100 protein-coding genes, 2 tRNA genes and 1 riboswitch (1 of these 103 only partly in view) are annotated in these 113,956 nt (G+C 65.1%); of the genes, 34 read left to right on the top strand and 68 right to left on the bottom strand.

The window, feature by feature from the left end:
- On the top strand, positions 1-100 hold the 3' portion of the coding sequence (locus tag B6V72_RS00790) for an NAD(P)H-hydrate dehydratase (RefSeq protein ID WP_088734205.1). It extends 1,478 nt beyond the left edge of the window; only the last 100 of its 1,578 coding nucleotides appear in the window; its start codon lies beyond the left edge, outside the window; its stop codon occupies positions 98-100.
- Between the two features lie 76 nt (positions 101-176).
- Here B6V72_RS00790 and B6V72_RS00785 read toward each other — a convergent pair whose 3' ends face one another.
- Positions 177-380 carry a hypothetical protein gene (locus tag B6V72_RS00785; RefSeq protein WP_088718460.1) on the bottom strand — a complete coding sequence of 68 codons (204 nt, stop codon included), beginning with the start codon at positions 378-380 and terminating at the stop codon, positions 177-179.
- A gap of 215 nt (positions 381-595) precedes the next feature.
- Between B6V72_RS00785 and B6V72_RS00780 the strand changes: the two genes are divergently transcribed.
- Positions 596-1,351 (top strand): Crp/Fnr family transcriptional regulator, encoded by a 756-nt coding sequence (locus tag B6V72_RS00780; RefSeq protein ID WP_088734203.1) that lies wholly within the window; start codon positions 596-598, stop codon positions 1,349-1,351.
- Positions 1,352-1,357: 6 nt separating this feature from the next.
- Here B6V72_RS00780 and B6V72_RS00775 read toward each other — a convergent pair whose 3' ends face one another.
- Both B6V72_RS00775 and B6V72_RS00770 read right to left on the bottom strand, forming a co-directional pair.
- A complete protein-coding gene (locus B6V72_RS00775) occupies positions 1,358-2,089 on the bottom strand; it encodes a Crp/Fnr family transcriptional regulator (RefSeq protein ID WP_088734201.1) in 732 nt (243 codons plus the stop codon).
- 210 nt (positions 2,090-2,299) lie between these two features.
- Positions 2,300-2,839, bottom strand: a complete 540-nt coding sequence (locus B6V72_RS00770; protein ID WP_157771585.1) for a Hint domain-containing protein — start codon at positions 2,837-2,839, stop codon at positions 2,300-2,302.
- 173 nt (positions 2,840-3,012) lie between these two features.
- Here B6V72_RS00770 and B6V72_RS00765 point away from each other — a divergent pair.
- The 3 genes from B6V72_RS00765 to tig all read left to right on the top strand — a co-directional run bounded on the left by B6V72_RS00765 (position 3,013) and on the right by tig (position 5,994).
- Positions 3,013-3,096, top strand: a tRNA-Leu gene (locus B6V72_RS00765).
- Between the two features lie 118 nt (positions 3,097-3,214).
- Positions 3,215-4,150 (top strand): hypothetical protein, encoded by a 936-nt coding sequence (locus B6V72_RS00760; RefSeq protein WP_088734199.1) that lies wholly within the window; start codon positions 3,215-3,217, stop codon positions 4,148-4,150.
- Positions 4,151-4,665: 515 nt separating this feature from the next.
- The gene (gene tig, locus B6V72_RS00755; protein ID WP_088734197.1) at positions 4,666-5,994 is read left to right on the top strand and encodes a trigger factor; all 1,329 of its coding nucleotides are present in this window, start codon (positions 4,666-4,668) and stop codon (positions 5,992-5,994) included.
- A 97-nt stretch (positions 5,995-6,091) separates the two neighbouring features.
- Here tig and B6V72_RS00750 read toward each other — a convergent pair whose 3' ends face one another.
- The 6 genes from B6V72_RS00750 to B6V72_RS00725 all read right to left on the bottom strand — a co-directional run bounded on the left by B6V72_RS00750 (position 6,092) and on the right by B6V72_RS00725 (position 10,121).
- Positions 6,092-6,382, bottom strand: a complete 291-nt coding sequence (locus tag B6V72_RS00750) for a hypothetical protein (RefSeq protein ID WP_088718455.1) — start codon at positions 6,380-6,382, stop codon at positions 6,092-6,094.
- A gap of 83 nt (positions 6,383-6,465) precedes the next feature.
- Positions 6,466-7,629 carry a YihY/virulence factor BrkB family protein gene (locus B6V72_RS00745; RefSeq protein WP_077701246.1) on the bottom strand — a complete coding sequence of 388 codons (1,164 nt, stop codon included), beginning with the start codon at positions 7,627-7,629 and terminating at the stop codon, positions 6,466-6,468.
- Positions 7,630-7,836: 207 nt separating this feature from the next.
- Positions 7,837-8,460: a 50S ribosomal protein L9 gene (rplI, locus tag B6V72_RS00740; protein ID WP_088723326.1), complete on the bottom strand. Its 624-nt coding sequence runs from the start codon at positions 8,458-8,460 to the stop codon at positions 7,837-7,839.
- A 12-nt stretch (positions 8,461-8,472) separates the two neighbouring features.
- Positions 8,473-8,697 carry a 30S ribosomal protein S18 gene (gene rpsR / locus B6V72_RS00735; protein WP_038073027.1) on the bottom strand — a complete coding sequence of 75 codons (225 nt, stop codon included), beginning with the start codon at positions 8,695-8,697 and terminating at the stop codon, positions 8,473-8,475.
- A 22-nt stretch (positions 8,698-8,719) separates the two neighbouring features.
- Positions 8,720-9,073 (bottom strand): 30S ribosomal protein S6, encoded by a 354-nt coding sequence (gene rpsF / locus B6V72_RS00730; RefSeq protein WP_075775050.1) that lies wholly within the window; start codon positions 9,071-9,073, stop codon positions 8,720-8,722.
- Positions 9,074-9,254: 181 nt separating this feature from the next.
- Positions 9,255-10,121, bottom strand: a complete 867-nt coding sequence (locus B6V72_RS00725; RefSeq protein ID WP_240497664.1) for a DUF1223 domain-containing protein — start codon at positions 10,119-10,121, stop codon at positions 9,255-9,257.
- A gap of 282 nt (positions 10,122-10,403) precedes the next feature.
- Here B6V72_RS00725 and acnA point away from each other — a divergent pair, with 282 nt between their 5' ends.
- Together acnA and B6V72_RS00715 are read left to right on the top strand one after the other, a co-directional pair.
- Positions 10,404-13,154, top strand: coding sequence for an aconitate hydratase AcnA (gene acnA / locus B6V72_RS00720; protein WP_088734195.1), 2,751 nt, complete (start codon positions 10,404-10,406; stop codon positions 13,152-13,154).
- A gap of 295 nt (positions 13,155-13,449) precedes the next feature.
- Positions 13,450-14,061 (top strand): thioredoxin family protein, encoded by a 612-nt coding sequence (locus B6V72_RS00715; RefSeq protein ID WP_088734193.1) that lies wholly within the window; start codon positions 13,450-13,452, stop codon positions 14,059-14,061.
- A 63-nt stretch (positions 14,062-14,124) separates the two neighbouring features.
- Here B6V72_RS00715 and B6V72_RS00710 read toward each other — a convergent pair whose 3' ends face one another.
- The gene (locus tag B6V72_RS00710) at positions 14,125-14,331 is read right to left on the bottom strand and encodes a cold-shock protein (protein WP_075775053.1); all 207 of its coding nucleotides are present in this window, start codon (positions 14,329-14,331) and stop codon (positions 14,125-14,127) included.
- 327 nt (positions 14,332-14,658) lie between these two features.
- Between B6V72_RS00710 and B6V72_RS00705 the strand changes: the two genes are divergently transcribed.
- Positions 14,659-15,477 (top strand): alpha/beta hydrolase, encoded by an 819-nt coding sequence (locus B6V72_RS00705; protein WP_088718452.1) that lies wholly within the window; start codon positions 14,659-14,661, stop codon positions 15,475-15,477.
- A 117-nt stretch (positions 15,478-15,594) separates the two neighbouring features.
- Entirely contained in the window at positions 15,595-16,179 is a 585-nt protein-coding gene (locus B6V72_RS00700) for a hypothetical protein (RefSeq protein WP_088718451.1), read from the top strand.
- A 9-nt stretch (positions 16,180-16,188) separates the two neighbouring features.
- On the opposite strand, the gene B6V72_RS00695 is transcribed toward B6V72_RS00700, so the two are convergent.
- The 4 genes from B6V72_RS00695 to B6V72_RS00675 all read right to left on the bottom strand — a co-directional run bounded on the left by B6V72_RS00695 (position 16,189) and on the right by B6V72_RS00675 (position 19,000).
- Positions 16,189-16,980, bottom strand: coding sequence for a hypothetical protein (locus tag B6V72_RS00695; protein ID WP_141104860.1), 792 nt, complete (start codon positions 16,978-16,980; stop codon positions 16,189-16,191).
- A 69-nt stretch (positions 16,981-17,049) separates the two neighbouring features.
- Complete coding sequence (locus tag B6V72_RS18900) at positions 17,050-17,802, bottom strand: protein tyrosine phosphatase family protein (protein WP_077701248.1); 753 nt, start codon at positions 17,800-17,802, stop codon at positions 17,050-17,052.
- A 41-nt stretch (positions 17,803-17,843) separates the two neighbouring features.
- Positions 17,844-18,488 carry a DUF6691 family protein gene (locus B6V72_RS00680; protein WP_088718449.1) on the bottom strand — a complete coding sequence of 215 codons (645 nt, stop codon included), beginning with the start codon at positions 18,486-18,488 and terminating at the stop codon, positions 17,844-17,846.
- Positions 18,485-19,000 carry a YeeE/YedE thiosulfate transporter family protein gene (locus B6V72_RS00675; protein WP_088718448.1) on the bottom strand — a complete coding sequence of 172 codons (516 nt, stop codon included), beginning with the start codon at positions 18,998-19,000 and terminating at the stop codon, positions 18,485-18,487. Before B6V72_RS00675 ends, B6V72_RS00680 begins: the two co-directional genes overlap by 4 nt.
- 154 nt (positions 19,001-19,154) lie before the next feature.
- Here B6V72_RS00675 and B6V72_RS00670 point away from each other — a divergent pair, with 154 nt between their 5' ends.
- On the top strand, positions 19,155-20,033 hold the full coding sequence (locus B6V72_RS00670) for a serine hydrolase domain-containing protein (protein WP_240497663.1): 879 nt from the start codon (positions 19,155-19,157) through the stop codon (positions 20,031-20,033).
- Positions 20,034-20,281: 248 nt separating this feature from the next.
- Here the strand turns inward: B6V72_RS00670 and B6V72_RS00665 are convergent, their stop codons facing one another.
- The 9 genes from B6V72_RS00665 to speB all read right to left on the bottom strand — a co-directional run bounded on the left by B6V72_RS00665 (position 20,282) and on the right by speB (position 30,243).
- Positions 20,282-21,892 (bottom strand): FMN-binding glutamate synthase family protein, encoded by a 1,611-nt coding sequence (locus tag B6V72_RS00665; protein ID WP_088718446.1) that lies wholly within the window; start codon positions 21,890-21,892, stop codon positions 20,282-20,284.
- Positions 21,893-21,973: 81 nt separating this feature from the next.
- Positions 21,974-22,765: a cobalamin-binding protein gene (locus B6V72_RS00660; protein ID WP_206185762.1), complete on the bottom strand. Its 792-nt coding sequence runs from the start codon at positions 22,763-22,765 to the stop codon at positions 21,974-21,976.
- Positions 22,765-23,511: an ABC transporter ATP-binding protein gene (locus B6V72_RS00655; RefSeq protein WP_088734186.1), complete on the bottom strand. Its 747-nt coding sequence runs from the start codon at positions 23,509-23,511 to the stop codon at positions 22,765-22,767. Before B6V72_RS00655 ends, B6V72_RS00660 begins: the two co-directional genes overlap by 1 nt.
- Entirely contained in the window at positions 23,511-24,494 is a 984-nt protein-coding gene (locus B6V72_RS00650) for an iron ABC transporter permease (protein ID WP_088734184.1), read from the bottom strand. The genes B6V72_RS00655 and B6V72_RS00650 overlap by 1 nt, the downstream gene beginning before the upstream one ends.
- Positions 24,491-25,240 (bottom strand): ABC transporter substrate-binding protein, encoded by a 750-nt coding sequence (locus tag B6V72_RS00645; RefSeq protein ID WP_168172987.1) that lies wholly within the window; start codon positions 25,238-25,240, stop codon positions 24,491-24,493. The genes B6V72_RS00650 and B6V72_RS00645 overlap by 4 nt, the downstream gene beginning before the upstream one ends.
- A gap of 103 nt (positions 25,241-25,343) precedes the next feature.
- Positions 25,344-27,287 carry a TonB-dependent receptor gene (locus B6V72_RS00640; protein ID WP_088734180.1) on the bottom strand — a complete coding sequence of 648 codons (1,944 nt, stop codon included), beginning with the start codon at positions 27,285-27,287 and terminating at the stop codon, positions 25,344-25,346.
- A 137-nt stretch (positions 27,288-27,424) separates the two neighbouring features.
- Positions 27,425-27,619, bottom strand: a riboswitch (cobalamin riboswitch).
- Positions 27,620-27,648: 29 nt separating this feature from the next.
- On the bottom strand, positions 27,649-28,695 hold the full coding sequence (locus B6V72_RS00635; protein WP_075775064.1) for a DUF475 domain-containing protein: 1,047 nt from the start codon (positions 28,693-28,695) through the stop codon (positions 27,649-27,651).
- A gap of 154 nt (positions 28,696-28,849) precedes the next feature.
- On the bottom strand, positions 28,850-29,275 hold the full coding sequence (locus tag B6V72_RS00630) for a DUF1499 domain-containing protein (RefSeq protein WP_088718440.1): 426 nt from the start codon (positions 29,273-29,275) through the stop codon (positions 28,850-28,852).
- Complete coding sequence (gene speB, locus B6V72_RS00625; RefSeq protein WP_088734178.1) at positions 29,272-30,243, bottom strand: agmatinase; 972 nt, start codon at positions 30,241-30,243, stop codon at positions 29,272-29,274. The genes B6V72_RS00630 and speB overlap by 4 nt, the downstream gene beginning before the upstream one ends.
- Positions 30,244-30,635: 392 nt before the next feature.
- Between speB and B6V72_RS00620 the strand changes: the two genes are divergently transcribed.
- Positions 30,636-31,115, top strand: a complete 480-nt coding sequence (locus B6V72_RS00620) for an Rrf2 family transcriptional regulator (protein WP_075775067.1) — start codon at positions 30,636-30,638, stop codon at positions 31,113-31,115.
- Between the two features lie 574 nt (positions 31,116-31,689).
- Positions 31,690-32,049, top strand: coding sequence for a TfoX/Sxy family DNA transformation protein (locus B6V72_RS00615; protein ID WP_088718438.1), 360 nt, complete (start codon positions 31,690-31,692; stop codon positions 32,047-32,049).
- Position 32,050: 1 nt separating this feature from the next.
- Here B6V72_RS00615 and ndk read toward each other — a convergent pair whose 3' ends face one another.
- Positions 32,051-32,473, bottom strand: a complete 423-nt coding sequence (gene ndk / locus B6V72_RS00610) for a nucleoside-diphosphate kinase (RefSeq protein WP_075775069.1) — start codon at positions 32,471-32,473, stop codon at positions 32,051-32,053.
- 271 nt (positions 32,474-32,744) lie between these two features.
- On the opposite strand from ndk, the gene B6V72_RS00605 reads away from it, so the two are divergent.
- Entirely contained in the window at positions 32,745-34,598 is a 1,854-nt protein-coding gene (locus B6V72_RS00605; protein WP_088734176.1) for an ABC-F family ATP-binding cassette domain-containing protein, read from the top strand.
- An 84-nt stretch (positions 34,599-34,682) separates the two neighbouring features.
- Here the strand turns inward: B6V72_RS00605 and B6V72_RS00600 are convergent, their stop codons facing one another.
- The 4 genes from B6V72_RS00600 to B6V72_RS00585 form a co-directional block, all read right to left on the bottom strand.
- The gene (locus tag B6V72_RS00600; RefSeq protein ID WP_088734174.1) at positions 34,683-36,149 is read right to left on the bottom strand and encodes a carboxypeptidase M32; all 1,467 of its coding nucleotides are present in this window, start codon (positions 36,147-36,149) and stop codon (positions 34,683-34,685) included.
- Positions 36,146-37,300 carry a heme A synthase gene (gene ctaA, locus B6V72_RS00595; protein WP_088734172.1) on the bottom strand — a complete coding sequence of 385 codons (1,155 nt, stop codon included), beginning with the start codon at positions 37,298-37,300 and terminating at the stop codon, positions 36,146-36,148. Before ctaA ends, B6V72_RS00600 begins: the two co-directional genes overlap by 4 nt.
- A 144-nt stretch (positions 37,301-37,444) precedes the next feature.
- Complete coding sequence (locus tag B6V72_RS00590; protein ID WP_088734170.1) at positions 37,445-38,125, bottom strand: FAD-binding oxidoreductase; 681 nt, start codon at positions 38,123-38,125, stop codon at positions 37,445-37,447.
- Positions 38,126-38,262: 137 nt separating this feature from the next.
- Complete coding sequence (locus B6V72_RS00585) at positions 38,263-39,279, bottom strand: hypothetical protein (protein WP_088734168.1); 1,017 nt, start codon at positions 39,277-39,279, stop codon at positions 38,263-38,265.
- Between the two features lie 234 nt (positions 39,280-39,513).
- On the opposite strand from B6V72_RS00585, the gene infC reads away from it, so the two are divergent.
- The 5 genes from infC to B6V72_RS00560 all read left to right on the top strand — a co-directional run bounded on the left by infC (position 39,514) and on the right by B6V72_RS00560 (position 45,937).
- Entirely contained in the window at positions 39,514-40,056 is a 543-nt protein-coding gene (gene infC, locus B6V72_RS00580; protein ID WP_075775147.1) for a translation initiation factor IF-3, read from the top strand.
- A 633-nt stretch (positions 40,057-40,689) separates the two neighbouring features.
- Positions 40,690-43,005 (top strand): glycosyltransferase family 2 protein, encoded by a 2,316-nt coding sequence (locus B6V72_RS00575; RefSeq protein WP_088734166.1) that lies wholly within the window; start codon positions 40,690-40,692, stop codon positions 43,003-43,005.
- A gap of 64 nt (positions 43,006-43,069) precedes the next feature.
- The gene (locus tag B6V72_RS00570; protein ID WP_088734164.1) at positions 43,070-43,735 is read left to right on the top strand and encodes an SDR family oxidoreductase; all 666 of its coding nucleotides are present in this window, start codon (positions 43,070-43,072) and stop codon (positions 43,733-43,735) included.
- Between the two features lie 44 nt (positions 43,736-43,779).
- Positions 43,780-44,823 (top strand): glycosyltransferase family 2 protein, encoded by a 1,044-nt coding sequence (locus B6V72_RS00565; RefSeq protein ID WP_088734161.1) that lies wholly within the window; start codon positions 43,780-43,782, stop codon positions 44,821-44,823.
- A gap of 175 nt (positions 44,824-44,998) precedes the next feature.
- The gene (locus tag B6V72_RS00560) at positions 44,999-45,937 is read left to right on the top strand and encodes a phosphoadenosine phosphosulfate reductase (protein WP_240497662.1); all 939 of its coding nucleotides are present in this window, start codon (positions 44,999-45,001) and stop codon (positions 45,935-45,937) included.
- A gap of 96 nt (positions 45,938-46,033) precedes the next feature.
- On the opposite strand, the gene B6V72_RS00555 is transcribed toward B6V72_RS00560, so the two are convergent.
- Entirely contained in the window at positions 46,034-46,246 is a 213-nt protein-coding gene (locus B6V72_RS00555; protein ID WP_088734159.1) for a DUF1127 domain-containing protein, read from the bottom strand.
- Positions 46,247-46,420: 174 nt separating this feature from the next.
- Between B6V72_RS00555 and pyrC the strand changes: the two genes are divergently transcribed.
- The 3 genes from pyrC (at position 46,421) to B6V72_RS00540 (ending at position 49,983) form a co-directional block, all read left to right on the top strand.
- Positions 46,421-47,461, top strand: coding sequence for a dihydroorotase (pyrC, locus tag B6V72_RS00550; protein WP_088734157.1), 1,041 nt, complete (start codon positions 46,421-46,423; stop codon positions 47,459-47,461).
- Between the two features lie 109 nt (positions 47,462-47,570).
- Positions 47,571-48,248 carry an orotate phosphoribosyltransferase gene (locus B6V72_RS00545; protein ID WP_075775149.1) on the top strand — a complete coding sequence of 226 codons (678 nt, stop codon included), beginning with the start codon at positions 47,571-47,573 and terminating at the stop codon, positions 48,246-48,248.
- A gap of 235 nt (positions 48,249-48,483) precedes the next feature.
- Positions 48,484-49,983, top strand: a complete 1,500-nt coding sequence (locus B6V72_RS00540) for a replicative DNA helicase (RefSeq protein WP_075775079.1) — start codon at positions 48,484-48,486, stop codon at positions 49,981-49,983.
- 165 nt (positions 49,984-50,148) lie between these two features.
- On the opposite strand, the gene B6V72_RS00535 is transcribed toward B6V72_RS00540, so the two are convergent.
- The 3 genes from B6V72_RS00535 to B6V72_RS00525 form a co-directional block, all read right to left on the bottom strand.
- Complete coding sequence (locus tag B6V72_RS00535) at positions 50,149-52,716, bottom strand: PBP1A family penicillin-binding protein (RefSeq protein ID WP_075775080.1); 2,568 nt, start codon at positions 52,714-52,716, stop codon at positions 50,149-50,151.
- Between the two features lie 167 nt (positions 52,717-52,883).
- Complete coding sequence (locus tag B6V72_RS00530; protein WP_088734155.1) at positions 52,884-54,098, bottom strand: N-acetylmuramoyl-L-alanine amidase; 1,215 nt, start codon at positions 54,096-54,098, stop codon at positions 52,884-52,886.
- A gap of 251 nt (positions 54,099-54,349) precedes the next feature.
- Positions 54,350-55,489 carry an aminotransferase class I/II-fold pyridoxal phosphate-dependent enzyme gene (locus tag B6V72_RS00525; protein WP_088734153.1) on the bottom strand — a complete coding sequence of 380 codons (1,140 nt, stop codon included), beginning with the start codon at positions 55,487-55,489 and terminating at the stop codon, positions 54,350-54,352.
- Positions 55,490-55,657: 168 nt separating this feature from the next.
- On the opposite strand from B6V72_RS00525, the gene B6V72_RS00520 reads away from it, so the two are divergent.
- Positions 55,658-56,428, top strand: a complete 771-nt coding sequence (locus B6V72_RS00520) for a DsbA family protein (protein WP_088734151.1) — start codon at positions 55,658-55,660, stop codon at positions 56,426-56,428.
- A gap of 262 nt (positions 56,429-56,690) precedes the next feature.
- On the opposite strand, the gene B6V72_RS00515 is transcribed toward B6V72_RS00520, so the two are convergent.
- The 4 genes from B6V72_RS00515 to hemA form a co-directional block, all read right to left on the bottom strand.
- Positions 56,691-57,389, bottom strand: coding sequence for a DUF1236 domain-containing protein (locus B6V72_RS00515; protein ID WP_075775084.1), 699 nt, complete (start codon positions 57,387-57,389; stop codon positions 56,691-56,693).
- Positions 57,390-57,544: 155 nt separating this feature from the next.
- Complete coding sequence (gene ispG / locus B6V72_RS00510) at positions 57,545-58,666, bottom strand: flavodoxin-dependent (E)-4-hydroxy-3-methylbut-2-enyl-diphosphate synthase (RefSeq protein WP_075775085.1); 1,122 nt, start codon at positions 58,664-58,666, stop codon at positions 57,545-57,547.
- A gap of 84 nt (positions 58,667-58,750) precedes the next feature.
- Positions 58,751-60,013, bottom strand: coding sequence for a helix-turn-helix domain-containing protein (locus B6V72_RS00505; RefSeq protein ID WP_075775086.1), 1,263 nt, complete (start codon positions 60,011-60,013; stop codon positions 58,751-58,753).
- A 108-nt stretch (positions 60,014-60,121) separates the two neighbouring features.
- Positions 60,122-61,351: a 5-aminolevulinate synthase gene (gene hemA, locus B6V72_RS00500; RefSeq protein WP_075775087.1), complete on the bottom strand. Its 1,230-nt coding sequence runs from the start codon at positions 61,349-61,351 to the stop codon at positions 60,122-60,124.
- A 222-nt stretch (positions 61,352-61,573) separates the two neighbouring features.
- Between hemA and B6V72_RS00495 the strand changes: the two genes are divergently transcribed.
- Positions 61,574-62,950, top strand: coding sequence for a dipeptidase (locus tag B6V72_RS00495; protein ID WP_088724449.1), 1,377 nt, complete (start codon positions 61,574-61,576; stop codon positions 62,948-62,950).
- Positions 62,951-63,063: 113 nt separating this feature from the next.
- Here B6V72_RS00495 and B6V72_RS00490 read toward each other — a convergent pair whose 3' ends face one another.
- The 5 genes from B6V72_RS00490 to B6V72_RS00470 form a co-directional block, all read right to left on the bottom strand.
- Complete coding sequence (locus B6V72_RS00490) at positions 63,064-63,498, bottom strand: c-type cytochrome (protein WP_088734149.1); 435 nt, start codon at positions 63,496-63,498, stop codon at positions 63,064-63,066.
- Positions 63,498-64,868: a multicopper oxidase family protein gene (locus B6V72_RS00485; RefSeq protein WP_088734147.1), complete on the bottom strand. Its 1,371-nt coding sequence runs from the start codon at positions 64,866-64,868 to the stop codon at positions 63,498-63,500. The genes B6V72_RS00490 and B6V72_RS00485 overlap by 1 nt, the downstream gene beginning before the upstream one ends.
- A gap of 1 nt (position 64,869) precedes the next feature.
- The gene (locus tag B6V72_RS00480; RefSeq protein WP_088723389.1) at positions 64,870-65,301 is read right to left on the bottom strand and encodes a cytochrome c; all 432 of its coding nucleotides are present in this window, start codon (positions 65,299-65,301) and stop codon (positions 64,870-64,872) included.
- 81 nt (positions 65,302-65,382) lie between these two features.
- Positions 65,383-65,724 (bottom strand): hypothetical protein, encoded by a 342-nt coding sequence (locus B6V72_RS00475; RefSeq protein WP_088734145.1) that lies wholly within the window; start codon positions 65,722-65,724, stop codon positions 65,383-65,385.
- A gap of 51 nt (positions 65,725-65,775) precedes the next feature.
- Positions 65,776-66,171, bottom strand: a complete 396-nt coding sequence (locus B6V72_RS00470; RefSeq protein ID WP_075775092.1) for a MerR family transcriptional regulator — start codon at positions 66,169-66,171, stop codon at positions 65,776-65,778.
- Positions 66,172-66,357: 186 nt separating this feature from the next.
- On the opposite strand from B6V72_RS00470, the gene B6V72_RS00465 reads away from it, so the two are divergent.
- Both B6V72_RS00465 and B6V72_RS00460 read left to right on the top strand, forming a co-directional pair.
- Positions 66,358-68,811 (top strand): heavy metal translocating P-type ATPase, encoded by a 2,454-nt coding sequence (locus B6V72_RS00465; protein WP_088724452.1) that lies wholly within the window; start codon positions 66,358-66,360, stop codon positions 68,809-68,811.
- Positions 68,812-68,858: 47 nt separating this feature from the next.
- Positions 68,859-69,572 carry a hypothetical protein gene (locus B6V72_RS00460; RefSeq protein WP_088734143.1) on the top strand — a complete coding sequence of 238 codons (714 nt, stop codon included), beginning with the start codon at positions 68,859-68,861 and terminating at the stop codon, positions 69,570-69,572.
- A gap of 75 nt (positions 69,573-69,647) precedes the next feature.
- Here B6V72_RS00460 and B6V72_RS00455 read toward each other — a convergent pair whose 3' ends face one another.
- The 3 genes from B6V72_RS00455 to B6V72_RS00445 are packed head-to-tail and all read right to left on the bottom strand — an operon-like array spanning position 69,648 to position 72,847.
- The gene (locus B6V72_RS00455; RefSeq protein ID WP_088718418.1) at positions 69,648-71,039 is read right to left on the bottom strand and encodes a peptidoglycan -binding protein; all 1,392 of its coding nucleotides are present in this window, start codon (positions 71,037-71,039) and stop codon (positions 69,648-69,650) included.
- 3 nt (positions 71,040-71,042) lie between these two features.
- Positions 71,043-72,239, bottom strand: coding sequence for a biopolymer transporter ExbB (locus B6V72_RS00450; protein ID WP_088719347.1), 1,197 nt, complete (start codon positions 72,237-72,239; stop codon positions 71,043-71,045).
- A gap of 59 nt (positions 72,240-72,298) precedes the next feature.
- Positions 72,299-72,847: a gamma-glutamylcyclotransferase gene (locus B6V72_RS00445; RefSeq protein ID WP_240497661.1), complete on the bottom strand. Its 549-nt coding sequence runs from the start codon at positions 72,845-72,847 to the stop codon at positions 72,299-72,301.
- A 47-nt stretch (positions 72,848-72,894) separates the two neighbouring features.
- Here B6V72_RS00445 and B6V72_RS00440 point away from each other — a divergent pair, with 47 nt between their 5' ends.
- Entirely contained in the window at positions 72,895-73,950 is a 1,056-nt protein-coding gene (locus B6V72_RS00440) for a DUF2125 domain-containing protein (RefSeq protein ID WP_088734141.1), read from the top strand.
- Positions 73,951-73,996: 46 nt separating this feature from the next.
- On the opposite strand, the gene B6V72_RS00435 is transcribed toward B6V72_RS00440, so the two are convergent.
- The 3 genes from B6V72_RS00435 to rpsD all read right to left on the bottom strand — a co-directional run bounded on the left by B6V72_RS00435 (position 73,997) and on the right by rpsD (position 77,023).
- On the bottom strand, positions 73,997-74,923 hold the full coding sequence (locus B6V72_RS00435) for a prephenate/arogenate dehydrogenase family protein (protein WP_088724454.1): 927 nt from the start codon (positions 74,921-74,923) through the stop codon (positions 73,997-73,999).
- Positions 74,920-76,020, bottom strand: coding sequence for a histidinol-phosphate transaminase (gene hisC, locus B6V72_RS00430; RefSeq protein WP_075775098.1), 1,101 nt, complete (start codon positions 76,018-76,020; stop codon positions 74,920-74,922). The genes B6V72_RS00435 and hisC overlap by 4 nt, the downstream gene beginning before the upstream one ends.
- 382 nt (positions 76,021-76,402) lie before the next feature.
- On the bottom strand, positions 76,403-77,023 hold the full coding sequence (rpsD, locus tag B6V72_RS00425) for a 30S ribosomal protein S4 (RefSeq protein ID WP_075775099.1): 621 nt from the start codon (positions 77,021-77,023) through the stop codon (positions 76,403-76,405).
- 496 nt (positions 77,024-77,519) lie between these two features.
- Here rpsD and B6V72_RS00420 point away from each other — a divergent pair, with 496 nt between their 5' ends.
- The 3 genes from B6V72_RS00420 (at position 77,520) to B6V72_RS00410 (ending at position 81,103) form a co-directional block, all read left to right on the top strand.
- On the top strand, positions 77,520-78,701 hold the full coding sequence (locus B6V72_RS00420) for a substrate-binding domain-containing protein (RefSeq protein ID WP_075775100.1): 1,182 nt from the start codon (positions 77,520-77,522) through the stop codon (positions 78,699-78,701).
- A 6-nt stretch (positions 78,702-78,707) separates the two neighbouring features.
- Positions 78,708-80,813 carry an ATP-binding cassette domain-containing protein gene (locus B6V72_RS00415; protein WP_088718414.1) on the top strand — a complete coding sequence of 702 codons (2,106 nt, stop codon included), beginning with the start codon at positions 78,708-78,710 and terminating at the stop codon, positions 80,811-80,813.
- Between the two features lie 200 nt (positions 80,814-81,013).
- A tRNA-Ser gene (locus B6V72_RS00410) sits at positions 81,014-81,103 on the top strand.
- A 284-nt stretch (positions 81,104-81,387) separates the two neighbouring features.
- Here the strand turns inward: B6V72_RS00410 and B6V72_RS00405 are convergent.
- The 7 genes from B6V72_RS00405 to chvE form a co-directional block, all read right to left on the bottom strand.
- Positions 81,388-82,905, bottom strand: a complete 1,518-nt coding sequence (locus tag B6V72_RS00405; protein WP_088734139.1) for an aldehyde dehydrogenase (NADP(+)) — start codon at positions 82,903-82,905, stop codon at positions 81,388-81,390.
- An 11-nt stretch (positions 82,906-82,916) separates the two neighbouring features.
- On the bottom strand, positions 82,917-83,828 hold the full coding sequence (locus B6V72_RS00400) for a Gfo/Idh/MocA family oxidoreductase (RefSeq protein ID WP_088734137.1): 912 nt from the start codon (positions 83,826-83,828) through the stop codon (positions 82,917-82,919).
- A complete protein-coding gene (araD, locus tag B6V72_RS00395) occupies positions 83,828-85,570 on the bottom strand; it encodes an L-arabinonate dehydratase (protein WP_088734135.1) in 1,743 nt (580 codons plus the stop codon). Before araD ends, B6V72_RS00400 begins: the two co-directional genes overlap by 1 nt.
- A gap of 8 nt (positions 85,571-85,578) precedes the next feature.
- Positions 85,579-86,565 carry an AraD1 family protein gene (araD1, locus tag B6V72_RS00390; protein WP_088724458.1) on the bottom strand — a complete coding sequence of 329 codons (987 nt, stop codon included), beginning with the start codon at positions 86,563-86,565 and terminating at the stop codon, positions 85,579-85,581.
- Position 86,566: 1 nt separating this feature from the next.
- The gene (mmsB, locus tag B6V72_RS00385; RefSeq protein ID WP_075777069.1) at positions 86,567-87,769 is read right to left on the bottom strand and encodes a multiple monosaccharide ABC transporter permease; all 1,203 of its coding nucleotides are present in this window, start codon (positions 87,767-87,769) and stop codon (positions 86,567-86,569) included.
- Positions 87,770-87,777: 8 nt separating this feature from the next.
- Positions 87,778-89,298 carry a multiple monosaccharide ABC transporter ATP-binding protein gene (gene mmsA, locus B6V72_RS00380; protein ID WP_088734133.1) on the bottom strand — a complete coding sequence of 507 codons (1,521 nt, stop codon included), beginning with the start codon at positions 89,296-89,298 and terminating at the stop codon, positions 87,778-87,780.
- 79 nt (positions 89,299-89,377) lie between these two features.
- Positions 89,378-90,433: a multiple monosaccharide ABC transporter substrate-binding protein gene (gene chvE / locus B6V72_RS00375; protein ID WP_075777067.1), complete on the bottom strand. Its 1,056-nt coding sequence runs from the start codon at positions 90,431-90,433 to the stop codon at positions 89,378-89,380.
- A 134-nt stretch (positions 90,434-90,567) separates the two neighbouring features.
- Here chvE and B6V72_RS00370 point away from each other — a divergent pair, with 134 nt between their 5' ends.
- The 5 genes from B6V72_RS00370 to B6V72_RS00350 all read left to right on the top strand — a co-directional run bounded on the left by B6V72_RS00370 (position 90,568) and on the right by B6V72_RS00350 (position 96,698).
- Positions 90,568-91,494: a LysR family transcriptional regulator gene (locus B6V72_RS00370; protein WP_075777066.1), complete on the top strand. Its 927-nt coding sequence runs from the start codon at positions 90,568-90,570 to the stop codon at positions 91,492-91,494.
- Between the two features lie 115 nt (positions 91,495-91,609).
- Positions 91,610-92,590, top strand: a complete 981-nt coding sequence (locus B6V72_RS00365) for a tripartite tricarboxylate transporter substrate binding protein (RefSeq protein WP_168172986.1) — start codon at positions 91,610-91,612, stop codon at positions 92,588-92,590.
- A 3-nt stretch (positions 92,591-92,593) separates the two neighbouring features.
- The gene (locus B6V72_RS00360; protein WP_088734129.1) at positions 92,594-93,037 is read left to right on the top strand and encodes a tripartite tricarboxylate transporter TctB family protein; all 444 of its coding nucleotides are present in this window, start codon (positions 92,594-92,596) and stop codon (positions 93,035-93,037) included.
- Positions 93,038-93,050: 13 nt separating this feature from the next.
- On the top strand, positions 93,051-94,550 hold the full coding sequence (locus B6V72_RS00355; protein WP_088734127.1) for a tripartite tricarboxylate transporter permease: 1,500 nt from the start codon (positions 93,051-93,053) through the stop codon (positions 94,548-94,550).
- A gap of 102 nt (positions 94,551-94,652) precedes the next feature.
- Positions 94,653-96,698: an ATP-dependent helicase gene (locus tag B6V72_RS00350; protein WP_088734125.1), complete on the top strand. Its 2,046-nt coding sequence runs from the start codon at positions 94,653-94,655 to the stop codon at positions 96,696-96,698.
- Between the two features lie 67 nt (positions 96,699-96,765).
- Here B6V72_RS00350 and B6V72_RS00345 read toward each other — a convergent pair whose 3' ends face one another.
- The 14 genes from B6V72_RS00345 to B6V72_RS00280 all read right to left on the bottom strand — a co-directional run bounded on the left by B6V72_RS00345 (position 96,766) and on the right by B6V72_RS00280 (position 113,884).
- Positions 96,766-97,788 (bottom strand): alginate lyase family protein, encoded by a 1,023-nt coding sequence (locus B6V72_RS00345; RefSeq protein WP_168172985.1) that lies wholly within the window; start codon positions 97,786-97,788, stop codon positions 96,766-96,768.
- 22 nt (positions 97,789-97,810) lie between these two features.
- Positions 97,811-100,504: an SEL1-like repeat protein gene (locus tag B6V72_RS00340; RefSeq protein ID WP_088726366.1), complete on the bottom strand. Its 2,694-nt coding sequence runs from the start codon at positions 100,502-100,504 to the stop codon at positions 97,811-97,813.
- A 32-nt stretch (positions 100,505-100,536) separates the two neighbouring features.
- The gene (locus B6V72_RS00335; protein WP_075777059.1) at positions 100,537-101,154 is read right to left on the bottom strand and encodes an alginate O-acetyltransferase AlgF; all 618 of its coding nucleotides are present in this window, start codon (positions 101,152-101,154) and stop codon (positions 100,537-100,539) included.
- Complete coding sequence (locus B6V72_RS00330; protein WP_075777058.1) at positions 101,151-102,470, bottom strand: hypothetical protein; 1,320 nt, start codon at positions 102,468-102,470, stop codon at positions 101,151-101,153. Before B6V72_RS00330 ends, B6V72_RS00335 begins: the two co-directional genes overlap by 4 nt.
- A complete protein-coding gene (locus B6V72_RS00325) occupies positions 102,467-103,189 on the bottom strand; it encodes a hypothetical protein (RefSeq protein ID WP_075777057.1) in 723 nt (240 codons plus the stop codon). The genes B6V72_RS00330 and B6V72_RS00325 overlap by 4 nt, the downstream gene beginning before the upstream one ends.
- The gene (locus B6V72_RS00320) at positions 103,182-104,249 is read right to left on the bottom strand and encodes a hypothetical protein (RefSeq protein WP_088734121.1); all 1,068 of its coding nucleotides are present in this window, start codon (positions 104,247-104,249) and stop codon (positions 103,182-103,184) included. Before B6V72_RS00320 ends, B6V72_RS00325 begins: the two co-directional genes overlap by 8 nt.
- Positions 104,250-104,261: 12 nt before the next feature.
- Positions 104,262-105,683 (bottom strand): MBOAT family protein, encoded by a 1,422-nt coding sequence (locus B6V72_RS00315; RefSeq protein WP_088718388.1) that lies wholly within the window; start codon positions 105,681-105,683, stop codon positions 104,262-104,264.
- Complete coding sequence (locus B6V72_RS00310) at positions 105,683-107,065, bottom strand: right-handed parallel beta-helix repeat-containing protein (protein ID WP_088734119.1); 1,383 nt, start codon at positions 107,063-107,065, stop codon at positions 105,683-105,685. Before B6V72_RS00310 ends, B6V72_RS00315 begins: the two co-directional genes overlap by 1 nt.
- Entirely contained in the window at positions 107,052-108,455 is a 1,404-nt protein-coding gene (locus B6V72_RS00305) for a sugar phosphate nucleotidyltransferase (protein ID WP_077701257.1), read from the bottom strand. The genes B6V72_RS00310 and B6V72_RS00305 overlap by 14 nt, the downstream gene beginning before the upstream one ends.
- Complete coding sequence (locus B6V72_RS00300; protein ID WP_077701258.1) at positions 108,452-109,558, bottom strand: HlyD family efflux transporter periplasmic adaptor subunit; 1,107 nt, start codon at positions 109,556-109,558, stop codon at positions 108,452-108,454. The genes B6V72_RS00305 and B6V72_RS00300 overlap by 4 nt, the downstream gene beginning before the upstream one ends.
- 19 nt (positions 109,559-109,577) lie before the next feature.
- Positions 109,578-111,041 carry a glycosyltransferase gene (locus tag B6V72_RS00295; RefSeq protein WP_075777051.1) on the bottom strand — a complete coding sequence of 488 codons (1,464 nt, stop codon included), beginning with the start codon at positions 111,039-111,041 and terminating at the stop codon, positions 109,578-109,580.
- Between the two features lie 6 nt (positions 111,042-111,047).
- Positions 111,048-112,367 carry a nucleotide sugar dehydrogenase gene (locus B6V72_RS00290; RefSeq protein WP_075777050.1) on the bottom strand — a complete coding sequence of 440 codons (1,320 nt, stop codon included), beginning with the start codon at positions 112,365-112,367 and terminating at the stop codon, positions 111,048-111,050.
- Positions 112,368-112,572: 205 nt separating this feature from the next.
- On the bottom strand, positions 112,573-113,178 hold the full coding sequence (locus B6V72_RS00285) for a response regulator transcription factor (protein WP_168172984.1): 606 nt from the start codon (positions 113,176-113,178) through the stop codon (positions 112,573-112,575).
- Between the two features lie 46 nt (positions 113,179-113,224).
- Complete coding sequence (locus B6V72_RS00280; protein ID WP_088723276.1) at positions 113,225-113,884, bottom strand: response regulator transcription factor; 660 nt, start codon at positions 113,882-113,884, stop codon at positions 113,225-113,227.
- Between the last annotated feature and the right edge of the window lie 72 nt (positions 113,885-113,956).

Here is a 113,956-nt window from a genome sequence, read left to right as displayed (position 1 = left end):
GGCACGCAGCTTCGGTCCGGGTCTGATCGCCGAAGACCTGCCCGAAGAACTCCCGAAAGTGTTGCGCGACCTGATGGCACGGGACGCTGACCGCGACTGAGCCGCGCCGTCGGGGGCCACGCGGCGCGAAAGTTTCGGGCGGCGAAAGGCAGAGACCCCTCGCCGCCCGTTGCAGCTTATTGCGCCATCTGCTCGCGCGATTGGTTCTGGTTGCCGTTGCGCGCGCCCGGTGCCGTGTCCGTCGCATCCGCCGGAGCGGTGGCCGGGGCCGCCATGGCGGCTTCGGGAGTGTCGACTGCGTCGGTCCCAGCGGGCCCCGTCATCATATCGCACCCGGCCAGAGCGGCGGTCGCGCCCAGAATGATAAGCCAGTTCTTCATCCGTCTCTCCTTTTGTTGCAGTTCATCTAAGCTCCAATCCGCGGCGCGATTCCTTGATGTTGATCAACGTGCTAGGCGCATAGCGCGAATTTCCTGCAACTTCGTGTGGAAAGACGCTGAAAAGGCTGGCGCAACACGGTTTTTCGCCCCCGCGGCCCTCGCATCCGAACCTCACCCCGACTAAGCTCTCCCCTGCGACAGGGAGACGAGACGCGATGAACGAACACTCGAAGTCCGGAAAGCGGATCGAGATAGAGGGCGTAGTGGCGCAGGGCAAATTGCAGCGTCTGCTGGACGCGCTGCCGCCGGAGCTGCGCACCGAGATGATACCGCTCTGGCAGAGTATCCGTTTCGCGCCGGGCGACGTGCTGATCGAGGATGGCGAAGTCGCAGACCGGATCGGCTTCGTCGCGGACGGGTTTCTCGCGATGTCGAAAACGCTGCAGGATCGGCATCGCCACATCATCGGGCTGATCACGCCGTCCGACATGTTCGGACGCGCCTTCAACGGCCCGTCGGGCTACCGGATCGAGGCGCTCAGCGATGGCGCGGTCCTGACCTGCGACCGGCAGAAATTCGAAGCGATCCTCGCGCGTTCGCACGCGGCGGAGCGGCTGTTCCTGCTGAGCATCCTCGACGAGCTCGACGCGGCGCGCGAATGGGTGATGGTGCTCGGCAGTTCGAAAGTCGTCGAGCGGCTCGCCTCGCTCCTGATCATCCTGAGCCGCCACAAATACCGCACTCTCGAAAGCTGCGCGCGGGACAACATCCGGCTCGGTCTGCATATCCATATCAAGCGGGTCGATATCGCCCATTTGCTGGGCACCTCGCCTGAATCGCTGAGCCGGGCGTTTCATCAGCTCGAACGCGAGGGCGCGATCCGGATCGTTACACCCTACGATATAGAGATCTCGAATCTCGGAACGCTCGTCGATATTTCCGGCAATTCCCTGGAGATGCGCGAGGCCTGAGCGCACTCAGCTCGCCAGAAGCACCTCCAGCCCCGCGGCCAGCGCGTCGAGATCGTTGAGCCGGAACTGGCGGGTGTTCAGGATGTCGATCAGCCCGTCCTTCTGGAACTGGTGCAGAGACCGGCTGACGGTCTCCTGCGTCGTGGCGAGCAGATCGGCGATGTCCTGACGCGGCAGCAGCATGGTCAAGACGCCGCCGCCATCGGGCAAGGCCTGCCAAGGCATGATATGGCGCGACAGCAGAAGCAGCGCGCGCAGCCGCGCCGCCGGCGCGAAGGCGCCGAGAAGCCAGCTCAACCGCCGCGCCTTCTCGACCCAGCTTTCCGCCTGACGGCACAGCGCCCGGCGCAGTTCGGGCTCCTGATCGATGAGCTGCGCGAAAGTCGCGGCTTCGAAGAGACACAGATCCGTATCGATCACCGCTTCGATCGCTGTGTCCCGATGGCCGTTGAGAAGCTGGCCGATGCTATCGCCCGGGCTGACGAGACCGGTGATCTTGCGCCGCCCGGAGAGCGAATGACTCTGCATCCGCAGCATGCCGCGTTGCACCAGCGCGATGTGCTCGCAGCTGACGTCTTCTTCGCAGAGCCGCTCATTGGCCGCGCAGGAAATCTTGCGCGCCCGTTCGGCGACCCTCGCCAGAGCACGATCCGATAGGGATCCGCAGACGCCTTGGTTGCGAGCGGTGCAACCCGCGCAATGCAAGATCGCCTCTGCATTTCGCAAAGGTGCCGTCATCGCAATCTCCAAAAGGGTTTACCCACACTCTTCGCAGCCACGCTGCGCACTCGTCCTCTGGTGCAAGATCGAGCTAAGCAAATGACATACGCCCCTGTCAACACACGCGCTTGATCGTGAGCGGTAGCATCGAAATGCTACCACGAATGTGACGGCGAAGCGCATCACCCCCCTTGATACCGGCGGATATCGGTCGAAATCGCGTGCGGATCAGGCCTCGACGCCTGCGACCGCGGCGGCCATTTCCACGCCATCGACATAGATCACCTCGGGCGTCTCGAATTCCAGCACGAAGAGCCGCGCGCGACCTTGCCCTAGCGTGACATAATGCCCGTCGACGACCGATTGCGCAGGCAGAAGCGCCTCGCGCTTGCCGTAGATCACCTGCACCCGCCAGTCGCGCATCATCAACTGCGCGCCCTGCGCGATGATGAGCGGCGCGCCGGGGCGATCATGGCCAAGCGCGCCGGGCGAGATGCGGATCAGCGCGCCCACGTAATCGCCGGCCCGCAGCGCCTTGAGCCTGCAGGTCCCGCTACGGGTCACGATCCGGTCGCCGGGCTCGAGAAACTCCACGGGAATCGCTCCGTCCAGCGTGTAGACCCGTGCCCCGGCGGCGATCCCGGCGCTGAGATCCGGCTTCGGTTTGCGCATCTCCAAAGGCGAGGTGCGCGCTGCCACCTCCGGACCGGCCGGGCCCGGAAGAGCGTGACGTGGATTGGATTCGATGATCTGGCGGAGCATGGCCATGCCATTCCCCCGCCGTGGCGCCTGTCCCATGGCGATACCTGCTCTTGCCCACTCGTAACCTCGGCCTCTGGCGTGCCGTTGCGTAAAGGCTAACTCTCACCAACACGTTAAGACGAGCAAAATCGCATCTTCCTCTTTCCGTACCCGCAAGCTGTTGCTATTACGCCCCTGATGCGGGTGTGGCGGAACTGGTAGACGCACCAGATTTAGGTTCTGGCGCCTTTGGCGTGGGGGTTCGAGTCCCTTCACCCGCACCACTCCCAACCTCCGGAATTTCCTACCATACCCTCGCCTTCTCCCGCGTGCACGCTAGTTTAAGATGGCTACGCGGGCGGAATTGCCCCCGCTTGGATGACCGAATGCGTGGGAGAGGTGATGGTCGAAAGCCCGCAAACACCGCCTCGGCGGCCAGTCGAAGACACGTCGCCGGGCTTGGGTTCGCAGACATCCCTTCCCATCCGCGGGCTCACCCGCGACACGATCGCCACCGATCCGAATTTCTTCGGCGCGCAGCAGGCGGTGGCGGCAATGCTGCTCGACGTGCAGGCGCAGACACCGCGGATCGCGCGCCACATGGCTTCGCATCGGCGCTGGCTCGTGAGCCAGACCAGTTTCGCGCTGGCGATGAGGGCGAAGATGGAGCCCGGCGCGCCGGAACTGACGCCGGGACGGCTTCTCGCGGCGCTGACGCCTCATGTCGAGATCAACCGCAAGACGCTGAGCCAGTATCTGGGCGAGATGGAGGCGCATGGGCTGCTCGCCCCGCCGGACGAGTACAAAGGCGACGGGCGGCTGCGCCCCGTGACCACCACGCCCCTGGCAGAGCAAGGGATGCGGCGTTGGTGCGAGGGCCACCTGCACTGTCTCGATATCCTCGATGGCGGCGCGCGGCTGGACGCGGCCCGGCGCGACCCCGACCTCGCCTTCGCGATGCAGCGGCAGATGGTCGAGATCATCCGGGTCGATCCCGAATGGCACGCCCCGCCCGCGGCGATGGCGCATTTCCTCGGCTCCGACACGGGCGGGATGATGCTGCATGCGCTCACGCGGATGCTGCGAGATCTGCGCGAAACGGACGGGCGCATCTATCTCGAACGGGTCAGCATCGCCGATTTCGCCGCGCAGTTCCTGATCTCGGTCTCGAAGATCAAGCGCATGGTCCAGAAAGCCGAAGAGGCGGGCAACCTGGGATGGGAAGAGCCGCGCCGACGCGGCAGGCTCTGGCTCTCGCCCGATTTCATCCGCGCCCACTTCCGCCGGCAGGCGGTGAAGTTCGAAGCGGTCGAGCGCGCCTATCGCGCTGTCGCGTGAAAGTCACAGGCGGGTTGCGCGGGCGGGTGACGGGCGATCTGTCCGAAAATGACCGCTGAATTTCAAACACTTCTCGGTTAGGCTTACCTCTCGGGAAGATCGTGTCATTCTCGCTTCGGATCCGCGAACAAGGGGGCGGATCCTCCGAAGCGGCGGAAGATCACGACGGCGCGCCGGTTTGGCGCAATCCCGGTTTCGCGGCCGGAGCGACTTCGTGGGGTGGTGCGCCCCGGCCGCAGCTTTCCGAGCCCGCGCGCACCAGACGTTCATCGCATCGCCCGCCGCGCCAACCGCTGCACCTTCCTCCGTCGCGTCAGCGCCCCCCCTGCCCGCTCCCTATCCCGGGTTCCCGCCCTCGCCCACGCGTACACCCTGCCCGGGCGTCATTTCACCGCTCGCAGGCCGCTCTGCGGCCCCTTTTCGCCTTGCCACCATGGCTGAGGCTCAATAGAAGGACGCCTGAAATTCGAGAACCGGCCGCGATCCGCGCGGCGCCCAGAGACAAAGGACAAACCATGCAGGTCACCGAGACCCAGAACGACGGCCTCAAGCGCGGCTACGAGATCACCATCACCGCCAAGGAACTCGACGAGAAGGTCACCGCGAAGCTTTCCGAAGCGCAGCCCGAGATCGAGATGAAGGGCTTCCGCAAGGGTAAGGTGCCGATGGCGATGCTGCGCAAGCAATTCGGCCCGCGCATCCTCGGCGAAGCGATGCAGGAATCGGTCGACGGCGCGATGAGCGAGCATTTCGACAAGACCGGCGACCGCCCCGCGATGCAGCCGAAGATCGAGATGAAAGACGGCGAGAACTGGAAAGAGGGTGACGACGTGGTCGTGACTGTCGAGTACGAAGCGCTGCCCGACATCCCGGACGTCGATCTGTCGGGCGTCAAGCTCGAGCGTCTGGTCGTGAAGGCCAACGAAGGTGAAGTGAACGAAGCGCTGGAAAGCCTCGCGGCAACCGCGAAGAACTTCGAAGCCAAGGACGGCAAGGCCGAGAACGGCGATCAGGTCGTGATCGACTTCGAAGGCTTCGTCGACGGTGAAGCGTTCGAAGGCGGCAAGGGCGAAGGCTACCCGCTGGAACTCGGCTCGGGCTCGTTCATCCCCGGCTTCGAGGAGCAACTCGTTGGCACGAAAGCCGGTGACGACGTCGAAGTGACCGTGAAATTCCCCGAGGAATACGGTGCGGAGCATCTCGCGGGCAAGGAAGCGCTGTTCAAGTGCAAGGTCCACGAAGTGAAGGCGCCGAAGGCTGCCGAGATCGACGACGAGATGGCCAAGCAGTTCGGTGCCGAAGACCTCGCCGCGCTGAAAGCGCAAGTCGCCGAGCGTCTCGAAGCCGAGTACCAGGGCGCCGCACGTCAGGTGATGAAGCGCGGCCTGCTCGACCAGCTCGACGATCAGGTGAAGTTCGACCTGCCCCCGTCGCTCGTGGAAGCCGAGGCCAAGCAGATCGCGCACCAGCTCTATCACGAAGAGAATCCGGACGATCACGGCCATGACCACGGCGAGATCGAGACCACCGAGGAGCACACCACCCTCGCCGAGCGCCGCGTGCGTCTTGGCCTGCTGCTCGCCGAAATCGGCCGCAAGCAGGAGATCGAGGTCTCCGACGCCGAGATGACGCAGGCGATCATGAACCAGGCACGTCAGTACCCGGGTCAGGAGCGCGCCTTCTTCGAATTCGTGCAGCAGAACCCGCAGATGCAGCAGCAGCTGCGCGCGCCGATCTTCGAAGACAAGGTCGTCGATTACATTGCCGGTGAAGCCAAGGTGGACGACAAGGAAGTCACCAAGGAAGAGCTGCAGAAAGAGATCGAGAAGCTCGACGAGCTGTGATCTCCGGGCGCTCAGCCAAAAATTAGCGAAGGCCGCCTTTCGGGGCGGCCTTTTGCGTTTCCGGGCGTGGACCGGCGCGGAGCGCGGTCGCGCCGCATCACTCTGCGCCCGGCACCTTCAGGAATTTCGCGCTCGGAATCAGCGAGGGCAGCCCGGTCGCGGTCGCCACGTCGCGCAGGGTCTGCGCGGCCCGGTCGACCTGCAGCGACGCCGTGCGTTCCGCCGCCGGGTTGCCGGGTTCGATCCGGTCATGGATCGCGCTGCGCAGTACCTCGCCCACCGAGGCAAGCCGGTCGCGCGCGCCCTCGGGATCGTGCAGGTACAAAAGCCCGCCGGTCACGAGGATCGTGTGGGTCAGCGCGAAGTGCAGGATCGAAAACAGCCGCATCTCGGGGCCTCTTCAGGTTGCTTGCCCTCCGAGGTTCCCCTGCAAAAGCGGCGAATTTTGGGCCCGCTTCGGGCCAGCCGCGCTCAGCGTTTGCGCGAGGGCGCGGGCGCCACGGCATCGGCCACTGCCGCATTGCGCGCGCCCAAGGGAAGCGGCGCGCCAATGGTGCTGTCCTTCGCCGTCTGATGCTCTGCCTCGGAGTTGATCTCCGCGCCCACCAACACCGCCGTCGTCGAGAGCCAGATCCACATCATCAGCACCACCACCGCGCCGATCGAGCCATAGGTGCTCGAGTAATTCGCGAAGTTCGAAGTGTAGAAGGAGAACGCCGCCGAGACGATCAGCAGGAGCAGCGAGGCAACGATCGCCCCCGGGACGACCCAGATCCAGCGCGGCGCGTTGCGCGCGGGTGCGTAGCGATAGAGAAGCATCAGCATCCCCATCAGCACCAGTGCCATCACCGGCCAACGTCCCCAGCGCAGCACCGCGTCGAAGGCGCCGCCCAGCGGGATGAAATCCAGCGCGACCGGCAGCACCGCCGCCACGAGGATCAGCGCACAGACCATCACGACCCCGGTAATCGTCATGCCCAGCCCGAAGAGATTGAGCTGCACGAAGCTCCGCCGCTCCCTCTCGCCATAGGCCACGTTGAGCGCCCCGATGATCGCCTTCACACCGCCATTGGCCGACCAGAGTGCCAGCAGAATGCCGAAGATCGAAGCGAGACCGAGTGCGTTGGAACTCGACCCGATCAACTGCTCGAGTTGGGTGCGGATCAGGCTCAGCGCCTCGGGCGGGACGACGTTCTTCAGCGCGTCGAGATCCTGCAGCATGGTCTGGCGGTCCGCGAAAATGCCGTAGATCGAGACGGTTGCGGTCAAGGCCGGGAACAGCGCGAGCAGCGCGTAGAAGGTCACGCCCGCCGCCACGGCCAGCACGCGATCCTCGTCGATCTGGCCATAGGCGCGCGCGGCGATGGCCTTCCAGCCTGCGCGGGGGATTGCGAAGGGGCTTTCTGCCTGACGTCCTAGCGCGCGATCGGCGGGCCGGTCGTAGCGGTCGGTGCGGGTGGCGGGAATATGCCGCGCGCTGCGGCCTTCGGTCGGGCCGTGGATCGCGGCCTGCCGATCCTCCTGATAACGCCGCCACATGAGGTAGGCGCCGAAGCCCAGAAGCCCCGCCTGAACGAGCCTGTCGCGTGTGCTGGATGTCGCGTCGCGTGGGCTTCGCCCCGGTCGTTTCGTCATGCGCGTCCCCTGTTTTCAAAGCTCTGGAGGCTATTTAGGGGCCAACGCCGGATTGCGGTACGCGGTTCCGGGATCTGCGCCGCGCGTCTCGGCCCGAATATGTCTTTAGACATAATTCGCTGAACCATCTGCACAGGCAAGCATGAAAAAACCGCGCCCCGGAAGGCGCGGTTCTCTGTCTTTCGACTGAAGGGTCTGAGCGACCGATCAGGCGTTGTTGTCGTCTTCGGCCGACTCCGGGGTGGCAACGGGGCCGCCCTCGTCGTCGTCGGAGGTCGCGCCGCCGATATCGTCGAACAGTTCGGCGATCTCGAATTCGGCCGCAGCCTCTTCCTCGGCCGCCACGTCCTGGATCGACTTGCCCGACGCCTGCAGCTCGGCCTCTTCGGGCGAACGTGCGACGTTGAGCTGGATCTCGGCGACGACTTCGGGGTGCAGGTGCACTTCGACGTCATGCAGGCCGAGAACCTTGATCGGCTGGCGGATGATGACCTGCTTGCGGTCGACCGAGAAGCCCTGCTCGGAGGCGATGTTCGCCGCGTCACGGGTGGTGACCGAACCGTAGAGGTTGCCGCCGTCCGAGGCCGAACGGATCACGACGAAGGTCTCGCCGTCGAGCTTCGACGCCAGAGCTTCGGCTTCTTTCTTGGTTTCGAGGTTGCGTGCCTCGAGCTGGGCCTTGCGCTCTTCGAAAGCTTTGATGTTGCCTTCGTTGGCGCGCAGCGCCTTGCCCTGCGGCAGCAGGTAGTTGCGGCCGAAGCCGTCCTTGACGGTGACGACGTCACCCATCTGGCCGAGCTTGGCCACGCGTTCGAGAAGGATCACTTCCATCGGTCGGTCTCCTTATTTCACGGCGTAGGGGAGCAGGGCGAGGAAACGGGCGCGCTTGATTGCGCGGGCCAGTTCACGCTGCTTCTTCGCCGAGACGGCGGTGATGCGGGCGGGGACGATCTTGCCGCGCTCAGAGATGTAGCGCTGCAGAAGACGGGTGTCCTTGTAGTCGATCTTCGGCGCGTTCTCACCCGAGAACGGGCAGACCTTGCGACGGCGGAAAAACGGTTTTGCCATGGTGTCTACTCCTGTCTACCGATCAACGGCGCTCGCGACGGTTGTCGCGCTCGTCGCGTTTCTGCATCTGGACCGAGGGGCCCTCTTCGTGCTCGTCGACCTTGATGGTCATGACGCGCATCACGTCGTCGTGCAGACGGGCCAGACGCTCCATTTCCTGCACGGCGGCCGACGGGGCGTCGGTGCGCAGGTAGGCGTAGTGACCCTTGCGGTTCTTGTTGATCTTGTAGGCCATGGTCTTCACGCCCCAGTACTCGGAATCGACGACTTTGCCGCCGTTGTCCGACAGGACCGTGGAGAAATGTTCGACAAGGCCTTCGGCCTGCGCGTTGGACAGATCCTGACGCGCGATGAGGACATGCTCGTAAAGCGGCATGCGAACTCCTGTATTTCGAGGCGGCTTCAACGTTGGGCGATGATACTTCCGCATCCCAACACGAGAGGCTCCGCCGGTTCATAGCAAACGCGGAAGATGCGGCCTTATACGGGATGGGCGCAGGGATGCAAGGAAAAATCCGGGGGCCTGCGGGGCGCATTTCCGCCCTGCCCTGCCCGGCTCAGTCCAGCTCACCCGCGGCGAGGATGGGACCGGGCAGCGGGCCATGTTCGCTCGCCAGGGATTCCTGAACGATCACCACGGCGGGCGCGTCCCCGTCGACATCGACCGAGAGCGTAACCGGCTTGCGCCCGTCCCATTCGGCGATTCCGGTCAGGCTGGTGACGATGTTCTTGTAGGTCACCGTGCGCCCGGCATTCTCGCCGCGCAGGATGTCGACCGTGGCGGAAGGCTTGTAGCGCACGAGCTGCACCATCGCGGGCGTCTCCAGCGCGTCGACCGGGGTCAGCTCGATCTCGTAATGATCGCCCTCACCGGTGATCTTCAGATCGACCTCTGGATGGACATCGGTCTCGCGCAGGATCGCATTGTTGAGCGCCGCTTTCTGCGGTCCGACCAGCGTCTCGCGGCCGGCGATGATCATCTGCGGCGTGTAGACCGTGCGCTCACCGGCGGCGATCGCATAGGACTTCTGGCGCGCGGAGAATTCCGGCTTTCCGAAGGGATCCTTCCAGCCGAGGTAGTCCCAGTAGTCGACATGCAACGCCAGCGCGATCACGTCGTCGCGGTCGGCAAGCTCCTTGAGAAGCGCGTCCGCCGGCGGGCAGGACGAACAACCCTGCGAGGTATAAAGCTCGACCACGACGGGGTTTTTCTCCTCGTCGTCATTCGGGTCGGGATTCGCGGGCGCAGCCTTGGCGGAGGGCTCGGATTTGCCAGGCGCCATCTGATCGAGCAGCGCCCCGGACGCATCGAGACGCATCCCAGGCGGCGCATCTGCCGCCCCTTGCGCACAAGCGATTACCGCGGAGCTGACCAGCCCCACGGCACATGCAGCTCCGATCGCGGTCAAACGTCCTGCGCGCACTCGAAAAATTCTCCTCAATTCGCCGTCTTTATACTTAGCGTTTCTGCTCTGGCCATGCCTAATCAATGTTTTGAGAGTTTTCTTTCTGTCCGAACGCGCAAAACGATATAAATCAAACGTATCCGGCTCGGGATTGGATCAAAGTGACGCGAGGTCGCCTGAGAGGCCGCTTTTGTGTGCAACGGTATACAAAAAATGGCCCGACCCTCTTGAACGGATCGCGCGCTTGGGGCAAACACACGCCAGCGACACCCTTAGGACCCTTGAAGGGAGGCCATTCTCATGCCCATCGTTACCGGTAAGGATACCGCGAAGACCCGCCGCGAACTCAGCGTCGGCTCGAAGACCTATGCTTATTACTCGATCCCCGCCGCCACCGAGGCTGGCCTGGGTGATTTCTCGAAGCTGCCCGCCTCGCTGAAGGTGGTTCTGGAGAACCTTCTGCGGTTCGAAGATAACGGCTTCACGATCTCGACCGACGACATCAAGGCCTTCGGCGAATGGGCCGAGAAGGGCGGCAAAAACCCGCGCGAGATCGCCTACCGCCCCGCCCGCGTGCTGATGCAGGACTTCACCGGCGTTCCCGCCGTGGTCGACCTCGCCGCGATGCGTGATGGCATCAAGGGTCTGGGTGGCGACGCGCAGAAGATCAACCCGCTCGTGCCCGTCGACCTCGTGATCGACCACTCTGTCATGATCGACGAGTTCGGCAACCCGCGCGCGTTCCAGATGAACGTTGACCGCGAATACGAGCGCAACATCGAGCGCTACAAGTTCCTCAAGTGGGGCCAGACCGCGTTCGAGAACTTCCGCGTGGTTCCGCCGGGCACCGGCATCTGCCACCAGGTGAACCTCGAATACCTCGCCCAGACCGTCTGGACCGACAAGGATCAGGACGGCACCGAAGTCGCCTATCCCGACACGCTCGTGGGCACCGACAGCCACACCACCATGGTCAACGGCGCGGCCGTTCTCGGCTGGGGCGTGGGCGGTATCGAAGCTGAAGCCGGCATGCTCGGCCAGCCGATCTCGATGCTGATCCCGGAAGTCGTGGGCTTCAAGCTGACCGGCGCGATGGTCGAAGGCACCACCGGCACCGACCTCGTGCTGAAAGTCGTCGAGATGCTTCGCGCCCATGGCGTGGTCGGCAAGTTCGTCGAATTCTACGGCGACGGCCTCGACCACCTGCCGCTGGCGCAGCGTGCGACCATCGCCAACATGGCCCCCGAATACGGCGCGACCTGCGGCTTCTTCCCGGTCGATGACGAAACCCTGCGCTATCTCGAGCAGACGGGCCGCGACAAGGACCGCATCGCGCTGGTCGAAGCCTATGCCAAGGAAAACGGCATGTGGCGCGACGCGGATTACGCGCCGATCTACTCCTCGACGCTCGAGCTGGACATGAACACCATCGTTCCGGCGATCTCGGGCCCGAAGCGTCCGCAGGACTATGTCGCGCTGACCAAGGCGGCCGACGCCTTCGAGAACGTCGTGGCCGACTATCGCGGCATCGACATCTCGGAAGACGCCAAGGACATGGCCGACGAAGGCCCGGCCGCGACCAAGTCGGTCTCGATCGGCAAGACCGCCAAGGTCGAAGGCGAGGATTACGAGCTGCGCGACGGCTCGGTGGTGATCGCCTCGATCACGTCCTGCACCAACACCTCGAACCCCTACGTGCTGATCGGCGCGGGCCTCGTGGCGCGGAAAGCGCGTGAACTGGGCCTCAACCGCAAGCCCTGGGTGAAGACCTCGCTGGCACCTGGCTCGCAGGTCGTGTCGGAATACCTCGAAGCCGCTGGCCTTCAGGAAGACCTCGACGCGGTTGGCTTCAACCTCGTGGGTTACGGCTGCACCACCTGTATCGGTAACTCGGGTCCGCTCCAGCCGGAAATCTCGAAGGCGATCAACGACAACGACCTGATCGCGACTTCGGTGCTCTCGGGCAACCGGAACTTCGAAGGCCGGATTTCGCCCGACGTGCGCGCCAACTACCTCGCCTCCCCGCCCCTCGTGGTGGCCTACGCGCTGGCTGGCGACATGAACATCGACCTGTCGAGCGAGCCGATCGCCCAGACGCCGGATGGCAAGGACGTCTACCTGAAAGACATCTGGCCGACCGACAAGGAGATCGCCGATCTCGTCGAGAAGGTCGTCACCCGCGAGAAGTTCCAGTCGAAATACGCCGACGTCTTCAAGGGCGACGAGAAGTGGCAGGCTGTGGCAGTCGAAGGCGGCGAAACCTATGACTGGCCCGCCAGCTCGACCTACATCCAGAACCCGCCCTACTTCAAAGGCATGTCGCCGGAAGCAGGCACGATCTCGAACATCAAGGGCGCGGGCATCCTCGCCGTGCTGGGCGATTTCGTGACCACCGACCACATCTCGCCGGCGGGTTCGTTCAAGCCCGACACCCCGGCCGGGAAATACCTGGTCGAGCGTCAGGTCGCGCCGAAGGACTTCAACAGCTACGGTTCGCGCCGTGGTAACCACGAAGTCATGATGCGCGGCACCTTCGCCAACATCCGCATCAAGAACGAGATGCTGGACGGCGTCGAGGGCGGCTTCACCAAGGGCCCCGACGGCGAGCAGACCACGATCTTCGACGCGGCGATGGCCTATGAGAAAGCCGGCAAGCCGCTGGTGATCTTCGGTGGCGAGCAATATGGCGCAGGCTCCTCGCGCGACTGGGCGGCGAAGGGCACCAACCTGCTCGGCGTCAAGGCCGTGATCGCGGAGAGCTTCGAGCGTATCCACCGCTCGAACCTCGTCGGCTTCGGCGTGATCCCCTTCGAGTTCACCGAAGGCCAGACCCGCAAGGATCTGAACCTGACCGGCGAGGAAGAGGTCTCGATCGAAGGCCTGGAAGGCGAAATCAAGCCGCAGTCGATCGTGCCTTGCACCATCACCTACAAGGACGGCACCACCAAGGAGATCAAGCTCAAGAGCCGGATCGATACCGCGGTGGAGATCGAATACCTCAAGAACGGCGGCGTGCTGCACTACGTGCTGCGCAACCTCGCCAAAGCCTGAGGCTGACGGTCACGAGATTGGAGAAGGCCCCGCGAGCGCGGGGCCTTTTTCGTTTGGGAGGAGCGATGCGACTTTCGCCCGGGCGGCCAGTCCGGGCCGCGCCCGACCTCCCCCCGGGAGGGCGCGACTGCACTGCACCACTGAGACTAGGCCGTCGGGGCGATGGAGAAGTAAAGTGCCCTCGCCCACATCTCACGAGCGCCCACCCGAGGTCGGGCGCGGCCCTAAGCGCGCGATTCCCGCCATTCGCCCGGTCTGTGCTATACTCGGCCTCTCACGAAGGGAGGACGACGCGATGAACAGACGCGAGATGTTGGCCCTGACGGTCGGAGCGATGACGGCGGGAGGCGCGTTGGGAGGCGTGCGGCCCGCGAGGGCGGAGGCGGTGATGGGCGATGGCGGGCTCTACCGGCAGCCCTTCTTCCACGAAGGGTTCCTCGATCTGGGAGAGGATCTTCAGGAGGCTGCGGATCAGGGCAAGGGGCTGATGGTGCTCTTCGAGCAGCGCGGCTGCCCCTATTGCCGCGAGATGCATCTGGTGAATTTCGCCAAGCCAGAGATTACCGGGCTGATCGAGAAGAGCTATCTCGTGGTGCAGCTCGATCTCTGGGGCGCGCGCGAGGTCACCGATTTCGACGGCGAGGCCTTGGAGGAGCGCGCGCTGGCGCAGAAATGGGCGGTGAACTTCACGCCGACGCAGGTGCTGATCCCCGCCGCGAATGCGGGCGCGCAGAGCCTGCGCGAGGCCGAGGCATTCAGAATGCCGGGCTATTTCAAGCCCTTCCATCATCTGGCGGGACTCGAATACGTGGCCAGCGGCGCCTATGCCGATCAGCCGTTCCAGCGCTTCCTGCAGGACAAGTTCTCTGAACTCAGCGCTAAGGGCATCGACCCGGACGTCTGGTAAGGCCCAAATGAAAACGGCCCGCGCGATTGCACGGGCCGTCTCAAACCGTCACACGGGCTCAGCTTACGCGAGCGCGAGGTTACCTGCCGACTGGCGGCCGTCACGGCCGGTTTCCAGATCGTAGGTCACTTTCTGACCGTCATCGAGACGCTGGATGCCAGCGCGCTCAACGGCGGAGATGTGAAGGAAGATGTCCTTGCCGCCATCGTTCGGTGCGATGAAGCCATAACCCTTGGTGCTATTGAACCATTTCACGGTGCCTTCGGCCATCGTGAGTCTCCTATTAAATTATGCTGCCTGCGAAATGCGTCAGCTCGGCGTAGTCAGTTCTTGAAAGCAAACTGAAGCCGTAAGGAGACAGTGCATCTGGGAATCAAACGTAGCGAGAGAAGACATAAGGCGAACGGGCGAAAATTGCAATCGTCAAAGCGGGCGCGCCTCCTTGCGCACCCAATATCTTCGACGGCGACGCGCGGCTTCCCGCCGACGCCGGTCCGGGCGAGAAATCGAAGAGATTTTGGACCTTTGCCAAGGCGCCCGCGTTACTCCCTAGCGAACACAGAGATCTTCAGCCGATGAAGACCCAGGAGGACCCCCATGACAGCAGCTCCGCTTGGCCCCGGCCAACTCAACGCAATCGACCATGGCGGCTCGGGTCGGCCCGTGGTCCTGATCCACGGCTGGCCGCTCTCGGGCAAGGCGTGGGAGCGGCAGGTCCCGGCCCTGCTCGACGCCGGCCACCGCGTCATCACCTATGACCGCCGAGGCTTCGGTCTGGCGGAAAAACCCACTGAGGGCTTCGATTACGACACGCTCGCCGCAGATCTCGATGCCCTCATCACGGCGATGGATCTGCATGACGTGACACTGGTGGGCTTCTCGATGGGCGGCGGCGAAGTCGCGCGCTACATCCGCAATCACGGCGAAGGCAGGCTGCGCGCCGCTGTGTTCGCCTCCGCCGTGACCCCCTATCTGATGCAGAGTGACGACAACCCCGACGGCCCGCTGACCAAGGAGGCCGCCGAGGAGATGGAGCAGGGCCTGCGTGATGGGCGCGAGAGCTTCTTCCCGCAATTCGTCGAGACTTTCTACAGCGCCGGCGGAGAGCTCAAGGCCTCGGACGAGGATTGCGAAAAGGCGGTAACGCTGTGCAACCAGTCCGACCAGAGCGCGGCGCTCGGCTGCATGGAAGCGTTCGGCACGACCGATTTCCGCGCCGACCTGGAGGCCGTGCGGGTGCCGGTTCTGGTGATTCACGGCGACAGCGACGAAATCGTTCCGCTCGAAGGCTCGGCCGCGCGGACCTACAAGGCGATCCCCGACAGCCAGTTCTTCACGATCAAGGGCGCGCCGCATGGCTGCAACGTCACCCATTCGGAAGAGTTCAACATCGCGCTGATGGAGTTCCTGAAGTAACGCCCCCCGGGCTTCGGCCTTCTATCAGTCCGGCCCGCGATCCCTTGCGGGCCGGGTTTCTATTGTCTAAAATGTTCATGTTTTGTTTTCACCACCCCTCTCTGTCGCTGCGACCCGATGACCACGCCCCACCCTTTCCCCCTGCGCGAAGGCCGCACCCATGAGGTCTGCGGCATGGGCACCACGAGCTTCGCCTGCGCGGTCTGCGCCAGCACCACGGGGCCGATCCTCTGGGTGAACGAACGCCATCGCCGCGAAGGGCTCAATCCGCGCGGTCTGGTGAGCTTCTTCGACCCGGCGCGGCTTCTGCTGGCGCGCGGCAAGGACCAGACCGACACGCTCGCGGTGATGGAAGAGGCGCTGCGCGACGGCTCGGTGCCGCTTGTGATCGGGGAATTGCCGCGCGAGATCGGGCTGACGGCGGGGCGGCGGCTGCAACTGGCCGCCAAGGAGGGCCGCGCGACGGGGCTGTGCCTGATCCTGCCCGATGGCGGCTCGAACGCGGCGGAGACGCGCTGGCACGCGATGCCGATTTACGACAAGCTGCTGCGCGAGGGCGTGGACTCGCCCCGGCTACGCTGGCGGCAGCTGAAGAACAAATCCGGCCCCTGCCGCGCCTGGGAGGTGGAGTGGAACGCGAAGACCCGCACGCCCGAGATCCTGTCGGTCAATGACTGCGCACCGTCGAGCGTACCGGTGTAGCGCTGCGCTTCAGAGGTCGAGCTTGTCCTCGATCGCGCCGATCTGGGCGACCGGATCGACGGGCCATTGGCTGATATTCTGCAAGCCGCGATCTTCCAGCACCGCGCTTCCCGGATGATCTGCCAGCCACGCCTCGATCTGTGCATCGCGGGCGCGCAGAAGAGCTGCGAATTGCGGACGATAGAGCGTGACCATCGCGCTCAGCCAAAGGTTCACCGCCCAGTTCGGATGCGCCAGTTCGATCGCGAAATGATCGAGCAGCCGGATCATGTCCTCGGCGCGGTAGAGGCATTCATCCGTGACCCAGCGATTGGTGGTGAAAATGCGGATCGCCCGGCCCTTCGCATCCACGCTGATCGCGCCGATATGGACGAAGCGCGCGGACCTGTCCTCGGGGATTTTCGCACCGGGCAGATCCCACGGCTCCAACCCCGGAATGATCCCTTCGGGGCGCATGAACAGGTGGAAATGCCCGTTCTCTCCCTCGGCCATCTCGCGCGCGTCATGGGCATGGTAGAAATAGTGGCAATGCGTCTCGGTATCGAAGACATCGCCCTGCGGGTAGCGCGACCAGACAAGGAAATCCCCCTGCCCGCGCAGCACTTCCGAGACGACGCTCATTCCCGATTTCGCCAGAACCGTCTCGCATTCGAGCACGGTCTCGGCCGCGTCATGCATCTCTTCCAGTCGGGCACGAGGCAGCCCCTCGATCCCCGGATCGGCGATGCGCAGCGTGGGCGCTGGCGTCGCCGGGTTGGCACTGTCGGGTGACATCTCGGAGGATGTTTCGGGTCGAGTCATCGGTCTCTCCTCATGCGAACGGGGCCAGCCTAGGCGCTGACCCCGTCCTTGTCATCGCGGCATCTGCGCTCAGAGCGGCTCCATGCCGAGCATCTCACGCACAGCCGGTTCACGCGAGGTCTTGAGACCAATCTGGCGGCCTTCCTGCACGGCGATCTCGTTCGGAACGCCTTTCGAGGCACGGTAGAGCGCCCACATCGCGCCCACGCGGTTCGCGCTCTCGCAATGCAGCAGGATCGGGTAGTTCGCCGGGTCTTCGACGATCTTCGCGAATTCGGCGACCTGTTCCTCGGTCGGCGCTTTGGTCGGCACGGAGATCTGGATATAGTTCATCCCGGCCTTCTGCACGAGATCGCCCTCGTTCGGCGCGCCCTCGTCAGGCTTGAGCAGACTCACGACGGTCTTGAAGCCGAGCATCTTAAGCATCGGGATGCCCGTCGGGTCGATGAAGCCACCGGTGCCGACATAGGGCGTCGCGCGCAGGTAGTTGTCGACGATCGGGGGCATCTTGTCGCCATAGGGCGCCTGCGTGGCCTTGACGGTAGTGTCATAGGGCCCGCTGGCCATCGGTGCCGCGTCGTTGCCCGCATCCGCAGCCTTTGCCGCCGAGGGGGCGCAGGGGTTCGCCGCGGCGGGCGCGCAGGGGTTGGCCGCCGCCGGAGCGCAAGGGTTGGCCGGAGCGCAGGGGTTCGCGACCGCCGGCGCACAGGGGTTGGTCGCCTGCGCGCTGGAGGTGGCGGGAACCGCGGCGCTCATCGCGACCGCCGTCACCGGCACCATCGCGGCGCGCAACAGGCTCTTGCGTTTCTTGTGCAGTTTCATGGACTTTGTCCTCCCTAGGCTATCGTCCGTGTTAATACTGGTTACCCACGCGCGTTTGCTGATGTCAGGGCGAACTCGTCGGCCTCGTCATCCGGGGCGCAGACCTCTTCGGCGGTGAACGGACCGCCACGCGACCGCTCGAGGATCGTGCCGAGGCGGAAGCCCACAGCGGCGATGATGATCAGCGCCAGCAGGATCACCCATTCCGGCAGCCCGAAGAGCTGCGGCAGGGTCTGCGCCGTCGGCCCCTGACCTGCGAGATAGAAATCCTTGATCGGGTCGAACACCCAGGCGAAGACCGAGGTGCCGAGCACCATGCCGATCGCGAAGACCACCGCATCGATCCGGCCCGAGGCCACACCGACCACGGAGGTGCCCGGGCAGTAGCCGCCCACAGCAAATCCCGCGCCGATGAAGACACCGCCCAGCAGGATCGCCCAGAAGAAGAGCGTCGGGATGAAGACCGCGGCCGGGCCCATCCAGCCCATCGTCCGCAGCACGTAGAGCCCCACGGCGCAGACGATCACCGCGGTGAACATCACCTTGAAGACCGAGAAGTCGCGCAGCGTGAACTGCCCCGTCAGCTTGCGCGGAGAGCCGAAGCCCGCCGCTTCCAGCGCATAGCCGAACAGGATGCCCGACAGGAGCCCCGAGGCTATGCCGCTATCGTAAAGAGGGATACTCATTGCCAGATCCTCCGCATCATCATCGAGACGGCGAAGCCCGCCGCGAAGAAGCCGATCAGGAAGACGAAGCCCGCCACGGCGAGCGTCGCGCTGCCCGACAGACCCAGACCCGAGGTGCAGCCGCGCGCCAGACGCGCGCCGAAGCCCACCAGCGCGCCGCCCAGCAGCGCATAGACGAGGCGATTGCCGGAACTGGTGCGCGGCCCGCGCTCGACCTTGACCGAGATCCGGCCCGCGCCTTTCGCGCCGAGCCACGCCCCGATCAGGACGCCCACCACTTCCCAGGTGATCCAGCTCAGAAGCGGGCTGCCTGCCGCCATGAAAGGACCGAAATAGGAATTGCTGGCGGTCGCCTGCGGGGCGATCCAGTCATTGGCCTGCGCCGCGAAGCGGGTCACGAAGCCGGATGCGCCGAGCCCGTGCCCGGTCACGATGAAGGTCAACAGCAACGCGAGGCCGAGCGCAGTGCCGGCGGCGAGCGGTGACCAGAATGGTTTTGGAGCGTCTCTCATGAAAACCTCCGATCCTCCCATAATCATATTCAAAGATGATGATACAACACACCCGAACCGTTTCAACATTTTTAACCGCTGCAATGCGGCAAATGACATATTGTCGGAAGGCACCCTACCCGCCCGCCAGAGAAAACCACCGAAAGCGAAAGCCTTGCCCCAATCCCCCGCCTCCTTCACCGCGACGATTGATCGCGACGGTCGCTGCGAATTGGCGCGGTCGGGGGGGCGGCTTTTTCCCTATTGGAGCTTCACCAAACCGGTGATTGCGGCTCTGGCGCTGACGCTCGAGGCCGAGGGGTGGCTCGACCTGCGCGCGCCGCTCGACCTGCCGGAGCTGCCCGGTCGCATCACCCTCGCCCGTCTGCTCGACCACAGCGCGGGCCTGCCCGATTACGGCACCCTGCCCGACTATCACGCCGATGTCGCCGCCGGACGCGCACCGTGGCCGCGCGATCTGCTGGTGGCACGGGTTTTGGCGCAGCACTCGCGCGACGAGTGGCGCTATTCCAACCTCGGTTACATGCTCGCCCGCGAGGCGATCGAACGGGCAGCGTGCCGGGGCCTCGCGGAGCTGGTACGAGACCGGATCGCTGGACCGTTGGGGCTTGAAAGCGTGCGGCTCGCGGAGGCGCCTGCCGATTTCGCAGAACTTCACTGGCCCGAGGCGCGCGACTACCATCCCGGCTGGGTCTATCACCGCACGCTGATCGGCACGGCGGGCGATGCGGCGCGGCTGTTGCGCGGGCTGAGCGATCTGCTCTCGCAAGACGCATTCGCCCGCATGACCGCCTGTCGCGAGCTGGGCGGCGCGCTGCCGGAGCGACCTTGGACGCGGCATGGCTACGGGCTGGGGCTGATGTGCGGCGACTGGGGCGAGACGCGCGTTTTCGGCCATTCCGGCGCGGGGCCGTTCAGCGCCAACGCCGTCTATCACTGCCCCGAGACAGGCCGCACCGTCGCCGCCTTCACGCATGGCCCCTTCGAAGGGCCGGCGGAACAAGCCGTGGCCAAACTCGTGGCTGGGCGGTGAGGGCTGCGCCCGACGCTGGGGGGGCGCATGCGCTCCCTAGCTGGATTTCCGTTTATCGCTCCACCTCTCCCAACCTGCGTTCGCGCGGCTCCGGTGCAGATGCGCCCTCCCGGAGGGAGGGTTGGGCGTGGCCCGGGCGAAGGCACGGTTTCAGACGCGTTCCGAAGCCTCCGGCGCATACCTCGTCGCCAAAAAGAAAGGCGGCAACCTCCGTCGCCGCCTCTCCCAAGATACCGGGAAATCCGATCTCACACGCCGCTGTCGAAGGGCTCGAACGCCTCGGCGCGGGCGCGTTTCCAGCGCTTGAGATAGCCGAAGCGGTCGTCATCCTCGCGCAGAAGGAACCCTTCGGGCATGTAGTGATAGATCTCGTCGCCCACTTTGAAATCCCGCTCGCGGTCGCGCACCAGCAGGTGATGCGGCAGGAACTGGCCCGGATGGGTGAGGCCGGCAGCCCCCGTCATTTCGGCCAGCGCCTTCATCGTGTTGCGGTGGAAATTGGCCACGCGGGTCGCCTTGTCCGGCACCACCAGCGCGCGCTGACGGATCGGATCCTGCGTGGTGACGCCGGTCGGGCAGCGGTTGGTGTGGCACGACTGCGCCTGAATGCAGCCGATCGAGAACATGAAACCGCGCGCCGAATTCGCCCAATCCGCGCCAATCGCGAGAACCTTGGCGATGTGGAACGCGGTGACGACCTTGCCCGAGGCGCCGATCTTCACCTGATCGCGCAGCCCCGCACCGCGCAGCGTGTTGTGCACGAAGCTGAGCCCTTCCACGAGCGGGAAGCCCATGTGGTTCGCGAATTCCAGGGGCGCGGCACCGGTGCCGCCTTCCTTGCCGTCGACGACGATGAAATCGGGCGTGATACCGGTCTCGAGCATCGCCTTGACGATGCACATGAACTCGCGGCGATGCCCGACGCAGAGCTTGAAACCCACTGGCTTGCCGCCCGACAGTTCGCGCAGTTCGCCAATGAATTCCATCATCTCGATCGGCGTCGAGAAGGCCGAATGCGAGGCGGGCGAGATGCAGTCGCGATCCATCGGGATGTCGCGTGCCTCGGCGATCTCGGGGGTGATCTTTGCGGCCGGGAGCATGCCGCCGTGGCCCGGCTTCGCACCCTGGCTCAGCTTCAGCTCGATCATCTTGACCTGCGGGTCCTGCGCGCGCTTGGCGAATTTCTCGGGGTTGAAGCTGCCATCGTGATTGCGGCAGCCGAAATAGCCCGAGCCCACCTCGAAGATCAGATCGCCGCCCTCGCGGTGATAGCGCGAGATACCGCCCTCACCGGTGTCATGCGCGAAGCCGCCCATCTTCGCGCCTCTGTTGAGCGCCATGATCGCGTTCGCCGAGAGCGCTCCGAAGGACATCGCCGAAATATTGTAGATCGACGCCTTGTAGGGCTGCTTGCAGGTCTCGCCGCCGATCTCGACGCGGAAATCGCTATCCTCGATGTGGCGCGGCTTCACCGAATGGGTGATCCACTGATAGCCCGATTCCGAGACACGCATCCGCGTACCGAAGGGCTTGGCGTCCTCGATATCCTTGGCCCGCTGGTAGACGATCGTGCGGGTGGCACGCGAGAACGGCACCTCCTCGTCGTCGCCTTCGATCAGGTATTGCCGGATCTCGGGGCGGATCTCCTCGAAGAAGAAGCGCAGATGGCCGAGGATCGGATAGTTCCGGGTGATGGCGTGGCGGCCCTGGATCAGGTCGTAGATGCCGACCAGCGTCAGGAAACCGAAAAGGATCGCGGCGACCAGGAACCAATCTGTCAGGATCAAGCCGGAAAGCGCGAAGAGCGTCAGCAGGGCTGACAGGACGAGCGGAGAAAACCGTATGAAACGCGTGAACATGCCCCCTCCCGCGGGGTTTTTTGTCTTGTGTTCGCTTTGCCCGCCCACTCTAGCGTGCGCGGGTTCTATGTCGAAGAACAATTACGCCCGCAACCCCGGATCGGACCAGATAGCCGCCTCGAGCGCATCGAGCCCGTCGGTCAGCGCGGCGGGGCCCGGTTGCAGAATGAGGGTCGATTTGACCTCGTGCAGCCGGTTTCGCGCAACAGCCGGAACGTCCTGCCAGCCTGGCCTTGCGGAAACTTTCTCGGGGCGGAATTTCTTGCCGCACCAGGAGCCCACGATGACCTCGGGCGCGGCTGCGATCACTTGTTCGGGAGCGACGATGCGATCCTTGGCTTTGCCCTCTTTCGCCAGCTCGGCGAAGACATCGCGCCCACCCGCGATCTCGATCAGCTCCGACACCCAGCCGACGGCGGAGATCAGCGGCTCGTTCCATTCCTCGAACCAGACGCGCGGACGGCTCGGGCGCGGCTTCGCGGCGATCTCCGCCAGACGCGTCTCGTAGCCTGCGGCCAACAGTTCCGCCCGCTCGGTGCAGCCCACCAGCGCGCCCAACGTGCAGATCATGTCGAGGATGCCGGCGACCGAGCGCTGGTTGAACGCGTGCACGGCGACGCCCTCGCGCACCAGCCCCGCGACGATGTCGGCCTGAAGGTCCGAGAACGTCAGGACGAGGTCCGGCTCCAGCGCAAGGATCTTCGGTAAATCGGCGGAGATGAAAGCGGAGACGCGCGGTTTTTCCTGCCGTACCCGTTTGGGCCGCACCGCGTAGCCCGAGACGCCGACGATGCGCGCGTCCTCGCCCAGAAGGTAGAGCGTCTCGACCGTTTCCTCGGTCAGACAGACGATGCGTTCAGGAGGAAATGCCATCAGATCCCCAATGTGGAAAGTGGTTGAAAAACAGGGCCTTCCGACGTGATTTTAAAGTGCGCGCGGATGTGGAAGACCTGCGCCAGAAGCGTCTCGGTGAGGACCTCGCCGGGCGGTCCATCCGCCACAAGCCGCCCGCGATCCATCACCCAAAGCCGGGTGCAATGGCGCGCGGCCAACCCCAGATCATGCAGTGAGGTGACGACCGCGCCGCCCGCCTGCGCGTGGGCGGTGAAGACCTGCATCGTCGCGATCTGCGCCGCCGGATCGAGCCCGGCGATGGGTTCGTCTGCGAGGATCAGCGGGCTTTCCTGCGCGAGCGCCCGGGCGATCAGCACCCGCGCCTGCTCGCCGCCCGAGAGCTGCGTGGCGGCGCGGTCTCGGTAAGTGTCGAGCCCCATCCGGCGCAGCGCTTCTTCCACCGCCGCCGCCCCGCGCGTCGCGTGATCGCGGCCATGCGGCAACCGCCCCAGCGCGACCAGATCGGCGACCGACAGCCCCCAGGCGATTTCGCGCGCCTGCGGAAGCCACGCCGCCGCCCGCGCCCGCGCCATCGGATCGAGCGCCGACAGCGAGCTGTCCCCGCGATGCGACAAGAGCCCCATCGCACCGCGCAGCAGCGAGGTCTTGCCCGCGCCGTTGGGCCCGATCAGCCCGATCAGCTCGCCCGGCGCGACCTGCGCCGAGACGTGATCGACGACCGGGCATTCGCCCCGCAGAACGGTCAGGTTTTCCAGTTCCAGCATCAGCCCTCGCGCCCCATCTTGCGGATCATCGACAGGAAGAACGGCGCGCCGACCAGCGCGGTCAGCACCCCCAGTTTCAGGTCGCGCTCGGGCGCTATCACCCGCGTCGCGATATCGGCCAGCGTCAGCATCGCCGCCCCGCCAAGCGCCGAAGCCGGAAGCAGCCGTGAGGGCCGCGCGCCCACAGATTTGCGCAGCAGATGCGGCACGACGAGGCCGACGAAGCCGATCGCACCTGCGACCGCCGTGGCCGCACCGACCATGAGCGCGGTCCCGAAGACGACCTGAAGCCTCAGTTTTTTCAAAGAGATACCAAGCGAAGCTGCAGCATCCTCCCCAAGGCTCAGCGCATCCAGCCCGGGCCCTGCGCGCAGCAGGATCAAAGCGCCCACGATCAGGAACGGCAGTGCCAGGGCGACATGGGTCATCGACCGATCGGCAAGCGAGCCCATCATCCAGAACACGATCTCGGCCGCGGCATAGGGCGACGGAGCTAGGTTCAGCACCAGCGCGGTCGCCGCCGCCGCCAGCGCGGAGACGGCGATGCCTGCAAGGATCAGCACCAGCGCCCGGCCCTCGCGCCCGGCAAGGACCAAGATCAGCGCGACGGCCACGCCCGCGCCCGCCAGCGCGGCGAGCGGCAGGGCCAGGGCGAAGAGCGCGTAGAGCCCGGTCTGGATCGCGATGACCGCACCAAGCGCCGCCCCTGCAGAGGTGCCGATCAGCCCAGGCTCGGCAAGCGGGTTGCGCAGGAAGCCCTGCATCGCGGCGCCCGACAGCCCCAGCGCGGCGCCAACGCCGATACCGAGGATCGCGCGCGGCAGGCGCAGCTCGCGCATCACCAAGCCCGCCGCGCCATCGCCGGAAATGAGCGCGGATATCCCGTCGAGCGGCGAAATCCCCGACGGTCCGATCAGCAGCGACGCTGCGAAAAGCACCGCGCAGAAGGCTGAGAGGAGAATGAGGATCGCGCGATAACTCATTGCGTTAACTTCTCTTTCTCGATCTTGCGCCCAAGCGTCGCCAGTTGCCCTACCGCATTCAGCATCGCCGGTGCGCCGCAGGTCCAGCTCGCATCGCGCAGGCCCCGCACGACCGGAAGATCGCGCAGCACCGGGTGCGCCAGCACCTCCTGCGCGCGGCTCGTGCCGGTGCCGCCTTGCGAGCCCCCCACGACCACCAGATCGGGGCGATCCATCACCAGATCCTCCAGAGGCAACCGCCCGCCCCAGTCGAGCCCCGGCCCGCTGACGACGTTCTGAAATCCTGCCATTTCAAGGATTTGCCCTTCAAGGGTCCGCGGCCCGTAGCCATAGCCCGAGGGCCCGATGATCGCAGCTTTCAGCCCCGGCGCGGGTGTCTGGATCGCCGCCAGCCGCGCATCGAAATCCGCGAGCATCTTCGCCGCGCGACCGGGATGGCCAAGAAGCTTGCCCATCGTCTCGATCCGGCCGCGGATCTCGGGCAGCGAGGTGCCGGGCGGCAGTTGCTCGACCCGGATTCCGAGCGTGCGCAACATGCGGATCGTGTCGGGGTTCGACCACGTATCGGCCAGCACGAGATCGGGATGGAGAATAGAGATTTCCTCGGCGCGCCCGAAGTTTACGGACAGGTCTTCAGCCTGTTTCCAGCGCACCGACATCGACGGGTCGGTCGCGAAATGGCTGACCGAGACGATCTGCGACGGATCGGCCAGCGCCAGCGCCAGCTGATCGGTGCAGAGGTTCATGGAGACGACCCGCCGCGGCACATCTCCCGCAGGCTCTTCCGCCCATGCGGATGAGGTCGCCGCCAAGGCGGCGAAAAGGGCGGCGCAAACCGCCCCTTTCAGATCAGAACCGCGCACGCAGCCCCACATAGGCGGCGCGACCCGAGGTGCCGTAGCCGGGGAATTGCTGGTATTGCTCGTCGAAGAGGTTGTCCACGCGGAGATAGACCTCCTTGCCCGCGCCGAGGTCGTAGCTCAACTTGGCATTGGCGAGAGTATAATCCCCCATCGGAGTGCCATTGATCGGCGCGCGGTCGGCCACGAGCTTCGCCCCGAAGCTGCCGCTGAGCCGATCGGTCAGCTTCGCATCGAGCGACGCGGACAGGTTGTGGCGACCGTAGGTCTGGCTCCAGCTTGACCCATAGCCGAGGTTGTTCGGGTTTTGCGTATCAATATAAGTGTAGGAGAGCGTGTAATCGAGCCGCGACGAGAGCGCGCCCTTAGCCTCCAGCTCGAGCCCTTGACGTACGGTCTTGCCTGAAGTCTGCACGTAGTTCGAACCATTGTAGATAATTAGGTCGCGTGTTTCGACGCGGAAAAGGGTAGCGCGCAGGGAGGTGTCGTCCCAGTCCTTCTGCAGCCCCAGATCGTAGCTGATCGATTTCTCCGGATGGAGCGTTGACGTCCCGAAGGGCCCGTAGAGCTCGTAACCCGAGGGAGCACGATAGCCGGTGCCCACCGAGCTGCGCAGCAAGAGGTCGTTCGCAAGTTTCCAGGTCAGTCCGAGCCGTCCCGTGGTGAAGCCACCAAAGGCTGAATTGTCGTCATGGCGCAAAGAGGCAACGAGATCGGCACCGGGCGCGAGCGTCACGTCATATTCTCCGAAAATCCCCGTGGTCTTACGGGACGCACCTGCACTGACGGGGCCGTAAGAGCTGTAGCCCCCCTGCCGGAAGCTCTCATACCGGTAATCCAGACCTAGGCTGAGGTGCCCGATCTCGAGGTCTCGCGCCGCCGTCCAAGATGCGGTTCGGCGGGAGCCCGAATAAGTGTAGTCAGAATATTTATCACTGCTTCCACTCACGCCATAGGTGACCGGGTCATAATCGGCTCCGATCCAGTGGCTGTAGCTCCGCCGGTCTATCTCGAAATAGCTCGCATCGAGTTCGTGGCTCCAGCCGGCAGCGTCGAATTGCGCAAACAGTCGCAAGGCGCGTTGCTTCGAATCGCCAAAATCGTCGGGACTGACACCGTCGGCAAGTGGAACTGAGGGTTGCGCCGGGCTCTCATAAACATATTGCGGGTCAAGCTCGCCGTAGGAATTCTGCGCGAACCCCGCGAAACCGATCAATACGCCGTTCTCGAGCCTAGTCTGACCGCGCGCCGAAAGACGCTCCGCATGGTAGCCATCCGCCTCGCTGTTCCCATCGGCTTTGTCGGCCACCGAGTAACCACTGGTGCGAATCTTCGAGAGCTGCATCGACAACTCGTCCTCGCCTTGCTTCCACCCGAGATTGTATGCGGCGTTCACAGTGGCGCGCGATCCTACCTCAAGCGTGTAGCCTTGGCTGAAACCTTCCCGCGTCGGCCGCGGGGTATCGAGGTTGATGACGCCCCCGACAGCCTGCCCACCGTAGACCGCCGATTGCGAGCCTCGCATGATCTCGACCCGATCGTAATTCACCGCATTGAGCCGGCCGAAGTCGAAGGCGGTCTGCGGTCCCGACGGGTCCGAGACATCAATGCCGTCCACCTGTACCTTGACGTAGTTCTGCGACACGCCTCGGATCGAGAGACCGGTCTGGGCCCCGATCGGACCGCGCGAGAGTATGCTGACACCTGGCGTCATCGCGAAGATGTTCGCAAGCCGGGTCTCGCCGGAGCGCTCTAAATCTCGACGGGACAGCACGGTGACCGCCTGTGCGGTCTTATCAGCCGCGCGTGGCTCGAGCGCGCCGTGATAGATCACGATCTCATCGAGTTGGTAAGGTTGCGCATCTTGCGCGAGCGCGGGGCCTGCCAGCGCTGTGGTGAGCATCAGGCCCACGGTCAAACGGGTGCGGATCATATCCAATTCCCTCGTGCCGCGACTCTGCGGTCGCGTGAACTTCGTATTGCAAGTCTTTGGAAATTTGGAATTTCCGCCGACGGTGAAAAATGTCACCACTGACGGAAGACCGCCTCCGCTGCGCGCCCCGCACAGGCAGAAAGGATGAGCGCCTCGGCAGGTCTCCTGGCTCGCGGGTCCTGGTTCCGGCTGGCCTTCCCGGGTCTCCCCAGTGGCTCAGTCAGCCGTCACTCGCCGCTCACAGTTGCGGGGGCAGCCCCGGAATGAATGCACGCATCGCACCGGGTTCCCTTTTCATCCGCTTTCGCGGAACCGAAGTGCCCCTGCTGTGCCGCGCGCGCCGCACTGAGTCAAGAATATTTCAGCTTTCCACGGCGCGCCGGCAGCGTCGGTTGAACCGGATCGAGGATAGCAGCGCGAGACCGATCAGCCCGGCCCCGATCAGGCCGGTGATCACCTCGGGCACTTCCACCAGCGTCTGCGCGAACATGACGACGGAGAGGATCAGGATCGACCAGAAGGCGCCGTTCTCGAGATAGCGGAATTCGCTGAGCGTGTTGCGCTCCACCAGCATCAGGGTCATCGAGCGCACATACATCGCACCGATCCCCAGACCGATCGCGATCAGGAACAGGTTCTGGGTCAGCGCGAAGGCCCCGATCACCCCGTCGAAACTGAAGGACGCATCGAGCACTTCGAGATAGAGAAACGCGCCGAGGCCCGCCTTGGCCGTCTCGGCGGCGATATTCGTCCGGTCGAGCACGTGGCTGAGCACCTCGACGCCGAGAAAGGTCGCAAGGCCGCAGATGGAGGCGAAGAGGAACTCGTCCTCGCGCCCCTCCGGCAGAATCCAGGTGAAAAGCAGAACGACGACCAGCACGAAGCCGATCTCCAGACCTCGGATCGACGCGAGCGCCCGCAACCGGCGCTCCAGCGCGCGGATCCAGTCGACCTCCTTGCCCTCGTCGATGAAATAGGTGAGCGCGACCATCATCAGGAAGGCGCCACCGAAGCCCGCGATCGACAGATGCGCGTCCTCGATGATCTCGGCATATTCGGCCGGGTGTTTCGCAGCCAGAAGAACCGCGTCCCACGGTCCGATGCCGGCGGCGATCACGACGATCAGAAGCGGGAAGAGGATACGCATCCCGAACACCGCGATCAGGATACCCCATGTCAGGAAACGACGCTGCCATTTCGGCGTCATCTGGTGCAGCTTGTTGGCGTTGACGATGGCGTTGTCGAAGCTCAGCGAGATTTCCAGCACGGCCAGCACGGCAGTGATCATCAGGAAAGAGACCGCGCCGCCAAGCCCTCCGGTCTGGGCGAACCCCAGCGCGAAGGACCCGACCAGCCCTGCCACCGTGACGGCGATGGCCCAGGAAAAATAACGATACATGATGGTCATGCTGGCTCCGGCTGCATGAGGCCTCACTTAGGCTTCGCCCCCTGTCTTCGCAAGGGAGCGCACTGTCAGAGTTGGTCTGTGTGACCCTACGGCGTGGGGCGGGTCGGCGGGAAAACGCGGCGCAAGATACCCTGCGCACGGCGGGTCGCGCCCGCTAGAGCCCGACCTCGTCGAGCCAGCCCTTGATCCGCGCCTCGTTCACCCCGAGATCGGATTTCCCGTAGACGAGGTGCCCGCGGATCTGCAGCGTATCGCCTTCGATCCAGAGCGTGGTGACATCGGGAAAGCCCCAGACGGCCGAGCGCGTCACATAGGCCGCGTAGCCCTCGTCGGCGCTGCCCGCGACGCGCTTGGTGCGCGCGGTGCCCCGGATGATCTTGTCGAGCGCGGCCATCTGCGCCGGCGGATCGGAGACGTCGCGCACGGCCTGAAACCCGCCTGTCTCCGGGTGGTCACCGGGCGCTTTCGCCAGCCCGTCGACATCGAAGCGCGCCGGATCAATCGGGGCGAGGCGCACCCATCCGTCGGCCGCCACCACGACGGCGAGCCCGAGCGCGAGGATCGTCACGGCCCGTTTCATGCCGCCCTCTCCCGCATCGCCCAGCCCGCAAGGGCGATCAGCTCGGTCGCGACATGGGCCCCGGCGATCGCCGTCACCCCGGTCGGATCGTAGGGCGGAGAGACCTCGACCACGTCGCCGCCGATCAGGTTGATGCCCTTCAGCCCGCGCAACAGCTCTGCCGCCTGCCAGCTCGCCAGACCGCCCCAGACAGGCGTACCGGTGCCGGGCGCGAAGGCCGGGTCCAGACCGTCGATGTCGAAGGTGAGGTAGCAGGGTCTATCACCCACCACCGCGCGGATGCGTTCGAGCGTGGGACCGATCCCTTCGCGATGCACGCTCGGCGCATCCACGATGTTCACGCCCAGCGTATCGGGATTGTCGGTGCGGATGCCGACCGAGACCACATTCTCCGCCCGCACGACGCCCGACTTGATCGCCTTGTAGAGGAAAGTGCCATGGTCGATCCGGTCCATGTCGTCATCAGCCCATGTGTCGGAATGGGCGTCGATCTGGATCAGCGCGATCTCGCCATGCGCGGCGACTGCCGCGCGCAGGATCGGCAGCGTGATGAAGTGATCGCCGCCGAGCGTGATCGGCACCACGCCCGCCCCGAAGATCGCGCCGAGATGCGCCTCGATCCGGCCCGGCACCTCGGGCACATTGGCATAGTCGAAGGGCATGTCACCGTAATCGACGATCGCCAGCTCGGAGAGCGGGTCATAGCCCCAGCCATAGGGCGCATCGAAAGCCTGCAGCGTCGAGGCTTCGCGGATCGCGCGCGGCCCGAACCGCGTGCCGGGGCGGTTGGTCACCGCCTGATCGAAGGGGATGCCGGTAACGGCGATCTGCGCGCCTGCGAGGTCTTTCGTGTAGCGCCGCCGCAGGAAGCTGGTCGCGCCACCGAAGGTATTCTCGAAGCTCAGACCGCGCGCATCTGCGCGCGTAAAGGCCTGATCCACTTGGGTTTTCGCATCTTCCAGAGCCATGGTCGCCCTCCCTTTCGCCCGCGAAATCTGCGCCAGCCCTCGCAGGAGGTCAAGTTGCCCCGCGAGGCGACGAGGGACGCGTCCGAACCCGCGCACTCCGACAAGGGCCCGCCCGGGGCGATCCGGGCCGGGCAGCGCCCGCAACCGCACGAACCGGGCGCAGAAGACCGAAGCTCTCATTCGCTCACGCAACCGTGTGCCGCGACTTCACCGAATGGACGCGCCCGCCGCGCCGGCCCAGCAGCCCCGCCTTACCCAACCGATATTGGCCCGCGTGACAACGGCGCGGCAAAATCTCGCCTCGGCGCGAAAATTTCCAATGAATGTGACATAGGTCAAACTTGCGAGGCAAACTTATCTATATCACCGCCGCGTGAGCTGGAGGAGTTACGATGCGTTTGACCACTCGAACCAATCTCGCGATGCGTGTGCTGATGTTCTGTGCGGTCAATCCGGACCGCACCGTGCGCAAACACGAGATCGCGGAAGCCTGCAATGCGTCCGAGAACCATCTGGCGCAGGTGATCAACACCCTTGCGCATGAGGATTTCATCACCACCCTGCGCGGTCGCGCCGGTGGCATGAAACTTGCGCGCCCACCCGAACAGATCGGCGTCGGCAACGTGCTGCGCGCCTTCGAGGCCCGCCTGCCTTTCGCGGAATGTTTCGACACCGAGACCAACACCTGCCCGCTGCGCGACGCCTGCCTGTTCCGCGATGCGCTGAGCGAGGCGCTCGAGGCGTTTTACGGAACGCTCGACCGCAAGACCATCGCCGATCTGGTCGAGAACAACACCGCTCTGGAGGCGATGCTCAGCCTGCCCGGCCTGCAACCCATCCCGATCTGCACGGCGGCGCGAGCTGCGCGGTAGCCCTTTGAAACAAGGCTCCGCGCAAGCGGCCACGATAGGTCCGAATTCTTGACGCACTCGCGCCAAAATCCGCGCTTTCGTGTCGGCGACGTCACAGTTTCATGACGGTCGCTCACGCCAATGCGACCAAAAATCAGTTTCGCTTGACCGACCCTTTTCTCGGCGAGAGCCTGTGGCTACTTGTCGCAGCAACGGGAAGACCCCGCTAAAACGCGACTCATCACAAGGCTTAGGTCATGCAACAGCAATCGGGCAATCAATCAGGCCAGCAACAGCAAGGCGGCACGAACCGTCCTGGCCAGCAACAAGGCCAAACGGGCAATACGACCCAACAGAACGGCACCGTATTCGACGATTGGGCGTCCATCTGACGCCCTCTCTCGCGCCGCGATGATAGCGGCCCAGGCTGGCCCCGCAACCGGCATCTTCATCCATCGCCGGTTTTTGCGCCGCCCGCCATTCGATCTCTCCTTCGCGCTGCTCTTGCGTGGCGCGAAGTCCAGCTTCAGACTGCGACGATCCGCCAAACCGTCGCGCTGCCCTTGCCGCGCGGCCCGAAGGACCGTCCGGCACGATGAGCACCTCTCTCACCTCCATCAAGGGGATCGGCCCCGCCACCGCCGAAGGCTTCATGCGCGCCGGGATCACCTCGGCGGAAGACCTGCGCGAGATCGGAGCGGACGCCGCCTATGCCGCCTGGATCGAAGCCGGGAACCCCGCCCATTTCATCGGTTATTACGCACTGCACATGGCGCTGCAGGGTCGGCCGTGGAACGACTGCCGCGGCGCCGAGAAGGCCGCATTCCGGAAGAAATTCGACGCGCTCAAGGCGCGGATCGCGGCGGAGGACAGCTCCGCGCCTTCCGCAAAAGAAAAGGGCCGCGCCCGGCTGGACGCGGCCCTCTCGGAAATTGGTCTGATCGCGAAACGCTAGATCAGCCGACGATCTCGAGACCCGAGAAGAAGAACGAGATTTCTTCCGCAGCGGTTTCCGGAGCGTCGGAGCCGTGCACCGAGTTCTCACCCACGGAGAGCGCGTATTCCTTGCGGATGGTGCCCTCGTCGGCTTCCGCCGGGTTGGTCGCGCCCATCACTTCGCGGTTCTTGGCGATCGCGCCTTCCCCTTCGAGGACCTGAACGACGACCGGCTCGGACGCCATGAATTCGCACAGTTCGCCGTAGAAGGGGCGCTCTTTGTGCACTTCATAGAACTTGCCGGCCTGTTCCATGGTCAGCTGGATGCGCTTTTGCGCGACGATGCGCAGACCCGCTTCCTCGAACTTGGCATTGATCTTGCCAGTGAGGTTGCGCTTGGTCGCGTCGGGTTTGATGATGCTCAGCGTGCGTTCGATGGCCATGTGTGACCCTTTCCTTGTGTTCGCGGCCGGAAAGCCGGTCCGAAATATCCCGCGCCTGCTATCATGCAGGGGCTGGCTTGAAAAGCCCTCATGGGCGGGCCCGGGGCGAGTCTAGCGCGGTTTCGTGACCGTTTGGTCAAGGCAGACCGGCGGGCCGCCGGGCGTCACGCGCCGAAGGGCGCCTCCGGCGGGGATATTTTTTGCCAAGCCGAAGGGGCGCGGCGCGCAGCAGCGATTGACTGTCGCGCGCCCCTGCGCCAAGTCAGGCCCCATGTTGCGCATCTCCGATATCTCTTTTTCGATCGAAGGCCGTCCGCTCTTTGCGAACGCCTCCGCTACGATCCCCGAAGGCCACAAGGTCGGCCTCGTAGGCCCAAACGGCGCGGGCAAGACCACGCTGTTTAGGCTGATCCGGGGAGAGCTGACGCTGGATGGCGGCGAGATCGCCCTGCCCTCGCGCGCCCGCGTCGGCGGCGTCGCGCAGGAGGTGCCGTCTTCTTCGACCTCGCTTCTCGACACCGTGCTGGCCGCCGATGAGGAACGCGCCAGTCTTCTAGCCGAGGCCGAGACGGCGACCGATCCGCATCGCATCGCCGAAGTGCATGCGCGGCTCGCTGATACCGACGCATGGTCGGGCGAGGCGCGGGCCTCCGCCATCCTGAAGGGGCTCGGCTTCGACATGGAGGCGCAGAAGCGCCCCTGTTCGGATTTCTCGGGCGGCTGGCGGATGCGCGTGGCGCTGGCGGGCGTGCTCTTCGCGCAGCCCGATCTGCTGCTTCTGGACGAACCGACGAACTATCTCGATCTCGAAGGCGCGCTCTGGCTGGAAAGCTACCTGATGCGCTACCCGCATACGGTGATCGTGATCTCGCACGACCGCGATCTGCTGAATCGCGCGGTGGGCTCGATCCTGCATCTCGAGGACAAGCAACTGACCCTCTATCAGGGCGGCTACGACACCTTCGCGCGCACCCGCCGACTGCGCCGCGAGGCGCAGGCCGCGCAGGCCAAGAAGCAGGACGCGCGCCGGGCCCATCTGCAAAGCTTCGTCGATCGGTTCCGCGCGAAGGCCACCAAGGCCAAGCAGGCGCAGGCGCGGGTCAAGATGCTCGAGAAGATGGAGCCGATCACCGCGCCGGAAGAAGCGGCAAAGCAGGTCTTCACCTTTCCCGAGCCGGAACAGCTCTCGCCGCCGATCATCGCGATGGAAAGCGCCGCTGTCGGCTATGGCGGCCCGGCGATCCTGAAGCGTCTCAACCTGCGTATCGATCAGGACGACCGGATCGCGCTTCTGGGTCGAAATGGTGAGGGGAAATCCACGCTTTCCAAGCTCTTGGCGGACAAACTTCAGGTGATGGAGGGCAAGATCACGCGGTCCTCCAAGCTTCGGATCGGCTATTTCGCCCAGCATCAGGTCGACGAGCTGGACCTGAAAGAGACGCCGCTGACCCATCTCAAGCGCGAGCGTCCCGACGAGCATCCCGCCAAGCTGCGCGCGCGGCTCGCGGGCTTCGGCCTCGGCGCGGATCAGGCGGAGACGGCGGTGGGCAAGCTCTCGGGCGGACAGAAGGCGCGGCTGTCGCTCCTGCTGGCGACGCTCGACGCGCCGCATCTCTTGATCCTCGACGAGCCGACCAACCACCTCGATATCGAGAGCCGCGAGGCGCTGGTGACCGCGCTCACCGAATATTCCGGCGCGGTGATCCTTGTCAGCCACGACATGCACCTGCTGGGTCTGGTCGCGGACCGACTCTGGCTGGTCAAAGGCGGCGCAGTCGCGCCCTATCAGGGCGATCTGGAAAGCTACCGCACCGAGCTGCTGGCGCCGCCGCCCGAAGACAAGCCCGCGAAGCCCGCAGCACCGAAAACGGCCAAGCCCTCCCGCGATGCGATGACGGCAATGAAACGCGAGGTGCGCGACTGCGAGGCCCGGGTCGAGAAGCTCAGCAGCATGCTGGAAAAGCTCGACGCGAAACTCGCCGATCCCGCGCTTTACGAGCCGGAAAAGGCAAAGGATCTCGCGGTCTGGCAGGCGAAGCACACCGAGGCGACGCAGGCGATGGAGAAGGCCGAAGCACTCTGGATGGCGGCCTTGGAAAAGCTGGAAACCGCTGAGCGAAATTAAGATCGTCGAAGGGGCCGCCCGCCCCTTCCTCTTGACCCAAATATCCCCGCCGGAGGCGCCTGCCCTTTCGGCAAGCGCTTCGGCTCACAGCTTGTAGATGCCCTCGAATTTCCGCGTGAGATAAGCCAGCAGCGGCGTCTCGGTCGGCTCGAACCCGCAGGCATGCCGGATCGTCTCGCGCGGCGTGCGCAACCCGCCGTGGACGCGCAGGTTTTCGTCGAGCCATTGTTTCGCGGGCGTCGCATCGCCCTCGGCGAGGGCTGCGTCGATCCCGGGCGTGACCGCGCGCATCGCCTCGTCCAGACAACCGGCATAGACATTGCCGAGCGCATAGGTCGGGAAATAGCCGAACAGCCCCACCGACCAGTGTACATCCTGCAGGAAACCCTGGCTGGGCTTGGTGACCTTCACGCCGAAATCCTGCTCGAAGCGGGCATTCCACGCCTCTTCGAGATCGGCGACCTCCAGCTTGCCCGAGATCAGGTCGCGCTCCAGATCGAAGCGCAGCATGATGTGGAGGTTGTAGTTCAACTCGTCCGATTCCGTGCGGATGAAGCCCATATCGACGCGGTTGACCAGCGCGTGGAAGGCCTCCCTATCCATGCCGAGATCGCCGAACGCATCGGTCATGCGCTGGTGCAGCCAGCCGGTGAACGGGGCCGAGCGGCCAAGCTGGTTCTCGTAGATCCGGCTCTGGCTTTCATGCACGCCCATCGAGACGCCATGGCCCAGCGGCGTGAAGCGATAAGCCGGGTCGATCGCCTGCTCGTAGGTGGCGTGGCCGACCTCGTGGATCGTCGAGTAGATATTGCCGAACGGGTCGCTTTCGGAGATGCGGGTGGTGATGCGCGCATCGTCGCCGCCGCCCGAGGAGAACGGGTGGACCGACATATCCAGCCGCCCGCGCGTCCAGTCATAGCCGAAGGCGGAGGCGCATTTACGCGCGAGCCGCAGCTGGGCGTTCTCGGGGAAGACCTTGTCGAAGGGCTGCGGCGAGACCTCCGAGCCCAGCACCCGGTCGCGCAGCTCCACCAGCGGGCCGCGCATCCGGTCGAAGACGGTGGCGATTTCCTTGGACGTCGCGCCCGGCTCATAGTCGTCGAGCAGTGCGTCGTAGAGATTGCCCTCGGACAGGCATTCCGCCTCTTCGCGCTTCAGGCGCACAACCTCTTCCAGCGTCGGCAGGAAGGCGGACGCGTCCTCGTTGGCGCGGGCCTCGGCCCAGATGCCCTGGGACAGAGAAGTCAGCCGTGCCATCTCGGTCGCGAGGCGCGCCGGGATACGGGTCGCGCGGTTGTAGCTGCGCCCGACCAGATCGAGAATGCGCGCGCTCACCGCGTCGTCGGCCTCGGCGCGGGCCAGCCAGTCTTCGATACGCGGATCGGTGCGGCGCGCATGCAGCACCGATTCCAGCGCCGCGGATTCCTCGGCGCGCTGATCGGCGGCGCCGCGCGGCATCATCACTTCCTGATCCCAGCTCAGCAGCCCGGCGATATTGCCCAGCGCTTCGGTTTCGCGCTGATGCGCGAGCAGGTCCTGATAGGCGCTCATACGCGGCCCTCCCGGATGGAACGAACAAGGGGGAAGCGCGCCATGTGACGCGCGCGGATCACGAGGACCCATGTAATGACGGCGCCGAACTGATGGATGAGACCCAGCCACCAGTAATTCACCAGCTCAAGCGCGGTGGTGATGCCCAGCACCATCTGGAAGAAGATCATCGCGGCCATCAGCGCGAAGGCTTCCTTGGTGCGCGGATGGGCCGAGCTGCGCGCGCGCCATGCGGCATAAAGGCCCGAGGCGAAGACGAGATAGCCGACCATGCGGTGCAGGAATTGCACCAGCGCCGGGTTCTCGAAGAAGTTGCGCCACAGCGGCGTGTAATCGAAGCTCTCCGACGGCAGGAACTGCCCGTTCATCGAGGGCCATGTCGGGAAGGCGAGCCCTGCGTCGATCCCCGCGGTCAGCGCGCCGAGAAGGATCTGCACGAAAACCAGCCCGATCAGCACCGAGCCGATCCGGGTCAGGCGCGGTTCGGCCAGACGCCGCGCCTGCAACAGCGCCGATTCCGGGCGCGAGAGTTGCAGCGCGAACCAGGAGATCAGACCAAGGATGATGAAAGCGAGGCCGAGATGCGTGGCCAGACGATAAGAGGCGACCGACGTCATCCGCCCCACGAGGCCCGAAGACACCATCCACCAGCCGATCGCGCCCTGCAAACCGCCCAGTATCCCGAGACTGAACAGTCGACCCGTCCAGCCGGTCGGGATTTTCTTGGTCAGCCAGAAGCCGATGAAGCCGATGAACCAGACCATGCCGATCAGGCGGCCCAGCTGCCGGTGCCCCCATTCCCACCAGAAGATGCCCTTGAACTCGGACACGGTCATGTTCGGGTTCATGTATTTGAACTGCGGGCTCTCTTTGTAATGAGTGAATTCCGCCTGCCAGTCCGCATCGCTTATCGGGGGGACCGCCCCCGAGATCGGGTCCCAGCGCGTGATCGACAGACCGCTATCGGTGAGGCGCGTGGCCCCGCCTACCGCGATCATCGCCACGACCAGCGTGAACAGCACGAACAGCCACATCCGGATCGCCCGGCGCGCGCCGCGCGGCTTGGCGTCGATCATGCCTCCCTTGGGCTCGGCCCGTTTGGCACTGCCCTCGGCTCCGACTTCCTCGAAGATGCTGCGTTTTTCGGCCATGCGTGCGGACCCCCGGCTTGTCTGTCGGCTTTTCTCGGCAAGAATTTGCGCGAGGGCAAACTAGGCCGCCCCCTTACCGGGGGCAAGGGGGCGGGAGAGCGCGGGATGCGCGGGCCGAGGCCACTTAGGCGTGATCGCAATGCGTCAGTCGAGATCTTCGCGGACGATGCGATCTTGCGAGACGCCGAGCTCTTTCAGCGTGGCCTCGAGCTCGTCCACCATTTCGTGGGGGCCGCAGACATAGAACTTGCCGCTCTCCTTCTCGACATAGGGCGCGAGGAAGCCGCGATCGATCTTGGCGGTTTGCACGCCCGCGCCGGGATCGTCCTGCTTGGTCACGGTCCAGACGGTCTCCAGCCCCGACATCGACTCGAACTCGTCGCGCAGAATGATGTCGGCCTCGGTCTTGTTGGAGAAGATCAGGCGGCAACCCTCCAGCGTACCTTCGCGGGCCAGTCGCGCGCGCAGGATCGAGATGAAGGGCGTCACCCCCGCCCCGCCTGCGATGAAGGTGCCGGGGCCCTTGTCCTTGATAGCGCCCCACGGGTCGGAGACTTCCACCGCCTCGCCGGGCTTGAGCGTCGCGATCTGCTCTGTCACGCCGTCATGGTCCGGATAGGACTTGATGACGAATTCCAGCGTGTCGCCGTCCACCGGATTTGTGAAGGTGAAGGGACGCTTCTCGTCGGTCCAGCCCTCCCGGGTCAGGTTCAGCTCGACCGCCTGACCGGGGTCGAAGTCGAACCCGTCGGGGCGCGGGAAGACGAGGTGATGCGTGTCATGGGTGACGGGGCTGATACTTTGCAATTCGAGACGGGTGCTCATGAACGGCTCCTTTCGTTGAAGAGCGAACGCGAGGCTTTGCGCAGGCGTTCCCATCCGATCCGCGGAATGCGCAAAGAAAAGGGCCGCGCGATTGGATGTCGCGCGACCCTTGGGGATTTCGAGGGGTAGCGGCGCGATCAGAAGCCGAGCGCCGCGCGGATCTGATCGACCACCCCTTCCACGAGTTGCGGATTGTCGCGGGCGCTTTGCACCGCCGTGCGCAACTGCGCCTTCGTGGCCTCGGGCAGCTCGGACGTATCGACGATGTCGATCACCCTATCGGCGTCGAACCCTTCCACGGTCAACGCCTTCGCGGCGCTCATCACGCCCTGGCCCTGCACCGGCGTCTGGGTATCGCCACCGCTCGCGGCGCCTGCGGGGGCTGCCGCCTGCGTCGCATTGGTGGCGGCGGCTGCGGCGTCGGCGGCGGCATTCGCGGCTTGGCTGGCGGCCTCGGCGGCTGCTTGCGCCGCAGAGCTCGCCCCCTCGATCGCGGTCTCGCTCGCATCGGCCTGCGCGCCGCTGGCGGCGGACGCCGCCGCGTTCGCAGCCTTCGCGGCCGCTTCCGCTGCCGCCGTCGCGGCCTTCGCGGCATCGGTGGCGGCGGCACTGGCCGCATCGCTGGCGGAATTCATCGTGGCTTTTGCAGCCTCGTTCGCAGCCGAAGCGGCGTCCTTGGCGGCACTGGTCGCGTCGCTCGCCGCCTGCTTGGCTGTATCGGTGGCTTTCGAGACGGTATCGGCAGCGCTCTGGGCGGCATCGGAGGCAGCAGTTTGCGCCTGATCGGCCCCCTTCTTCGCGGCCTCTTTCGCGGCATCCGCCGCATCCGACGCCGCGTTCGAGGCGGCATCCGTCGCGCCTGCCGCCGTGCCCTTCATGCTTTCCGCGGCATCCGAGGCGGCCTGCGTCGCCTTGTCGGCCGCGTCGGAAGCGGCTTGGGTCGCCTTGTCCGCGGCGGCCTTCACCGACTCGCTTGCGGATTTCACCGCATCGCTGGCCTTGTCGGCCATGGTCTTTCCGGCGCTCTCGGCGCTCGTAGCGGCCTTCGGCATCGCATCGGTCGCTTCGGTTCCGTCCGAGATATCGGTATTCAGGATGATCAGTCCGGCGGCCACCCCCAGCACCACGATCACTGCTGCCACAAGCTTGTTCATCACGCTATTTCCCTTGATTGTCTTGCTCTGCGGGCCCTCTTCGCCCGACCACGATATTCGAACGCAGCGGCCCGCGAGGCCCGCGATCGCGCGGCAAACGCCTTGGCCCTGCCCGGCGGGACACAACGCAGATCCTCCCTGCCCGGTTCCCGTGCCTTTGCGGTTGAATACGGCGGCACTCGGGACTATCTTTTCCGCCCGAAATTACTCAATGGCTACAGAAGGATTCCCACCATAGCCCGCAGACCCCACAACGCCCCGCCGACCCGTGATACCGGCCCCCGAGTGAACGGACGCATTCGCGCGCCCGAGATTCGCCTGATCGGTGCAGAGGGTGAGAATGTCGGCGTGGTTTCCCCGCGCGAAGCGATGGCCATGGCCGAAGAGGCCGGGCTCGATCTCGTGGAGATTTCGCCCAACGCCAACCCGCCCGTCTGCAAGATCATGGATTTCGGCAAGTTCAAATACGAACAGCAGAAGCGCGAAGCCGAAGCCCGCAAGAAGCAGAAGACGATCGAGATCAAGGAAGTCAAATTCCGCCCGGGCACCGATGTGCACGACTATGACGTCAAGATGCGCAACGTGGTGAAGTTCCTCGAGAACGGCGACAAGGTGAAGGTCACCCTGCGCTTCCGCGGCCGCGAGATGGCGCACCAGGATCTGGGTCTCGAGTTGCTCAACCGCGTCCGGAGCGACGTGGGCGAGTTGGGCAAGGTCGAGAACATGCCCAAGCTCGAAGGCCGCCAGATGGTGATGATGATCGCCCCGGCTAAATAAGCGGCCGAGCCTTCCGAGACGGTTTGAACCCTCCCCTCACCGGGAGGGTTTTTTCATGGCCCGTGGCGGGCGGCGGGCGATTTTCCAGAGGTTGAAAATTAAAGCGCCGCGGGAGGGAGACCCGCGGCGCGTTTGGGGAAAGACGAGGGAGAACGTCTGTTCCTCTGGTCGGGTTCTGTGCGGCGTCGACCGCGTCAGGGAGATCAAGAACCCGATGCACTTGTGATATGGGAGTATCCGTGTGCTGAACTTGACTTAGGTCAAAACTCATCGCGTTTGAACTGCGACAAACTGTTCCAATGGTCACGTTTCTGGCAGGCTCGGTGAGGCGGGCGTGAGGAGAACCACACCCGTCGCCGATCCACCCTCCTGCAAGGCTGTATTTTCGGGCTCTGAGAGCACACGACGTGCTCACGCGAGCGCCTCGCCCCGCGCCGTCATTGGGGGGCTTTTTTCGCGGTCTGATCCGCTGTCGCGCGCGCTCCGCCGCGATTGCCCCGGTTTCGCCATTCCCATCGCGCGAAATCGCCCCGTTCGGAGGCGACATCGATTCCCGGATGCGCGGGTTCGCGTGGCCTTTATCGCGTCGCCCCCTGCATGCTAGTTGCAACGAAAGGCAGTTTCGAGATCGACATGGGCAAGCAACGAGTGATCCGGCGCAGGATGGAGGCGCAAACGGGCAAGCCCGCGCTGCTCGACGCGGTGGGCTGGACCGACGAGACCGATCTCGGCCCCCGTCACCATCTGCGCGCCTTCTTCGCCGCCCCTTCGCAGGCCGAGGATCTGAACCTCGACCCGGTGCCCGGCGCCGCGCATCTGGCCGAGGCGCGCAATGTCGCGGGCGCGGCGATGGGGATCTATGAACCGACCGCGCCGGGACCGATCCAGGCCGCGATGGCCGGGCCTGATGGTCCGGAACTGCGTGAGATCACCCCCGCCGCGCCAGATTGGGACATGTTCGAGGGCCGCAACTGTCTGTTCGGGCTTCGGCTGGAGGAAAGCGTCGAGACGGTGCTCGATTGGCTCTGCTGGCATCACGACCATCACGGCGCAACGGGCGCGGTGATCGTGAACCGCGCGCCCGAGGGCAGTCCGGCAGGTAGCGGCGAAGCTTTCGCCGACGCGCTGGAGGCGGGCATGGCGCTGCGCGAGCTGGACCTGCCGGTCGCGATCCTTGAAAGCCCGCTGCCGCTCGGCAAGCCGGGGATGGGGCCGGAGAACCATGTCTTCCTCGCCCCGGACGCGCCCGGCAAGGACCGGATGGAGCCGCCCGCCCCCGATCCGCAGCTGAGCCCGCTGGGTCAGGCGCTGATCTTCGAAATCGCGAAATGGCGGTTCTTCGCGAAGGCGGCCTCGGTGCTGGTGCTCGATGTGACCGATCTTCTGGCGGCGCGCGAGCCGGGCCAGCCCTCGGCTTTCGAGGCCACGCAACAGGCCGAGAACGGCGTGATCCTTCTGGTGGGCCGCCGAATCTACCCTTGGCGCGTGCGCAACGATCAGCCCGCGCGCTTTCCCGACCATATCTGCCGTCAGTTCGACGCCCGGCGCGGCATCGCGCGCTGGGGCTGCGCGCCGGCCAAGGCCGGACTGGACAATACGTGGCGGCTGCTGCGCGTCAGCTATTGCCGCCCCGATCCGGGGCTGACCTATGGCTTCTGGCGCGCGATGGCGCTGCGGGTGCCGGGCACCTCGCCCGCGGAACTCGCGCCCAAGACCTCGCTGGTGGAAGACCCGCGCCTGCTGCAGATGTCGCGCGATGTCTGGGGGTTCAAGCCGGTGCGCCCACCGGTCTCGAAGGTGAAGGACGCGCCCGCGCAGGCGGTCGAGGCGGGCCGCACCGCCATCGTCACCACGATGAAGAACGAAGGCCCCTTCATCCTCGAATGGATCTCCTATCACCGCGCGATCGGGGTGGATGATTTCCTCGTCTATACGAACGACTGCACCGACGGCACCGATACGATGCTCGATCTGCTGCAGGCCAAGGGCTACGTCCAGCACCGCGAGAACCCGTTCCGCACGATGGTCGATATGAAGCCCCAGCACGCGGCGCTGGCGGCGGCGGAGACCGAGCCGGTGATCACCAAGGCGGGCTGGTCGATCTGCATGGATGTGGACGAGTTCATCAATGTGAAGATCGGCGACGGCACGCTGAAATCGCTCTACGAGGCGATGGGCGAGGCGAACATGATCTCGCTCACCTGGCGGCTGTTCGGCAATAACGACGTCCACGCATACGAGGACAGCTTCATCACGGGGCAATTCACCCGCTGCGCCCCCGAGATCGTGCGCAAACCGCATCAGGCCTGGGGCTTCAAGACGCTGTTTCGCAATATCGCGCTCTACAAGAAGCTGGGCGTTCACCGCCCCAAGGGGCTGAACCCGGACCTCTGGGATCAGGTGAACTGGCTCAACGGCTCGGGCCAGCCGATGCCGCGCGAGATGTTCCGCAATGGCTGGCGCTCGACGCTCGACACCTATGGCTATGACTGGGTGCAGCTGAACCATTACGCGGTGCGCTCGGCCGAGAGCTTCCTCGTGAAGCGCGACCGCGGCCGGGTGAACCATGTCGATCGCGATCAGGGGCTGAACTACTGGTTCCGGATGAACCATAACGCGGTCGAGGATCGCTCGATCCAGCGGATGCTGCCTGCGGCCCGCGCCGAGTTCGACCGGATGATGGCCGATCCCGAGATCGCGGCGGCGCATCACCACGCTGTCGCCAGCCACCGTGCGAAGATCGCGGAGCTGATGGCGCGCCCCGACCAGCGGGAGTTCTACGAGACGCTGACATCGGAGCGGTTCGAGGCGCTCTCGCGGATGCTGCATGTCTTCGGCTCTGCCGTGTTCAACACCGGCCCGCACGTAATTCCCGACGACCTGCATGCCCGAGACCTGCCCGCGGATTTCTTCTTTACCGTCGAAGCTCCGGACGAGGCCGCGCACTAGGCGCGGCGCCTTTACCCAGGCGCGCCCTGACCTAGCTTTCCGGTCAAAGGAAAGGATACCAAACATGGCACGCATTTTCGTCATCGGCGCGACAGGCGGCGTCGGGCATCGGCTAGTCCCGCTTCTGATCGACGCAGGCCACGAGGTTACGGCGCTGCACCGCAAACCCGAGCAGGCCGACAGCCTGCGCGCGATGGGAGCCACACCCGTTCAGGGCGATCTGATGGAACTCACCGCGGGCGATTTCGAACCGATGTTCGAGGGACAGGACGCGGTCGTCTTCTCGGCGGGGGCTGCAGGCTCCGGGCTCGAACGCACCACCCGGATCGACGGCGACGCGCCGCTCGACGTGATCGCCGCGATGAACCGGATGAGCGTGCCGCGGCTCTACCTCGTCTCGGTCTTCCCCGATGCGGGGCGCGGCAAGGAGATCAAACCGGGCTTCGAGCATTACATGCTGGCGAAGAAAACCGCCGATGCCACCGTGGTGGCGAGCGGGGTCGACTATGTCATCCTGCGCCCCGGCACCTTGATGGATGAGGATGGCGACGGGCACGTGGCGCTGGCCCATGCGCTGAATTACGGCTCGGTCGCGCGCGGCCATGTCGCGGCGGTGCTCGCGGCCCTGATCGACACCCCCGAGGTGAGCCGTGAAATCCTCGAGCTGACCGACGGCACCGAAGAGATCGCTGCAAGCGTGGCAGCCCTGCCGCGCCGCGTCACCGTGTGATCCCAACCACTTGCGAGCGCGCGCGGCCCCTCTAGAGTGGCGCAATGCGTGCGCTCGCGATCACATCCGTCAAGAATGAAGGCCCGTTTCTGCTGGAATGGCTGGCCCATCACCGCGCCATCGGCTTTACGGATTTCCTTGTCTTTTCCAACGATTGCGACGACGGCACCGATGCGATGCTGGATCGGCTGCAGGAGATCGGCTGGCTGACCCATGTGCCCAATCCCGGCCCGTGGAAGGAAGGCCCCCAATGGGCCGCGCTGAAACAGGCCGATGCCCATCCGCTGGTGGCCCAGGCCGACTGGATCGCGGTGATCGACGTTGACGAATTCGTCACGATAAAGACGGGTGACGGCACGCTGGACGCGCTGATCGAGGCCGTGCCGCAGGCCACCGCCTTTGCGATGACCTGGCGGCTGTTCGGCAATTGCGGCGTGGTCGGCTTCGAGGACCGCCCCGTTACGCAGCAATTCCCCCGATGCGCGCCGCCGGACATGCTCTGGCCGTGGCGCGCCTCGATGTTCAAGACGCTGTTTGCCAATACCGGCGCCTATACCAAGCTCGGCGTCCACCGCCCCCGCGCGCCACAGGACGACAAGCTGGCAGGCACGCTCTGGGTCGACGGATCGGGGCGGAAATTGCCGCCGCACTATCAGCGCCAGAAGCTGTTCACCCCACCGGGTAGCGCGCCCTACGACCTCGTGCAGCTCAACCATTACCCGCTGGGGTCGATGGAAGGCTACCTCGTGAAATGCGACCGGGGCCGGTCGAACCGGCGGGCCGGCGCCTTCGACATGTCCTACTGGGTGGAGCGCAATTTCTCGGAGGTGGAGGACGATTCGATTCGTCGCCACGATGCGGGCACGCAGGACGCTCTTACAGAGCTGAGCGCCGATCCCGAGCTGACCCGCCTGCACAATGCGGCAGTTCTGTGGCGCAAGGAGCGGGCCCGCACGCTTTTGCGCGAAGAAGCCTACCGCGGGCTTTTCGGCCGGCTTCTCCTGTGCCCGCCGAGCCGCCCCCTCTCGCCTCAAGCCGCTAAGCTCATGGTGCGCCTTGCAAAAGCGGCCGCGGCCGAAAACCCGTAAACAAACATCCGAAAATGGGCCAATTGTCGCCTGTTAAGAAATGTGGCGGCAGATTCCTCGCTTGGCTCCTATTTGTGCCCCTTTCTTGCGGTGATACGTTGGGAGAGCAGAATTGGCGGTGTCCCGCCCGCATCCGCAACCCGCGAGATGCGCACGAAAGCTGAAAGAGGCGAAGGTGAGCAAGGCAGACACGGAGTGGCGCGCACGGCTGGAAGAGATCGCGGACGAGACCGGCTATTACGAGCCGCTCGGCGCCGATCACGAGGTGCTGTTCCATGACGACTCGCCCGTGCTGATCGTCAGCTTCGAGACCCGAGCCCAGATCGAGGCCGATGCCGACGAGGCCCTGCCCTTCGGCTACAAGATCGCCCGCGACGAAGGCTGGTCCGCGCTCAGCGTGATCGCTTCGGACGAAAGCTGGTTCCGGGATTCGGCGGTCTATGCCTATTTCGACCGACTCGTCGACGAGGCCTTCTTCGAAGATTTCGACCGGGTGGTCTTCTACGGTGCGGGCCCCGGCGGCTACGCGGCGGCGGCTTTCTCGGTCGCGGCGCCCGGCGCCACGGTGGTCGCGCTCGCCCCGCAGGCGACGCTCGATCCGACGCTCGCGGGCTGGGACGACCGTTTCCCGCAGACCCGCCGCATGTCCTTCACCGATCGCTACGGCTTCGCGCCCGAGATGCTCGACGGCGTAGCGCAGGCGTTCATATTCTATGACCCGTTCGAGCGACTCGACGCGATGCACGCAGCACTGTTCGCGCGGCCTTGCGTATCCTTGATGCCCTGCCGGCATATCGGCCCGGACCCGGCGACGGCGCTGCTCGACATGGATATTCTCGACGAGGTGCTGATCGCCGCTGGCGCTGGCAAGCTGACCCCGTCGCTGTTCTGGACTTTCTTCCGCGCGCGGCGGCTGTCGAGACGCTATGTCTTCCGCCTGCTCGACCACCTGCGGAGGGCGCGCCGTCCGGTACTGGAGGCGATCATGTGCCGCGCGGTCGGGACGAGCCAGAACCGCCCGAAATTCCGCAATCGCTACGAAGCGCTCGCACAGAAGCTCGCCGAAGAAGGGATCGAGTTGCCCGAGCCGTTGCAACGCGCGGGCGCCGCCTGAAACCCCGAACAGTATTGCAGACATGTAAAAAGGGCGCGCCCCGGCGGGGGGCACGCCCTTTTTCAATACGTGGCGCTTCGGCGCCCCGGACCGGGTTCAGATGTAGAAACGGTCGCGGAACACGTGGCGCACGATGCCGTCACGGGTCAGACCCATATCGGCAAGCTCAGCGTCGCTTTTCGCGTCGAGCGCGCGGATTTGGTCTTGGCGCGACTGGCGCTCCATGTAGGCGACGAGGCCTTGTGCGATTGCTTGGCCCACACGAGCGAAGATCGATTGTCCGCCATGGGCGGTGGTAACGAATGCCATGGAAACCTCCTGAGGGTTTAGCGTACAGGTTCGTTTCCTCCCTTGGCGATGAACTTAGGTCAGCCTCGCTGCCTCTACTACCGCCATCTGCGCATCCCCGCCATGCATATGCTGCAGCGCGGCATGCGCGCACCCTCTGGATTCGCGCGCGACCTCGGGCTAAGGACTTTTCCCATGAACTCGATCACCCTGCCCCGCCCCGATGACTGGCACCTGCATCTGCGCGATGGCGCGATGCTGGAAGGTGTCGCCCCCGAAACCGCCCGCGATTTCGCCCGCGCGATCATCATGCCGAACCTCGTGCCGCCGGTGGTGCGCGGGGACGATGCCGCCGCCTATCGCGAGCGCATCCTGAAGGCGCTGCCGGAAGGGAGCGATTTCGAACCGCTGATGACGCTCTACCTGACCGAAAAGACCGACGCGGAAGACGTGGCCAAAGCCGCAGCCTCCGGACTGGTCAAGGCGGTGAAGCTTTATCCGGCGGGCGCCACGACGAACTCCGATTCCGGTGTGCGCGATTTCGACAAGGTGCGCGGCGTGCTGGAGAAGATGGCCGAGATTGGTCTGCCGCTTTGCGTCCATGGCGAAGTGACCCGCCCCGAAGTCGACATCTTCGACCGCGAAGCCGTGTTCATCGAAACCGTGCTCGACCCGATCCGGCGCGCGACGCCCGGTTTGCGCGTGGTGATGGAGCATATCACCACCAAGGACGGCGTCGATTACGTCTCCTCGCAGAGCGAGGACATGGGCGGAACGATCACCACGCATCACCTGATCATCAACCGCAACCATATCCTCGTGGGCGGGATCAAGCCGCATTACTACTGCCTGCCGGTCGCCAAGCGCGAGACGCATCGGCTGGCGCTTGTCGCCGCCGCGACCTCGGGCAATCCGCATTTCTTCCTCGGCACCGACTCTGCGCCGCATGTCGACGCGGCCAAGGAAAGCGGCTGCGGCTGCGCGGGCTGTTTCACCGCGACCAACACGATGCCGCTTCTCGCGCATGTGTTCGAGGCCGAGGGCGCTCTCGATAAACTGGAGGCCTTCGCCTCGCGCAACGGCCCCGCCTTCTACCGGCTTCCGGTCAACGAGGCGACGCTCACGCTCGAGAAGACCGACCAGCCCAACAACTGGCCCGCCAAGATCGAGACCGGCGCGGGCCCCGTCACCCTCTTCGATCCGGGTTTCCCGGTCCATTGGCATGTAAAACGCTGATCTTCGCCTTGGCGCAAATATCCCCGCCGGAGGCTCCCAGGCCCGCCGGCGGACGCTCCGCGGGGGATATTTAGACCAAGCCGAAGCCAGTCTTGATAAGGACGAGATGATGATCCCCAGCTCCTTCCCCAGCAAAGAAGAAATCGCCCGCCTGACCGCGCGGATGCTTCTGGAAATCGAAGCGGTGCATTTCAACGCCGACGAGCCCTTCACGCTCGCCTCCGGCCTGCCCTCGCCGACCTATATCGATTGCCGCAAGCTGATCTCCTTCCCGCGTATCCGCTCGACGCTGATGGATTTCCTCGCCGTGACGGTGATGCGCGAAGCCGGCTTCGAGGCGTTCGACAATATCGCGGGCGGCGAGACGGCGGGCATTCCCTTCGCCGCGATGGTGGCGGAGCGTCTGGCACTGCCGATGACCTATGTGCGCAAGAAGCCGAAGGGCTACGGGCGCAACGCGCGCATCGAAGGCGCGATGACCGAGGGCCAGCGCGTGCTCTTGGTCGAGGATCTGACGACCGATGGCGGCTCGAAGTTGAGCTTCGTCGATGCGATCCGCGACACCGGCGCGACCTGCGGCCATACCGCGGTGATCTTCTATTACGGAATCTTCCCGGAGACGGTCCCGAACCTGCGCGAGCATGGCGTCGAGTTGCATCACCTGTGCACCTGGTGGGACGTTCTGGCCGAGGCGCGCGAACAGGGCAGCTTCTCGAAAGAGACGCTCGACGAGGTCGAAGCCTTCCTGAGCGATCCGCGCCCGTGGCAGGACGCGCGCAAGGGCTGAAACGGCCCGAGATTTCTGTGGATGAAGCTGTGGATGCTCTGGGGAGCATTTTCGCCCGCGACTCTCGCTAATCGCGCCCTCTCGCGAAATGTGGTAGGTTCGGTCGCGACCGCACACTATAAATTCCGAAGACTCCGCTGAAACAGCGGGGTTTTCCCCAATCTTATCCAGATTCCTATTCCCCCCGACTGCGGTTAAAAGACCGCCTGAGGGACGGGGACACCGAGGCAGGAACATGAACGATCAGGCACAACGCCCCGATGAGGGGCAGCCCGGAAATTTGCCCGCAGAGGGCACCGCGCTGCCCCATAATATCGAAGCCGAACAGCAGCTTCTGGGCGCGATCCTCACGAATAACGACATCTTCGACCGGATCGCTTCCGTCATCAAACCGGAGCATTTCTACGAGCCGGTCCACCAGCGAATCTACGAGGTCGCGGCGGCGAAGATCCAGAAGAACGCGCTCGCCTCGCCGGTGACGCTGAAAGCCTATCTCGAGGACGATGCGGGCCTTCAGGAACTGGGCGGGCCAGCCTATCTGGCGCGTCTGGCGGGGGCGGCAATCTCGGCCTATGCGGCGCGCGACTACGCGCTGATGATCTACGAGATGGCGGTGCGGCGCGGGCTGATCGAACTGGGTCAGGATATCTCGTCGCGCGCGGGCAAACCGCAGATCGACGACGATCCGAAAGAGCAGATCGCGGCGGCCGAACAGCGGCTCTACACCTTGGCCGAAGAAGGTCAGGCGCAGAAGGGCTGGACCTCGTTCCTGTCGGCTGTGACCGAGGCCGTGCAATCGGCCAATGCCGCCTATCAGCGCGATGGCGGTCTGGCGGGCGTCTCGACGGGGCTGCGCGATCTCGACAAGAAGCTCGGTGGCTTCCACCCTTCGGATTTGCTGATCCTCGCGGGGCGTCCCTCGATGGGGAAAACCTCGCTTGCGACCAACATCGCCTTCAACATCGCCAAGGCCTACAAGAAGGGCATGCGCCATGACGGGGTCGAGGGCGCAATCGAAGGCGGCGTTGTCGGGTTCTTCTCGCTCGAGATGAGCGCGGAACAGCTGGCCGCGCGTATCTTGTCCGAAGCCTCCGAAGTGCCCTCCGAGCGCATCCGGCGCGGCGACATGACGGAGAGCGAATTCCGCCGCTTCGTCGAGGCCGCGAAAGCGCTGGAGAAATGCCCGCTCTATATCGACGACACGCCCGCCCTGCCGATCGGTCAGGTCGCCGCGCGCTGCCGCCGGCTGAAGCGGACGCACGGGCTCGACGTGGTGATCGTCGACTACCTGCAGTTGCTGCGCGGATCGGGCCGGGGCGACAACCGTGTGCAGGAGATCGGCGAGATCTCGATGGGTCTGAAGGCCATCGCAAAGGAATTGAACATCCCCGTGGTCGCGCTGTCGCAGCTGTCGCGGACGGTGGAAAGCCGCGAGGACAAGCGCCCGCAGCTTTCCGACCTTCGGGAATCCGGCTCGATCGAACAGGATGCCGACGTGGTGATGTTCGTCTATCGCGACGAATATTATCACGAACGCCTCAAGCCACCGGAAGACGACCCGAAATTCGCCGAATGGATGCAGAAGGCCGAACGCGTACACGGCAAGGCCGAGGTGATCTTGGGCAAGCAACGTCACGGGCCGATCGGTACGGTGGAATTGGCCTTCGAGAGCCAGTTCACGCGCTTCTCGGATCTCGCCAAGCCTTGGCAGGGCGACGGCAGCGAAGGGTTCTGATCGGGGTAGCGGGGGGGCTCTGCCCCCGTCCCTTGCGGGCCTCCCCCGGGATATTTGCGCAAGCCCGAAGGACGACCTCCGAGATAGGAATAATCGAGCAGAAACGAGAAAGGGGGGCGAGCGCCCCCCTTTTTTACTGTCGGTCGGTTTTGACGCGTGGTGCGCTCAGTAGAGGCCGCCTGCCGAGAGCGAGCCGAAATCGGCCTTCTTCTTCGGAATGACCTTCTGCTGACCCGTCGAGGTTGTGACCGTGGTAGAGCCCGCGTCGTCACGCTCGCCCTGCGCGAACAGAGGCAGATTCGAGCCCATCGCGAAGCCGCCATCGACGACCAGCGAGCCGAGGCCCGACATGTCCTGACCGGGGCGCAGATATTCGGCTTGGACGAATTCGCCGGTGGCGGAGTCGGACAGACGCTCGCCGGTATAGCGGTTGAACTTGGCCCAGGTGCCACCCGGCGGAACCTTGAACTTCGAGCCGCCGAATTCCTTGATCGCCTCGCGCATGAACTCGTTGAACACCGGGACGCAGAGTGTACCGCCATAAGCGTGACGGCCCAGCGAGCGCGGGTTGTCGTAGCCCATGTAGCACGAAGCCACGATGTTCGAGCTGAAGCCGGTGAACCAGACGTCTTTCGCGTCGTTCGTGGTGCCGGTCTTGCCCGCGATCGGAACCGGCAGGTCGACGCCGTAGCCGGAGCCGCGCTTCACCACGCCCTCCATCAAGGAGATCATCTGGTAGGCGGTGATCGGGTCGATGATCTGGTCGCGGTGGCTGACGATCTTCGGGCCCTGCCCCTCGGGCAGGTTCGGATCGTCGCAATTGTCGCAGCTGCGCTGGTCGTGACGGTAGATCGTGCGGCCGTAGCGGTCCTGCACGCGGTCGACCAGCGTCGGCTCCACCCGCTCGCCGCCATTGGCGAACATCGCGTAGGCCGAGATCAGGCGGAACATCGTGGTTTCCTGCGCGCCGAGCGCGTTGGCGAGGAAGCGGCGCATATGGTCGTAGACGCCGAATTTCTCCGCATAGGCGGCGACCGTGTCCATGCCGATTTCCTGCGCGATCCGGATCGTCATCAGGTTGCGCGAATGCTCGAGACCGGTGCGCATCGGCGTCGGGCCGTAATACTTGTTCGAGGCGTTCTTCGGGCGCCACATGCCCTGCGGCGTGTTCACCTCGATCGGCGCGTCGACCACGATCGTCTCGGGCGAGAAGCCGGAATCAAGCGCCGCCGCGTAGACGAAGGGTTTGAAGTTCGAGCCCGGCTGGCGCATCGCCTGCGTCGCGCGGTTATAGACCGAAGCCTGATAGGAGAAGCCTCCCTGCATCGCCAACACGCGGCCGGTATTCACGTCCATCGCCATGAAGGCGCCTTCGACCTTCGGCACCTGGCGCAGCGTCCAGCGGATGAAGGAGCCGTCGCTATCGCTCGTCATCGCACGGACCTCGACCACGTCGCCGGTCTCCAGAAGGTCCTGCGCCTGCTTCGCGCGCGGGCCGAGCTTGCCGTCCTCTTTCAGCTTGCGCGCCCAGGTCACGTCTTCCGGCGGAATCCAGTGGCCGTCTTTGTCTTCCTCGATACCCTCGATGCCGATCCGGGCCGAGCCGCCCTCGAAGCCCAGCACCACGGCCGGGTGCCATCCCTCGATGTCGCGCGGCGCCTTCGCGGTCGAGACATCGTCGAGCGCGGCGCGCCAATCGGCCTCTTTCTTCAGCTTGTCCTCGGCGATCTTCGCGCCGGTGCCGCGCCAGACGCCCTGCTCGCGGTCGTATTTCTCCAGCGCGTGCTGCAGCGCCTTCGTCGCATGGGACTGAAGATCGGGGTTCACGGTCGCGCGGATGGTCAGGCCACCGCCGAAGAATTCCTCTTCGCCAAAGCTTTTCGACAGCTGGCGGCGGATTTCGTCGGTGAAATAGTCGCGCGGCGGAAGCTGTGCGCGGAACGGGGCGTAATCGCCGTTCTGCACGGATTTCAGCGGCTTGTTCTGCTCCGCTTCCATCGTCGCCTTGTCGATGCGGCCATCCTCGTACATCCGGCGCAGCACATAGTTGCGGCGATCCACGGCGGTTTTGTAGTCGCGCACGGGATGCAGATCGGCGGGCTTCTTCGGCAGCGCCGCGAGATAGGCGGCCTCGCCCACCGTCAGATCGGCGAGCGGCTTGTTGAAATAGGTCTGCGCCGCGGCAGCGACCCCGTAGGAGTTCTGGCCGAGATAAATCTCGTTGAGATAGAGCTCGAGGATACGGTCCTTGCTCAGCACATGTTCGATGCGCGAGGACAGGATCAGTTCCTTGATCTTGCGCTCCACCGAGCGGTCCGAGGACAGAAGCAGGTTCTTCGTCACCTGTTGGGTGATCGTCGAGGCCCCGCGCACGTCGCGCCCGCCCGATTTCACGGCGGTGAACATCGCCGCGGCGATCCCGCGCGGGTCGAAACCGGGGTGGATGTAGAAATTCTTGTCCTCCGCCGAGACGAACGCGCCCTTCACCCGGTCGGGAATGTCGCGGATCGGCACGAAGAGGCGGCGCTGCTCGGCGAATTCGTCAATCAGGCGGCCGTCGCCGTTATAGATGCGCGAGATGGTCTTGGGGCGGTATTGCGCAAGCTGGTCGTAGCTCGGCAGATCGCGCGAATAGATCCAGAAGATCGCCCCGATGGTGAGCGCCGCAAAGAACAGCCCGGTCACAACCCAGGAAAACACGCCGCCGATCGAGCCGAGAATGAAACGGATCACAGATACACCCCTTGCCTCGGGGCAGTTTACCCCATCGCGCCAGCCTATACATCGCGCCTTCGTGACGGTCAAAGTAATGTGCGCTCACGCTTCCGAGAAGACGCCGCGTGGTCATAATCTCGCCGAATGGGCGGATGACCGCGCGTCAGACCAGGAAAAACACGCGATTACTGGCGCAAAAGCTTCGCCTCGGCGGCATCGGCCTGCGCCCAGGTCTCGACACCCTTGGTGATCGCCGCAGCCATCCGGGCGCGCCAGTCGGGGTCTTTGAGCCGCGCCCGATCGGCAGGCGACGACAGGAAACCCAGCTCCACGAGGACGGACGGAATATCGGGCGATTTCAGCACCGAGAAATTCGCGCCCTGCACCGGGCGTTTGTGCATATGCAGCCCCGCTCCCTTGATCGCGCCCGCCAGCACCTGCGACAGCCGGACCGAGCGCGGCTGCGTGTCACGCCGCGCCAGATCTACGAGGATATGGGTGATCGCATCGCCCTGCCCGTTCAGATCGACACCTGCAAGGATATCGTCGCGGTCGTGGCGCTGGACCAGCTTGCGCGTGGCCTCGGTCTCGGCATGATCGTCGAGCCGGTAGATCGTGGAGCCCGTCGCCCGCCCCTCGGCGATGGAATCGGCATGGAGCGAGATGAAGATATCCGCCCCCGCCGCACGCGCGACCGTCACGCGGGTCTCGAGCGGCACGAACACGTCCTGATCGCGCGTCATGACCACCTGCATCCCCGCGCGGCGCATCGCGTCGCGCAGCTGACGCGCGAAGCCGAGCACGATATCGGCCTCATGCGCGCCGCCATCCTCCGCACCCGGATCGATGCCGCCATGGCCGGGATCGAGCACGACCTTCAGCGGCCGCGTCCCATCCTGACGGCGGTGCGGCGCGGGTGTCGGCGCGGGCTGCGGCAAGTCCCAGAGCGCGGAATCGGCTGCCCCCTTGCGCGGGGTGAACTTGGCAGCGGGCACTTTCTTTAGAGTCAGCGCGATTTGCGGGTCGCCCTTGGTGCGCTCTTCGGAGCTCACGAGGCGCATCGGATGGGCCAGCTCGGCGACCATCCGCGACCAGCCGGGCCGGAACTTGCCCCAGCGCAGACCTTTGATCGCATCGCTGCCTTTCAGCAGATTTTCAGGTGGGTTGGCCCCGAAATTCAACTCGCGGAAATCGATGACCAGCCGGTAGGGATCGGCCAGCAGAAAGGCGCGATACGGCACCGGCTGGCTGATCCCGAGCGTGATGGCGAGCTTGTCGCCGCTTTGCGCGATCTGGCTGCGCGCGGGTGCGTATTGCGCCAAGGCCGACAGATCCTGAGCCCGCGCAGGCGGAACCAGCGCGAGAGACATCGCGAGAAGAAGAATGAACCGCCCGATCATACGCGCCCCGTTTTTATGCGCTTTCGTTTTGCGGGCACTATAGCGGCCGGGTTCGCGCGGAGCAAAGGGCGAATGGGGCCGCCCTTGGCACGGGCGACCAGCCCGGGCCGCGCCCGACCCTCCCCCATGGCAGGGCGCAATGGCGATGTCACCTCGAGCATGACCAACTTGCGGGCCTGCGGGATAAAGCGCCCGGCCACCAACGATACGACGCGCCCACCCAAGGGTCGGGCGCACCCCTCATCGCAACCTCAGCGGTTCTCCATGAAGCTCCGCAGCCGTTTGATGCCCTCCGCCACCCGCTCGGGGCTTTGCGCGTAGGAGAAGCGGATGGTCTGGGCGCCGCGATGGGGATCGAAATCCATCCCCGGCGTGACCGCCACCCCGACGCTCTCGAGGATTTCCGCGGCGAAAGCGGCGCTATCCTCGGTCAGCTCCGAGACATCGGCATATAGGTAGAACGCCCCATCGGGGGGCGCGATCCGGGTGAAGCCCATCTTCGGTAGCTCTTCGAGCAGCATCTGCCGGCTCTGCCCGTAGCGCGCGACATTCTCGGCCATCTCGTCGAGGCTCTCGAGCGCGCCCAGAGCCGCGACCTGACTCGCATGAGGGGCGCAGATGAACATGTGCTGCGCGAGACGCTCCACGGTGCGCAGATGGCTTTCCGGCACCACCATCCAGCCCACGCGCCAGCCCGTCATCGAGAAATATTTCGAGAAGGAATTGATCACGAAGACGTCGTCGCTGATCTCCAGCGCCGAGACCGCACGGCCCTCATATTGCAGCCCGTGATAGATCTCGTCCGAGATGAAAGCGATGTCGCGAGCCTGACAATACTCGATCAGCGCCTGCAGTTCCGGCTTGCCCAGCATCGTGCCCGACGGGTTGCCCGGCGAGGCCACGATCAGCCCGGCCAAATCGTCCGGGATTTCCTCGGGCGTCGGCTGGTAGCGGTTCTGCGCCTCGGTCGGAATGCCCACCGGCTCGATCGAGAGCGCCTTGAGGATCTGGCGGTAGCTCGGATAGCCCGGCTCGCCCAGACCCACCTTGTCGCCCACATCGAACAGTGCGGTGAAGGCCAGCTGGAACGCCCCGGACGACCCCGAGGTGATGACCACGCGCGCGGGATCCAGATCGATGTCGTACCAACGCTTGTAGAGCTTCGCGATCCCCTCGCGCAGATAGGGCAGCCCCAGCGCAACGGTGTAGCCCATCGGCTGGCTCTCCAGCGCCTCGGCCAGACGACGCTTGGCGGCTTTCGGTGCGGAGGTGCCCGGCTGGCCCACTTCCATGTGCACGATGTCGCGGCCCGCAGCCTCCGCCTCGGCTGCCATGCGCAGCACATCCATCGCGATGAACGGTTCCACCTGCCCGCGTTTCGACTGCCGCATCCTGCCAACTCCTTGCCGCTTGAGATTTCGCCCAAGGGGTTAGGCTGAAGCCGCCCGAGCGTCAATGCGCCCGCATTTCGCCCTGCGCGATAACGCCCACTTGATCCCGCGCGTCCGAGCGGTCAGTTTGCTTGCGAACCAACAGGACCCGATCCAAAGGAAATGCCCATGCTCCGCACGCTTCTGGCCGCGACCGCCTTCGCCGCGCTCGCCACGGCCGCCCCGCTCACCCCGGCAGCCGCCCAGGATTTCGACTTCGCCAATATGTCGGACAGCCAGAAATCCGCATTCGGCGACGCCGTGCGCGAATATCTGATGGCGAACCCGCAGGTTCTGGTCGAGGCGATCAACGAGCTGGAGGCCAAGCAACAGGCCCAGCAGGCCGACAATGACAAGAAGCTCATCCAGACCAATGCGAAGGACATCTTCGAGGACGGTCACAGCTGGGTCGGCGGCAATCCCGATGGTGACATTACCATGGTCGAGTTCATGGATTACAAATGCACCTACTGCAAGAAAGCCTATAGCGAGGTCTCGGACCTGATCTCGAAGGACGGCAATATCCGCTTCATCGTCAAGGAATTCCCGATCCTCGGCCAGCAATCCGAACTGGCGGCGCGCTTCGCGGTGGCGACGAAGCAGATCAACGGCGACGACGCCTATGCGAAGATGCACGACACGCTGATGACCGCGCGGGGAGACCTGACCGTCGAGAGCCTGAGCCAGATCGCGAAGGATCAGGGTCTCGATCCGCAGCCGATCCTGAAGCAGATGAACGACGACTCGGTCACCGAAGTTCTGCGCCAGAACTACCAGCTGGCACAGCGCATGGCGATTTCGGGCACCCCGGCCTTCGTGATCGGCGGCCAAATGCTGCGCGGCTATGCCCCCGAAGCCGCGATGGCGAAAATGGTCGCCGAAGAGCGCCAAGCCGAGTGATCCGCACCTGAAGAACGCCGTGCAAAGCCTTCTTCAGGTTAATTTTTCGAGATTGTCAGCGCCGCCCGATTCGATCACGATCCGGGCGGCGTTTTCCTGTCGTTTGCCGTGACTCTCCAAAGCTTTTGCGCGTTAGGCGGTCCTCGGTGGATCGCGCATCGCGGCGGCGCGGCGCACCAGCGCCAGCAAGGTAAAAATGCCCCCCATAAAAGAACCGGCGCGATGACGCGCCGGCTCTCATGTCGCATTCCGTCTCGGGGCCTTACGAGGCCGGGACGACGTAGACGATCGCGCGGTTGTCCGGATTCACGAAGACCGTGCGGTCGTTGATGTTGCCGTAGGCATAGGTGCTGTCGGGCACCGGCGTCAGCGTCACCACGTCCGGAACGACCTTGCCGGTCGCAACCTCGCCTTTCAGATAGACCGGTGCGACAGGGTGCTTCTCGACCCAGGTGATCGTGGTGGGTTCGGGCTTGGCGGCAGCGCCGACACCTGCGGCACCGACGAGCGCGCCGACCACGGCCCCCACGGGACCGCCCACGGCCGCGCCGGCCGCACCACCCGCGGCAGCACCGGTCAGCGCCGCGGCACCCTGAGCGTCCTTGCTGGCGTTATCGCCCGGGACCTGAATCTGGTTCACCGTCACCGATTGCGGGTTCGTCGACAGAAGCGCCATCTGGCCGTCGACCATCACACCCAGCTGGCTGGCAGGGGCATAGCCGTTCATGCCGTCATAGGTAACCTGGCAGATCGTGCCGTCGGGCAGGCAGCCTTCGACCGGAATGGTCGAGCCGGCCATCACGGTCGCAACGGTTTTCGACGAGGCTTCGACCCCGGCATGGATCGTCACGTCGCCCTGCGCCGTCGCCATAAGCGGCGGGCTGGTTTCAGCAAAAGCGGTGCCGGCGATCATCGTGGTGCTGGCAGCAGCAGCGAGAATAGTAGCGAGTTTGCGGGTCATTGGACTTACCTCCGTTATTACCCTGACCGTCATCAGCGACGGCCTCTCTCCGTTTGTGGAGAGGGAAATGTGGAGGGGGCCAAATCGTTCCGCGCCCACCTCATCACGCCAGCGTGAGGTGGGGCGAATTCAGGAGGCCGGAGGCGCTTTTCCGCTTACTCGGCGGCAGCTTTCTCGGCTTCGATCTCTGCCGATTTTTTCTCAACCAATTCAACGATATGGTCGATCATGTCCGCGTTGGACTGCTTGTGATCCTGCTTGCCGGCCATGTAAACCATGCCCGATCCGGCCCCGCCGCCGGTAAAGCCGATATCGGTCATCAGCGCTTCGCCGGGACCATTCACGACGCAGCCGATGATCGACAGAGAGATCGGCGTCTTGATGTGTTCGAGCCGTTGCTCGAGCTCTGCGACGGTCGCGATCACGTCGAACCCTTGCCGCGCGCAGGACGGGCAGGAGATGATCTGCACGCCGCGGGTGCGAAGCCCGAGCGATTTCAGGATTTCGAAACCGACCTTCACCTCTTCGACCGGATCGGCCGAGAGCGAGACGCGCAGCGTGTCGCCAATGCCCATCCACAGCAGGTTGCCCAGCCCGATCGCGGATTTCACCGTGCCGGAGGTCAGGCCGCCCGCCTCGGTGATGCCAAGGTGGATCGGCGCGTCGGTGGCCTCGGCGATGCCCTGGTAGGCTGCGGCGGCGAGGAACACGTCCGACGCCTTCACCGAAATCTTGTATTCGCGGAAATCGTGATCCTCGAGAATGCGGATATGGTCCATAGCGCTCTCGACCATCGCCTCGGGGCACGGCTCGCCGTATTTCTCCAGCAGGTGTCTCTCGAGAGAGCCAGCATTCACGCCGATCCGGATCGAACAGCCGTGATCCTTTGCGGCGCGCACGACCTCGGCCACGCGCTTCTCATCACCGATATTGCCGGGATTGATGCGCAGGCAGGCAGCTCCCGCCTCCGCCGCTTCGATCGCGCGTTTGTAGTGGAAATGGATGTCGGCAACGATCGGCACCGGGCTCTCGCGGCAAATCTCGCGCAGGGCGCGTGTGCTCGATTCATCCGGGGTCGAGACACGCACGATATCCGCGCCGACATCGGCCGCGCGGATCACCTGATCGAGCGTCGCGCGCACGTCCGAGCTGTCGGTATTGGTCATCGTCTGCACCGAGATCGGCGCATCGCCCCCGACTGGGACATTGCCGACCATGATCTGACGGGACTTGCGGCGATAGATATTGCGCCACGGGCGGACCGGGTTGAGAGACATGCAAACGCTCCTTCGAAACCTCGGCTCCTGATACGCCAAGGCCCGCTGCGGTGCAACGGGCCGGGGCGGATCGTGATCTGCGGATTATTGCTGGTCGGTTGCGGCCTGCGTCGCAGCATCGCCCGCATCGGCCACGGCGATCATCTTCGCGAGGTCCTTGTCCTGCGAGAGATTGGCGACCGGATAGGTCTCGTCGAGCGCAGCCGAAGACAGCTTGATGTTCTTGGTGACCTGGCCGCGCTTGCCGACCGGGCCATGCGTCACGCCGTTGACCGCGAAATAGATCGCGCCGGATTCACCCGTGCGCATCGTCGGCGGCTCTTCGAGCTTGGGCAGCACGTAGCGTTCGCCCGCATCCATGACCTTCTCGAACAGCGTCGCGCCATCGGCGGATTTGATCCGCACCCAGGACGGGCGCACGGCCAGCACGACGACGTCGGGCTGATCGGCTTCGAGCGCCTTGGCGACGGCGGATTGGATATTGTTCTCGGGGCCCGCCGCGGAGGCGAGCTGCGTGCCTTTGGGCGCATCGTTGTTCTGCGCCAGACCGATCAGATTGGGCGTCAGGCCCGGAGCGGCTGCGCCCACCCCCTGCCCGGCCAGCGCGCCGGTCGCATTGGGGTCGATCGAGGCGATCGGCCCGTCACGCGAGACCAGCACCGGCGCGTCGAGCGCGGCCGGGCGGTAGATGCGGGCGGAGCGCTCGGGCTGGTTGACCTCGGGCAGCGTGTCATCGGCCTGCGCCATCTCCGGCCCGTCCTTGACCGAGTCGAGCGGGTCGAGATCGGCCATCACGCCGGGCGCCTGATCCACCGGGGTCAGCTGCACGCGCTGCACTTCCTGCAGCACGGTCCAGCCGCCATAGCCGATCCCGCCACCGATCAGCGCCAGCACGAAAAGCGCACCGACCGCGCGCGGTTCGATCTTGCTCCAGATCGATTCCTTGCGCGGAATGAAAGCGGGATTGGCGAGCGCCTCGGCCATGTCCTTCGGGTCGCGCTGCGGCTTGGGGCCGGAGGCGGCCTCCGACATGCCGTGGGCGGGCGAATAGCCAGCCTCGTTGCAGAAGCGCTGGAACGACCATTCCGGGTCGAGACCGAGGTAACGTGCATAGGAGCGCACATAGCCCGCGATGAAGGAGGGCGTGTCGAAAGCTTCCACATCGCAGGCTTCAATGGCCGCGATATAGGCTGCCTTGATCCGGAGTTCGCGCTGAACATCAAGAAGAGATTTGGCGAGCGTCGCCCGCTCGCCGCGCATCACATCGCCAAGACGAAGTTCGAAATCGTCAAACCCTTTGGGTTTGACTTCGTCCTCCGTCGAAGGTTTAGCCCTTCGCCCGATCATGCTGCCTGTCCCTGCCGTTTTCCCGCCTGCGTCGATTCGGAGCCAATAGCCCCTTCGATTAACAAAGGCTTATCACAAGCAAGCGAGCCGCGCACGCGCCTATGTCGCTCAGGCGCTCGCTTCGGCGCGATTTAGCTCACAGCGCGCCCAAAGCGCATCCATACCCTTGACCAGAGCGTCAATCATACCGGTGTCGTGCACCGGCGAGGGCGTGAAGCGCAGACGTTCGGTCCCGCGCGGGACGGTCGGGAAGTTGATCGGCTGGACATAGACGCCGAACTCGTCGAGCAGCATGTCCGACAAGGCCTTGGTATGCTTGGGATCTCCGATGATCACGGGCACGATATGCGAGCCGTGGTCGATGATCGGCATCCCCATGCCCTTCAGGCGCATCTTGAGAATCTTCGCGTGCAGCTGCTGCTTGTCGCGCAGCTCCTGACCGCCCTCGCCTTTCAGGAAAGCGATCGACGCGGCAGCGCCAGCCGCGACCGCCGGCGGGATCGAAGTGGTGAAGATGAAGCCCGGCGCATAGGAGCGCACCGCGTCCACCATCTTGGCCGAAGCCGCGATATAGCCGCCGAACACACCGAAAGCTTTACCCAGCGTACCGTTGAAGATGTCGATCCGGTCCATCTCGCCCAGCTTCTCGGCGATACCGGCGCCGCGCGGGCCATACATGCCGACCGCGTGCACTTCGTCGAGATAGGTCAGCGCGCCGAATTCCTCGGCGAGGTCGCATATGTCCGAGATCGGACCGAAATCGCCATCCATCGAATAGACCGACTCGAAAGCGATCAGCTTCGGCGCGGCGGGATCGTCTGCGGCCATCAGTTCGCGCAGATGGGCGACGTCATTGTGGCGGAAGATACGCTTGGCGCCACCGTTGCGGCGGATGCCTTCGATCATCGAGGCGTGGTTCAGCTCGTCCGAATAAATGATCAGGCCGGGGAATAGCTTGGGCAGCGTGCTCAGCGTCGCGTCATTGGCGATATAGGCCGAGGAGAAGACCAGCGCGGCCTCCTTGCCGTGCAGATCGGCGATCTCATGCTCCAGCCGCTTGTGATAGACCGTGGTGCCGGAAATGTTGCGCGTCCCGCCCGAGCCTGCGCCGGTGGCGTCCAGCGCCTCGTGCATCGCCGCCAGCACAGCCGGATGCTGGCCCATGCCCAGGTAGTCATTGCCGCACCAGATGGTGATGTCCTGCTTCGATCCGTCCGGCTTGGTCCAGACGGCATGGGGGAAATTGCCCTTCTCGCGCTCGATGTCGATGAAGACGCGATAGCGGCCTTCCTCGTGCAGCTTGTCAATCGCCTGATCGAGTGCGCGGTCGTAATCCATCTTATGCTTCCCTTGCATGACTGTTCGCTGGGTCTGCCCTAGAGGGCTCCACAAAGCGCGACATTGATAAATGTCAAATTCCTCTCCCTGAAGCGTAAAAATGTCGCAGATAGTCATGAAAAGCAAACATTCACTTTTCGCAATTTGTCGCACCCTTGCGTCACCCCCTCTGGACAGTCTCGCGCGCGGCCCTAGGCTGTGGCAAAAATAAAGGAGGCCTGCATGGCACTGAACGAGGTTCTCACCGAAATCGACAATGGTCTGGACGCCGCGATGGAGCGGCTGTTCGAGCTGCTGAAAATCCGCTCGATCTCGACCGATCCGGCCTATCGCGAAGAGACCCACGAAGCCGCGGAATGGCTCGTCAAAGAGTTGAAATCGCTTGGCTTCGACGCGGAGCTCCGCCCGACCACGGGCCATCCGATGGTGGTCGCGCATTCCAAGGGCGACGGCCCGCGCCTGCTGTTCTACGGCCACTACGACGTGCAGCCGGTGGACCCGCTGGAGCTGTGGGACACGCCCCCCTTCGAGCCGCGCATCGAGGACACCGAGAACGGCCGCGTCATCCGTGGCCGCGGGGCCTCCGACGACAAGGGTCAGCTGATGACCTTCATCGAGGCCTGCCGCGCCTACAAGGCCGTGAACGGCGAATTGCCTGGCAATCTCGTGATCTTTCTTGAAGGCGAGGAAGAATCGGGCTCGCCCTCGCTCGTGCCCTTCCTCGAGAACAACCGCGAGGAACTGACCTGCGATCTGGCGCTGATCTGCGACACCTCGATGGTCTCCCCCGGCGTGCCCTCGATTGCGGGCAGCCTGCGCGGGATGCTGAAAGACGAATTCACCCTGCACGGTCCGCGCATCGACCTGCATTCGGGCCATTACGGCGGCCCCGCGCTGAACCCGCTGCGCGAGATTTCCAAACTGATCGCGAGCTTCCATGACGACAAGGGCCGCGTCGCCGTCGAGGGCTTCTACGAAGGCGTTCACGAAGTGCCTCAGGAGCAGCTCGAGGCCTGGAAGACCTGCGGCTTCGACGAGGAGGAATACCTTCACCACGCCGGGATGACCGTGCCGCACGGCGAAGAGGGTTACACGACGCTGGAGCAGCAATGGGCACGTCCGACGCTGGAGATCAACGGTCTCTGGGGCGGTTATCAGGGCGCGGGCTCGAAGACCGTGATTCCGGCCGAGGCGCATTGCAAGATCACCTGCCGTCTGGTGGGCGACATGGACCCCGCCCATGTGCGCAAGGTTCTGCGTAAACATGTCGAGGACCGCCTGCCCGTCGATGCGCGCATCACCTGGGACAACGATCTCGATGGCGCGCCGGCCTCCGTCATGGACACCTCGCGCCCGGAATTCGAAGCCGCGCGCCAGGCACTGAGCGACGAATGGAACCGCGAGGCGGTGATCGTCGGCATGGGCGGCTCGATCCCGATCGGCTATTACTTCAAGTCGATCCTCGGCATGGATGCGATGCTCGTCGGGTTCGCCAATGACGACGACGCGATCCACTCGCCGAACGAGAAATACGACGTCAAAAGCTTCCACAAGGGGATCCGCTCCTGGGCGCGGATTCTCGACCGGATTGCGAAATAAGCCTGCGGCGAGGGCTTCGCGGCCCTCGCACAGCCGCGCTTCAGTCACCGGTCATTCGCCTCTCGCGAATGGCCGGAACCGTTTCAACTCCCGGATCGCGCCGGAGGCGGCCTCTACTGCCCGTCCCGCGCCGCCTGCACCGCCTGCATCCGCTCGGGCCATGTCGAGCGGATGAAGCCGAGGATGTCGAGGATTTCCGCATCGCTCAGCGTTCCGCCGAAACCCGGCATCCCACTCGGGAAATCGGCGACCCCACGCGCGGCCAAAGCTACCGCCCCGCCCTGCTTGACGTAATCGAACAGCAACGCGGTCTCGTGGTGCCACGTGTGGCCGGTGGCATCATGCGGCGGCGCCGGCAGAACCCCATCGGGCCCCGCCTCGCGCCAGTCCGGCTGCCCCTCAAGATCGGCGCCATGACAGCTCGCGCAATGGGTCGCGTAAAGCTGCTTGCCCCGTGCGATATCGCGCCCTTCAAGCGAGCTGGCGCCCGCCGGAGACAGGGCAACGCCCCCTGTGATCGCGAGGCTGAGAAGGAATATCCGCCCCATCACGCCACCTCGATCCAGGACGTCATCCCCGCCGCCGCATGGGCCAGCATGTGACAGTGCAAAAGCCACTTGCCGGGGTTGTCGGCGGTGAAGGCGATCTCGTGGCTGCGCCCCGGGATCGTCAGCACCGTGTCGCGCATCGGGCCGAGGCTTCCATCCTCGCGCAGCTCGCGGAAATGCATTCCGTGCAGGTGCATCGCATGCGGGAAAGCGGTATCGTTGACGAAGCGCAGCCGCACCGGTTCGCCCTGCGACAGCTTCGCGAACGGCGTATCGCCGATTCCGGCCTGACCGGCCAGCGTCCAGAAATTGCCGCTTTGCATCAGGGCCTGCATCCGGTTGCGTGACATTCGGCCCATCGCGCCGCCCTCGATCTTCATCTCCAGCGGACGGGCCTGTGTCAGATCGGGCGGGGCCATGTTCGGATTGGGCGGCAGGGCCGCAGGCGGATCGCGCCGCGTTCGGCTGGCCTCGCCCGAGATCGCGAAGCCGACCTGACGCTGCCATTGCTGATCATTGCCGAGCCGCTCGATCGCGGCCTCGGCGCCATCGCTGGTCACGTCTACGATCAGGTCCACGCGCTGCGCAGGCGCGAGCACCAGTTCCTCGGGAATAGCCTCCGGCGCAGGCAGCGGCATCCCGTCGAGGGCCACCTGCCAGCCCGAAAGCCCGGTCAGGCGCAGCACGAAAATCCGCGCATTGGCGGCATTGATCAGCCGCAGGCGTAACCGTTCATGGCGCTTCGCCGTCAGGGTCAGGGCGTAATGCCCGTTGGTGCCCACTAGATTACCGAAACGCCCGCCATGGCTGAGGTCCATCGGATGGGTGAAATCCGGCTCCAGCTGCGCAGTATCGGGGTCGAGCAGCCAATCGTCGAGCAACAGCACCTCGTCGCGATCGACATCTGGCGCCTCCGGCTCCTCGACGATCAGCGCACCGGAGAGACCCCGCGCGACCTGCTCCATAGACTTGGTATGCGCGTGATACCAATAGGTGCCCGCGTCCGGCACACGGAAATCATAGTCGAAGGTCTGGCCGGGCGGCACGGCGTCCTGCGTCAGCCCGGCCACGCCATCCATCGCATTGTCGATGCGGATGCCGTGCCAATGCACAGAGCTTGGCACGGCGAGCTTGTTGACGAAGCGGCGTTGCAGCCGCACGCCTTGGGCCACCCGAAGCTGCGGCCCGGGCAGCGTGCCGTCATAGGACCAGACCTCGGTCTGCGGATAGCCCTCGGGGGCGATCTGGGCCTTGGCCACCTGTGCGGTGAGCAGCGTCGGGGCGGTGGCCGCCCCTCCTGCACGCGCGGTCAGCGCCGACGCACCCATCCCTGCGAGAACCGCACGGCGGGTCAGTTGGAAGTTCCGCATCTCACTCGATCCCGTTGGCACGCTGCAATTCGCGTACGTAAGCGACGATATTCGCGACATCGCCGCGGGTCAGGCCCTCTTGCGGGGGCATGTTGCCGAAGCGCCAATGATGCGCCCGCACCCCGGTCTGAACGGCGGCCTGGAAGGCCATGTCGCCGTGATGGGAGGGTTCGTAGATCTTGTGTACGAGGGGCGGGCCGAAGCCCATCTTGCCCGTGGCATTCGCGCCATGACAGGCGGCGCATGTCGCATCAAATGCGCGTTTGCCCATCTGGGCCTGCTCGGAGAGCGTGTTCGGCAGGGAGACAGAGACAAGCGGTTCGCCCCGTGCGGGCGCAGCCTCCGCCTCGGTCGCGGTGTCGGGCTGCAGAACGAGCCAGCCGCCCGCAGCGAGGGCCGCGACGACGACGGCAGAAAGTATGTAGCGTTTCATCAGGGTATCCTGTTCGATCATGCGTCCTTTGCACGGACGCGACAGACGAGCCCCCTCGGGGGCCAGCGACGGTGTGATCGATCAGATACGGGGCGGAGGAAGGTCGAGTTGCGGCTCATGCGCCAAGGGTGCGGGCGTCTCCGCAGGACGGAGCGTCATCGACAGGTCGGCGCGGCTCAGAGAGAATTCCGGCGCGTGATCGAGCCCGGCAGAGACCATCATCTGGGCATGGGGACAGGACTGGTCCTGCATCGGTCCCGCATCGTGATGGGTGTCGGGACAGGCCGCACAGTCGCTCATGGCGACCGTGTCCACCGCGTCCATCGCGCGTGCATGTGTCATCGCGGCAGCGGGCGCGCCCAACTGCGACAGACCGATCAAGCAGACCAGTGCGATCATCACGATATGCAGCGCTTTGCGCATGGCTCTCCCGGTTTCTCCCTGCCCTCTATCTGATGGGCTCTGACGCGGCTGTCAATTCCCGCGCAGTCCCATCAGGTCGTCGAGGATCGCGCAATCGGGCGCATCGTCGCCGTGGCATTGCGCGATCAAATGTTCGAGCCGGGACTCCAACGCAGCGAGCGACGCGATCTTCTCGCGCACCGCTTCGAGGTTTTCCTGCGCCAGCGCGCGTACATCGCGGCTGGCCCGTCCCTCATCGGCGCTCAGCGCAAGAAGGCGGCGACATTCCTCGAGCGAGAACCCAAGGTGACGCGCCTGCGCCAGAAGCCGCAGCTGCTCCACGCAGCTTTCCGAGAAATCCCGGTAGCCATTGGCCCGCCGATCCGGCGAAATCAGGCCGATATCCTCGTAATAGCGGATCGTTTTGACCGGCAGCCCGGCCTGCGTCGCGGCGGTTCCGATATTCATGAGCGCGTGCCTCCTGCGACACATATAAACCTTCCAGCGGCTGGAGGCAAAAGTCACGCTCGCGTGAGAAATGCGGGAACGGCGCCACGCGATCGAAGGTTGGCGTGGAAAGATCAATCAGGCTCTTGACCCTCCAGCTACTGGAAGCCCTATCTGATGGGGCGAAGTTGCCGAAAGGATGAACGGATGACACCGCAGCACGCCCATCATACCAAGGAAACCACCGACGCAATCACGCGCGATCCGGTTTGCGGCATGACGGTCGACCCGAATGCCGACAAACCCAGCGCCGAGCATGACGGGCACCTTTACCATTTCTGCTCGCAGGGCTGTCACGACAAGTTCGTGGCCAAACCGAATGACTACATCAAGGCGACCGACCCTGTCTGCGGCATGTCGGTCGAGCGCGCGACGGCGAAGCACATGGCCAAGCTCGATGGCGAGCGATTTTATTTCTGCTCCGAAGGCTGTCAGCACAAGTTCGAGGCCCGGCCCGAGGATTATCTGGGCGCGCGCCCGGCGGCGAAGCCGATGCCCGAGGGCACGCAGTATACCTGCCCGATGCATCCCGAGATCGTGCAGGATCATCCCGGAGATTGCCCGAAATGCGGCATGGCGCTGGAGCCGATGAGCCCCACCGCCGATAGCGGCCCGAACCCCGAGCTTGTCGATTTCCGCCGCAGGCTCTGGATCATGGGGCCGCTGGCGGCGGCGGTCTTCGTGCTGGAGATGGGCGCGCATATCGGGCTGCCCGTCGCGGACTGGATCGGGCCGAAAGCCTTCCTCTGGCTGCAATTCGCGCTGGCGACGCCGGTTCTGTGGTTCGCGCGTCCCTTCTTCGTGCGTGGCTGGAAATCGGTGGTGAACGTCTCGCCAAACATGTGGACGCTGATCGCGCTGGGTACGCTCGCGGCCTACCTGTTTTCGCTCGCGGGCCTTCTGCTGCCGGGAATCTTCCCGGCAGAGATGCTCAACGAACACGGGCTTCCCCCGGTCTATTTCGAAGCCTCGGCGGTGATCCTCGTGCTGGTGCTGATCGGCCAGATCATGGAGCTTTCCGCGCGTGAGAAGACCGGAGATGCGATCCGCGCGCTGATGGACCTCGCGCCGAAAACCGCGCGTCGCGTGGGCGAAAACGGTGACGAGGACGTGCCACTCGATCAGGTACAGACGGGCGACAAGCTGCGCGTGCGCCCGGGCGAGACCGTGCCGGTCGATGGGGTGGTCACGGAAGGCTCCTCCGCCATCGACGAGAGCATGATCACGGGCGAGCCGGTCCCGGTCGAGAAAGCCCAGGGCGATGCGGTCACCGGCGGCACGCTGAACAAGCAGGGCAGCTTCGTGATGGAGGCGCAGGCCGTGGGCTCGGAAACCACGCTCTCACGGATCGTCGAGATGGTCGGCAAGGCGCAACGCTCGCGCGCCCCGATCCAAGGCTTGGCCGATCGCGTGGCGCTTTACTTCGTGCCCGCCGTCGTGGCCTGCGCCATCCTCGCCTTCATCGCATGGCTCGCCTTCGGGCCGACCCCGGCCTTGGGCTATGCGACCGTGGCTGCGGTGTCGGTGCTGATCATCGCCTGCCCCTGCGCGCTGGGTCTCGCCACGCCGATGTCGGTGATGGTGGGCACCGGGCGCGGCGCGAGTGCAGGCGTGCTGATCCGCGATGCCGAGGCGCTGGAACGCTTCGCCAAGGTCGACACGCTCATCGTGGACAAGACCGGCACGCTGACCGAGGGCAAGCCCGCGCTGACCGATGTGATCGCGGACGGGGCCTCGGAGGAAGAGGTCAAATCGCTCGCCGCCGCGCTGGAACGCGGATCGGAGCACCCGCTTGCCGAGGCCATCGTGCAAGGCGCGGAAGGTGCGCCCAAACTCGAGGCCGAAGGCTTCGAGGCGGTGACCGGCAAGGGCGTCACGGGCCGCGTCGACGGCGCGCAGATCGCGCTCGGCAATGCGGCCCTGATGAAGCAGATCGGCGCGGATACCTCCGCCCAGTCCGACACGGTCGAGCGTCTGCAATCGGACGGCAAGACGGCGATGTATCTCGCCCGCGACGGTGCGGTGATCGGCGTGATCGCGGTGGCCGACCGGATCAAGGAGACCACCGCGGACGCCATTCGCGCGCTCCACGACGAGGGGCTGCGGATCGTCATGGCCACCGGCGACAGCGAGGGCACCGCCCGGGCCGTCGCACGCGAGCTGGGCATCGACGAGGTCCATGCCGGGGTCTCGCCCGAGGACAAGGCCGCGCTGGTCGACAAGCTGCGCAAGGACGGCGCCTCCATCGCGATGGCCGGTGACGGGGTAAACGACGCGCCTGCGCTGGCGGCCGCCGATGTCGGCATCGCCATGGGCACCGGCGCGGATGTCGCGGTGGAGAGCGCCGGGCTGACGCTGGTCAAGGGCGACCTGACCGGCATCGTCCGCGCGCGCCGTCTGGCCGAGGGCGTGATGCGCAACATCCGCCAGAACCTGTTCTTCGCCTTCGCCTACAACACCGCGGGTGTGCCGATCGCGGCGGGCGTGCTCTACCCGGTCTTCGGCCTGCTGCTCTCGCCGGTGATCGCGGCGCTCGCGATGAGCTTCTCCTCGGTCTCGGTGATCGGCAACGCGTTGCGGCTGCGGAGGCTGAAGCTGTGACATTCCCGAAGAAAGATGACAGGGTAACGCAAAACTCCGGAGGACTCATGACACGCTTTCTCAGCATTCTCGCCCTCGTGGCGCTGCCCACCGTCAGCTACGCGCACGGGGATGGCAGCGCGGAGGGGGACACGCATGACATGATGTCGGGCGATCACATGATGATGGACGATGCGGAGATGGGTGACCACGCGCATATGGGCGCCGGCGAGGACATGCCCGCCCATGACGACCACATGATGCCGGACGAGGCCCATGCCGACGGGCAGATGCCCATGACCGCGCCCGAGCAGATGCCCGGGATGCAGGCAGCGGGCGCGATTACCGAGCCGGGTCAATCCGCTTTCGCTGCGATCCAGGAGATCGTGGCCCATCTGCTCGCCGATCCCGACACGGATTGGAACCGCGTCGATATCGAGGCGCTGCGCCAGCATCTGATCGACATGAACAATGTCACCCTGCACACCAAGGTCAGCGAGAGCGACATCGAGGGTGGTGCGCGCTTCGAGGCTACCTCGGACGATCCTGCGGTTACCGCCTCCATCCGCGCAATGGTGCCCGCCCATGTCGCGACGATGAACGGTATTCGGGGCTGGGAAATGAGAGCCGAGGAAATCCCCGGCGGCAGCGCGCTCACCGTGACCGGGGCGGATGCGCAGAAAATCCGCGCGCTCGGCTTCATCGGCATCCTGACGGTCGGCGCGCATCATCAGCCGCACCATCTGGCGATGGCGAAAGGCGAGATGACACAGGGGCATTGAGCCCTCTCAGGTGACACGGAACGCGAAAGGCTGCCGAGGCATCGCCCGGCAGCCTTTTCTTTTGTCCCTCGCGCCTCAGCGCTCGGTCAGCTTCAACTCGATCCGGCGGTTCTGGGCGCGCGCCTCGGGCGTGTCGGCGGTGTTCACCGGGTCGAACTGCGCGAACCCGGCAGCGGCGAGCCGATCCGGCGGGAAGCCGAGGCTGTCCACCATGTATTTCACCACCGAAAGCGCGCGTGCCTGACTCAGTTCCCAGTTATCCTTGAACTCGCCCTGTCCCGACAGCGGCGTGTCGTCGGTATGGCCGTCGACGCGGATGATCCACGGGATGTCGCTCGGGATTTCCCCGCGCAGCTGATCGAGCAGCGCCGTGACCTGCTTGATCTGCGCGCGGCCCGCATCCGACAGCGTGGCCGAAGCCGGCGCGAAGAGCACCTCGGAGGAGAAGACGAAGCGGTCGCCTTCCACCTTCACGCCCTGCTTGCCCTTCAGAAGCTGCGACAGCTTGCCGAAGAATTCCGAGCGGTAGTTCTGCAAATCCTTCGCCTTGGCCTCTGCTTCCTTGCGCAGTTTCTCCTGCAGATCGGCACGTTTCTTTTCCTCCGACGCCGCGCGGGCGAGCGCCGCGTTCAGCTGTTGTCCGAGGTTGTCGAGCTGCACCTTGGCCTCGGCATCCTTCTGCTGCGCCTCGTCGAGCACATTCTGAAGCTGCGCAAGCTGGCTGCGCAAAGCCGCGACCTGCTGATTGAGCAGCGCCACCTTCTTCTGCGCGCCCTCCGAGATCGCCTGCTGATCGGCCAGCGCCTTCTGCGCAGTGGCCTTCAGCGCGGCTTGCTTCTCGGCCTCCGAGAGCTGCTTGCCCAGCTGCTTTTCCAGATCGGCCTTCGCGGTCTGCGCGGCGGCGAGCTTGGTCAACGTGTCCTCGGCTTTCTTGCGTGCCTCTTCGAGTTGCAGCGTCATCGCCGCGACCTCGTCGCCCGATTTCGTCAGCTTGTCGCGCAGATCGGCGATGGTTTCCTTGCTCAGCCGGATCTCGTCGGCCTTGGCGCTCGCATCCTGCTGGGCGGCGTTGCGCTCGCCCACGAGTTGCGCGACGCGGGCTTCGAATTCTGTAATCTTCTGTTTCGCATCCGCCAGCGCGGCCTTCCGGTCATCGAGCTGCGAGGTCAGCGTGGCGATCAGCGAATCCTGCTGATCGGCCTTGTCCTTCGCGTTCTCCAGCTCGCCCGTCAGTTGCTGCGTCTTCGTCTGTTGCAGCGACAGCGCCTTGGCGAGGTTCGAGACCTGCTCGTTGAGCTGGATCAGCTCGCCTTCCTTGGTGCTCAGCGTGTCGCGCAGAACCGATTGCACGATCATGAAGATCGACAGCACGAACATCAGGACCAGAAGAAGCGCCGTCATCGCATCGACGAAACCCGGCCAGATGTTGGTCGAGAACCGATTGCCGCCGCGCCGTGCCAGAGCCATAAATTACTCCTCGCGATGCGGTTTGTAGCCGAGGATCGCCCGGGTGAGACCTGCGAAATCATGGCGCAGCTCGGCCATGCTTTCCTGCCGCCCGGCGCTGACTTCCTCGAGCATCCGCATCATCTGCTGATCGATCGAGCGCAGCCGCATCCGGGTCTCCATCAGCGCCTCTGCCTCGGGGGCCCCTTCGGCCGTGCGCTGCGCGAGGTGATCTAGCGCGCCGATCAGCCGCTCCTGCCCCTCCGCCATCTGCTGCAGCGCGCCTTGCTGGCGGTTGCGCGCATCCATCTCCGCCGAGAGCCGTTCCGACAGGTCGTGGATCGCGTTCGACAGATGCGCGATGCGCGCCTCGGTCTGCACGCGTCCGGCATCGGAGCGCACGAACAGCGTCTGGATCTGGTCCATCTGCTCGGACATGTGATCGAGGACGCCCGCCACCATAGAGCTTTCGCCATCGCCCCCTTCAAGCGCGGTGAAGGACAGCCGCGTGATCGAAGAAATCCATTCCTCCAGCTCGCGGTAGAAGCGATTCTGACCGTGGCTCGCGAACAGTTCCAGCAAGCCGATCACCAGCGAGCCCGCAAGACCCAGAAGCGACGAGGAGAACGCCGTGCCCATGCCGCCCAGCTGCGCTTCGAGCCCCGTCATCAGATTGTCGAACACGCCGATCGCGCTCTCGCCTTCCTTCGGTGCGAGCGCGCGGATCGTCTCCACCACGGCAGGGACGGTGGTTGCGAGGCCGTAAAACGTCCCCAGTAGGCCGAGGAAGATCAGCAGCCCCGCGATGTAACGGGTGATGTCGCGCGCCTCGTCGATCCGGGTCGCGACGGATTCGAGGATCGAGCGGCCGGAGGAGGACGACACCGCGCGGCGCGCCTCGCGCGAGCCCAGAAGGGCTGCGAGCGGCGCCAGCATCGACGGCGCGCGCACCTGCGGACGGCCCGGACGATCGGCGGCGAAGCTCTCGATCCAGTTCACCGCCTTGACCAGCTGCACCACCTGCCAGAAGCAGGCGAGGATGCCGAAGACGAAGACCGCGAGGATCACCCCGTTCAGCCAGGGATTGGCGAGGAAAATCGGGAAGATGCGCGAATAGGCGAAGTAGCCTCCCGCAGCGACCAAGCCGAGCACCAGAAGCATCAGGATCACCTGACGCACGGGTTGTGAGAATTGCGGCTCCAGCCGGATCGGCTCTTGCATCATTGCCCCTCTTGCCTGTTTGCGCAGAGCCTAGCGACGGCGCAGCCCTTCGCCAAGGCCTATCGCGACAAGACACGCAGCCGTGCCACCAATGCATCAAGATGGGGGTCGGGAATGCCCAATTCGTGAAGATGCTGGGCAGTATTGAACAGATAATCACGGTTCGGACCGCGCCCGCCGGTGGCAGAGGCGATGATCCGGGCCTGCTCGTCATCGCTGAGGCCACCGCAATATTGGTCGTGATGGCGGTCGATCACGTAGGTCACGGCGCGCACGCTCCGCCCGTCATCCAGATCGACATCAATTTCTCGTTCCAGATAGGCCGCGGTCACCAGCTCGCGCTCGCGCAGGTAGGTCATGACCTCGTCTTCCTGTCCGGGCTTCACCGCGAAGGCGAGCCCCGCGCAGGCGCCCTGCCCCTCGTCGAGCGCCAGCACCAGTCCCGGCGCCTCGGGCGTGCCGCGATGCACCAGCGAGCGCATGCAGAAGCTGCGCTCCCAACCCGGCGCGCGGGCAAGCATCCGTTCGTCGAAATCGAAGCCGGGGTTCCAGATCAGCGAGCCGTAGCCGAAGACCCAGATCCTGTTGTCGTCGCTCTGGTCCTGCATGGGCTCAGGGCTTACATGGGGTTCACCCGTTTTGCAAAGAGGCTACGATGCGCAAACTGATCATTCTGGTGCTGGTCGCGACGCTGGCCTATTGCGGCTACTGGTTCTACGGCGCGCACAAGATCGAGAACGGCGCGCGCGACATGCTCGCACAGGCCCGGCAGGAAGGTTGGGGCGATGCGCAATCGGTCTCGCTGGCGGGCTTCCCCTCGCGCTTCGATCTGACCTTCGACAAGCCGGAACTGAAGGATCGGGGCGGCCTGTGGCGCTGGAGCGCCCCCTTCGCGCAAATCTTCGCGCTGGGATATGAGCCCAACAAGGTGATCGCCTACCTGCCCTCGGGCCAGATGCTGCATCTGGGCGACAAGACCTACCGCCTGACGCAACACGACATGCGCGCCTCGATGACGGTGGGCTATTCGACCGCGCTGCCGCTGGAAAACGCGGTCGCCGTGGTCGCGTCCCCCGCGCTGACGCCCCAGGGGGCCGCCAAGCCGGAGCTTTCGGCCGATCAGCTGCGCCTCGCCATCGCGCGCAAGGACAAGGCGCAGGGCGCGATCGGCGCCTCGGCCCAAGCCGCCGATCTGGTGATGCCCGCCGCCGCCTATCGTCTGGGCGCGGAAGCCAAGAAACTGAAACTGCCGGCCGATCTGCTCGAGCGGATCGACCCGAAGGGCACGCTGCCCGACACGATCACGCGCCTCCATTTCGACGCGCTCATGGGCACGCGGGAGCCGATCGACCAAAGCGCGCTGGAGGCAGGACTGCCGGGTCTGATGACATTCGCGATCTCGGACCTGTCGCTGAGCTGGGGCGATAACGACGTCTCGGTCGAGGGCAACCTGACCGTCGATCCCTCTGGCTATCCAGACGGCACGCTGACGATCCGCTCTGCCTCGTGGCGCAACTGGGTCGGCATCGCGCAGGGCATGGGGCTGATCGGAAAGGACGAGGTGAAACTCGTCACCGGGATAGGCGCAATGCTGGCCGCGAAGAACCCCGACGGCGCGCTGGAAGTGCCGCTGATTTTCAAGGACGGGCAGATGAGCCTCGGTCCGGTGCCGCTGGGCCCCGCACCGCAACTGGTCGCGCAACGGCAGTGAAACACGGGGCGGGCAGTAGGGCGCGGGCCGCCTGCCCGCGCGCGCCTTACGCGTCTTTCTTCGGCGCGCCGCGGCCGAAATCGGGCGCATCCGTATCCTGACCCGCCTCGATGATGCCGCGACGGATCGCGCGCGTGCGCGTGAAATAGTCGTGCAGCATGTCGCCATCGCCCATGCGGATCGCGCGTTGCAGCATGAACAGCTCCTCGGTGAAGCGGCCGAGGATGTCGAGCGTCGCTTCCTTGTTGGTCAGGAAGACGTCGCGCCACATCGTCGGGTCCGAGGCCGCGATCCGGGTGAAATCGCGAAAACCCGTGGCGGAATATTTGATGACTTCCTCGTGGGTTACACGACGAAGATGATCCGCCACGCCCACCATCGTGTAGGCGATCAGGTGCGGCGTGTGCGACACGACCGACAGGACGAGATCATGGTGATCGGGCGCCATCTCGTCGGTATTGGCACCCATCGCCTCGACCAGCGTTTTGAGCCGGGTCAGCGCCTCGGAGTCGGTGCCCTCGATCGGCGTGAACAGCCACCAGCGATTGGCGAACAGCGTGGCAAAGCCCGAGCGCGGGCCGGATTGCTCGGTCCCCGCCAGCGGGTGGCCGGGGATGAAATGCACACCGTCGGGCATGTGCGGGCCGACCGCGTCGATCACCGCGCGCTTGACCGAGCCCACATCGGTGACGGTCGCGCCAGGAGCGAGATGCGCGGCGATCTCTTCGGCGATCTTGTCCATCGCACCGACCGGCACGCAGAGCACAACCAGATCGGCGCCCGCGACCGCCTCGGCGGCGGTCTCGTAGACGGCATCGACCAGCCCGATCTCCAGCGCGGTGTCACGCGTCTCGGCAGAGCGCGCGTGACCGACGATCTCGCCCGCCAGACCCTTTTCACGCATCGCATGCGCCATCGACGAGGCGATCAGGCCGAGCCCGATCAGCGCGACCCGCTGGTAGAGTTGGCTCATCTGGGCACCTCGATCCCGCCTGCCTTGAAGACGCCGATCAGATGCGCGACGCGGCGGCACGAGGGTTCGTCACCCACGGTGATGCGCAGGCAGTTGGGCAGGTTATAGCCGGCGACCCGGCGCACGATGATGCCTTCGGATTTCAGGTAGGTATCACAATCGGCCGCTTCCTGCTCGGAAGCCAGACGCGCAAGGATGAAGTTCGCCGTGGAAGTATCTGACGGAACGCCTTTTTCCGCCAACGCTTCTGCGAGCCACGCGCGCAGGCGCGTATTGTCGTCGCGGCATTTCGTGACCCAGTCCTGATCGCGCACGGCGGCCTCTGCCGTCTCCTGCTGCGCGGTCGAGAGGTTGAACGGACCACGGATACGGTTGAGCACGTCGATCACTTCGCGCGACCCGTAGCCCCAGCCGACGCGCAGCCCGCCGAGACCGTAAATCTTCGAGAAGGTCCGCGTCATGAAGACGTTGGGCAGGCGTGTCGCCAGCTCCGCCCCGCCGTCATAGCCTTCGACATATTCTGCATAAGCGCCGTCGATCACCAGCAGCGCGCCTTTCGGCAGGCCCGCCGCCAGCCGCTCCAGCTCCGCCAGCTGGATCATCGTGCCGGTCGGGTTGTTCGGATTGGCGAGGAAGACGAGCTTGGTCTTCTTGGTGCAGGCGCTCAGGATCGCATCGACATCGGTCGTGCGGTCGCGCTCTTTCACCTCGATCGGCGTGCCGCCCGCGGCCATGGTCGAGATGCGATACATCAGGAAGCCGTGCTCGGTGAAAATCACCTCGTCGCGCGCGCCGACATAGGCCTGGCACAGGAAGTGGATGATCTCGTCCGAGCCCACCCCGCAGATGATCCGGTCGGGATCGAGCTTGTGCACGTCACCGATGGCCGTGCGCAGCTTGCCGTGGTCGGTCGAGGGGTAACGATGCATCGAATGGGCGCATTTCGCGAACGCGTCCTTGGCCTTGTCCGAGGGGCCGAACGGGTTCTCGTTCGAGCTGAGCTTCACGGCATCGGTGCGCCCCGCCACATGGGAGGCGCCGCCCTGATAGAGCTCGATGTCCATAATACCGGGCTGGGGGCGAATATGCGTGGTCATTGTGCACTCCTGAATCGTGGCCCGAGTTCTATCCGCCATGGCGCGACAGGGCTAGTGAGAAGATCACCCGCATAGCAGACGCGGCAGGGATGCAACGGATGTCATAGCACGTCGATGAGAGATGTATTGCCCACGGATGCCGGAGGGCAGCGCCCGACCGCCGGGTGGGCGCGCGTCATTCAGCGGTTGCCCCTTTATCTCACCACATCCGCACGACCTCGCCACGCGCGATGAGGGAAGAGCGCCCGCCCGAGGGGGCGGCCGGGCGCTGCCCGGGCCGCTGCGCGGCTGTTCCGGGCAAAGCCCCCCGCCCATCGCCCAAAAGAAAAAGGCCGCGCCCCGGGGGCACGGCCTTTCCAAATGATCGGCGAAGACTGAGAGATCAGTTCTTCGCGTAGAATTCGACCACGAGATTCGGCTCCATCTGAACCGCGAAGGGCACGTCGGACAGGGCCGGGGTGCGCACAAATTTGGCGGTCAGTTTGTTGTGGTCGGCTTCGATGTAATCCGGAACGTCACGCTCGGGCGACTGAACGGCTTCGAGAACCAGAGCCATCTGCTTGGACTTCTCGCGGACTTCCACCACGTCGCCTTCTTTCAGGCGATAGGAGGGGATGTTCACTTTCTTGCCGTTCACGAGCACGTGGCCGTGGTTCACGAACTGGCGCGCTGCGAAGACGGTCGGGACGAATTTGGCGCGGTAGACCAGCGCGTCGAGGCGGCGCTCGAGCAGACCGATCAGGTTTTCACCGGTGTCGCCCTTCACACGCTCGGCTTCGGCGTAGATGCGGCGGAACTGCTTCTCGGTCAGGTCGCCGTAATGGCCCTTGAGCTTCTGCTTGGCGCGGAGCTGGATGCCGAAGTCGGACAGTTTGCCCTTGCGGCGCTGACCGTGCTGGCCGGGGCCGTATTCACGACGGTTGACGGGCGACTTGGCGCGGCCCCAGATGTTCTCGCCCATGCGGCGGTCGATTTTGTACTTGGCAGACGTGCGTTTGGTCACGGCTGATCTCCTTCTTTAGCGTTTCGAAGGGCGTTGTCCTCCTCCGGGCCTTGCGGCGACCGGCGACAGGTTTCCTCTTGCGAGGTCCACCAACACCAATGAATAACCCCGGCAACTCGCGTTACCGGGATGGCGGGCTTATACATCGGCGCGCGCGGGTGTCAACCACTCCGGGCGAGACGTCCGGGGAACGCGAACGATCCGGCCCGCCAGACTGCCTCTCTGCCCACCTCTCCGCCCACGAGGCGGCCACCTGCCCGCCCCAGCAAATTTCCCATCAGGCTCCCGACGCTGCGTTCCGTCACGGTTTCGTGAGTAAATTTTGGCTTTCGCCCCCTGTTCAGAGCAACAATTCGCTCCATGATGGCGCTAACGGGGCGCGTGCCGGATGCGCGTCCCGGCGTTGTCCTGCCGGAGGTCGGCACGGGCGGCGCGCGGGAGTGAGGCGTTGCCCGCTCCACCGGGAGGAACCCCATCCGGCCTTAGGAGGATTACAATGAAAAACATTCGTCGCTCGACGTGCGGAACCGCCGCGCGTCTCGCCGGAACCAGCGTTCTCGCGCTCGGCCTGATTGCAGGTGCCGCGCAGGCCCAGAACATCACCGCCGACAGCTTCGGCGCCGACTTCTCGGCCATGAGCCAACTCAAGGACATCGCGTCCAAGGGCAAAGGCAAGGTCGGCGTGCTGCTGCCCGACACCGCCAGCTCCGCCCGCTACACCTCTTTCGACGAGCCCTACCTGAAGAAAGCCTTCGAAGCGGCGGGCCTGTCCTCGGACGACCTGATCATCACCAACGCGCAAGGCTCGGAAGCCGACCAGCTCACGCAGGCGCAGACCGATATCAGCCAGGGCGCGACGGTTCTGCTGATCGACCCGATCTCCTCGGGCGGCGGTGCCGCTGTCGAGAAATACGCGAAAGAGCACGGCGTCGCGGTCATCGACTATGACCGGATCACGCTTGGCGGTTCGCGCGACTACTATATCAGCTTCGACAACGAATATGTCGGCGAGCTGATCGGCAAGGGCATGGAACAGTGCCTGAGCGATTGGAACATCGAGAAGCCGAATATCCTCGTGATGGCGGGCTCCCCCGATGACAACAACGCCACGCTGTTCAAGCAGGGCTACATGAAGGTGCTCCAGCCGAAATTCGACGACGGCAGCTACACCAATGCGGGCGAGCCCGCGGGCACCTGGGACCCGTCTGTCGCACGGACCACCTTCGAGCAGCAGTTCACCGCGCATCAGGACATGAACGCCGTCGTCACCCCGAATGACGACAACGCCAACGCGGTCATCTCCTATCTCAAGACGCTGAACGTGCCGGCGAAAGCCTTCCCGACCACCGGTCAGGATGCGACCGTCACCGGCCTGCAGAACGTGCTCACCGGCTACCAGTGCGGCACCGTCTACAAGCCGATCTATCTCGAAGCCCAGGCGGCCGCCGCACTCGCGCTCTACATGCGTGCCGGTGAAAACCCGCCCGACGGCCTCGTCAACGGCAAGGTCAATGACAGCCAGGGCGGCATGGACGTGCCCTCGATCCTGCTCAAGCCGATCTGGGTCACCCCGGAGAACATGGCCGACACCGTCGTGAAAGACGGCTTCGTCGACACCTCCAAGCTCTGTGCGGGCGACGCGGCTGACGCGTGCAAATCCGCTGGCATCGGGAACTGATAGCTGATGATGGACACGGGCAACGGCACCGGGTCCCAAGCGGAGGATCGCGACGCGATCCTCCGCATTCGGGGGCTGGAAAAGAGTTTCGGCGCAGTGCAGGCGCTCAGCGGGGTCGATTTCGACGTGCGCCCCGGCGAGGTGACGGCACTGGTCGGTGACAATGGCGCGGGCAAATCCGTGCTGACGAAAACCATCGCCGGCATCCATGAAGCCGATGGCGGCGTGATCGAGTGGGAAGGCAACGAGGTCCGCGTCCGCTCGCCGCGCGACAGTGCGGAGCTGGGCATCGAGGTCGTCTATCAGGACCTCGCGCTGTGCGACAATCTCGACGTCGTGCAGAACATGTTCTTGGGGCGCGAGATCCTGACCAACGGGATGCTCGACGAGGACGCGATGGAGCGCGCCGCGGCAGAGACGCTGCAAGGCTTGCGCGTGACCACGCTGCGCTCGATCCGCGCGCCGGTCTCGGCGCTGTCGGGCGGTCAGCGGCAATCGATCGCGGTCGCCAAGGCCGTGATGTGGAATTCCAAACTGGTGATCCTCGACGAGCCCACGGCGGCGCTCGGCGTGGCCCAGACCGGTCAGGTGCTGCAACTCGTGCGTCGCCTCGCCGATCAGGGCCTCGCGGTGGTGATGATCTCGCACAACCTCAACGACGTCTTCGCAGTTTCCGACCGGATCGCGATCCTGCGTCTGGGCGAGATGGTCAGCCAGGGCCCGATCGAGGAATACGACACCCAGCGCGTGGTCGAGCTGATGACCACGGGCAAATCCGACCATGTGGTCGAGCCGGGCGCGATGCGCGCCGCCGCCTCGATCGCGGCAGAGAACGCCAAGGACGTCGCGGCGCAACGCGAGGCATCGGGCGAAAGCGGCCCCTCTGCCGTGGTGGGCGCCACGACCGAGGATCAGAGCTTCTCGAGCTACCTCTCGCGCACCTGGGCGAAGATCAAGGCAGGCGAAAGCGGCGTGCTCCCGGTGCTTCTGGGCTTCGTGCTGATCTCGCTGATCTTCCAACTGCAGAACCCGAAATTCCTCTCGCCGGGGAACATCGTGAACCTGCTCGTCCAGGGCTCGGTCTTCATGATGATCGGGATGGGACAGGTTTTTGTCCTCTTGCTGGGCGAGATCGACCTTTCGCTCGGCTTCGTGGCCGGGATCGGGGCGACAGTAGCGACACTGCTGGTGGCACCGGGCTCCGACTGGCCCTGGTGGGCGGCGGTTCTGGCAGGTCTGGCGGTGCCGGCGGTTCTGGGCATCTTCCAGGGCTCGCTGATCACGCGCCTGAAACTGCCCTCTTTCGTCGTCACGCTGGCGGGCCTTCTGGGCTTCAACGGTCTGATGATCCAACTGCTGGGCGCCGGGGGGACAATCCCTGTCGCGAGTGACACGATCAACAACTTCGCCAATGGCACGCTGAGCCCGCTGATGGGCTGGCTGATGACCGGCGTCGTGGTTCTCGTCTTCGCGATCCTCACCTTCAGCAAGGATGCGAAACGTCGCAAGAGCGGCCTCGTCGCTCCGCCGATGGGCCTCACCATCGCGAAGATCGCCGCGGCCGTGATCGCGGGTATCGTGCTGGTGACGATCTCGAACATGAACCGCGGCGTCGCACGCTTCCCGCTCTCGGGGATGCCCTGGGTGATCCCGATCGTCTTCGCGGTGCTGCTGGCATGGTCCTTCCTGCTGGGACGGCTCAAGTTCGGCCGCTATGTCCTCGCAATCGGCGGCAATGCCGAGGCTGCGCGCCGGGCGGGCATCAACCTGCGCCTGATCCGGACCGCAGCCTTTACGCTGGCGGCGACGACGGCGGGTCTGGGCGGCATCATCTACGCCTCGCGCCTGCGCTCGATCTCCACCAGCTTCGACGGCGGCACGATCGTGCTCTATGTCGTCGCGACCGCAGTGATCGGCGGCACCTCGCTGTTCGGCGGGCGCGGCCATCCGATACACGCGATCCTCGGCGGCGTCGTGATCGCGGCAATCGTCAACGGCATGGCGCTTCTGGGTCTGCCGGCGGCGGTGCAGCTGATGGCGACGGCGGCGGTGCTGCTCGCGTCGATCACGGTCGACGTGGTGGTGCGCCGGCGCGGCGAGACGACGCGCTAGAGCCAACCACGAGCCAAGACAATGAAACGCGCGCGAGCCCTCTCGCGCGCGTTTTTCATGAGGGCCAGCGCCCTGCCCGACGCCGAGCCGCGCGCCCCACCCGCGCCCGTTCGGCCCCACACGAGAGAAATCGCAAACCACCAGAAATTCCGTCGAAAAACCGCTTGTCTCCCCCCGAGACGATCCCTATACGGGTCCGCGGAGACGTGGCCGAGTGGTCGAAGGCGCTCCCCTGCTAAGGGAGTAGGCCCGGAAGGGTCTCGAGGGTTCGAATCCCTTCGTCTCCGCCATCACACATTCCAGTTATGCCTGCCGGGTTTCGGCCAGGCGATTGGTCGGCCCAAATTCCGCGAGAGCGGCAGAGCCACGCGGTCCCGCTTCGTCTCCCTCACCTTTGCATTTCAATGGCATAGCGCCCCGGGCGCGTCTGATCGCGGTCCTTTACCAACGCCGGCCTTGAAGACCCAAGCCCAAGCAAAGAACTACCTGCGCATCCGAACGACATTCGGCCCGGCGATCTGCTCGCCGGGCCGAATGCCATTTCGCGAAGCCCCGCCCGAACCGGCGGGCCTGCTCAGCCCCGAAGGTCTTCGGGCAACAGCGCCTCGGGGATGTTCTGATAGCAGACCGGGCGCAGGAAGCGTCTGATCGAGAGCGTGCCGACGCTGGTCGCGCCGAAATTTGTCGATGCCGGATACGGCCCGCCATGCACCATCGCGTCGCAGACTTCGACACCGGTGGGGAAGCCGTTCGCCAGCACCCGGCCCGCCTTGCGCTCGAGCACCGGCAGCAGGCGGCGTGCGAGATCGGCGTCGGCGTCATCCATCTGCAAGGTCGCGGTCAGCTGGCCCTCGAAGCTGCGTGCGACCTTCACCATTTCGTCGGCATCCTTGACGGTCACGATCAGGCCGAGCGGGCCGAACACCTCCTCGGAGAGAGCCGCGTTCTCCAGCCAGTCGGCGGCGGAGACGCGGAACAGGTAGGGCTTCGCCTCGCGCCGGTCGCAGACCTGGGTCAGCAGCTCCTGCACGCCGCCGGCTTCCTGCATCCGCGCCGCGCCCTTGCGATAGGCTTCGGCGATGCCGTCGGTCAGCATGACCTGCGCGCCGCTCGCCTCGAGGGCGGCCAGCGCGGATCTGACGAAGGCTTCACCCGCGTCGCCCTCCATCACCACCGCGATGCCGGGATTGGTGCAGAACTGGCCCGCGCCCATGGTGAGCGAGGCTGCCCAGCCGACGCCCAGATCCTCGCCGCGCGCCGAAGTCGCTTCGGGCAGCAGGAACATCGGGTTGACCGAGCCCAGCTCGCCGAAGAACGGGATCGGCTCGGGACGCTGGGCGCACAGATCGTAGAGCGCCTTGCCGCCCGCCAGCGATCCGGTGAAGCCCACGGCCTTTATCCGCGGGTGCTGCACCAGCGCCTGCCCCACATCATGCGAGCCACCCTGGACGAGGCTGAACACGCCCTTGGGCATGTTGCATTTCTCGGCCGCGGCCTTGATCGCTTCGGCCACGATCTCGCCGGTGCCGGGATGCGCCGGATGGCCCTTCACGACGACCGGGCAGCCCGCCGCGAGCGCCGCGGCTGTGTCGCCGCCCGCGGTCGAGAAGGCCAGCGGGAAGTTCGACGCGCCGAAGACCGCGACGGGGCCGATCGGACGCTGGATCATCCGCAGATCGGGGCGCGGCAGCGGCTGGCGGTCGGGGAGTGCTTCATCGTGACGCCGGTCGAGGTAATCGCCCTTTCGGATATGATCGGCAAAGAGGCGCAACTGGCCAACGGTTCGGCCGCGCTCGCCGTTCAGGCGCGCCTCGGGCAGACCGCTTTCCTGCGTCCCGATCTCGGTGATCGCCTCGCCGCGGGCGTCAATCTCGTCGGCGATGGTGTCGAGGAATGTCGCCCGGGTCTCGCGGCTCGAATAGCCATAGTCCCAGAACGCCTCCTCCGCCGCCTCGCAGGCAGCATTCACCATCTCGACCGTACCCATGCAGAACTCATGCGACGGCCCTTCGACAGGCTCCGATGTGAATTTCGGCTCGGTCTCGATCCAGTCGCCTGCGATCAGATGCTTGCCATGCGGGGTATAGGTCATTTCGGTATCCTTCAGAATTCGAAGTCTTCAACAGCGGTGCGGCGGCCCAGCAGGAACGCATCGGCCACATGCACCATCGGCGCAAGATCCACATCGGATGCGCCTTGCCGCACCAGCCCTGCCATGCGGGCGTAGAGCGCGGGGTATTCTTCCATGATGCTCTCGGCACCCTCGGCTTTCGTACCGCCGATCTCAAGCACATTGCCGCCCAAACGCAGCGCCATCGCCCCGGCATCGGTGTCGATCTCGATATCCCAGGTCTGCGGGCCTTCCTGACGCCAGTCGAAATCCGCCTCGATGGAGCCGGTGAAGCTCAGCCGCGCGGCGATGGGGGCCTGCCGGTTGGCGGGAAATTCCAGCTCTGCCGCCGTAAGGTGAACCGGGGCGGGAAGAATTTCGGTCAGGATCGAGAGTGCGTTGATGCCCGGATCGAAGACGCCCATGCCACCGGGCTCGAACACCCATTCCTGCCCGGGATGCCATTTGCGCACGTCCTCGCGCCAGATGATCCGGCCCGAGTGAACCTTGCGATCCGCGAGCCATGATTTGGCGGCCGCCACCGCATGGGCCATGCGCGAATGCCATGTCGCGAACAGCGTGAGGCACCGCGCGGCGGCCATCGCCTCGAGCGTATGCACCTCGGCCAGGGTCGCGCCGGGCGGCTTTTCGAGCATGACATGCCGCCCGGCCTCAAGAGCTGCACGCGCCGCGAGGAAGCGCGGCACGGGCGGCAGGCAGAGGCTCACAACTTCGATTTCGGGATGGGAGGAGAGCATCTCCTCGATCCGGGTGTAGGCTGGCACCCCCTCGACCGTGCCATGTCGCGAAACCGTCGCTGCCAGTTCCCAATCCGGGCTGGCGGAGATGGCGGGCACGTGTTGATCCAAGGCGATCTTGCCGATGCCGACGAGCGCGAGTTTCATCAGTGACTGTCCTTTCCGACCGGGTTGCCGCGGCAGCCGACGAGGAAATCGAGGTCCGCCCCGGTATCCGCGCCCATCACATGCGCCTGATGCAGCCACGCATAGCCACTTTCCGGCCGCTCATGGCTCGGCTGCCACTTGGCAAGCCGCTCGGCCAGTTCCGCGTCCGAGATTTCGAGCGTCAGGCTGCGGTTCGGCACGTCGAGCGCGATCATGTCGCCGTTCTGCACGACCGCCAGCGGACCACCGGCGGCGGCCTCGGGCGAGGTGTGCAGCACGACCGTGCCGTAAGCCGTCCCCGACATCCGCGCATCCGAGATCCGCACCATGTCGGTGATGCCCTTCTTCAGCACTTTCGGCGGCAGGCCCATATTGCCCACCTCGGACATGCCGGGATAGCCCTTGGGGCCGCAATTCTTCAGCACCATCACGCAGGTCTCGTCGATATCGAGCGCGTCGTCGTTGATCTTCGCCTTGTAGTCATCGATATCCTCGAAGACGACGGCGCGCCCACGGTGGGTCAGAAGATGCGGGCTCGCGGCGGAGGGTTTGAGCACCGCCCCTTTCGGCGCGAGATTGCCGCGCAGCACCGCGATGCCGCCCTGATCGGTCAGCGGCTTGTCGGCTGGCAGGATCACGTCCTCGTTCCAGTTCACGACGTCCTTGACCTCGTCCCAGATCGCCCCGCCCGACACGGTCAGCGCGTCCTTGTGCAGCTGCCCCGCCTCGCCGAGACGCTTCAGTACGACCGGCAGACCGCCCGCGTAGAAGAATTCCTCCATCAGGTATTTGCCCGACGGCATCAGGTTCACGATGGTCTTCACATCGCGCCCGCAGCGGTCCCAGTCGTCGAGCGTGACATCCACGCCGACCCGGCCCGCCAGCGCCAGCAGATGCACCACCGCATTGGTCGAGCCGCCGATCGCGCCATTGGTGCGGATCGCGTTCTCGAAGGCCTGCTTGGTCATGATGTCGGAGGGCTTCAGATCGTCCTTCACCATCTGCACGATGCGCCGCCCCGAAAGCTGCGCCATCACGCGGCGGCGGCTATCCACCGCCGGGATCGCGGCATTGCCCGACAGCGCCATGCCGAGCGCTTCGGCCATGCTCGCCATCGTGCTTGCCGTGCCCATCGTGTTGCAGGTGCCCGAGGAGCGCGACATCGAGGCTTCGGCTTCGAGGAACTCTTCCTGCGTCATCTCGCCCGCTTTCACGGCTTCGGAGAATTTCCACAGATGCGTGCCCGAGCCCACCCGCTCGCCCCGGAAATAGCCGTTCAGCATCGGCCCGCCGGTCACGACGATCGAGGGGATATCGCAGCTCGCCGCCGCCATCATCAGCGATGGCGTGGTCTTGTCGCAGCCCACCAGCAGCACCGCCCCGTCCATCGGCTGGCCACGGATGGTCTCTTCGATCGCGAGGGCCGCGAGATTGCGAAACATCATCGCGGTCGGGCGGAAGGTGTTCTCGGAGGCCGAGAAGACCGGCACTTCGACCGGGAAGCCACCGGCCTCCCAGATGCCCGCCTTTACCTTCTCGGCCAGCTCGCGCAGGTGGCCGTTACAGGGCGTCAGATCGGACCATGTGTTCAGGATGCCGATGATCGGGCGACCGTCGAACAGGTCATGCGGATAGCCTTGGTTCTTCAGCCAGCCGCGGTGGTAGATCGTGTCGCGCGTATTGCCGCCATACCATTCCTGCGAGCGCAGTTTGCGGGGCCAGGGGGCGGGGGTGAAAGCCATGTCGGACCTCAGAGGCTGGCGACGGCCACGGGGGCCGACGCGTCGGAATTGCGGGCGAGCGGATTGCGGAGCGCGAGACCGAACTGTGGGCATTCGATCTCGAAGACGTCCCCCGGCTCGGCGCTGATCCCGTCGGCGAAGCTGAGCGTGGCGGTGCCGAAGAAATGCACATGCACATCGCCCGGATCGCGGAAGGGCGCGTATTTGAAGTGGTGATGCTCGAGATTGGCGATCGTGTGGGACATGTTCGCCTCGCCCGAGAGGAATGGCTTTTCCCAGACCGTCTTTCCACCGCGCAGGATGCGGCTGGTGCCCTCTACGCTGTCGGGCAGATCGCCCACCAGCATCTCGGGACCAAAGCTCGCCGGGCGCAGCTTGGAATGGGCGAGCCACAGGTAGTTCCCGCGCTCGGTGACGTGGTCGGAGAACTCGTTGCCCAGCGCGAAGCCCACGCGGACCGGCTGCCCGTCGGGCGCGATGACGTAGAGCCCCGCGACCTCCGGTTCCTCGCCACCATCGAGCGCGAAGTTCGGCGAGGTCAGCGCAGCGCCCGGCGCGACTGCCGCCAGACCGTTGCCCTTGTAGAACCACTCGGGCTGCACACCCACGGAGCCAGCGGCGGGCTTGCCGCCCTCCAGCCCCATGCGGAACATTTTCATGCTGTCGGTCATCTCCTCGGTGACCTTGGTGTGCATCGCGTCGCGGGTGGAGGCGGAGCCCAGATGGGTCAGCCCCGTCCCGGTCAGATGCAGATGCGCGGCATCGGGATGATCGAGCGGCACCAGCATGCGCCCCTCGGCATAGGCGGCCTCCAGGTCCACCTCGTCCCCCTGCCCGCGCGCGGCGATCTCGGCAGCCAGATCATGTCCGGCGGCGATGGCGGCCAGCGCCAGATCGCGCGTGGTGGAGACACCCGGCACCAGATGCGCGGGGCCGTCTTCACGCACGGCCACGGCGCGCGATCCGTCGGCAAGGGTCAATTGCGAGAGCAACATCTCAGGCTTCCTTGTTCTTGTTGTAGACATCGAAGAAGACGGCGGCGAGCAGCACGAGCCCCTTGATGACCTGTTGGTAATCGATGCCAATCCCGAGGATCGACATGCCGTTATTCATCACGCCCATGATGAAGGCGCCGACGACCGCGCCGATGATCTTGCCCGAGCCGCCCGACATCGAAGCACCGCCGATGAAGACCGCCGCGATCACGTCGAGCTCCACCGCGAAGCCCGCTTTCGGGGTCGCGGTGTTCAGACGCGCGGCGAAGACGAGACCGGCGAGCGCGGCCAGCAGGCCCATGTTCACGAAGGTCAGGAAGGTCAGCCGCTCGGTGCGGATGCCCGACAGCTTGGCAGCCTTCGCATTGCCGCCCACCGCGTAGACCCGGCGGCCCAGCGTGGTGCGTTCGGTCACGAAGACGTAGATGATCGTCAGGATCACCATCGACAGCAGCACGTTGGGCAGGCCGCGGAACCATGCGAGCTTCCATGTCACGAAGAGAAGGGCTGCCGCGACGATGGCGTTGCGCAGCACGAAGAGGCCAAGGGGTTCACCCTCGATCCCGTAGCGCGCATCGCGGGAGCGCGCACGGACGCCAAGCCACACCAGCAGCACGACCGCGGCGACACCCACTGCCAGCGCCAGCGAATTGGGGCGGCCCACGCCGAACGGGTCAGCGATGAACCCGGTCGAGAGCGCCTGGAACGATTTCGGGAACGGGCCGATGGACTGTCCTTCGAGCAGCCAGAGCGACAGCCCGCGGAACACCAGCATCCCCGCCAGCGTCACGATGAAGGACGGGATTTTCCAATAGGCCACGAAATAACCCTGCACCGCGCCGATCGCCATGCCCATGACGAGGCACGCCGGGATCGCCACCGCGACCGGCAGGTCCATCGATACGATCAGCACGGCGGCGAAGGCCCCGATAAAGCCCATCACCGAGCCGACTGAGAGGTCAATATTGCCCCCCACGATCACCAGCAGCATGCCCAAGGCCATGATGATGATGTAGCTGTTCTGCAGGAACAGGTTGGTGATGTTGACCGGTTTGAGCAGCGTGCCGCCCGTCACGATCTGGAAGAACAGCATGATCGCGATCAACGCAAACAGCAGTCCGTATTCGCGGATGTGGCGCGCGATATAGGCGCCGATCCCAAGGCCACCGGAGGGCTCGGAATTCGCTTGTTCGATCTGGTCCATGACTTTTCCTATTCCCTAACGATCAAGGACATGATGCGCTCCTGGCTGGCCTCGTCGGCGTTCAAGTCGCCCACGAAACTGCCCTCGTTCATCACATAGATCCGGTCAGACATGCCCAGGAGCTCCGGCATCTCCGAAGAGATCATGATGACGGCCTTCCCGGCCGCGCTCAGTTCGTTGATGATCCCGTAGATTTCGTATTTCGCACCGACATCGATGCCGCGCGTCGGCTCGTCGAGGATCAGCACCTCCGGCTCGGTAAAGAGCCATTTCGCGAGCACGACCTTCTGCTGGTTGCCGCCCGAGAGGTTCATCACCTTCTGGAACACCGAAGGCGTGCGGATATTGAGGTCGCGGCGGTATTTCTCGGCCACCTCGGTTTCGCGATAATCCTCGACAACGCCGTTCTTCGCCACCGCGCCGAGATTGGCCAGCGTGGTGTTGCGCTGAATGGTCTCCTCGAGGATCAGCCCGAGGCTCTTGCGGTCCTCTGTGACATAGGCGAGCCCAGCCGCGATGGCGCGGTCGACGGTCGAGACATCGGCGGGCTTGCCGTGGATCAGCACCTCGCCCGAGATGTCGCGCCCGTAGCTGCGCCCGAAGACGCTCATGGCAAGTTCCGTGCGGCCCGAGCCCATCAGCCCCGCGATGCCCACAACTTCTCCCGCGCGGACATGCATCGACAGGTCGCGGATCATCTGGCGGTCGCGGTGTTCGGGGTGGCGCACGTTCCAGTTCTTCAGCTCGAACAGCACCTCGCCCGCGCGCCGTTCCCGGTCGGGGAAGCGATGCGCCATGTCGCGGCCCACCATGTCGCGCACGATGCGGTCTTCGGTAAGATCGCCGCCGCGCGCGTCAATGGTGGAGATCGTGGCCCCGTCGCGGATCACGGTCACGCTGTCGGCCACGCGCTTCACCTCGTTCAGCTTGTGGCTGATGATGATCGAGGTCACGCCCTGCGCCTTCAGCTCCAGCAGCAGATCGAGGAGCGCCTGGCTGTCGGATTCCGACAGAGCCGCAGTCGGCTCGTCGAGGATCAGCAGGCGCACGTTCTTCGACAAAGCCTTCGCGATCTCGACAAGCTGCTGCTTGCCCACGCCGAGGCTGTCGACCAGCGTTCCGGGCGCCTCTCGCAGCCCGACCTTCTTCAGCAGGCCCTCGGTTTGCTGAAAGGTTTCCTGCCAGTTGATCACGCCGCTCTGGGCGCGTTCATTGCCGAGGTAGATGTTCTCGGCAATCGACAGAAGCGGCACGAGCGCCAGCTCCTGGTGAATGATGATGATGCCGCGATCCTCGCTGTCGCGGATGTCGCGGAATTCGGCAGCGGCGCCGTCATAGACGATCTCGCCCTCATAGCTGCCTGCGGGATAGACGCCTGAGAGCACTTTCATCAGGGTCGATTTTCCCGCGCCGTTCTCGCCGCAGATCGCGTGGATTTCGCCCTCGCGGACCGCGATCGAGACGTCGTCGAGCGCTTTCACACCAGGAAAGGTCTTGGTGATGTTGCGCATTTCAAGAAGGGTGGTCATCCGACCTCTCCGGCGTCAAATCGGGGGGAATTGGCCGCCCCGAAGGGCGGCCAGCGTGGCAAGTCGGGGCAGGCCCGGCTTACTCGATCTGATCTTTGGTGTAGTAACCGGAGTCGATCAGAACCTTTTCCCAGTTCGATTTGTCCACCGGCACCGGCTGGAGCAGGAAGGACGGGATCACCTTGACGCCATTGTCATAGGTCTCGGTGTCGTTGATCTCGGGCTCGCCGCCCTTGAGCATCGCGTTGACCATACCGACGGTGACTTTCGCCAGTTCGCGGGTGTCCTTGAAGATGGTCGAATACTGCTCGCCCGCGAGGATCGATTTCACCGAAGGGATCTCGGCGTCCTGACCGGTGACGATCGGCATCTTCATGTCGCCGGACCCGTAGCCCACGCCCTTGAGCGAGGACAGAATGCCGATCGACAGCCCGTCATAGGGAGACAGAACCCCTTGCACCTTCTTGTCGGTGTAGTTGGCCGAGAGCAGATTATCCATGCGCGCCTGTGCGACCGCACCGTCCCAGCGCAGCGTGCCGACCGTGTCCATGCCCATCTGGCCCGAGGGGATGACAATATCACCCGAGTCGATGAGCGGCTGCAGCACCGACATCGCGCCGTTGTAGAAGAAATAGGCGTTGTTGTCGTCCGGCGAGCCGCCGAACAGCTCGACATTCCACGGCTTCTGATCGGGGAAACGCTCTTCGAGGCCCTGCACCAGCGAATTGGCCTGCTCAACGCCGACCTTGAAGTTGTCGAAGGTCGCGTAATAGTCGACATCCGGGGTGTCGCGGATCAGGCGGTCGTACGCGATGACCTTGATATCGGCGGCCTTCGCGTTGGCCAGCGCGTTCGACAGTGTGGTGCCGTCGATCGCGGCGATCACCAGAACGTCCACGCCCTTGGTGATCATGTTCTCGACCTGGGCGAGCTGGTTCGGAATGTCGTCTTCGGCGTATTGCAGATCGGTGTCGTAGCCTGCGGCCTGGAACTGCTCGACCATCGAGTTGCCGTCGGAAATCCAGCGGGCCGACGATTTGGTGGGCATCGAGATGCCGACAGTTTCGGCCCAGGCTCCGGTCCCGAGCAATGCGGTGCCGATCGCCAGCGCTGCGGCGGCGGTTTTGATTTTCATGGTGTCCTCCCTATGACGGTGCGCGGCCCGTCGATCTCCTCGCGCAGCCCGATACCGGGCGTGGAAGAGACACTAGCAATGTCGGTGCATGATGATAAAATTACATTCAACGCGATCTGCATACCAATATTGATATGTCACTTTCCCACCTGATGTTGAAACCGGCGCAGCTGCGCCTGATCCGCGCCGTCGCTGAATCCGGCCAGTTGCAACTCGCCGCCGAAAGCTGCGCGATGACCCAGCCGGCCGCGTCGCGGATGCTGGCCGAGGTGGAGCGCCGCGTCGGCGCCCCCCTCTTCAACCGTCTGCCCACCGGGATGGAGCCGACCGAGATCGGGCTCACCGTCCTGCGCCGCGCCCGCGCGGTTCTGCGCGAACTGGAGAGCATGAGCTCCGACATCGAGGCGCTGCGCCACGGCCACGCCGGGCGGGTGCGGATCGGCGCGGTGACCGGACCGGCGGTGGGCTATCTCGTGCCCGCGATCCGCGCGATCAAGCGCGCCTCGCCCGAGACCGACATCTCCGTGGAGGTTCTGCCTTCGCGCGATCTTCTGGGCTATCTCGCGGCGGGGGAGATGGATTTCATCCTCGCCCGGGTTCTGCCCGAATTCGACAGCGCGCTGTTCGACATCACGCCGATGCGCGACGAGAAGGTCGTCTTCCTCGTGCGCTCCGATCACCCGCTGGCGCGCGCGCCCATCGTGACGATGACCGAGCTGGGCGAGTATGAATGGATCATGCAGCAGCGCGGCGCGCCGATCCGGGAGGCCACCTTCGAGGCTTTCGCCGCGCTCGGCCTGTCCGAGCCGCGCGACTGCGTGAACAGCCCCTCGCTTCTGTTCACCATCGCCTATCTCGCGCAGAGCGACGCGGTCGCCTCGGTCTCGGAAGAGGTCGCGCAACTGCTGATCCGCGCGCCGGTGAATGCGAGCTTCAAGATCCTGCGGATGCACCATCAGCTAAGCGTGTCGCCCTATTACCTGCTCTGCCTCAAGCGGCGCCCGCTGTCGCCACTCGCGCTCAGACTGCGCGACGAACTGTTGCGGCTGGCGGCGGAATAGCAGGTGCGCCGATGCCGACCAATTTCCGGTAACGCCTTGCCAAGCCCAGAACATTCCGCAATCTTGCGCGCGATTACGGGCATTTTTGCCAAATATGACTCCGGGAGGCTCTACCATGTTCATTTCGCGTCGCGCGGCCCTTTTGGGCGCTGCCGCTGTTTCGCTTTGCAAGCCCGCTCTGGCGCAGAATGCCAACTGGCCGAGCCAGCCGCAGCACGTATTCGTGGGCTTCCCCGCGGGCTCTTCGCCCGACCTGCTGGCACGGATCGTGACCGAGCCACTGGCCGACAAGCTGGGCCAGCCCATCGTGATCGAGAACAAGCCCGGCGCGGGCGGCGTGATCGGCATCCAGCAGATGCTGAACGCGCAGGATCAGAAGAACACCTTCGCCACCACGATCAACGGCCCGCTGACCACCGCACCGCGTCTGACGCCGAATCTCGGCTATGACGTCGCCAAGGATATCGCGCCGGTCACGCTGATCGCGACCTCGCCGCTGGTGCTTGTCGTGGCTGCCGATTTCCCCGCCGACGATCTCGCGGGCTTCGTGAAAGCCGCCGGGAAAGAGCCCGAGGCGCTGGCCTACGGCTCGGTCGGCAAGGGCTCGGGCGCGCATCTGACAGCAGAGCTGTTCTCCGACCGCGCCGGCGTCGAGATGCTGCATATCCCCTTCACCTCCTATGCCGAGGTCACCACCGCGATCATCGCGCACGAGATCGATTGCGGCTTCATGGCGCCCTCGGCTGCGATGCAATATGTCGAGGCGGGCAAGCTGAAGATCCTCGGCATCACCTCCGAGAAGCCCTTCGCGCAGGCCCCGGGCGTCCCGGTCATGGCGGGTCAGGCCGGTCTGCCCGACGATTTCCGCGCCGAGCTGTGGAACGCCTTCATCGCCCCCGCAGGGACGGATCCTGCGATCATCGACACGCTCAACACCGATATCAACGCGATCCTCGCGGATGACGCCGTGCAGAAGCGGCTGCTGGACATGGGCTGGCAGGCGGCGGGCGGCTCGCCCGAAGATCTGAAACAGCGCATCGCCGAGGACACCAAGGTCTGGGGCGCGGTGCTCGACCGGATCGACGCGAAGAACTGATCGATGAAGCGCGACATTCCTGATTTGGCGGGTGGCGTCCTTCTGGCCGCCATCGGCCTCTTCGTCACCCTCTACGCGGTGGATCACTACGAGATCGGCTCGCTGCGCCGGATGGGACCGGGGTTCTTCCCGGCGCTTCTTGGCGGCGTGCTGGCGGTCTTGGGGGTGATGATCGCCCTACCCGCCCTCGCCCGGCGTGGTGAGGCGATCCGCATCGCGTGGAAGGAATGTTTCGCGGTGCTGGCGGCGATCCTCGTCTTTGCCGCGGGCCTCGACCGCGTGGGGCTGGTGCCGGTGACGTTGGCCAGCGTACTGATCGCGACGCTGGCCGCTCCCGACCGCCGGATCGGCTGGCGCATCGCGCTCGCGCTCGTCGTCACGCTCCTGTCGGTCGCGGTGTTCTCCTTCGGATTGAAAATGACCGTCCCGCTCTGGCCGGGACGATGAGAGGCATCTGGCTATGAGCGGTTGGGACGGGTTCCTTCACGGGCTGAGCGTCGCGGCGCAACCCGACGTGCTGATCTATTGCGTGTTCGGCGTGCTCCTCGGCACCTTCGTGGGCGTCCTGCCCGGGATCGGCGCGATGGCGACGATCTCGCTGCTGCTGCCGATCACCTATTACCTGTCGCCCGAGGCGGCGCTGGTGATGCTGGCCGGGGTCTATTACGGCTCGCAATATGGCGGCGCGGTAGCCTCGATCCTGCTACGCCTGCCCGGGACTCCACAATCGGCGGTGACAACGCTCGACGGCTATCCGCTGGCCCAGAGCGGCCGCGCGGGCGTGGCGCTCTTCACCTCGATGATCTCCAGCTTTTCCGGCTCGATGATCGGGATCTTCGTGTTGATCCTGCTGTCGGGCGCGTTGGCGCGGGCAGCGATCGCCTTCGGTGCGGCGGAATATGCCGCGATGATGATCCTCGGCCTCGTCGCCGCCTCGACGGTGGGGGCGAAATACCCCGCCAAGGGGCTGGCGATGGTGGTGCTGGGGCTGATCCTCGGCTGCATCGGCACCGATGTGAATTCCGGCGTTCAACGTTTCACCTTCGGCCAGACCGAGCTGATGGACGGCGTCAACCTCGTGGCGCTCGCAATGGGCCTGTTCGGGGTGGCCGAGGTGATCGCCAATATCCACGTCGCCGAGCGTACCGGCGTGCCGCCCCGCGTCGCGCTGCGCGAGCTGTTGCCCAGCCGGGCAGAGCTGCGCCGCATCCCCTTCCCCGCCCTGCGCGGCGCCAGCCTCGGCAGCTTCTTCGGCGCGCTGCCCGGCACCGGCTCGACGATCTCCTCCTTCCTCGCCTATGCTGCGGAACGCCGGATTTCACGCCGTCCCGAGCAGTTCGGCACCGGCGCGATCGAGGGGATCGCGGGGCCCGAGGCCGCCAACAACGCCGCCGCGATCAGCGCCTTCGTCCCCACGCTCGCGCTTGGCATCCCGGGCGATCCGATCATGGCGCTGATGCTGGGCGCGCTGGTCATTCACGGCGTGCAGCCCGGCCCACTGATGCTCGATGCGAGGCCCGACATGTTCTGGGGCCTGATCGCGAGCTTCGGCATCGGCAACCTGCTGCTCCTGATCCTGAACCTGCCGCTGATCGGCATCTGGGTGTCGATGCTGCGTATCCCGTTCCGCTGGCTCTATCCGGCGATCCTGATTTTCGTCTGCCTCGGCGTCTATTCGGTGCGGGGATCCAGCTTCGACATGTTCGCCGTCGCCGCGATCGGGTTGGTGGGCTACGCGCTCTCGCTGGCCCGGTTCAACCCGGCGCTTCTGCTGCTGGGCTTCGTGCTGGGCCCGCTGATCGAGACCAACCTGCGCCGCGCCCTGCTCATCGCCCGCGGCGACCCGATGGTCTTTCTCGAGCGCCCGCTCGCCGCGGCTTTCATGATCGCAGCTGCGGGGCTGATCGTGATGTCGCTGGTGCAGGTGATCCGGCGCCGCGCGCGTTCAGTCGGCGGCTGATAGCCCACCGTGCAAGCTCGGCACGAAAGGCGAACATTTCAAGTTCTCATTTCGTTCCTATTCCGTTAACTTTCTCCCACGGACCGGAACGGGGGGCAGGGAATGCCAGAGGCAGGCTATCTCGACAAGCTGAACGACAACCAGCGGGCCGCGGTGGAATTCGGCGTCGGCGGCGAGGCGCTCTCGCCGCCGCTTCTGGTGATCGCGGGGGCCGGGTCGGGCAAGACCAATACGCTCGCCCACCGGGTCGCGCATCTGCTGGTCAACGGCGCCGATCCGCGACGCATCCTGCTGATGACCTTCTCGCGCCGCGCCGCGACCGAGCTGACGCGTCGGGTGGAACGGATCACCGCGCAGGCCATGGGTACAGCTGTCGCCGCCGAGGCCCTGACATGGGCCGGGACGTTCCACGGCATCGGCGCGCGGATCCTGCGCGAGCATGCGCTGTCGATCGGGCTTCACCCGGAGTTCTCGATCCATGACCGCGAAGACAGCGCCGATCTGATGAATCTCTGCCGTCACGGGCTGGGCTTTTCGAAAACCGAAAGCCGCTTTCCCGCCAAGGGCACCTGCCTTGCGATCTATTCCCGCACGGTGAATGCCGAAACGCCGCTGGGCGAGGTGCTGCGCGACAGCTTTCCGTGGTGCGCGCAGTGGCAGGAGGAGCTGAAGCAACTCTTCGGCGCTTACGTGCAGGCCAAGCAGGCGCAGAACGTGCTCGATTACGACGACCTGCTGCTGGCCTGGGCGCAGGTCATGGCGGATCCGGGGTTTGCCGCGCATATCGGCGGGGCCTGGGACCACGTTCTGATCGACGAGTATCAGGACACCAACCGTCTGCAGGCGCGTATCCTGAAGGCGCTGAAACCGGACGGGCGCGGCTTGACCGTGGTCGGAGATGACGCCCAGTCGATCTATGCCTTCCGGGCTGCCACCGTGCGCAACATCCTCGATTTTCCCGACAGTTTCGACCAACGCGCCGATGTCATCACGCTCGACCGCAACTACCGCTCGACCCAGCCGATCCTCGCCGCAGCCAACGCGGTCATCGGCCTCGCGAAAGAGCGGTTCACCAAGGATCTCTGGACCGAGCGCGCTTCGGGGCCGAAACCTCAGCTGGTGACCGTCCAGACGGAGACCGAGCAGGCGCGTTTCATGGTCGATCGTATTCTCGAGAACCGCGAGACCGGCATGAAGCTCAAGGAGCAGGCGGTGCTGTTCCGCACTTCCAGCCACTCGGTGCAGATCGAGGCCGAACTCACGCGGCGCAATGTGCCTTACGTGAAATTCGGCGGGCTCAAGTTCCTCGACAGCGCGCATGTGAAAGACCTGCTTTCGTTCCTGAGGCTGGCACGCAATCCGCGCGACCGGGTGGCTGGGTTCCGGGTGCTGCAACTGATGCCGGGCATCGGGCCCAAGGCGGCGGGGCGCATTCTGGACGCGCTCGACCTCGCCCCCGATCCCCGCGCAGCGCTTGCCGATGTCGCGCCGCCAGCCCGCGCCGGAGCGGACTGGGAAGGCTTTGTCGAGGCCATGAGCACGCAGGCGGCATGGCCCGCAGCACTTGGCCTTGCCCGCGCATGGTACGACCCGCATCTCGACCGGCTGCACGAGGATGCCGAGGCCCGGCGCGCCGATCTGCTGCAACTCGAACAGATCGCGACCGGCTACCCGTCGGCCGAGGCGTTCCTGACCGACCTCACGCTCGATCCGCCCGACGCCACCAGCGATCAGGCGGGCGTGCCACTCAAGGACGAGGATTACCTGATCCTGTCGACCATCCACTCGGCCAAGGGGCAGGAATGGAAATCGGTCCATCTGCTGAACGCCGTCGACGGCTGCATGCCGTCAGACCTCGGGACCGGTTCGAGCCACGAATTGGAGGAGGAGCGGCGGCTGCTCTACGTCGCGATGACGCGGGCGAAGGATCAGTTGACCCTGGGGCTACCGCTGCGGTTCTACGTCACGCAACAGACCCGCAACGGCGACCGGCATGTCTATGCGATGCGAACGCGGTTCATCCCGCGGGAAATCCTGCACCATTTCGAGTCCGTTCACTGGTCGCCGGTGCAACATGGCGGGGCGGCCCAACGCCCTGCCCCCGCCCCCATCGACGTCGCAGCGTCGATGCGACAGATGTGGAGCTAAGCTCCGGTGAGGTCCGCCCTGCCCGTCCGGACATCAGGGCGGACCCTTCGCTTCGGCTTCGCCTTGCTTACCACAGGGCGGATTGTTCACCGCCGAGCTTGGAATTGCTGAGGGGGCGATACTCCTCGACGAAGGAAGCGATTTCCGGCGCGTCAAAGAGCGACAGATACGCATCGGCCCAAGCCAGTTCGAAGCTTTTCAGCTTTTCGTCGCCGGTGGCGAAGGTCTGCTCCTCACCGGCCTTCTCGGCGACCATGTCGAGGTTGTCGAAGGCGGCCGGGATGAATTTGACCGCGCGATGGATCGCGCCGTCGCACATGTCGAAGGTCGGATAGCCATCACCTTGCAGAAGCGCCGCGCCGACTACGAGCGGGGCGACGGCGTGAAGCTGATAGTGCAGCGCGCGGGGACCGCGCTCCATCTCCCATTTCAGCGCGCCGTCCTCGTCGGCCTGACAGGCGACGAGCGCGAAGCTCGTATTGGCCCAGGCCTTGAGGTAATCGTCGCCCGCAGCATTGCCGACGGCCGCCGCGGCGAGCCCTGCCCAGGCGCGCAGGTTGTTCTGACTCGCCATGTCCGGCGCTTCGGTGTCGAACCACTTGGCAGTGTGACGCGCCCGCGCCTTCAGCCAGTCCTCGATCGTTTTCGCCTTGTCGGGATCGACCTCCGTCGCGGATTCGGCCTGAAGATAGGCCAGCGCCATCGCGCCGAAGCGCGACGGGGAGGAGAGATTGGCGTTCATGCTCTGAAGATCGCTGAGCGCATCAGCTTTCGCCCAGACGTTAAGCGCGTCCACCACGCAGGCGGCGGCGTCCTCGGCGCCGTCCCCGCCCTTGGCGGCCTTGTTGGCCTTGCCGGCGAGATCCACGATGAAATCGTCGATCGGGCCCAGCGCCTCGTTCACCGCCGCGTTCGAGGCTTTGTCGATGTCCGAACGGTCCTTGCTGTCGTCCGTGTAGCGGCTGCCATAGTCGAGAGAGACGACGGGCTCTGGCACGTTCATGCAGGTGACGTCGCTTGCGTCCTGCGCCCAGAGGGCGGGCGCCGGCAAGGCAGCGACGAGCGCCCCGATGATGAGAAATCGTTTCATGACTCTTCTTTCGTGTCTCGCGTTACTGAATGAGGCGCGCCGTGGCGGCGGCCGTTTCGTTGCCCGCACGGGCGGCGGCGAGAAGCAGTTTCCGCGACCGCTCCATGGATTGGTCAACGCCAACCCCGTAGGCATAGGCCTGCGACAACAGATACATCGCGTCGGCGTTGCCCCCGTCTGCCGCGCTTTGCAGCAGCGAGGCGTAGCGCTCTGCCGTGTCGTCGGGTGCGTCGCTTTCGCGCACGATCCGGGCCAGTTCGAGCTGTGCCGCGGCATTCCCCTTCTTTGCGGCCTCGGCGTAAAGGGCACGGCGATCTACCTTCGCGTTAACGATCTCGCGCACTTTCGGGTCCGAATATTCGAGGAAATTGAAGATATCGGCGATGTCCTTGGGCGCCGCGATCTTCAGCAGGCGGACCGTCATCGCAGCCGTCTTCTCGGTGCTCATCTCGATCTTGCCGTCCTGGCGCAGCGACAGAAGCCGGCGCAGCGCAAGGGGATAGCCACGGTCTGCGGCAGCGCGATAAAGCTTCATCGCGCGGGCCTTGTCGTCCTCGGACGACCCCATTTCGCGCAGGGCGTCGGCAACGGCCACGTCTTCCCACCCGTCGCCTTCGGAAACCGCGCTCGCGATCTTGAGCCAATGATGCGCCCCATCCTTGGCGTCGATCTTGCGCAGGACATGTGCATAGTCGAGCGCCATGGACGTCGTGCAGTCGATGGTGCTGCGAATGCGGGCCCGGTAGGTCGCGACATCGCCGGCCTTCTTGAGATAGGGCAGCGCGAAGAGCATGGCCTTCACGTCCCCGTTTCGCGCGATGGCGTCGCGATAGGTTCGCCATGCCGTGTCGGAATCCATGATACCGTGATCGATCAGAACCCCGATCGCGGTGCCGTTGCCGTTCTTCGCAAGGTCGCGGGCAAGCGAGATCATCCGTTCACGCTGGGTCTTGTCGAGTTCGGTGCGGCTTCCCAGCACAGAGAGGTAGAGCGTCTTCGCCCCCGTCTCTCCCGCGTCGATGGCCTGCGCCAGAAAATCCTCGGCGGCGCCGACATGGCCGCGATTGAGCGCGAGTTTCGCTTCGGCCGTGTAGAGCGCGCCACCCGAGGCCTCTGTCATCCGACGCATCTTGTCGCCCGCGCCTTCGGGGTTCACGTCATGGAAATTGGCCAGCGAGCGCGCGCGCATGTTAATCGCCTGCGATTGCAGCCGGGCCACCGTCAGCGGATCGTCTTGGGGGTTCACCGCGTCGAGCTGGCTCGGAGTGAGTTCGACCGTCGAGTCGCCGGCGAATTCTTCCATCTTCGTCCAGTATTTCGACTCCGAGAGGATCGGGGCATCCCGTGACCGGCACTGGAAAATGGCCTGGAGATCCTGCATCGGTTCGGTCTTGCCGTCGATATAGACCGCGTCACGCAGCTCCGAGACGATGTTGAGCAGGTCCTGCTCGCCGTCGGCATCGCGGATCTTGATCTCCGCAAGGTGCATCCGGGCCGCCGAGAGCGTCGGATCGATCTTCAGCGCCTCGGCGTAGAGCTTGGCGGCACGGTCCTCGCCGGCCCACCGCCCCTGCTGTTCGAGGACGAGATTGCCGCGCTGTGCATAGGCCCAGGCGGGGGTACCCGGCGCGTCGATCATCCGGTCCAGCGCATCCGCAAGACGCGCCCGCCCGCCGGGCTCGTTCTTATGGGCGCGGGCGATGTTCACGAGACGGATCCGCGCGGTTGGGTCGCCGTAACCGGCGGCCTCCTCGTAAAGCGCGCGGGCTTCTTCGGGATCACGCTCGGTCAGGGCACCGCGTTCGAGGATGCCCCCCAGGCGCAGCATCGCGTAGGGCAGATCGAAATCCGCCGCCTGACGCAGGCTCTTCATCATCAGGTCGTTGTCCCGGTCGACTTCGGTCGCCTCGCGGTTCATTTCGGCAAGGTTCCAGGCGGCGTTGGCCCCGCCCAGCCTGGCCGCGAAACGGTACCAGTCCTCGGCCAGCTTCGGATCTGGTGCGACGACCTCGCCGTCGCGGAAGATGGCGGCAATGCGGTTCACGCGGTCGCACAGAAGCGGATCGAGATCGCCCAGCAGGTTCCCGAGCGCCATGGTCACGGCCACGTTGGGCGCGATGTTCCAGTCGTCGATCTTCTGCTTGTAGGACAGCTCGACCATGCGCAGCAGCGAGCTACTGTCGCCCGCATAGGCGGCCTGACGCCAGAGTGCGATGGCCCGCTTGCGATCGCGCGCGACACCGGTGCCGTTATAGAGCAGTTCCGCCGCCGTGCGTTTGACCGAAGCCGATCCGGCCGGCGCCATGTCGAGCAGGCGCTTGACCAGACCTTCATCCGCGAGATCCTGCATCCGGCCCGCAGCGACGAGAAGGTCGATGCGGTCCAGAAGAAGGTTGGTCTTGTCGTAGCCGTCTCCGGACTTTAGCAGGCGCTGGTCCGCCGCCTCGATGACGTCGAACCAGCGTTTCGCGTCGTTCTGGCGCAGCAGCCGCAGGTCGCGGCGGATGAGCCTCACGTCGCGGTCGCCCAGTGGCCCGCCGTCATAGTCCTTCCACCTTTCGGTCAGGACGTGCTGCGGAGGCCGGGGGCTGCAGGTATCGCTGCCAGCCTCGACCTGGGGAGGATCGAACGGCACCGAGACCGGTTTTGCATGGACCGATCCGGTCTGGGCAATCAGGCCCAATGCTATGGCGGAAAGGATGCGTGTCAGAGACATGGTGATCTTCTCCAGGACGAGGCGTGTCAGTTTCAGTTCGCGTAGGTGCTGTCGGTGGCGGTCAGCGCGCCGTCGGCGCCGACGATCACCGTGGTCGCGGTACCGCGACGCAGCTCCAGCGGATCGAGGCTCGAGAGCGTCTCACCGTCCTGACGCAGCTCGAAGGTCAGGGTCAGCGGCGCCTTCAGGCCGACTGCCCCTTCAGTGCCGGGCGCTACATCGGACAGTGCCGCCGTTTTCGCCTCGGTTGCATAGAGATCGAAAGTCTTCATGTCGCTCAGGTTGTAGAGCAGCAGATCCGCCTGCGCGGGGCTTTCGGTTATGTCGTCCTTGATCATCGGTTCGTCCTTGACCGAAGACAGGATGGTGTAATGGGTGCTGGCGCCCACCTCGACGGAGCGTTCCTCGTCGCCGACGGTGAGGTCCACGTCGCCGGGGGAAACCTCGACATAGGGGGTCAGGCCCGCATCCGAGGTCTCGAGCCGCGTACCGTCGATCGACACCGAATCCGCATCGGGCGCGATCACGCGCAGGAAGGAGGCATCCGGCGAGGACGGCTCGGGGTAGAGCCCTTCATCCTGCGCGGCCGCGGGCAGCGCGGTCAGCAGCGCCACGGGGAGGGAAAGCAGAAGCGTTCGCTTGTTCATCATGTCTGGGATCCTTTCAAGGTACATGTGGAGAGCGTGGCGTCCTTCTCGGCCGGCTGGTCGAGTTCGACGCGCACATGGGTGTAGTCCTTGCGCCAAAGCGGGCGCGCATACTCGTAAAACCAACGGGTCGGCCCCACGCGCTCGGAGCGCTGGATCGTCGTGGAGCCGGTGAGACCATCGTCATTCGAGAACTTGAGCGTGGCGCGCACACCGTTCGCCCGGCCGGTATCGACACCGAGATAGCTCTCGGGCGTCCAGCTGTTGGCGGGCAGGTCCGCGGTCAGCACGTTCGGGTCGGGATTGGCGGTCTTGAGCGGCGTGCAGTCGGCGCCGGCCGCCGCGATCAACTCGCGCAGGGGGCGTTCGCCGAACCCGCCGAGATTGTTGTAGATCGGGTTTTCCCAGATCAGCACGCGCGGCTTGTTCTCGCGGAAATCCTCCGACAGCAGGTAGGAGGTGATCGCGCCGAACTGGTTGCCGCCGGTCACCGAGTAGTTCGCGACCTGTGCCTGGGTCTCGTAGGACAGGGCATCTTCGAAGCTGAACATCTTCTCGGCGGACATCGAGGTGCCGACCAGCGCGATCGGCGGACCGGCGCTGTCGGCCGCGAAGATATCGCCCGCGTCGCCGCTGCCGCCGCCTTTTTCGGTGGCCTTGAACCGTTCGGTCCGCGGCACCGGCAAGCCGTCGCGGCAAAATTTCTGAATATGGCGCCGCAGCGCGGATTCGACCGGCTTGGTGCCCGTCGAGGTCAGCTCGATCTTGGTCGTTTTCATGTCGTCGAGCGATGGCGTCTGGTGAATCGTGTCGGCGATCGCCTTCGCCACGGAATGCGCGCCGTCCGGCGACCAGTGGAAATCGAGGCCGATGAAAGGCTGGCGATCGTCCGGCAAGGTATTCATCGCCGCGACGGTGTCGATGGCGGTGACATTCGCGTCGGCCAGCCGCGACAGGAACGCCTTGTACCCGGCCTGGGCGAGCGCCTTGTCATAGCCGTAATCCGCCGCTTCGGGCGGCAGGTGCTCCGGCATCGCGAGGCTCTTGGTCGGAATCGGCACGTAGATCAGCTTGGTGCCCCTCTCGGCCAGCACCCGCGACAGCGTGCCCACGGTTTTCGCGGCCGCCGCAGAGAGCGGGTGATAGGTCCGCATGTTGAGGTTGAGGCGGTAGAAAAAGCCGTCGCTGCCTTCGAGAACCGGCAGGTTATCCGCCGTGGCGAGCCCGTGGCAGTCATAGGCCGACTTCTGCTGTGCCAAGGCCGATCCGGTCCCGGCGGCCAGCAGCCCGGCGGCAAGTGCGAGTGAACGGAGTATCATTGCGTTTCCTTCTCGGTATCGTCGGAACGGGCGTCGAGCTGCGCGAGGATCGACTTTGCGGCCGTGCGCGTGCCCAGTTCATCCGCGTCCGAAGCGGCATGGGTGAGGATGGAATGCAGACGTTCGGGCGCGACGAGGTCCGGGTTCTGCAGGGCCTTGGAGCCGATCTGGATCGCGGCGGCGCCGTCGCCGGACTCGGCCAGCTCTAGCAGCAGGTCGCGGGCACGCTCGGGATGGTAGCCGAAGGGCTTGCCGGACTCGTAAAAGCCCGTCAGCGCCTCGCGCGCCTTGGTGTAGCCCTGCACCGCCAACGTCCGGATCGCGTTCTCGAGATGGTGGAGCCGCTTGTCCGAGACGTCGAGATCGGGCCGCTCGAGGATGCGGATCAGCGGCCCCAACGCGTAGTCGCGCCCGGTGAACACCGCAGAGGCGTAATAGAGCGCCGCGTCTCCGACGACGCTCGGATCGTCGAGCGCCATCAGCCGGTTGGCATAGCGGAACGCGGCCAGCCCGTCGCCCGCATCCGCGAGCGCGCGCATCTCGGCAAAGCTGAGATGCTGGTCGTGCAGCATCCGCTTGCGGTCGTGCTGCAACTTCCAGGTCGGCAGGTCGGCGGTCTCGGTGACGCGGTCGTCGATCACCGCCTGCCCGAACACCGGTCCGGCCAAAACGACCGCGAGCAGGCCCGCCATGGTCGTCGCAAGACGCGGATCACGCATTTCCGGCCTCCTTTCCGTCGATGTATTTCGGCTCGCCGAGATAGCGGATCGGGAATTCCCAGATCACCCGCGCGGGCGGCGCATCGTCCAGTTTCGGCTCGGACAGGAACGCGTTCATCGGTTCGACCGGGCCGCGGCCTTCCTCGGCGAGGTTCAGGATGTCGCGCCCCAGCGCGATCTTGAGGGCGGGCACGAAGCTCCAGGACTTGTTGGCGCTGTAGCTCGTGCCGACCAGAACCGTGTCGATCGGCGCATCGTCGGAGGCGAAGATGCCCTTCTTTTCCGCGCCTTTCTCTTCGGCGACATAGGGCGTCACCCGCTCGGGGCCAAGCCCCACGCTCGGCGCGAAATCGTCGGTGGTGACGAAGGACACCAGGTCCCCCATGAATTCCTTGGGCCGCGCCGGGACCTTCTTGAACACCGTGTCGCCATGGGAAATCTTGCCCGATTGCGCCACGGCCTTGGCCACCCTCGCAGCCCCCTGCGGGGTCCAGTGCGTGTCGCGCGTCAGGAAGACCGGATCGGGCCCGGCATCGGCCAGCGCGGGCCGGGTATCGACGGTCGTGACGCCCTCATCGGTCAGCGCCGCGCGGAAGGCGCGATACTGGTCCTCCATCGCCTGCCCCGCCTGTTCGCCGCCGTGGTCGCGGTAGATGTCGATCTTCGCGGGCACCGGCACGACGACGAGCTTGGTCCCCAGCGCGTTGAGCTGCGCCTTGACGTCGGCGACGACCCCGGCGGCGGTCTTGATCTCGGACGGCGTGGCGCGGTCGAATTCCTCATCGGTGAAGAGCCAACCGTCATCGCCCGCCGTCACGCCGTCACGGCCTTCGCCGATCAGCTCGTAGCGCGCAGCCCCGATCAGGCCGACCGCGGTCTTGCGGTGCGGCTGCGCCTTTCCGTAGAGCGCGCCGAGCGACGTCGCAGCCTTGCCGCTCACGAAGTCGCCCTTGACCGTTCCGGGCAGCCCCTTCTCGAAGATATCCACGTTCACGAACAGCGCGTAGCCGAGGAACAGGATCGGCACGCTGGTGCGTATGGCTTTCAGCATCATCTGCATGGGTCCGGTCCTTCAGAATTGGAAATAGAGGAAGGGCGAGAAGCTTTGCTCGGCCAGCTTCAGTATGGTCAGCGTCGCCAGCACGGTGACGGCCATCGGCGGCACGATGGCGCTCGTGGCGGTCAGCGTGCCGTCAGGGCGCGGCGAGAGCGGGCCCTCGACCATACGGGCCAGCCAGGGCTCGAGGATGGCGACGCCGATCGCGATGACGAGCACCGCGACACTTTCGCCGGTGATCTCGAAGGCGGCATCCGGCGACAGCCCGATCCCGTTGGCCCCCAGCATGCCGGCGAAGACCTGTCCCGCCTCGACGATCGAGGTGGCGCGGAAGATCACCCAGCCGATGAGCACGACCAGAAGCGTGCGCAGCAGCGCCGCGGTGGAGCGCGACTTGACCCAGCCGGAATAGCGTTCCCACATCAGCCAGCCGCCGTGCCAGGTGCCCCAGATCACGAAGGTCCAGGCCGCGCCGTGCCACAAGCCACCCAGCACCATCACCGTCATCAGGTTGACGTAAGTGCGTGCCGGGCCGATGCGGTTGCCGCCGAGCGGAATGTAGAGATAGTCGCGCAGCCAGACCGACAGCGAGATGTGCCAGCGCCGCCAGAACTCGGTGATCGAGCGCGAAATATAGGGCGTGTCGAAATTCTCGATGAAGCGGAAGCCCAGCATCATGCCCAGCCCGATCGCCATGTCGGAATAGCCCGAGAAGTCGAAGTAGAGCTGCATCATGTAGGCGATCGCCCCGCCCCATGACAGCGTCAGCGACGGATCGGGCGTCGAGAAGGCGAGATCGGCCAGCGGGGCCACCGCATCGGCCAGCAGCACCTTCTTCGCCAGTCCGACGAAGAAGCGCATCATGCCGTCCGAGAACATCTCGACCGAGTGGGTGCGGTGCCGGAACTGATGCGCGAGATCCTTGTAGCGCAGGATCGGCCCGGCAATGAGCTGCGGGAAGAGCGCGATGAAGGCCGCAAAGTCGAGCGGGTGCACGTCATCGGGCGCATCGCCGCGATAGGTATCGACGATATAGCTCACCGACTGGAACACGTAGAACGAGACGCCGATCGGCAGAAGGATCTGCCAATGCACGCCGATGGCATCGGGCGTGGTCCCGAACAGCGCGGTCAGGCTGTCGATGAAGAAATTGAAATACTTGAAGAAACCCAGAACGGCGAGGCAGCCGGCGACGCCGATGCCGGTCCATATCTTCGCCATCCGCACATTCGCGGCATGGCGGATCGCCCGGCCGGTGAGCCAGGTCCAGGCGGTGGTGCCGACGAGCAGCAGCAGGAAATCCACCCGCCACCACGCATAGAACACGTAGGAGACCGCGAGCAGCGTCAGCGACTTCCAGCGGCTCGGCGTCAGATAATAGAGCGCGAGCGCCAGAGGCAGGAAGAGAAACAAAAAGGTTTCGGATGAAAAGACCATCAGGTAGCGCCCTCTCCGGAACAGGTGTCAAAAGCTGCGCGCGCGGCATCGCGGCGCAGAGGTGCGGGATCGAGCGCGCGCACGCCGGTGACGCTGAGATCCCCCGCACCGCCATCAGCGCTCGCGCGCAGGAAATCGGGCGTCAGCGCGTCGAGATCGCCCGACAGAAGCCGGGGGCGCTGATCCGTGAAATCGTTGTCATGCAGGCGCAGGTCGGCAAGGCCGGTCGCGCGGATGCCCATCCGGTTGCCCGCAAAGCGGCTGTCGGTGATCAGCACCCGCGTTTCGGGGCGCTGGCGGTCGATCATCAGTCCGGGGCCTCTATTGTCGGCAAACCGGCTCTCGTTGAAGATCGTCGTGCCCGCCCCGCGCTCGGCGAAGCCGGCGCCTTTATTTCCCGAGACCTCGATCCGGTCGAAGAGAACGCAGGTCGCGCCTTGCGCCATCGTCGCGCCGGAACCGTCGAAGCCCCGCACGGCGACATCGCGAAGCTGAAGCGCGCGGCTGTTGTCATCCACGCGCATGCCCTTGCCCTGCCCGCCATCGAGCGCGACATTGACGAGCCGCATGTCGGAGACGCCCGAAAGGTGCAGCGCCTGCTCGCCCCCGGTATCGCGGACGGTCAGATCGGTGATCGTGCCCCCGTCGATATCGCGCAGCATCAGGCCGCTGCCCCGCGCGTCGGCGATCTCGGTATCGGTGAGGTTCACCCCGTCGAGATCCTGCAGGACGACGCCGCGCAGATCAGTGAAACTGTTCCCGGTCATCGCGGCCGGGCTGCCGAAACTGAGCAACCCGCGCCCGCCGAGAAACAGCCCGGCGCTATAGGCCCGGTCGCCATAGCCGAGGCCGGTCAGCGTGGCATCTTTCAGCGACAGGCTCTGCGGTCCGAGCGCTGCGACAAAGGGGCGGAACCCCGCAATATCGGGATGCACGTCGGGGCCCGCGGCGATGGTGGCGTGATCGACGTCGAGCGCGCCGAAAGAGATCAGGTAGCTGCCCTCGCGACGCGAAAGGTCCAGCCGATCGCCCTCGGACAGCGAAAGCGACGCGCCTTTCAGCACCACGATGGGCATCGAGGCCACAAACCGGTCATCCTTGCGGATCAGCGCATCGGGATGGCCGGAATCCGCCAGCAGGTCGTCGAGCATGGCCAAGGTCACATCGCCCTGGTTGAGGTAGATCGCCGAGCCGCCGCCCGGCGTATCGCCCAGAAGCTCCGTGTCGATTTCGACCCCGGCCCCGGCGGCAAGCTGGGTCAGCGCCAGGCGCACGTTGGACACCGACGCGCTGACCGCCTGCTGAGCAGCCGCCGGCGCGGTGAGCGCCAGCGCCAGCCCGCAGGACAGGCCAAGGCAACGCAGGTGTTCACTCACGTGCATCGCGCGTTCCCTTCGATGTCTCTTCGGCCTCGTCTTCCGAGAGGTCGATTTCGTAAAGGCTCAGCGCCCCGTCGCCGGTGTTCCAGACCTCGACCGACGAGCCGGGGCTTACGTTGATGCTATGACCCTGGCTGCAGGCATGGGTCGGCCCGCCGTTCTTCCAGTGGCCGCGACCGCTCGACACAGCGAGCAGCTTTCCACCCGGGGTCGGCCCGCGGAAGGTCGCGGTCTCGCCCGCGTCGAGGGTGAGACGCGACACGGCGGGGAAGGCCTCGCCGCCCTGCCCGATATCTTCGGTTGCGACCTCGGGATGGCGCGCCACTTCGCTGCGGTTCTGGGCCTTGAGCTCGGCGACGGCGTCTTTCACCTTCTGGGCGTTGCTGTGATTGGTCACGAGGAGCGCGTCGGGCGTGTCGACGACGATCACGTCCTCCATGCCGATCACGGTGACCAGCTTGTCGCCCGCGCGGATCAGCGAGTTGCGGCAGTCGAGGGTCAGGGCCTGTCCGGTCGAAACGTTGCCGTCTTCGCCCTTGGGGCTGATCGAATGGATCGCGGTCCAGGCCCCCACGTCGTCCCAGTCAACCTCGACCGGGGCGACGGCGACGCGGTCGGAGCGTTCGAAGATCAGCCGTTCGGTCGGCTCGTTCGCGGCCTCGGCGAAATGCGCGCCGTCGAGGCAGAGGCCGGTTTCGGTCTTTTTCGCGCCGTCGAGCGCGGCCAGAACGGCGGCCAGCGTCGCCGGGTCGTATTTCTCGAATTCCTCGATCAGGACGTCAGCGCGCATCAGGCTGATGCCCGACGCCCAGAACGTGTCGCCCGATGCGACGAGCCTTTGGGCTTTCTCCAATTCGGGCTTCTCGATGAAACTGGTGACCTCGTGGAGGCCTTCCTGGCCATCGACCAGCGCGCCGCCGGAGATATAGCCGAACCCGGTCTCGGCATATTTCGGCACCACGCCGAACAGCACGATCCGGCCCTGCTGCGCGCCCTCGCGCATCTGCTTTACCACCGTGTTCATGTCGCCTTCGATCTTGTGATCGGACGGCAGGACCAGAAGCAGCGCCTCGGGATCCTCTTCCGCCAGCGTCAGGGCAGCGGCGAGAACCGCGGGACCGGTATTGCGGCCCATCGGCTCCCCCAGAAAGCGCCCGGTGACGCCGATCTCGGCCAGCTGATCGCGCACCAGACCCTCCTCGGAGGCGGCGGCGACCAGCAACGGGTCAGCGAAATCGTCATCGAGATGGCGCGCCACGGTGCTTTGCAGGAACGTCGGACCGCCATTGCCGTCGATGGACTGGAATTGCTTGGGCTGGGCGACGCGGGACATCGGCCACAAGCGGGTCCCCATCCCTCCAGACAGAACTACGGGATTAACGACACTATTCATGACTGGTCTCCAATTGCTTTGATACTACGGGTAAAGGCGCGCGCTTCTCCGAGCGCGTCGCGGGAAAGACTGCCCCAATCGACCCCGAAGGCATCGCGGCTGACGCTGAGCGCGGCGACCTGCCCCGCCTCGTCGGGCGAAAGGTCGATCGATGGTACGAGATTGGCGCGCACCAGCCCGTCGGAGCCGACAGCGCCCGGCGCGCGGAACCCGTCGCCGAGGGTCGCACGGAATTCGGTCCCGTCAGGCAGGGTCACGTTGACGCCGCCGGTCTGCTGCACTTCGAACAAAAGCTCCTGCGGCAGGCGCGCCTCGATGACCAGCGGCGCATCCGGAGCGGAGATCTCGAAGAGCGGCTCGCCGGCAAGAACGGTGCTGCCCTCGGCCACGGAAATCGGATGGACGGTGCCTTTGCTCGGCATGGCGATCGAAAGCGTCTCCCCGTCCACCGTGTCGAGCGCGAAGAGCACATCGCCCGGACCGGCATCGGGGTTGATGAAGCTGATCTGACCGTCGGCGGTCGCCCGGATCGTCTGGCCCTGCGCGACCACGCGGCCCGGGGCGGCGATATCGGTCGTGAACAGACGCGCCTGCATCAGGCTGACGGCCAGCGCGATGAGCGCGACGCTCAGGGCAAGCACGACGAGCGTGCCGAACGCGCTGCGCAGCCGCTTGCGGAACCCGGGTTTCGGCGCCGCTCCGGTGCCGCCCTTGGGTTGCGCGAGCGATCCGCTGCGGATCAGCCCGCCGGAGCTGGTCAGGTCACCCGAGATATAGTCATTCAGGATTTGCCGCAGCTGCGGCGAGTGATCGCCCGTCGGCTCGGTGAAGACCAGCACGCTGGAATTGTCGCCTTCCACCATGACCCGCGCGGTCGGCACGAGCGCCACCTGAAAGCCGGGAAAGTCGAAGATCAGGTGGACGATCTTTTCCGTGCCGTCGATCCGGCGGTCTATCAGGCCCGAGACCTGCGCCTCGGTCAGCGACAGACCGTCGCCTGCGTAGCGCCGTCCGTCGATGACCGCGGAAAACGGGATATCGATCAACGGGTGTTCGTTTCCGGCCGAAAGCGGCGCCGGTGAAGTATCGGGGGCGTGTGTCATGGTGCGTCCTGTCGGTCGTTTAGAGAAGTCCGGTCGAGAGCGCCGCGGCGAGGGTTAGCCACCCCAGCGCAAGGACCTGCATGTAAGTGGAAGTGGCCGAGCGCAGCCGCGCTCCGAGAGGCATGCGCGCCGCGGCTTTCTTGGCGGCCTGGCGCGTCCATTTCTGCCGGTCGAGACGGAACAGGGCCGAGCTCTTGACCGACGCGCCGAGGATCTGGCCGAAGTAGAGCAGCGGCGCGTAGATGATCGGGAAGCCGCCGCCCCGGAAGGTCGAGAGCATCCAGCAGAAGACGTAGCGGGTGAACATCACCCAGGCGATGTAGGCGGGGATCACCGCAGGCGTCGCGAAGAGCGCGGTCAGCGCGATCGAGATCGGCCCAAACAGCGTCGTCCAGATCGACACGCGCTGGTCGAGGATCGACCACCAGGTGAAGAACCCGATCCGCGACGGGCCCAGCGCCACCGCGCGGCCATTGGTGCGCAGCATGTTGCCGAACCACCGCTTCATCAGCGCCACGGCGCTTTCGACGAAGCCCGGCATCGGCTGCTCCTCGTAGGAGACGCAGCGCACGTCGGGCAGATAGGTCATCCGGTAGCCGCGGCTCAGCAGCCAGAACCAGGTCGATTTGTCGTCGCCGGTCAGGAAGTTGATCCGACCGAGCCGCCAGTGATCGATATGGTCCGATTGAACCTGTCGGATGAAGCTCGGGTCCACCGCCAGGTCGGCGCGGAAGACGGACATCCGGCCCGTCAGCGTCAGCACCCGGCCGCCGAACGCCATCGAGGACATCATCATCTGGCGCTGCATGAAGCGCAGATCGAACCAGTTCCGGAACAGCCAGTCATCCGGGATCTCGACGGATTCGTCGGTGGTCAGCGCCCCGACCCGTTCGTCGGTGAAGAAGGGCGCGGAGCGCTCGACGATGTCTGCTGGCACGGCGCTGTCGCCGTCGACGAACAACATGATGTCGTCGCGTCGCGGGGCCTCGCGCTGCATCAGCCGCAGCGAGCGGGCGATGGCGTCGCGCTTCCCGGTTCCCGGGATCTGGTCGATGATGAAGCGCACCTGCGGCATGTCGTGCCTGCGGGCCTCGAAGAGATCGCGCAGCACCCTGAGGTCAGCGCCATCCACCACCGAGGCGACGATGGTCGCGCCGCCGGGCGAGCGGCGGGCCGCCTCGAAGATCGAGCTGTAGACGCGGCTCGTGACGCCCGGCTCGATCTTGTAGGTCGTGACCATGAAATACGCGTGCGCCGGAACGGGGCGGCGCGCATAGGCGGCCTCGGCCCGCGCGCGGCGCCGGGGATAGAGCACCCGGACATAGGCGGTCGCGCGCAGGAAGTTCAGTGCCGCCCATCCATACCGCCACAGGCCGATCACCCCGAGCACCACGATGGCACTATCGGCGGCAGCCAGGCTGGTGTCGCGCACGGCAAGGCCCAATGCGACGAAAGCCGCGATATAAATGAGATGACCCAGCATTGCGGATTACCAGCAGATGCCCTGATAGCCAGCGTCGCTGACGAGGTTCGGGTCGATGCGGCCGAGATCCACCACGCGGCGGTTGCCCAGCGTCTCCTTCAGGCGGGCGGTCACCTCGGGATACTTGTTGCCCACCACGATGACCTCGCTGTCTTCGATCAGACGGTCCAGATCGTCTTCCATCCGTTCGAAGAGGTCGGGCACGACGGCGTTGCCGCGGCCGGCGGCGCCGGGATCGTTGGCGAAGGCGGTGGCGACATAGGGATCGTAGATGCGCACGTCCTGACCGCTTTCGATCAGCCGCGCGGCCAGATCGGCCAGCGGGCTTTCACGCAGATCGTCGGTGCCCGACTTGAAGCTGACGCCGACGAGACCGACGGTCTTCTTCGAGGCGGAGCGCACCATGGCCTCGGCGCGCTCTATCTGCGCCTCGTTCGCCTCGAGAATGGCGTTCAGAAGCGGCGTCGCGACGCCCGATGTCTCGCCCACCGCCTTGAGTGCGCGCACGTCCTTGGGCAGGCAGGAGCCGCCGAAGGCGAAGCCGGGACGCAGGAAGGCCGGCGACATGGCGACCTTGGTGTCGCTGCACAGGACCGCCATCACCTTCTGACCGTCGAGGTCGTTGGCCTTGGCGATGTTGCCGATCTCGTTGGCGAAGCTGATCTTCGCCGCGCGCCAGCTGTTCGAAGTGTATTTCACCATCTCGGCGGTGCGAATATCGACCTTGTTCATCTCGCAGGGAAGATCCTGGTTGATCTCGGTCAGGACCTGTTCGGTCTGCGCGTCCAGGCTGCCGAACACGATCAGGCCGGGATCGGCGTAATCCTCGATCGCGGTGCTTTCGCGCAGGAATTCCGGAAAGTAGCCGACGCCGAAATCGCGCGCTGCGAGTTTGCCGGAGGCGCGTTCGAGCGTGGGAATGCAGATCTCTTCCATGGTGCCGGGGACGATGGTCGAGCGCATGATGACCGTGTGGCGGTCTGACTTGTTGGCGATCGCCTTGCCGATGTCCTGACAGACGGAGACCACGAAGGTCAGACCGACCGAGCCGTCGGGCGCCGAAGGCGTGCCCACGCAGACGAAGGAGGCGTCGGTCTTCGCGACGGCCTCCGCCGCGTCGGTCGTGGCCCTGAGCCGACCGCTCGCAGCCATCTCGGCCACCAGCTCGTCGAGCCCTTTTTCAACGATGGGCGCGCGGCCCGCATTCAGTCCATCGACCTTGCTCTCGTCGAGATCGACCGCAATCACTTCGTGGCCGTCACGAGCAAGGCAAGCCGCTGACACGACGCCCACGTAGCCGATCCCGAAAACACTGATCTTTGCCATAATTCTTTTCCTTCTCCCCTCGAAACGGGCGAATCGAAACGTGTAATGGGCAGAGGTACCGCCCGGTTCGACCCAAGGGATAAAGGAAGATTCGCAGCCCTTTCAGTCGGGAATACGGGCGAAGAGCGGAGGAATTTCGGAAAGGGGTCGGGAGCTTCCTGACCCCCCGTGTGGGGCAAAAACCCACCCGGGAGGTCGGACGGGCTCAGACGAGCCAGCCCCGCGCGCTCGCCATCCGGATCAGCGCGGGCCGGTCCGCGAGGCCAAGCTTGTTCATGCCACGCGCGCGGTGGCTGTCGACGGTCTTTCGGCTGAGGCCGATCTGGTCCGCGATGTCGCTGTTGGAATAGCCTTTGGCCCAGAGCCGCAGCACATATTCCTCGCGCTCGGTCAGCGCCTTGCCCTCGGTGGGGCCCGGCATCTCGCCCTCGGCGGAGCGCGAAAGACCGCGGTCGACCAGGCTGCCTCCCGCAAGGGTGACGCGGATCACCCGCATCAGCGCGGGGCCCGAGATCGATTTCGCCACGACGGAGCTGAAGCCGATCCGCATGCAGAAGCTGACAAGCTCCTTTGTCGGCTGCGACGCAACGGCGATCAGCGCCAGCGAGGGACAGGCGGCCAGCATCTGCGGGACCAGATCTTCAAGGTTCGGTGTAAACTGCGGATCGATAAGGAGAACATCCCAGTCGGGATCGCGCAGGCGTTCTATGTCGGTGGCAGAAAGCGCGTCGCCATGCGTCCCCGTGTCGTCGAATGTCGACGCCGCGAGGTCGAGCACCGCTGACGCGAAAATCGGACTTTGGTCGGCCACGCCGATCCGGATCGGACTAACGCTTCGCATCTTCCACTAGACCCGGTTACACCGCCCAGGCGTTGCGCCGCGCAAAGGTTTCGAGCTCGCGCGCGCATGTGAGACCCATCTTTGACAGGGCGCGGTACTTATGCGTCTCGACGGTTTTGCCGCTGATCAGAAGGTCGTTTCCGATGGCGCGACAGCTCTTGCCGTCGACGAGCCCGCGCACGACCTCCCGCTCCCGGCTGGTGAGGGCTTCGGTGCCGACCAGAATGGGCGCGCTGGAATCGCTGCGCGCTTCGGCATAGCACCCGTCGACATACAGACTTCCCATGGAGACCGAGAAAACCGCGTCGATGAGCATTTCGATATTGCCGCTGCGGGAAACGACGCCGTCGTAATCCGACTGGAGACACTGGCGCGCGATCTCGAGTGCAGTTTCCGGCAGGTAGGCGATTGCGGCGACCGGACCGGCGGCCTCGCGGACGGCGCTTAGGGTCTCGGCAGGGTCCGCAGAGGTCTGGCTCGGGTCGAACACGACCACGTCGCAGGTCTCCATCGGGACGTCCTTCGAGGTCAATGCGGAGGGAACATCTTTGCATTCGCTGACAACCGCGATGCTTCCATCCGCAGCGAAACTCCGCTCCACAGCATCTGCGAGAATGGCGTTGTCGTCGATGAACAGAACACGGGGGGTTTCGGTTGCGTTCGTGAAGTTGGCCATGTTGAGTTCTCCCGCTCACTTCGGTTAACAGCGAATTTACGGTCCGTTAACAGGTGCTTTGCGGGTTAGTTC

It is taken from the genome of Thioclava sp. F34-6, assembly GCF_002213235.1.
In the GTDB taxonomy this organism is placed as follows: Bacteria; Pseudomonadota; Alphaproteobacteria; order Rhodobacterales; family Rhodobacteraceae; genus Thioclava; species Thioclava nitratireducens.
This window is presented reverse-complemented; position numbering and strand designations above follow the sequence as displayed.

Coding starts and splice junctions, on each gene's coding strand:
- B6V72_RS00785 (WP_088718460.1), bottom strand. CDS start 380: ATGAAGAACTGGCTTATCATTCTGGGCGCGACCGCCGCTCTGGCCGGG.
- B6V72_RS00780 (WP_088734203.1), top strand. CDS start 596: ATGAACGAACACTCGAAGTCCGGAAAGCGGATCGAGATAGAGGGCGTA.
- B6V72_RS00775 (WP_088734201.1), bottom strand. CDS start 2,089: ATGACGGCACCTTTGCGAAATGCAGAGGCGATCTTGCATTGCGCGGGT.
- B6V72_RS00770 (WP_157771585.1), bottom strand. CDS start 2,839: ATGGCCATGCTCCGCCAGATCATCGAATCCAATCCACGTCACGCTCTT.
- B6V72_RS00760 (WP_088734199.1), top strand. CDS start 3,215: ATGGTCGAAAGCCCGCAAACACCGCCTCGGCGGCCAGTCGAAGACACG.
- tig (WP_088734197.1), top strand. CDS start 4,666: ATGCAGGTCACCGAGACCCAGAACGACGGCCTCAAGCGCGGCTACGAG.
- B6V72_RS00750 (WP_088718455.1), bottom strand. CDS start 6,382: ATGCGGCTGTTTTCGATCCTGCACTTCGCGCTGACCCACACGATCCTC.
- B6V72_RS00745 (WP_077701246.1), bottom strand. CDS start 7,629: ATGACGAAACGACCGGGGCGAAGCCCACGCGACGCGACATCCAGCACA.
- rplI (WP_088723326.1), bottom strand. CDS start 8,460: ATGGAAGTGATCCTTCTCGAACGCGTGGCCAAGCTCGGCCAGATGGGT.
- rpsR (WP_038073027.1), bottom strand. CDS start 8,697: ATGGCAAAACCGTTTTTCCGCCGTCGCAAGGTCTGCCCGTTCTCGGGT.
- rpsF (WP_075775050.1), bottom strand. CDS start 9,073: ATGCCGCTTTACGAGCATGTCCTCATCGCGCGTCAGGATCTGTCCAAC.
- acnA (WP_088734195.1), top strand. CDS start 10,404: ATGCCCATCGTTACCGGTAAGGATACCGCGAAGACCCGCCGCGAACTC.
- B6V72_RS00715 (WP_088734193.1), top strand. CDS start 13,450: ATGAACAGACGCGAGATGTTGGCCCTGACGGTCGGAGCGATGACGGCG.
- B6V72_RS00710 (WP_075775053.1), bottom strand. CDS start 14,331: ATGGCCGAAGGCACCGTGAAATGGTTCAATAGCACCAAGGGTTATGGC.
- B6V72_RS00705 (WP_088718452.1), top strand. CDS start 14,659: ATGACAGCAGCTCCGCTTGGCCCCGGCCAACTCAACGCAATCGACCAT.
- B6V72_RS00700 (WP_088718451.1), top strand. CDS start 15,595: ATGACCACGCCCCACCCTTTCCCCCTGCGCGAAGGCCGCACCCATGAG.
- B6V72_RS00695 (WP_141104860.1), bottom strand. CDS start 16,980: ATGACTCGACCCGAAACATCCTCCGAGATGTCACCCGACAGTGCCAAC.
- B6V72_RS18900 (WP_077701248.1), bottom strand. CDS start 17,802: ATGAAACTGCACAAGAAACGCAAGAGCCTGTTGCGCGCCGCGATGGTG.
- B6V72_RS00680 (WP_088718449.1), bottom strand. CDS start 18,488: ATGAGTATCCCTCTTTACGATAGCGGCATAGCCTCGGGGCTCCTGTCG.
- B6V72_RS00675 (WP_088718448.1), bottom strand. CDS start 19,000: ATGAGAGACGCTCCAAAACCATTCTGGTCACCGCTCGCCGCCGGCACT.
- B6V72_RS00665 (WP_088718446.1), bottom strand. CDS start 21,892: ATGTTCACGCGTTTCATACGGTTTTCTCCGCTCGTCCTGTCAGCCCTG.
- B6V72_RS00660 (WP_206185762.1), bottom strand. CDS start 22,765: ATGGCATTTCCTCCTGAACGCATCGTCTGTCTGACCGAGGAAACGGTC.
- B6V72_RS00655 (WP_088734186.1), bottom strand. CDS start 23,511: ATGCTGGAACTGGAAAACCTGACCGTTCTGCGGGGCGAATGCCCGGTC.
- B6V72_RS00650 (WP_088734184.1), bottom strand. CDS start 24,494: ATGAGTTATCGCGCGATCCTCATTCTCCTCTCAGCCTTCTGCGCGGTG.
- B6V72_RS00645 (WP_168172987.1), bottom strand. CDS start 25,240: ATGAACCTCTGCACCGATCAGCTGGCGCTGGCGCTGGCCGATCCGTCG.
- B6V72_RS00640 (WP_088734180.1), bottom strand. CDS start 27,287: ATGATCCGCACCCGTTTGACCGTGGGCCTGATGCTCACCACAGCGCTG.
- B6V72_RS00635 (WP_075775064.1), bottom strand. CDS start 28,695: ATGACCATCATGTATCGTTATTTTTCCTGGGCCATCGCCGTCACGGTG.
- B6V72_RS00630 (WP_088718440.1), bottom strand. CDS start 29,275: ATGAAACGGGCCGTGACGATCCTCGCGCTCGGGCTCGCCGTCGTGGTG.
- speB (WP_088734178.1), bottom strand. CDS start 30,243: ATGGCTCTGGAAGATGCGAAAACCCAAGTGGATCAGGCCTTTACGCGC.
- B6V72_RS00620 (WP_075775067.1), top strand. CDS start 30,636: ATGCGTTTGACCACTCGAACCAATCTCGCGATGCGTGTGCTGATGTTC.
- B6V72_RS00615 (WP_088718438.1), top strand. CDS start 31,690: ATGAGCACCTCTCTCACCTCCATCAAGGGGATCGGCCCCGCCACCGCC.
- ndk (WP_075775069.1), bottom strand. CDS start 32,473: ATGGCCATCGAACGCACGCTGAGCATCATCAAACCCGACGCGACCAAG.
- B6V72_RS00605 (WP_088734176.1), top strand. CDS start 32,745: ATGTTGCGCATCTCCGATATCTCTTTTTCGATCGAAGGCCGTCCGCTC.
- B6V72_RS00600 (WP_088734174.1), bottom strand. CDS start 36,149: ATGAGCGCCTATCAGGACCTGCTCGCGCATCAGCGCGAAACCGAAGCG.
- ctaA (WP_088734172.1), bottom strand. CDS start 37,300: ATGGCCGAAAAACGCAGCATCTTCGAGGAAGTCGGAGCCGAGGGCAGT.
- B6V72_RS00590 (WP_088734170.1), bottom strand. CDS start 38,125: ATGAGCACCCGTCTCGAATTGCAAAGTATCAGCCCCGTCACCCATGAC.
- B6V72_RS00585 (WP_088734168.1), bottom strand. CDS start 39,279: ATGAACAAGCTTGTGGCAGCAGTGATCGTGGTGCTGGGGGTGGCCGCC.
- B6V72_RS00575 (WP_088734166.1), top strand. CDS start 40,690: ATGGGCAAGCAACGAGTGATCCGGCGCAGGATGGAGGCGCAAACGGGC.
- B6V72_RS00570 (WP_088734164.1), top strand. CDS start 43,070: ATGGCACGCATTTTCGTCATCGGCGCGACAGGCGGCGTCGGGCATCGG.
- B6V72_RS00565 (WP_088734161.1), top strand. CDS start 43,780: ATGCGTGCGCTCGCGATCACATCCGTCAAGAATGAAGGCCCGTTTCTG.
- B6V72_RS00555 (WP_088734159.1), bottom strand. CDS start 46,246: ATGGCATTCGTTACCACCGCCCATGGCGGACAATCGATCTTCGCTCGT.
- pyrC (WP_088734157.1), top strand. CDS start 46,421: ATGAACTCGATCACCCTGCCCCGCCCCGATGACTGGCACCTGCATCTG.
- B6V72_RS00545 (WP_075775149.1), top strand. CDS start 47,571: ATGATCCCCAGCTCCTTCCCCAGCAAAGAAGAAATCGCCCGCCTGACC.
- B6V72_RS00540 (WP_075775079.1), top strand. CDS start 48,484: ATGAACGATCAGGCACAACGCCCCGATGAGGGGCAGCCCGGAAATTTG.
- B6V72_RS00530 (WP_088734155.1), bottom strand. CDS start 54,098: ATGATCGGGCGGTTCATTCTTCTTCTCGCGATGTCTCTCGCGCTGGTT.
- B6V72_RS00525 (WP_088734153.1), bottom strand. CDS start 55,489: ATGCGGCAGTCGAAACGCGGGCAGGTGGAACCGTTCATCGCGATGGAT.
- B6V72_RS00520 (WP_088734151.1), top strand. CDS start 55,658: ATGCTCCGCACGCTTCTGGCCGCGACCGCCTTCGCCGCGCTCGCCACG.
- B6V72_RS00515 (WP_075775084.1), bottom strand. CDS start 57,389: ATGACCCGCAAACTCGCTACTATTCTCGCTGCTGCTGCCAGCACCACG.
- ispG (WP_075775085.1), bottom strand. CDS start 58,666: ATGTCTCTCAACCCGGTCCGCCCGTGGCGCAATATCTATCGCCGCAAG.
- B6V72_RS00505 (WP_075775086.1), bottom strand. CDS start 60,013: ATGATCGGGCGAAGGGCTAAACCTTCGACGGAGGACGAAGTCAAACCC.
- hemA (WP_075775087.1), bottom strand. CDS start 61,351: ATGGATTACGACCGCGCACTCGATCAGGCGATTGACAAGCTGCACGAG.
- B6V72_RS00495 (WP_088724449.1), top strand. CDS start 61,574: ATGGCACTGAACGAGGTTCTCACCGAAATCGACAATGGTCTGGACGCC.
- B6V72_RS00490 (WP_088734149.1), bottom strand. CDS start 63,498: ATGGGGCGGATATTCCTTCTCAGCCTCGCGATCACAGGGGGCGTTGCC.
- B6V72_RS00485 (WP_088734147.1), bottom strand. CDS start 64,868: ATGCGGAACTTCCAACTGACCCGCCGTGCGGTTCTCGCAGGGATGGGT.
- B6V72_RS00480 (WP_088723389.1), bottom strand. CDS start 65,301: ATGAAACGCTACATACTTTCTGCCGTCGTCGTCGCGGCCCTCGCTGCG.
- B6V72_RS00475 (WP_088734145.1), bottom strand. CDS start 65,724: ATGCGCAAAGCGCTGCATATCGTGATGATCGCACTGGTCTGCTTGATC.
- B6V72_RS00470 (WP_075775092.1), bottom strand. CDS start 66,171: ATGAATATCGGAACCGCCGCGACGCAGGCCGGGCTGCCGGTCAAAACG.
- B6V72_RS00465 (WP_088724452.1), top strand. CDS start 66,358: ATGACACCGCAGCACGCCCATCATACCAAGGAAACCACCGACGCAATC.
- B6V72_RS00460 (WP_088734143.1), top strand. CDS start 68,859: ATGACACGCTTTCTCAGCATTCTCGCCCTCGTGGCGCTGCCCACCGTC.
- B6V72_RS00455 (WP_088718418.1), bottom strand. CDS start 71,039: ATGGCTCTGGCACGGCGCGGCGGCAATCGGTTCTCGACCAACATCTGG.
- B6V72_RS00450 (WP_088719347.1), bottom strand. CDS start 72,239: ATGCAAGAGCCGATCCGGCTGGAGCCGCAATTCTCACAACCCGTGCGT.
- B6V72_RS00445 (WP_240497661.1), bottom strand. CDS start 72,847: ATGCAGGACCAGAGCGACGACAACAGGATCTGGGTCTTCGGCTACGGC.
- B6V72_RS00440 (WP_088734141.1), top strand. CDS start 72,895: ATGCGCAAACTGATCATTCTGGTGCTGGTCGCGACGCTGGCCTATTGC.
- B6V72_RS00435 (WP_088724454.1), bottom strand. CDS start 74,923: ATGAGCCAACTCTACCAGCGGGTCGCGCTGATCGGGCTCGGCCTGATC.
- hisC (WP_075775098.1), bottom strand. CDS start 76,020: ATGACCACGCATATTCGCCCCCAGCCCGGTATTATGGACATCGAGCTC.
- B6V72_RS00420 (WP_075775100.1), top strand. CDS start 77,520: ATGAAAAACATTCGTCGCTCGACGTGCGGAACCGCCGCGCGTCTCGCC.
- B6V72_RS00415 (WP_088718414.1), top strand. CDS start 78,708: ATGATGGACACGGGCAACGGCACCGGGTCCCAAGCGGAGGATCGCGAC.
- B6V72_RS00405 (WP_088734139.1), bottom strand. CDS start 82,905: ATGACCTATACCCCGCATGGCAAGCATCTGATCGCAGGCGACTGGATC.
- B6V72_RS00400 (WP_088734137.1), bottom strand. CDS start 83,828: ATGAAACTCGCGCTCGTCGGCATCGGCAAGATCGCCTTGGATCAACAC.
- araD (WP_088734135.1), bottom strand. CDS start 85,570: ATGGCTTTCACCCCCGCCCCCTGGCCCCGCAAACTGCGCTCGCAGGAA.
- araD1 (WP_088724458.1), bottom strand. CDS start 86,565: ATGTTGCTCTCGCAATTGACCCTTGCCGACGGATCGCGCGCCGTGGCC.
- mmsB (WP_075777069.1), bottom strand. CDS start 87,769: ATGGACCAGATCGAACAAGCGAATTCCGAGCCCTCCGGTGGCCTTGGG.
- mmsA (WP_088734133.1), bottom strand. CDS start 89,298: ATGACCACCCTTCTTGAAATGCGCAACATCACCAAGACCTTTCCTGGT.
- chvE (WP_075777067.1), bottom strand. CDS start 90,433: ATGAAAATCAAAACCGCCGCCGCAGCGCTGGCGATCGGCACCGCATTG.
- B6V72_RS00370 (WP_075777066.1), top strand. CDS start 90,568: ATGTCACTTTCCCACCTGATGTTGAAACCGGCGCAGCTGCGCCTGATC.
- B6V72_RS00365 (WP_168172986.1), top strand. CDS start 91,610: ATGTTCATTTCGCGTCGCGCGGCCCTTTTGGGCGCTGCCGCTGTTTCG.
- B6V72_RS00360 (WP_088734129.1), top strand. CDS start 92,594: ATGAAGCGCGACATTCCTGATTTGGCGGGTGGCGTCCTTCTGGCCGCC.
- B6V72_RS00355 (WP_088734127.1), top strand. CDS start 93,051: ATGAGCGGTTGGGACGGGTTCCTTCACGGGCTGAGCGTCGCGGCGCAA.
- B6V72_RS00350 (WP_088734125.1), top strand. CDS start 94,653: ATGCCAGAGGCAGGCTATCTCGACAAGCTGAACGACAACCAGCGGGCC.
- B6V72_RS00345 (WP_168172985.1), bottom strand. CDS start 97,788: ATGAAACGATTTCTCATCATCGGGGCGCTCGTCGCTGCCTTGCCGGCG.
- B6V72_RS00340 (WP_088726366.1), bottom strand. CDS start 100,504: ATGTCTCTGACACGCATCCTTTCCGCCATAGCATTGGGCCTGATTGCC.
- B6V72_RS00335 (WP_075777059.1), bottom strand. CDS start 101,154: ATGATGAACAAGCGAACGCTTCTGCTTTCCCTCCCCGTGGCGCTGCTG.
- B6V72_RS00330 (WP_075777058.1), bottom strand. CDS start 102,470: ATGATACTCCGTTCACTCGCACTTGCCGCCGGGCTGCTGGCCGCCGGG.
- B6V72_RS00325 (WP_075777057.1), bottom strand. CDS start 103,189: ATGCGTGATCCGCGTCTTGCGACGACCATGGCGGGCCTGCTCGCGGTC.
- B6V72_RS00320 (WP_088734121.1), bottom strand. CDS start 104,249: ATGCAGATGATGCTGAAAGCCATACGCACCAGCGTGCCGATCCTGTTC.
- B6V72_RS00315 (WP_088718388.1), bottom strand. CDS start 105,683: ATGGTCTTTTCATCCGAAACCTTTTTGTTTCTCTTCCTGCCTCTGGCG.
- B6V72_RS00310 (WP_088734119.1), bottom strand. CDS start 107,065: ATGCACGTGAGTGAACACCTGCGTTGCCTTGGCCTGTCCTGCGGGCTG.
- B6V72_RS00305 (WP_077701257.1), bottom strand. CDS start 108,455: ATGAATAGTGTCGTTAATCCCGTAGTTCTGTCTGGAGGGATGGGGACC.
- B6V72_RS00300 (WP_077701258.1), bottom strand. CDS start 109,558: ATGACACACGCCCCCGATACTTCACCGGCGCCGCTTTCGGCCGGAAAC.
- B6V72_RS00295 (WP_075777051.1), bottom strand. CDS start 111,041: ATGCTGGGTCATCTCATTTATATCGCGGCTTTCGTCGCATTGGGCCTT.
- B6V72_RS00290 (WP_075777050.1), bottom strand. CDS start 112,367: ATGGCAAAGATCAGTGTTTTCGGGATCGGCTACGTGGGCGTCGTGTCA.
- B6V72_RS00280 (WP_088723276.1), bottom strand. CDS start 113,884: ATGGCCAACTTCACGAACGCAACCGAAACCCCCCGTGTTCTGTTCATC.